The sequence below is a fragment of the Modicisalibacter muralis genome, from assembly GCF_900102945.1.
GTDB lineage: Bacteria > Pseudomonadota > Gammaproteobacteria > Pseudomonadales > Halomonadaceae > Modicisalibacter > Modicisalibacter muralis.
Genome location: NZ_FNGI01000010.1, coordinates 1 through 112,615, shown reverse-complemented (window position 1 = coordinate 112,615; position 112,615 = coordinate 1). Strand labels below are relative to the sequence as shown.

General features: G+C 61.6%; 109 protein-coding genes and 2 tRNA genes (1 of these 111 cut by a window edge). 32 read left to right on the top strand and 79 right to left on the bottom strand.

Annotated features, from left to right (window positions below; translation table 11 throughout):
* Positions 1–229 carry the 5' end (the start) of a YajQ family cyclic di-GMP-binding protein gene (locus tag BLR92_RS15725; protein ID WP_089730226.1) on the bottom strand. The gene continues 257 nt to the left of window position 1, outside the view, so only the first 229 of its 486 coding nucleotides appear in the window; it begins with the start codon at positions 227–229; its stop codon lies beyond the left edge, outside the window.
* 64 nt (positions 230–293) lie between these two features.
* On the bottom strand, positions 294–782 hold the full coding sequence (locus BLR92_RS15720; protein WP_089730225.1) for a GNAT family N-acetyltransferase: 489 nt from the start codon (positions 780–782) through the stop codon (positions 294–296).
* 215 nt (positions 783–997) lie between these two features.
* Here BLR92_RS15720 and BLR92_RS15715 point away from each other — a divergent pair, with 215 nt between their 5' ends.
* Positions 998–2,482, top strand: a complete 1,485-nt coding sequence (locus BLR92_RS15715) for a RimK family protein (protein WP_089730224.1) — start codon at positions 998–1,000, stop codon at positions 2,480–2,482.
* 15 nt (positions 2,483–2,497) lie between these two features.
* Here the strand turns inward: BLR92_RS15715 and BLR92_RS15710 are convergent, their stop codons facing one another.
* The 5 genes from BLR92_RS15710 to BLR92_RS15690 form a co-directional block, all read right to left on the bottom strand.
* Complete coding sequence (locus BLR92_RS15710; RefSeq protein WP_089730289.1) at positions 2,498–3,295, bottom strand: DUF2797 domain-containing protein; 798 nt, start codon at positions 3,293–3,295, stop codon at positions 2,498–2,500.
* Between the two features lie 29 nt (positions 3,296–3,324).
* On the bottom strand, positions 3,325–3,585 hold the full coding sequence (locus BLR92_RS15705; RefSeq protein ID WP_089730223.1) for a YeaC family protein: 261 nt from the start codon (positions 3,583–3,585) through the stop codon (positions 3,325–3,327).
* Complete coding sequence (locus BLR92_RS15700) at positions 3,578–4,459, bottom strand: rhomboid family intramembrane serine protease (protein WP_089730288.1); 882 nt, start codon at positions 4,457–4,459, stop codon at positions 3,578–3,580. Before BLR92_RS15700 ends, BLR92_RS15705 begins: the two co-directional genes overlap by 8 nt.
* 205 nt (positions 4,460–4,664) lie before the next feature.
* Positions 4,665–5,669, bottom strand: coding sequence for a metallophosphoesterase (locus BLR92_RS15695; protein WP_175488834.1), 1,005 nt, complete (start codon positions 5,667–5,669; stop codon positions 4,665–4,667).
* Position 5,670: 1 nt separating this feature from the next.
* Complete coding sequence (locus BLR92_RS15690) at positions 5,671–6,552, bottom strand: NAD(+) kinase (protein ID WP_089730222.1); 882 nt, start codon at positions 6,550–6,552, stop codon at positions 5,671–5,673.
* Positions 6,553–6,717: 165 nt separating this feature from the next.
* Between BLR92_RS15690 and BLR92_RS15685 the strand changes: the two genes are divergently transcribed.
* Positions 6,718–7,692 carry a DUF1853 family protein gene (locus BLR92_RS15685; RefSeq protein WP_245704235.1) on the top strand — a complete coding sequence of 325 codons (975 nt, stop codon included), beginning with the start codon at positions 6,718–6,720 and terminating at the stop codon, positions 7,690–7,692.
* On the opposite strand, the gene BLR92_RS15680 is transcribed toward BLR92_RS15685, so the two are convergent.
* Positions 7,689–8,579 carry a carboxylate/amino acid/amine transporter gene (locus BLR92_RS15680; protein WP_089730221.1) on the bottom strand — a complete coding sequence of 297 codons (891 nt, stop codon included), beginning with the start codon at positions 8,577–8,579 and terminating at the stop codon, positions 7,689–7,691. The genes BLR92_RS15685 and BLR92_RS15680 overlap by 4 nt on opposite strands.
* 24 nt (positions 8,580–8,603) lie before the next feature.
* Here BLR92_RS15680 and BLR92_RS15675 point away from each other — a divergent pair, with 24 nt between their 5' ends.
* Entirely contained in the window at positions 8,604–9,089 is a 486-nt protein-coding gene (locus tag BLR92_RS15675) for a DUF6314 family protein (protein WP_089730220.1), read from the top strand.
* Here the strand turns inward: BLR92_RS15675 and BLR92_RS15670 are convergent.
* From BLR92_RS15670 to BLR92_RS15660, 3 genes are all read right to left on the bottom strand, one after another.
* Positions 9,086–9,865: a molybdopterin-binding protein gene (locus tag BLR92_RS15670; RefSeq protein ID WP_089730219.1), complete on the bottom strand. Its 780-nt coding sequence runs from the start codon at positions 9,863–9,865 to the stop codon at positions 9,086–9,088. The two genes, BLR92_RS15675 and BLR92_RS15670, sit on opposite strands and share 4 nt — an antisense overlap.
* Positions 9,858–10,724 carry a cytochrome b/b6 domain-containing protein gene (locus BLR92_RS15665; protein ID WP_089730218.1) on the bottom strand — a complete coding sequence of 289 codons (867 nt, stop codon included), beginning with the start codon at positions 10,722–10,724 and terminating at the stop codon, positions 9,858–9,860. The genes BLR92_RS15670 and BLR92_RS15665 overlap by 8 nt, the downstream gene beginning before the upstream one ends.
* Positions 10,725–10,805: 81 nt before the next feature.
* On the bottom strand, positions 10,806–11,126 hold the full coding sequence (locus BLR92_RS15660) for a pentapeptide MXKDX repeat protein (RefSeq protein WP_089730217.1): 321 nt from the start codon (positions 11,124–11,126) through the stop codon (positions 10,806–10,808).
* A gap of 194 nt (positions 11,127–11,320) precedes the next feature.
* On the opposite strand from BLR92_RS15660, the gene BLR92_RS15655 reads away from it, so the two are divergent.
* The gene (locus BLR92_RS15655; protein WP_089730216.1) at positions 11,321–12,055 is read left to right on the top strand and encodes a response regulator transcription factor; all 735 of its coding nucleotides are present in this window, start codon (positions 11,321–11,323) and stop codon (positions 12,053–12,055) included.
* A gap of 8 nt (positions 12,056–12,063) precedes the next feature.
* A complete protein-coding gene (locus tag BLR92_RS15650) occupies positions 12,064–13,530 on the top strand; it encodes a sensor histidine kinase (protein ID WP_089730215.1) in 1,467 nt (488 codons plus the stop codon).
* A gap of 82 nt (positions 13,531–13,612) precedes the next feature.
* On the opposite strand, the gene BLR92_RS15645 is transcribed toward BLR92_RS15650, so the two are convergent.
* The 6 genes from BLR92_RS15645 to BLR92_RS15620 all read right to left on the bottom strand — a co-directional run bounded on the left by BLR92_RS15645 (position 13,613) and on the right by BLR92_RS15620 (position 19,632).
* Complete coding sequence (locus tag BLR92_RS15645) at positions 13,613–15,310, bottom strand: ABC transporter substrate-binding protein (RefSeq protein ID WP_217636605.1); 1,698 nt, start codon at positions 15,308–15,310, stop codon at positions 13,613–13,615.
* 112 nt (positions 15,311–15,422) lie between these two features.
* Positions 15,423–15,695, bottom strand: coding sequence for a DUF2160 domain-containing protein (locus BLR92_RS15640; protein ID WP_089730213.1), 273 nt, complete (start codon positions 15,693–15,695; stop codon positions 15,423–15,425).
* A gap of 62 nt (positions 15,696–15,757) precedes the next feature.
* On the bottom strand, positions 15,758–16,558 hold the full coding sequence (locus tag BLR92_RS15635; protein WP_089730212.1) for a carbohydrate ABC transporter permease: 801 nt from the start codon (positions 16,556–16,558) through the stop codon (positions 15,758–15,760).
* 8 nt (positions 16,559–16,566) lie between these two features.
* Complete coding sequence (locus tag BLR92_RS15630; RefSeq protein ID WP_089730211.1) at positions 16,567–17,433, bottom strand: carbohydrate ABC transporter permease; 867 nt, start codon at positions 17,431–17,433, stop codon at positions 16,567–16,569.
* Positions 17,411–18,532, bottom strand: a complete 1,122-nt coding sequence (locus BLR92_RS15625) for an ABC transporter ATP-binding protein (protein ID WP_089730210.1) — start codon at positions 18,530–18,532, stop codon at positions 17,411–17,413. Before BLR92_RS15625 ends, BLR92_RS15630 begins: the two co-directional genes overlap by 23 nt.
* 11 nt (positions 18,533–18,543) lie before the next feature.
* Positions 18,544–19,632: an ABC transporter ATP-binding protein gene (locus BLR92_RS15620; RefSeq protein ID WP_089730209.1), complete on the bottom strand. Its 1,089-nt coding sequence runs from the start codon at positions 19,630–19,632 to the stop codon at positions 18,544–18,546.
* A 274-nt stretch (positions 19,633–19,906) separates the two neighbouring features.
* Between BLR92_RS15620 and BLR92_RS15615 the strand changes: the two genes are divergently transcribed.
* Positions 19,907–21,790, top strand: coding sequence for a sigma-54-dependent Fis family transcriptional regulator (locus BLR92_RS15615; RefSeq protein ID WP_089730285.1), 1,884 nt, complete (start codon positions 19,907–19,909; stop codon positions 21,788–21,790).
* Between the two features lie 93 nt (positions 21,791–21,883).
* Here the strand turns inward: BLR92_RS15615 and BLR92_RS15610 are convergent, their stop codons facing one another.
* Both BLR92_RS15610 and BLR92_RS15605 read right to left on the bottom strand, forming a co-directional pair.
* Positions 21,884–22,042 (bottom strand): YqaE/Pmp3 family membrane protein, encoded by a 159-nt coding sequence (locus tag BLR92_RS15610; RefSeq protein WP_089730208.1) that lies wholly within the window; start codon positions 22,040–22,042, stop codon positions 21,884–21,886.
* A gap of 60 nt (positions 22,043–22,102) precedes the next feature.
* The gene (locus tag BLR92_RS15605; protein WP_089730207.1) at positions 22,103–22,345 is read right to left on the bottom strand and encodes a hypothetical protein; all 243 of its coding nucleotides are present in this window, start codon (positions 22,343–22,345) and stop codon (positions 22,103–22,105) included.
* A 210-nt stretch (positions 22,346–22,555) separates the two neighbouring features.
* Here BLR92_RS15605 and BLR92_RS15600 point away from each other — a divergent pair, with 210 nt between their 5' ends.
* From BLR92_RS15600 to putP, 7 genes are all read left to right on the top strand, one after another.
* A complete protein-coding gene (locus tag BLR92_RS15600; protein ID WP_089730206.1) occupies positions 22,556–22,963 on the top strand; it encodes a CBS domain-containing protein in 408 nt (135 codons plus the stop codon).
* Between the two features lie 317 nt (positions 22,964–23,280).
* A tRNA-Gly gene (locus BLR92_RS15595) sits at positions 23,281–23,356 on the top strand.
* A gap of 297 nt (positions 23,357–23,653) precedes the next feature.
* Positions 23,654–23,857, top strand: a complete 204-nt coding sequence (locus tag BLR92_RS15590; RefSeq protein WP_089730205.1) for a hypothetical protein — start codon at positions 23,654–23,656, stop codon at positions 23,855–23,857.
* A gap of 198 nt (positions 23,858–24,055) precedes the next feature.
* The gene (locus BLR92_RS15585) at positions 24,056–24,397 is read left to right on the top strand and encodes a hypothetical protein (protein ID WP_139171612.1); all 342 of its coding nucleotides are present in this window, start codon (positions 24,056–24,058) and stop codon (positions 24,395–24,397) included.
* A gap of 216 nt (positions 24,398–24,613) precedes the next feature.
* Positions 24,614–25,420, top strand: a complete 807-nt coding sequence (locus BLR92_RS15580; RefSeq protein WP_089730203.1) for an AraC family transcriptional regulator — start codon at positions 24,614–24,616, stop codon at positions 25,418–25,420.
* Between the two features lie 225 nt (positions 25,421–25,645).
* A complete protein-coding gene (gene putA / locus BLR92_RS15575; protein WP_089730202.1) occupies positions 25,646–28,837 on the top strand; it encodes a bifunctional proline dehydrogenase/L-glutamate gamma-semialdehyde dehydrogenase PutA in 3,192 nt (1,063 codons plus the stop codon).
* 174 nt (positions 28,838–29,011) lie between these two features.
* A complete protein-coding gene (gene putP, locus BLR92_RS15570; protein ID WP_089730201.1) occupies positions 29,012–30,502 on the top strand; it encodes a sodium/proline symporter PutP in 1,491 nt (496 codons plus the stop codon).
* Positions 30,503–30,589: 87 nt separating this feature from the next.
* On the opposite strand, the gene BLR92_RS15565 is transcribed toward putP, so the two are convergent.
* On the bottom strand, positions 30,590–30,886 hold the full coding sequence (locus tag BLR92_RS15565; RefSeq protein ID WP_089730200.1) for a hypothetical protein: 297 nt from the start codon (positions 30,884–30,886) through the stop codon (positions 30,590–30,592).
* 268 nt (positions 30,887–31,154) lie between these two features.
* Between BLR92_RS15565 and BLR92_RS15560 the strand changes: the two genes are divergently transcribed.
* On the top strand, positions 31,155–31,736 hold the full coding sequence (locus BLR92_RS15560; protein WP_089730199.1) for an OmpW/AlkL family protein: 582 nt from the start codon (positions 31,155–31,157) through the stop codon (positions 31,734–31,736).
* A 76-nt stretch (positions 31,737–31,812) separates the two neighbouring features.
* Here BLR92_RS15560 and BLR92_RS15555 read toward each other — a convergent pair whose 3' ends face one another.
* From BLR92_RS15555 to BLR92_RS15540, 4 genes are read right to left on the bottom strand one after another with little or no spacing between them, the layout of a single operon-like run.
* Positions 31,813–32,139, bottom strand: coding sequence for a YqcC family protein (locus tag BLR92_RS15555; protein ID WP_089730198.1), 327 nt, complete (start codon positions 32,137–32,139; stop codon positions 31,813–31,815).
* Positions 32,136–32,891 carry an amino acid ABC transporter ATP-binding protein gene (locus BLR92_RS15550; RefSeq protein ID WP_089730197.1) on the bottom strand — a complete coding sequence of 252 codons (756 nt, stop codon included), beginning with the start codon at positions 32,889–32,891 and terminating at the stop codon, positions 32,136–32,138. The genes BLR92_RS15555 and BLR92_RS15550 overlap by 4 nt, the downstream gene beginning before the upstream one ends.
* The gene (locus tag BLR92_RS15545; protein WP_089730196.1) at positions 32,888–33,562 is read right to left on the bottom strand and encodes an amino acid ABC transporter permease; all 675 of its coding nucleotides are present in this window, start codon (positions 33,560–33,562) and stop codon (positions 32,888–32,890) included. The genes BLR92_RS15550 and BLR92_RS15545 overlap by 4 nt, the downstream gene beginning before the upstream one ends.
* Positions 33,563–33,582: 20 nt before the next feature.
* Positions 33,583–34,350 carry an amino acid ABC transporter substrate-binding protein gene (locus BLR92_RS15540; RefSeq protein ID WP_089730195.1) on the bottom strand — a complete coding sequence of 256 codons (768 nt, stop codon included), beginning with the start codon at positions 34,348–34,350 and terminating at the stop codon, positions 33,583–33,585.
* 308 nt (positions 34,351–34,658) lie between these two features.
* On the opposite strand from BLR92_RS15540, the gene BLR92_RS15535 reads away from it, so the two are divergent.
* The 4 genes from BLR92_RS15535 to BLR92_RS15520 all read left to right on the top strand — a co-directional run bounded on the left by BLR92_RS15535 (position 34,659) and on the right by BLR92_RS15520 (position 37,703).
* A complete protein-coding gene (locus tag BLR92_RS15535; RefSeq protein ID WP_089730194.1) occupies positions 34,659–35,711 on the top strand; it encodes a DUF3549 family protein in 1,053 nt (350 codons plus the stop codon).
* Between the two features lie 24 nt (positions 35,712–35,735).
* Positions 35,736–36,173 carry an ATP-dependent zinc protease family protein gene (locus tag BLR92_RS15530; protein WP_089730193.1) on the top strand — a complete coding sequence of 146 codons (438 nt, stop codon included), beginning with the start codon at positions 35,736–35,738 and terminating at the stop codon, positions 36,171–36,173.
* A 44-nt stretch (positions 36,174–36,217) separates the two neighbouring features.
* Positions 36,218–37,126 carry a 30S ribosomal protein S6--L-glutamate ligase gene (gene rimK / locus BLR92_RS15525; protein ID WP_089730192.1) on the top strand — a complete coding sequence of 303 codons (909 nt, stop codon included), beginning with the start codon at positions 36,218–36,220 and terminating at the stop codon, positions 37,124–37,126.
* A 130-nt stretch (positions 37,127–37,256) separates the two neighbouring features.
* Entirely contained in the window at positions 37,257–37,703 is a 447-nt protein-coding gene (locus tag BLR92_RS15520) for a hypothetical protein (protein ID WP_089730191.1), read from the top strand.
* Positions 37,704–37,711: 8 nt separating this feature from the next.
* Here BLR92_RS15520 and BLR92_RS15515 read toward each other — a convergent pair whose 3' ends face one another.
* The 18 genes from BLR92_RS15515 to BLR92_RS15430 form a co-directional block, all read right to left on the bottom strand.
* A complete protein-coding gene (locus BLR92_RS15515) occupies positions 37,712–38,380 on the bottom strand; it encodes a SanA/YdcF family protein (protein WP_089730190.1) in 669 nt (222 codons plus the stop codon).
* Between the two features lie 93 nt (positions 38,381–38,473).
* Positions 38,474–39,052, bottom strand: a complete 579-nt coding sequence (gene sufT / locus BLR92_RS15510) for a putative Fe-S cluster assembly protein SufT (protein WP_089730189.1) — start codon at positions 39,050–39,052, stop codon at positions 38,474–38,476.
* Positions 39,053–39,087: 35 nt separating this feature from the next.
* The gene (locus tag BLR92_RS15505; protein WP_089730188.1) at positions 39,088–40,329 is read right to left on the bottom strand and encodes an aminotransferase class V-fold PLP-dependent enzyme; all 1,242 of its coding nucleotides are present in this window, start codon (positions 40,327–40,329) and stop codon (positions 39,088–39,090) included.
* Positions 40,330–40,333: 4 nt separating this feature from the next.
* On the bottom strand, positions 40,334–41,704 hold the full coding sequence (gene sufD, locus BLR92_RS15500; protein ID WP_089730187.1) for a Fe-S cluster assembly protein SufD: 1,371 nt from the start codon (positions 41,702–41,704) through the stop codon (positions 40,334–40,336).
* Positions 41,701–42,453: a Fe-S cluster assembly ATPase SufC gene (gene sufC, locus BLR92_RS15495; protein WP_089730186.1), complete on the bottom strand. Its 753-nt coding sequence runs from the start codon at positions 42,451–42,453 to the stop codon at positions 41,701–41,703. Before sufC ends, sufD begins: the two co-directional genes overlap by 4 nt.
* Positions 42,454–42,520: 67 nt before the next feature.
* Entirely contained in the window at positions 42,521–43,963 is a 1,443-nt protein-coding gene (gene sufB, locus BLR92_RS15490; protein WP_089730185.1) for a Fe-S cluster assembly protein SufB, read from the bottom strand.
* 57 nt (positions 43,964–44,020) lie between these two features.
* Positions 44,021–44,488 (bottom strand): SUF system Fe-S cluster assembly regulator, encoded by a 468-nt coding sequence (locus tag BLR92_RS15485; RefSeq protein WP_089730184.1) that lies wholly within the window; start codon positions 44,486–44,488, stop codon positions 44,021–44,023.
* Between the two features lie 220 nt (positions 44,489–44,708).
* On the bottom strand, positions 44,709–46,004 hold the full coding sequence (locus BLR92_RS15480) for an adenylosuccinate synthase (RefSeq protein WP_089730183.1): 1,296 nt from the start codon (positions 46,002–46,004) through the stop codon (positions 44,709–44,711).
* 76 nt (positions 46,005–46,080) lie between these two features.
* Entirely contained in the window at positions 46,081–47,271 is a 1,191-nt protein-coding gene (locus BLR92_RS15475; RefSeq protein WP_089730182.1) for an ATP phosphoribosyltransferase regulatory subunit, read from the bottom strand.
* A gap of 116 nt (positions 47,272–47,387) precedes the next feature.
* Complete coding sequence (gene hflC, locus BLR92_RS15470; RefSeq protein ID WP_089730181.1) at positions 47,388–48,299, bottom strand: protease modulator HflC; 912 nt, start codon at positions 48,297–48,299, stop codon at positions 47,388–47,390.
* Positions 48,299–49,531: an FtsH protease activity modulator HflK gene (gene hflK, locus BLR92_RS15465; protein WP_089730180.1), complete on the bottom strand. Its 1,233-nt coding sequence runs from the start codon at positions 49,529–49,531 to the stop codon at positions 48,299–48,301. Before hflK ends, hflC begins: the two co-directional genes overlap by 1 nt.
* Before the next feature lie 81 nt (positions 49,532–49,612).
* Positions 49,613–50,941 (bottom strand): ribosome rescue GTPase HflX, encoded by a 1,329-nt coding sequence (gene hflX, locus BLR92_RS15460; protein ID WP_089730179.1) that lies wholly within the window; start codon positions 50,939–50,941, stop codon positions 49,613–49,615.
* A 14-nt stretch (positions 50,942–50,955) separates the two neighbouring features.
* Positions 50,956–51,204: an RNA chaperone Hfq gene (gene hfq, locus BLR92_RS15455; RefSeq protein ID WP_089730178.1), complete on the bottom strand. Its 249-nt coding sequence runs from the start codon at positions 51,202–51,204 to the stop codon at positions 50,956–50,958.
* A 124-nt stretch (positions 51,205–51,328) separates the two neighbouring features.
* Positions 51,329–52,234, bottom strand: coding sequence for a tRNA (adenosine(37)-N6)-dimethylallyltransferase MiaA (miaA, locus tag BLR92_RS15450; protein WP_089730284.1), 906 nt, complete (start codon positions 52,232–52,234; stop codon positions 51,329–51,331).
* A gap of 83 nt (positions 52,235–52,317) precedes the next feature.
* Positions 52,318–54,345 (bottom strand): DNA mismatch repair endonuclease MutL, encoded by a 2,028-nt coding sequence (gene mutL / locus BLR92_RS15445; RefSeq protein WP_089730177.1) that lies wholly within the window; start codon positions 54,343–54,345, stop codon positions 52,318–52,320.
* Positions 54,346–54,368: 23 nt separating this feature from the next.
* Complete coding sequence (locus BLR92_RS15440) at positions 54,369–55,772, bottom strand: N-acetylmuramoyl-L-alanine amidase (protein WP_245704238.1); 1,404 nt, start codon at positions 55,770–55,772, stop codon at positions 54,369–54,371.
* Positions 55,773–55,847: 75 nt separating this feature from the next.
* Positions 55,848–56,351: a tRNA (adenosine(37)-N6)-threonylcarbamoyltransferase complex ATPase subunit type 1 TsaE gene (gene tsaE / locus BLR92_RS15435; RefSeq protein ID WP_089730176.1), complete on the bottom strand. Its 504-nt coding sequence runs from the start codon at positions 56,349–56,351 to the stop codon at positions 55,848–55,850.
* Between the two features lie 7 nt (positions 56,352–56,358).
* Complete coding sequence (locus BLR92_RS15430) at positions 56,359–57,843, bottom strand: NAD(P)H-hydrate dehydratase (protein WP_089730175.1); 1,485 nt, start codon at positions 57,841–57,843, stop codon at positions 56,359–56,361.
* Positions 57,844–57,975: 132 nt separating this feature from the next.
* On the opposite strand from BLR92_RS15430, the gene queG reads away from it, so the two are divergent.
* Complete coding sequence (gene queG / locus BLR92_RS15425; RefSeq protein ID WP_089730174.1) at positions 57,976–59,088, top strand: tRNA epoxyqueuosine(34) reductase QueG; 1,113 nt, start codon at positions 57,976–57,978, stop codon at positions 59,086–59,088.
* 144 nt (positions 59,089–59,232) lie between these two features.
* Here queG and orn read toward each other — a convergent pair whose 3' ends face one another.
* The gene (gene orn, locus BLR92_RS15420) at positions 59,233–59,826 is read right to left on the bottom strand and encodes an oligoribonuclease (protein WP_089730173.1); all 594 of its coding nucleotides are present in this window, start codon (positions 59,824–59,826) and stop codon (positions 59,233–59,235) included.
* Positions 59,827–59,922: 96 nt separating this feature from the next.
* Here orn and rsgA point away from each other — a divergent pair, with 96 nt between their 5' ends.
* From rsgA to asd, 3 genes are all read left to right on the top strand, one after another.
* Entirely contained in the window at positions 59,923–60,936 is a 1,014-nt protein-coding gene (rsgA, locus tag BLR92_RS15415) for a small ribosomal subunit biogenesis GTPase RsgA (RefSeq protein WP_089730172.1), read from the top strand.
* Positions 60,937–61,017: 81 nt separating this feature from the next.
* A complete protein-coding gene (locus BLR92_RS15410; RefSeq protein WP_089730171.1) occupies positions 61,018–61,848 on the top strand; it encodes a sulfurtransferase in 831 nt (276 codons plus the stop codon).
* A gap of 122 nt (positions 61,849–61,970) precedes the next feature.
* The gene (gene asd, locus BLR92_RS15405) at positions 61,971–62,867 is read left to right on the top strand and encodes an archaetidylserine decarboxylase (protein ID WP_089730170.1); all 897 of its coding nucleotides are present in this window, start codon (positions 61,971–61,973) and stop codon (positions 62,865–62,867) included.
* 161 nt (positions 62,868–63,028) lie between these two features.
* Here asd and epmA read toward each other — a convergent pair whose 3' ends face one another.
* Both epmA and efp read right to left on the bottom strand, forming a co-directional pair.
* Entirely contained in the window at positions 63,029–64,003 is a 975-nt protein-coding gene (epmA, locus tag BLR92_RS15400) for an EF-P lysine aminoacylase EpmA (protein ID WP_089730169.1), read from the bottom strand.
* 65 nt (positions 64,004–64,068) lie between these two features.
* On the bottom strand, positions 64,069–64,635 hold the full coding sequence (efp, locus tag BLR92_RS15395; RefSeq protein ID WP_089730168.1) for an elongation factor P: 567 nt from the start codon (positions 64,633–64,635) through the stop codon (positions 64,069–64,071).
* 103 nt (positions 64,636–64,738) lie between these two features.
* Here efp and epmB point away from each other — a divergent pair, with 103 nt between their 5' ends.
* Positions 64,739–65,779: an EF-P beta-lysylation protein EpmB gene (gene epmB / locus BLR92_RS15390; protein WP_089730167.1), complete on the top strand. Its 1,041-nt coding sequence runs from the start codon at positions 64,739–64,741 to the stop codon at positions 65,777–65,779.
* 183 nt (positions 65,780–65,962) lie between these two features.
* Here the strand turns inward: epmB and BLR92_RS15385 are convergent, their stop codons facing one another.
* From BLR92_RS15385 to pgi, 9 genes are all read right to left on the bottom strand, one after another.
* On the bottom strand, positions 65,963–66,214 hold the full coding sequence (locus tag BLR92_RS15385; protein ID WP_089730166.1) for a TIGR02647 family protein: 252 nt from the start codon (positions 66,212–66,214) through the stop codon (positions 65,963–65,965).
* Positions 66,215–66,309: 95 nt separating this feature from the next.
* Positions 66,310–66,678, bottom strand: coding sequence for a protealysin inhibitor emfourin (locus tag BLR92_RS15380; protein ID WP_089730165.1), 369 nt, complete (start codon positions 66,676–66,678; stop codon positions 66,310–66,312).
* Positions 66,675–67,736 (bottom strand): M4 family metallopeptidase, encoded by a 1,062-nt coding sequence (locus BLR92_RS15375; RefSeq protein WP_089730164.1) that lies wholly within the window; start codon positions 67,734–67,736, stop codon positions 66,675–66,677. Before BLR92_RS15375 ends, BLR92_RS15380 begins: the two co-directional genes overlap by 4 nt.
* Before the next feature lie 136 nt (positions 67,737–67,872).
* On the bottom strand, positions 67,873–69,555 hold the full coding sequence (locus BLR92_RS15370; RefSeq protein ID WP_089730163.1) for an HD domain-containing phosphohydrolase: 1,683 nt from the start codon (positions 69,553–69,555) through the stop codon (positions 67,873–67,875).
* Between the two features lie 94 nt (positions 69,556–69,649).
* Positions 69,650–70,861 carry a phosphoserine phosphatase SerB gene (gene serB, locus BLR92_RS15365; protein WP_089730162.1) on the bottom strand — a complete coding sequence of 404 codons (1,212 nt, stop codon included), beginning with the start codon at positions 70,859–70,861 and terminating at the stop codon, positions 69,650–69,652.
* A gap of 103 nt (positions 70,862–70,964) precedes the next feature.
* Complete coding sequence (parC, locus tag BLR92_RS15360; RefSeq protein WP_089730161.1) at positions 70,965–73,217, bottom strand: DNA topoisomerase IV subunit A; 2,253 nt, start codon at positions 73,215–73,217, stop codon at positions 70,965–70,967.
* A 194-nt stretch (positions 73,218–73,411) separates the two neighbouring features.
* Positions 73,412–75,292, bottom strand: coding sequence for a DNA topoisomerase IV subunit B (gene parE, locus BLR92_RS15355; RefSeq protein WP_089730160.1), 1,881 nt, complete (start codon positions 75,290–75,292; stop codon positions 73,412–73,414).
* 3 nt (positions 75,293–75,295) lie between these two features.
* Complete coding sequence (locus BLR92_RS15350; RefSeq protein ID WP_089730159.1) at positions 75,296–75,973, bottom strand: YqiA/YcfP family alpha/beta fold hydrolase; 678 nt, start codon at positions 75,971–75,973, stop codon at positions 75,296–75,298.
* 28 nt (positions 75,974–76,001) lie between these two features.
* Complete coding sequence (pgi, locus tag BLR92_RS15345) at positions 76,002–77,702, bottom strand: glucose-6-phosphate isomerase (protein WP_089730282.1); 1,701 nt, start codon at positions 77,700–77,702, stop codon at positions 76,002–76,004.
* A 133-nt stretch (positions 77,703–77,835) separates the two neighbouring features.
* Here pgi and cmoA point away from each other — a divergent pair, with 133 nt between their 5' ends.
* Both cmoA and cmoB read left to right on the top strand, forming a co-directional pair.
* A complete protein-coding gene (gene cmoA / locus BLR92_RS15340; RefSeq protein ID WP_089730158.1) occupies positions 77,836–78,576 on the top strand; it encodes a carboxy-S-adenosyl-L-methionine synthase CmoA in 741 nt (246 codons plus the stop codon).
* 12 nt (positions 78,577–78,588) lie between these two features.
* Positions 78,589–79,578: a tRNA 5-methoxyuridine(34)/uridine 5-oxyacetic acid(34) synthase CmoB gene (gene cmoB, locus BLR92_RS15335; protein WP_089730157.1), complete on the top strand. Its 990-nt coding sequence runs from the start codon at positions 78,589–78,591 to the stop codon at positions 79,576–79,578.
* A gap of 162 nt (positions 79,579–79,740) precedes the next feature.
* Here cmoB and BLR92_RS15330 read toward each other — a convergent pair whose 3' ends face one another.
* The 7 genes from BLR92_RS15330 to BLR92_RS15300 all read right to left on the bottom strand — a co-directional run bounded on the left by BLR92_RS15330 (position 79,741) and on the right by BLR92_RS15300 (position 86,031).
* The gene (locus BLR92_RS15330; RefSeq protein ID WP_089730156.1) at positions 79,741–80,637 is read right to left on the bottom strand and encodes a PA4780 family RIO1-like protein kinase; all 897 of its coding nucleotides are present in this window, start codon (positions 80,635–80,637) and stop codon (positions 79,741–79,743) included.
* 121 nt (positions 80,638–80,758) lie between these two features.
* The gene (gene cysN, locus BLR92_RS15325) at positions 80,759–82,219 is read right to left on the bottom strand and encodes a sulfate adenylyltransferase subunit CysN (RefSeq protein WP_089730155.1); all 1,461 of its coding nucleotides are present in this window, start codon (positions 82,217–82,219) and stop codon (positions 80,759–80,761) included.
* 179 nt (positions 82,220–82,398) lie between these two features.
* Complete coding sequence (cysD, locus tag BLR92_RS15320; protein WP_089730154.1) at positions 82,399–83,310, bottom strand: sulfate adenylyltransferase subunit CysD; 912 nt, start codon at positions 83,308–83,310, stop codon at positions 82,399–82,401.
* Positions 83,311–83,455: 145 nt separating this feature from the next.
* Entirely contained in the window at positions 83,456–84,178 is a 723-nt protein-coding gene (locus tag BLR92_RS15315) for a phosphodiesterase (protein WP_089730153.1), read from the bottom strand.
* On the bottom strand, positions 84,178–84,624 hold the full coding sequence (locus tag BLR92_RS15310) for a DUF1249 domain-containing protein (protein ID WP_089730152.1): 447 nt from the start codon (positions 84,622–84,624) through the stop codon (positions 84,178–84,180). The genes BLR92_RS15315 and BLR92_RS15310 overlap by 1 nt, the downstream gene beginning before the upstream one ends.
* Positions 84,625–84,628: 4 nt before the next feature.
* Positions 84,629–85,258, bottom strand: a complete 630-nt coding sequence (locus BLR92_RS15305) for an NUDIX domain-containing protein (protein WP_089730151.1) — start codon at positions 85,256–85,258, stop codon at positions 84,629–84,631.
* Positions 85,259–85,389: 131 nt separating this feature from the next.
* Positions 85,390–86,031, bottom strand: a complete 642-nt coding sequence (locus BLR92_RS15300) for a TRAP transporter TatT component family protein (protein WP_089730150.1) — start codon at positions 86,029–86,031, stop codon at positions 85,390–85,392.
* A 97-nt stretch (positions 86,032–86,128) separates the two neighbouring features.
* Between BLR92_RS15300 and greB the strand changes: the two genes are divergently transcribed.
* Positions 86,129–86,668, top strand: a complete 540-nt coding sequence (gene greB / locus BLR92_RS15295; RefSeq protein ID WP_089730149.1) for a transcription elongation factor GreB — start codon at positions 86,129–86,131, stop codon at positions 86,666–86,668.
* A 4-nt stretch (positions 86,669–86,672) separates the two neighbouring features.
* On the opposite strand, the gene BLR92_RS15290 is transcribed toward greB, so the two are convergent.
* The 3 genes from BLR92_RS15290 to BLR92_RS15280 form a co-directional block, all read right to left on the bottom strand.
* A complete protein-coding gene (locus tag BLR92_RS15290; protein ID WP_089730148.1) occupies positions 86,673–87,668 on the bottom strand; it encodes a class I SAM-dependent methyltransferase in 996 nt (331 codons plus the stop codon).
* Positions 87,665–88,426, bottom strand: a complete 762-nt coding sequence (locus tag BLR92_RS15285) for a methyltransferase domain-containing protein (RefSeq protein WP_089730281.1) — start codon at positions 88,424–88,426, stop codon at positions 87,665–87,667. The genes BLR92_RS15290 and BLR92_RS15285 overlap by 4 nt, the downstream gene beginning before the upstream one ends.
* 73 nt (positions 88,427–88,499) lie before the next feature.
* Complete coding sequence (locus BLR92_RS15280) at positions 88,500–89,993, bottom strand: amidase (protein ID WP_089730147.1); 1,494 nt, start codon at positions 89,991–89,993, stop codon at positions 88,500–88,502.
* Between the two features lie 71 nt (positions 89,994–90,064).
* Between BLR92_RS15280 and BLR92_RS15275 the strand changes: the two genes are divergently transcribed.
* Positions 90,065–90,141 (top strand) — tRNA-Arg (locus tag BLR92_RS15275).
* Positions 90,142–90,237: 96 nt separating this feature from the next.
* Here BLR92_RS15275 and BLR92_RS15270 read toward each other — a convergent pair.
* The gene (locus BLR92_RS15270) at positions 90,238–91,119 is read right to left on the bottom strand and encodes a LysR family transcriptional regulator (protein WP_089730145.1); all 882 of its coding nucleotides are present in this window, start codon (positions 91,117–91,119) and stop codon (positions 90,238–90,240) included.
* Between the two features lie 171 nt (positions 91,120–91,290).
* On the opposite strand from BLR92_RS15270, the gene BLR92_RS15265 reads away from it, so the two are divergent.
* Genes BLR92_RS15265 through BLR92_RS15245 form a run of 5 tightly spaced genes read left to right on the top strand, consistent with a single transcriptional unit; the run spans position 91,291 to position 96,363 of the window.
* Positions 91,291–92,325 (top strand): amino acid ABC transporter substrate-binding protein, encoded by a 1,035-nt coding sequence (locus BLR92_RS15265; RefSeq protein WP_089730143.1) that lies wholly within the window; start codon positions 91,291–91,293, stop codon positions 92,323–92,325.
* 44 nt (positions 92,326–92,369) lie between these two features.
* Positions 92,370–93,524, top strand: a complete 1,155-nt coding sequence (locus BLR92_RS15260; protein WP_089730140.1) for an amino acid ABC transporter permease — start codon at positions 92,370–92,372, stop codon at positions 93,522–93,524.
* Positions 93,525–93,536: 12 nt separating this feature from the next.
* Entirely contained in the window at positions 93,537–94,631 is a 1,095-nt protein-coding gene (locus BLR92_RS15255) for an amino acid ABC transporter permease (RefSeq protein ID WP_089730138.1), read from the top strand.
* Positions 94,628–95,410 (top strand): amino acid ABC transporter ATP-binding protein, encoded by a 783-nt coding sequence (locus BLR92_RS15250; protein WP_089730136.1) that lies wholly within the window; start codon positions 94,628–94,630, stop codon positions 95,408–95,410. The genes BLR92_RS15255 and BLR92_RS15250 overlap by 4 nt, the downstream gene beginning before the upstream one ends.
* Entirely contained in the window at positions 95,407–96,363 is a 957-nt protein-coding gene (locus BLR92_RS15245) for an isoaspartyl peptidase/L-asparaginase family protein (RefSeq protein ID WP_089730134.1), read from the top strand. Before BLR92_RS15250 ends, BLR92_RS15245 begins: the two co-directional genes overlap by 4 nt.
* A gap of 34 nt (positions 96,364–96,397) precedes the next feature.
* Here the strand turns inward: BLR92_RS15245 and BLR92_RS15240 are convergent, their stop codons facing one another.
* The 14 genes from BLR92_RS15240 to BLR92_RS15175 all read right to left on the bottom strand — a co-directional run.
* A complete protein-coding gene (locus BLR92_RS15240; protein ID WP_245704234.1) occupies positions 96,398–97,426 on the bottom strand; it encodes a GlxA family transcriptional regulator in 1,029 nt (342 codons plus the stop codon).
* Entirely contained in the window at positions 97,401–98,132 is a 732-nt protein-coding gene (locus BLR92_RS15235; RefSeq protein WP_089730130.1) for a class II aldolase/adducin family protein, read from the bottom strand. The genes BLR92_RS15240 and BLR92_RS15235 overlap by 26 nt, the downstream gene beginning before the upstream one ends.
* A gap of 15 nt (positions 98,133–98,147) precedes the next feature.
* A complete protein-coding gene (locus BLR92_RS15230; protein WP_089730128.1) occupies positions 98,148–99,632 on the bottom strand; it encodes an aldehyde dehydrogenase in 1,485 nt (494 codons plus the stop codon).
* A gap of 11 nt (positions 99,633–99,643) precedes the next feature.
* Positions 99,644–100,603: a PDR/VanB family oxidoreductase gene (locus tag BLR92_RS15225; RefSeq protein ID WP_089730126.1), complete on the bottom strand. Its 960-nt coding sequence runs from the start codon at positions 100,601–100,603 to the stop codon at positions 99,644–99,646.
* A 29-nt stretch (positions 100,604–100,632) separates the two neighbouring features.
* Positions 100,633–102,297 carry a choline dehydrogenase gene (locus BLR92_RS15220; RefSeq protein ID WP_089730280.1) on the bottom strand — a complete coding sequence of 555 codons (1,665 nt, stop codon included), beginning with the start codon at positions 102,295–102,297 and terminating at the stop codon, positions 100,633–100,635.
* A gap of 30 nt (positions 102,298–102,327) precedes the next feature.
* Positions 102,328–103,287: an ABC transporter substrate-binding protein gene (locus tag BLR92_RS15215; RefSeq protein ID WP_089730125.1), complete on the bottom strand. Its 960-nt coding sequence runs from the start codon at positions 103,285–103,287 to the stop codon at positions 102,328–102,330.
* Between the two features lie 41 nt (positions 103,288–103,328).
* Positions 103,329–104,087: an SDR family NAD(P)-dependent oxidoreductase gene (locus tag BLR92_RS15210; protein ID WP_089730123.1), complete on the bottom strand. Its 759-nt coding sequence runs from the start codon at positions 104,085–104,087 to the stop codon at positions 103,329–103,331.
* A 2-nt stretch (positions 104,088–104,089) separates the two neighbouring features.
* The gene (locus BLR92_RS15205; protein WP_089730121.1) at positions 104,090–105,241 is read right to left on the bottom strand and encodes an aromatic ring-hydroxylating oxygenase subunit alpha; all 1,152 of its coding nucleotides are present in this window, start codon (positions 105,239–105,241) and stop codon (positions 104,090–104,092) included.
* A gap of 432 nt (positions 105,242–105,673) precedes the next feature.
* The gene (locus BLR92_RS15200) at positions 105,674–106,342 is read right to left on the bottom strand and encodes an amino acid ABC transporter permease (protein WP_089730119.1); all 669 of its coding nucleotides are present in this window, start codon (positions 106,340–106,342) and stop codon (positions 105,674–105,676) included.
* Between the two features lie 5 nt (positions 106,343–106,347).
* Positions 106,348–107,088 (bottom strand): amino acid ABC transporter ATP-binding protein, encoded by a 741-nt coding sequence (locus tag BLR92_RS15195; protein WP_089730117.1) that lies wholly within the window; start codon positions 107,086–107,088, stop codon positions 106,348–106,350.
* 15 nt (positions 107,089–107,103) lie between these two features.
* Entirely contained in the window at positions 107,104–107,775 is a 672-nt protein-coding gene (locus BLR92_RS15190; protein ID WP_089730115.1) for an amino acid ABC transporter permease, read from the bottom strand.
* A gap of 80 nt (positions 107,776–107,855) precedes the next feature.
* On the bottom strand, positions 107,856–108,764 hold the full coding sequence (locus BLR92_RS15185) for an ABC transporter substrate-binding protein (RefSeq protein WP_175488833.1): 909 nt from the start codon (positions 108,762–108,764) through the stop codon (positions 107,856–107,858).
* Positions 108,765–109,078: 314 nt separating this feature from the next.
* Entirely contained in the window at positions 109,079–110,446 is a 1,368-nt protein-coding gene (gene hglS / locus BLR92_RS15180; RefSeq protein WP_089730111.1) for a 2-oxoadipate dioxygenase/decarboxylase HglS, read from the bottom strand.
* Between the two features lie 18 nt (positions 110,447–110,464).
* Positions 110,465–112,615: FAD-linked oxidase C-terminal domain-containing protein (locus BLR92_RS15175; RefSeq protein ID WP_281242937.1), on the bottom strand; the 2,151-nt coding region annotated here is incomplete at its 5' end.

Sequence of the window (112,615 nt, the reverse complement as noted above, 5' to 3'; positions counted from 1 at the left end):
GGCAGCCGGCGTCGACGCCCCGGGCGATCAGCCGTCCCCTGAGAATGTCGAGCATCTGGCGCAGTTGGAAATCGGCGTCGGCCTCCATGCTCACGCTGTCGCCCTCCTCGCTGAAGCTGGCGGTCACGCCGCGAAAATCGAAACGCGTGGCGAGTTCACGGTTGGCCTGGTCCACCGCGTTGGTGACTTCGTGCTTGTCGAGTTCCGAGACGATATCGAAAGACGGCATATAAGGGCTCCAGAATGGCAATCGAGACCCGGCATGCTAGCACGATACGCCCCTGGCGAATCGGCTAGCCGGTGGCGCTGAACTCGGCCAGGGGCAACGGCTTTTCCATCTGCCAGGCGGCGCAGCCATCGACGTAATAGTCGTCCAGCCAGCGCTGGGGAAGAAAGCCCATGCGCCGGTACAGGCCCATGGCCACGCGGTTGTCGGCACGCACCTCTAGCGTCAGCTTGTGCATGCCGCGCGCGCGCGCCTCGCCTTCGAGGGTTTCGAGCAATCGCCGCCCCAACCCACCACCGCGCGCAGCGGGATGCACGCAGAAGGAATATAGCCGTGCGTTACGGCTGTTGCGCCGAAACAGCAGCGTGCCGTAGCCCAGCAATCCGCCCTGTTCATCCACCGCGACGAAGGTCGTCGCATTGGCGCGGATGAGTATATGAGCCAGCTGACGGCGGCTGAAACGGTCGCCGTCGAAGCACTCGAGCTCCAGGCGGCACAGGGCATCGAGGTCGTCCGGCCGGGACAGGCGCAGAGCTGGAGACAGCGTCGGGTTCATGACTCGTTCCCCGCAATTAGGCAGCGGCATTGTCAGGTTCGATCCTGCGCTTGTCATCGTCACTCAACATGAAATTATTTCAAGCCAAGGGATTATTGTAGCGCGCAGGAGTCAAGCGCATTCTAGCCGCAATTCGGATCATCATGTTGCATCAACCAACGCTGATTAACCCAGCTCCATAACCATGGCTCTATTGCGAGGCAGGAAGCTCACCCATGTCGCCATTGCGTATCGTTGTCGACCGCGCCGCCGATTGGCGCCCTTATTACCCTTCCGATGATCTGATTACCGCCGCCGACTATCTGGCTCAGGAAACCGTTGGTGAGCAGGACAGCACCACCCACGTGATCAACCTGTGCAGCGGCCTCGACTACCTCGAGACCGGCTATTACGTATCGCTACTGGCCCAGGCGCGCGGGCAACGGGTTCTGCCGACGGTGGAAACCCTCAACCAACTCGCGCGCAAGGCACTGGTCGATCTGCAACTGGAATCGCTGGCGCCACTGATGGATGAGCTCACCCGACGGGGCGCGCTCCAGGGCGACGCCTTCACGCTGCGAATCGTGTTCGGTGAGTGTCTTCAAGAGGGGCTGGGCAGGCTGGCCAGGCGCTTGTTCGAGCGCCTGCCCTGCCCGCTGCTCGAGGCGCGCTTTCAGCGCCGCCAGGGCCTGTGGCGGCTGGCCCGGCTCAAGCCACTGGCACTCGCCGCGCTAAACGGCGAGGAGCAGGACCTGTTCGCGCAGGCGCTGAACCGCCATTCGCGCAAGGTCTGGCGCACGCCCAAGGCACGCCGCCGCTACCGTTACGACCTGGCGATGTTGGTCGATCCCAAAGAAACGCTGCCGCCGAGCAACAAGAGCGCGCTCAAGCAATTCATCCGCGCCGGGCGGCGGCTGGGCATCGATGTGTCATTGATCACCAAGCGTGACGAGAGCCGCCTGGCCGAATTCGATGCGCTATTCATCCGCGAAACCACGAGTCTCGATCATCACACCTACCGCATGGCCCGGCGCGCCGAGCATGAAGGGCTGGTGGTAATAGACGATCCGCGTTCGATTCTACGCTGCACCAACAAGGTCTACCTGCATGCGTTGCTGGGCACCAAGGGCGTGCCGGCGCCGGAGGGCTTGCTGCTGTATCGCGACGATCTCGAACGGCTGCCCGAGAAGGCCGCCGGGCTGCAGTTCCCGATGGTACTCAAGATACCGGATGGGGCCTTCTCGCGTGGCGTGGTCAAGATTCAATCCGCCGATCAGCTCAAGCAGGAAGCCGAACGGCTGTTCGAGTCTTCCGCGCTGTTGCTGTTGCAGGAGTGGCTGCCCACCGAATTCGATTGGCGCATCGGCGTGCTCGACGGCGAGGTGTTGTTCGCCAGCCGCTACTACATGGCGCGCGGACATTGGCAAATTTACGATCATTCGCACGGCAAGACGCGCAGCGGCGCCTTTACCACCCACGACCCCAAGGATGCCCCCAAGGCCGTGGTCAAGGCCGCGCTCAAGGCCACCCGGCTGATCGGCGACGGCCTCTACGGCGTGGATCTCAAGCAGATCGGCGAGCGGGTGGTGGTCATCGAGATCAACGACAACCCCAATCTCGATGCCGGCGTGGAAGATGTCGTGCTGGGGCCGCGCCTGTACTCGAAGGTGATGGAGGTGTTCCTGGCGCGCATGGAGGACCGGCGCCGACATCGTCGCTAACGCCAGCGGCGAGGATTACTCGAAGACGACCTCGTAACCGGTGAACTTGCGCAGGTTGATCACGCCATTATCGAGTATCAGGTATTGCCCCTTGAGGCCCAGCAGCGTACCGGCGATCTCGGGCGTCTTGTCGAGATTCAGCGAGACGACCTTGGTCGGGGCCTCGAGTACCGGGTAGTCGAGCGTCACCGGTTCGGCGTCGAGCACGCGCACGGCATCCAAGCCGAAGCGCTCGCGCAGGTTGGCCAGCCCACCGTCGAGCGCCGCCAGCAGGCGCTCGCGCTCGGCGCGCAGATCGAGCGGCGCGACATCGCCCTTGAGCATCGCCCGCCAGTTGGTGCGGTCGGCGACCTGCTCCTTGAACAGCACCTCGACGAAACCCGACTGCTGACGGGTATCGACCTCGAGTATCGGCAACGCCTGGATCGCGCCCTGGTCCAGCCAACGAGTCGGCACTTGAGTCTTGCGGGTGATGCCGACCTTGAGCCCCGACGAATTGGCCAGATACACCACGTGCGGCTGAAAACAATGGCGCTCGCCCCACTCGGGCTCGCGGCAGGTACCGGCATGAAAGTGGCAAGTCTCCGGCCTGACGATACAGGTATCGCACTGCGCCAGGCGCTTGAAGCAGGGGTAGCAGTAACCCTGGGCGAAGCTCTTGCGCGTCGCGCGACCGCAGTGGGTACAGGCGATCGCGCCGGTATGCGCAAGGCGCAGCGGCTGGCCGAGCCGGGCATTGAGATCGAGGCGATGCTCACCGGCGCGCAGCGTATAGCGGGCCGGTGCGCCACTCGCGCCGGGCTCGATGGCCATCTTGCTCAAACAGCCGCGTAGCGGCGTGATCAGTTCACCCACTTGATGCTGTCTCCCTCATCGCGCTTGGCGCTGCCGCAACCGGCGCTTTCGAGATACCCCACCCGCTGGTTCTCGGGCACCTTGTGTTCGATCTCGTAACGCATTACCGCCTCCAGGCACAGCTCGGTCTGCTCGGCGCTGAGCGTGCCGCCGTCAGGCCACTTGCGCAGTTGCACCGCCTGCTTGAGGCTCTCGTAGATGGCCGGCGTCATCTGCTGAATCATGCGTTCGAAGGTCATATCACTCATCGTCTCTCTCCTTGGAACCTGTGGTATCGGGTTGCTTTCGCGCCCGGCTACTGGCGATCCAGCCCAACACGAGGCCGACCAACAGCCCGCCCAGATGGGCCTCGTTGGCGACGTTACCGAAACCGACCGGCCCGGCGAGATCGGTCATGGTGAAGACCATCCAGCCGAGCATGAAGACCACCAGCATCTGCGGCACGAAAAAGCCGCTCTTGGGCGCGCGCAGCGCCATCAGCCAGACATACCCGAGCAAGGCGTAATCGACGCCCGACATGCCGCCGAACAGCACCGTGCCGGTCGCATACTGGGCCAGATTCGAGACCAGCGCGCTAATCATCACTACGCCCAACAATCGCCACGAGCCTTGCAGGGCCTCGATCTGGCGGCCGAAATACCACAGCCACAGCATATTGAAGATCAGGTGCATCCAGCCAAAGTGCAAGAACGCCGGGGACACCAGCCGCCATAACTGCCCGGAAGACAGCGTATCGCCAAGCGTGCCGACACTGAGGCTGGTGCCAACCACGCCGATCGGCGTGATGGTCATGGCGGCGATCACCAGATCGCCGAATATCGCCATCAGGCCGAAGACCGCCACACACAGCCCGACCAGTGCCGCCGCAACCGGCGCTTCGGCGAGTGGCCCCTGACGCCAGTTGCGCGATGCAAAGGCACGCTTCTCGGCAGGCGCGATCGGCTCGCCACGCTGCCAGCGCGCGATCAGTTGCATCATGTCGTCGTGCTGACGCGGATCGGCCAGCCACAATACCTGGGTATCGTGCTCTTCGGTGAAGTGATGGCCGATACGCTGCGCCCACAGTGCCTTGCGCAAGGATCGCGTATCGATGTCGCGGGGCAGTATCAGCACTTTATGCATGGCGTTATCCTCGTCCCGAGCGGTAATGCCGGGATAATCGCCCCAGCCCATGATCTTTCATCGAATCTTCGCACAAAGAAAAGTCCGGCGGAGGGGGCCGCCGGACAAGAGCAAGGGATCATTCAAGGGAACACTGACTCTGATGGCAACTCGCGGCACAAGTTTCCTACCGGCTCATGAAATTAAGTAATGAATTGTAAAAACATCAATCCAGATCAACTTCCCACGGTTGTTCGCGTGTTCGCATATCGCGTGGAACGCGCACCCAGACGAATTTATCGGCGTTCAATGCCTGCTCGCCATCCCAGCGGTAGGCCACCAGACGGCCGAACTTGACCGCGCTGTAATCGAGACAGGCGATGTTGGGTGCCGGTAGTGCCGGCACGCCTTCGCACCAGTAGTGGCCGAGGAATAACGGCGGTTCGCTGGGCGCGTAATAGGGCAGCTTGGCATGCTCATCAACCGATAGCAGGCGCAATTCGAGATCGCCGGGCAGGTTGTCGGGCTGGAATACCACGTCGCCATAGGTGCGAGGCGACTCGGCCCAGAAATGCGCGCGGAAGGTGCGCCGGGTGAAGCCGTCGCCAGAGTGGATCTCGACGTTGTCGGGCAGGCGCAGGTGAATACCACGGGTCAGCCGTTCGATCACGCGAAAGGCGAAGCTGTCGGGTTCCACCGAATCATAGAGAAAGTCCTCGTCGATGCAACCATCGGGATGGCGCGCCAGAAAGCGCTCGATCAACGGCGCGTCCCAGCAGGCATGCACCACGCGCAGGCCATCGATTTCCAGGCACAGCGGTATTTCCATGAACCAGGCCAGGGTGTCTTCCCATTCGGCCGGATGATCGCGATATTGCTCGAAGGTTTCCTGGACGATGCGATTGTGGCGCGGGGTATGCTCACGCAGCCATTCGCAGCTACTGCCATCGCGGCAGCGGCGACTGTACGACAGCGCGTTGACCTCGTGGTTGCCCATCACGATATAGGCCTGGCCCTCTTCGACCATGCGCCGGGCGATGGTTACCGCGAGGCGAATGCGTGGGCCACGGTCGACCAGATCGCCGAGAAAGATCACCTTGCGTCGCGGGTGACGATAGACACCGCCGCGTTGGTGATAGCCCAGCTTTTCCAGCAGCACGGCCAGTGTCGCTCCACAGCCGTGGACGTCGCCGATCAGGTCATAGCCATCGATGTCGCCGGTCATGCTCATGTCATTCCCCTAGCCGGCTGCTCCAGCCCAGTTTGCTGCGACAGATCTCGTAGTAGTTGTGTCCGCGTGGGTGGATCAGCGTCAGCCGCTGCGGCTTGCGTCGCACGTAAAGCATGTCGCCGGGCTTGGACACCACCTGGGTCTGGCCATCGCAACTGATGTGCGGGTAAGCCTCGTTGATCTCGCCGATGTGGACCTTGATCTCGCTGGCGGCGTCGACGACGATCGGCCGGCTCGACAGGGTATGTGGAAACATCGGCACCAGGGTGATGGCTTCCAACCCCGGGTGAATGATCGGCCCGCCACCGGACAGCGCATAGGCGGTGGAGCCGGTCGGCGTGGCGATGATCAGCCCGTCGGAGCGCTGGCTATAAACGAACTGGTCGTTGACGAACATCTCGAACTCGATCATCCGCGCCGCCTTGCCGGGGTGGATCACCACGTCGTTCAGACCATCGGCGGTGCCGACCAGCGCACCCTCGCGGTAGACCTCGGCATCGAGCAGGAAGCGCTCCTCGCTGACATAATCGCCGGCCAACACCTCGCCGACCTTCTCTTCCAACTCGTCCGGCGAGATATCGGTCAGGAAACCCAGTCGACCACGGTTGATGCCCAGCACCGGCGTGCCGGTGCGGCACAGCGCGCGCGCCGCGCCCAACATGCTGCCATCGCCGCCGACCACGACGGCCAGGTCGCAGAGTTCACCGAGCAGGCGACGGCTGGCCTCCTGCTGGCCATGGCCGAGCAGCACCGTGGCGGTACGATCCTCGAGAATGACGTGATAGCCGTGAGTATCCAGGAAACGAATCAGCCGTCTCAGCGTATCGACAACCTTGACACTGCCGATCCGGCCGATCAGACCGATGTTCTTGAAGGATTTCATGGGCGCTCCCCAGCCACGTCACGGGCCGCTATTATGCGGGCTCAGCCAATACCGGGCAAACACCTCAGCCACGGCGCCATGCCTGTCGATGGCGGCCAACGCGTTGAATACCGCCGCATATCCGCCCAGACTGGCAGCCACTGCCCTTCGTCATGTGGACGTTCGATGACCACCTCGATGCCCCACCCCGGCCAGACAGCGCTCGGCGCCGATCTCGATCGGCTGTGGCATCCGCTGGTGCGCGATCTCGCCTGGCTGCTGCATGCGCCGAACTTGCTGACCACCGCTTATCCCGGGCGGCCGACGCTCGACGAATTGGGCCTGGCCGACCCACAGCGGCGCAGTGACTGGCTGGCCGCGATCGAGGGTGAGCCGCATACGTTGGAAACGATCGTCGGGGCGAACGGCAACGAGCGCCTCGGCCACTATCACGAAGCGCTGTGGCATTTTCTGCTCGACCATGCGCCGGATACCCGGCTACTGGCGCATAACCTGACCATTCGCGACGACAAGCGCACCCTGGGCGAACTCGACCTGCTGTACGTCACGCGACACGACCCGCAACCGATCCATCTCGAACTGGCGATAAAATACTACCTGGGGCTGCCCAACGGCCCCGAGGATGGCGCCAGCCAAGCGCGCTGGATCGGCCCTGGCTGCGCCGACTCATTGGCGATCAAGCATCGCCATGCGATGGCGCACCAATTGCCCCTGGCCGGACGCCCCGAATCGGCGGCCACGCTACTCGCCTATGGCGCGCCGCCATTGACTCAGCGCCTGGCCATGCTCGGCGTACTGTTTCGACCCTGGGCAAGCGATACACCCTTACAGCCACCCCGCGAAACCGCGCCGCAAGCGCTGTTCGGCGACTGGCTATCACGCGAGTGCTGGCCGGACTTCTGCCGGCTGACAGACGCACCCGGCGTGCGCGGCGCCTTTCTCGACAAGCCGCATTGGCTGGCGCCGCCGCCCGAAGCCGGCCTGACAAGCCTTGCGACACTCGGCGCGGGGCTTGAGCATCACTTCGCCAGCCGGCGCTCGCCGCGCCAGTTGGTGCTCAAGCATGCCAACGGCCGCTGGCAGCGGCTGTTCGTGGTTGGCGATGACTGGCCGCGTGCGATTCCCCTGCCGCCCGCCTAAGGTTTGTCTGAAAAGCCGGCCACCGCCACGCGAGGGCGTCGCCTCGCCCACCATTCATTGACCAGCAGCGACGCGACGATGATCGCCCCGCCCAGCGCCAGGCGCGATACGTCGGCGTCGCGATTCCAGATCAGCAGATTGACCAGCAGGCCGGCGGGAATCAGCGCATTGTTCATGATCGCCAGGGCGCCGGCATCGACCCGGGTCGCACCCTTGTTCCACAGGAAGTAGCCCAGCCCCGAGGCGGCCAGCCCCAGCCAGCCCAACACGCCCCATTGCACGCCGCTGGTCGGCAGTTTTTCGCTGGAGCCGAACAACACGAAGGCGATGATGACCAATGCCAGCGCGCCGAGATAGAACCAGCCGAACACGCTGCGCTGCGGCAATTCGGTAGGCAGGCGTTTGGCGAGGTGCCGGTAGCCGACCTGGCCGATCGCAAAGCACAGGTTGGCGCCCTGCACCACCACGAAGCCCAGCCAGAACTCACTATTGACGCCTTGATAGCGAATCACCGCCGCACCGAGCACCGCAAATGCCGCCGTGAGCAGATAGAATGGCGTGAAACGCCCGCTGAGCAGGTCATCGAGCAGGGTGACGTAAACCGGCGTCAATATGGTAAACAGCAAGACCTCGGGTACCGTCAGCAGCAAAAAGGACTGATAGAAGAAGATGTACATCAGCCCCAACTGGATCGCCCCGACGGCCATCAACGCCAGCTTCAAGCGGCTGGGCAACGCCGCCGGCCGCAGGAAAGGCAGGAACAGCAAACTGGCCAGACCGATACGCACCAGTACTGCGAAATAGCTATCGACCTGACCGGCCAGATACACGCCGATCAGCGAGAACGAAAAGGCCCACAGGGCCGTGACAGCGATGAGATAGCCCATGGTTAACTCTTGGAATTTGAATAGTTGACTGCGATTATACGCTTGCGGACGCTGCTGCCAACCATCCGTCGGCTCGACTTTGCTTCACGCTCGGGCAGTGGCTCGCAATGTGCCTGGTCGGGCAAAGGCCACGGCTCGGTTGCGGTGGCTATCGATGCCGATGCCAGCATACGCTTCATTGAAACCGGGCAGTTTCGGCTGGATGCTCCCCTGGCCCGCGCGGTGCCCTTCCGCAATGTCTTTCGCTGGACACCAGGCAGCGAGCATATGGCCTTGTCGCACGAACGCCGGGGCGTCGACGCCGGCGTCTGGCTGTTCGACCTGATCGCCGCGCCGGCCGGCGAGAGCGCCGATTTCGTCTCGCGCGAGGCGCACCTGTGCGCCGCCGACCGTTACCGGGCGAAGCTGACCTTCATGGACGACGGTTTCGATCTCGAATGGACCATCAGCGGGCCGAAGAAGGACGAGTATCTTCGCTACCGTTATCGTGGCTCTTCCTGGCGCCCCTAGATTCCCGCCCACCAGTTGTAACCCCGATCCTCCCAATACCCGCCATTGCCACGCCCGATATCCTCGAAGCTCTCGACCAGTTCGAGGCGCATCACGTACTTGGCCATCTTGTAGCCGAGCTGGCGCTCCGCGCGAAGCCGAATCGGCGCGCCGTTGGCGATCGGCAGGTCGGCGCCGTTAAGCTCGTAGGCCAATAGCGTTTGCGGGTGCATGGCCTCGATCAGATCGAGGCTCTCGTAATACTTGTCGGGGCCGCCATAGGTATTGTCGGCACAGTGAAAGACCACGTAGCGCGCCTTTGCCGTGGGCCTCACCTGCGCAAGTAGATCGCCCAGCACCGCGCCCTTCCATTGGCCGATGCAGCTCCAGCCCTCGACGCAGTCATGACGGGTGATCTGGGTGCGAGACGACATCCTCTTGAGTTCATCGAGCGAAAACGAACGCGGGAGCTCGACCAGGCCCTCGACGCTCAGCCGCCAGTCACGAAAGCCGTTGGCCGCCAGGGCTTGGTAATCGCTGTTCTGGGGGTTGGTGGTGCCGTTGGCACGGAACGTCGCGGCGATCTCGCTGGCGGGATATTCACGAGCCAGGTCATGCCGCGAGGTCAGCGCGCGCTGGGCGGTTTGCGTCAACGCGCTTGCGGAATCGAATAAGCTAACCATGCCGTCGCTGCGCGAAAGCCGATCGCAACCCGCCAGAAAGAGCGCACCGCCGGCGGTAGCGGCCCTGGCCAAAAAACGCCGACGACCGGGATCGGGCTTGGTGGAATCATTCATGGCGCGAAGTCTCCTCGTCAGGCAGCGCATAGTGTCCCGTGATCATCGAGCGCAGGTTGTTGAACACCCCGGACACCAGTACCAGGGCGACATGAATCACGAAGAAGGCCACGAAGGCGGTCGCGCAGATGAAGTGGATCGTGCGCGCGCTTTGGCGCCCGCCGAACAGATCCAGCAGCCAGGGCCAGGCGGCGTCCACGGTTGGCGACATCGTCAGCCCCGTCAACACGATCAGCGGAGCGATGGCCAGCAACACCAGCAAATAGGTCAGCTTCTGCAGGATGTTGTAATGGCGCGCCTCTTCGCCTCGCGGAAAGCGCAGTAGCATGTGCTCGCGGATGGTGCGACCGATGCCTCGCCATTCATGCAGGCGCGGTATCAAGCGTCGCCAAAGCTGGCCGCTGAGTATGAGGTAGAGCAGATAGGCCACCAGCATCGGCGCGAAAATCCAGCCGAACAGGAAATGCCATTGCCGGCCCATGGCCAGCCAGCGCGGTCCGGGAATCGTGGCCCAGGCGGGAAACCCGCGTCGTTCGAGATCGGCGGCGGGGCCTGACACGCCCAAGACGCCGGTGGTGTCGAAGCGCAGCCCACCGATCTCGGTAATGCCCCGCAACTCGCCATCGTCACCCTGCACGGCGAAAATCGACAGCGCCGAATCGCCGAAACTGGAGTCGTTTCCCCAGTACAGGGCAGGATGGGCATTGAATATCTGCAGGCCACTCATCAGCAGCACCACCAGGCAAATCGCGTTGACCCAATGCCAGACGCGGGTAAACAGCGAATGTCGCTTGATGACCTTACCGCCCTGCTTGGCACCATCGACAGCGGTATCGGGGTTTGCTCCGGGAGATCTCATGATGGCCTCCACTGGCCTCGTCTGGATCGAAGCGCCGGCCGGCGGCAATACTCTGCCGCCGGCCCAAGCGAATCACGGGCATCACATCGTGTCGTCTTCTTCCATCATTATCTCTTCGTCGCTGCTTTCGAGTTCTTCATCCAAGGCGTCATGTTCCTTGTCGTCGCCGCTCATGGTGTCATGCTTCATGTCGTCGCCGCCCATGGCATCGTGCTGCATGTTGTCGTCACCCATCTTGTCCTTGCCCATGGCATCGTCGTGCTGCATGTCGCTGGACATGCTGTCTTCCTGGGACATGGTTTCGTCGTGGGACATCGCCAGGGCGATACCCGGGATCGCTAGAAAAGCGCCCAACAGCGCAGCCAAGAGAACATTGCGGGGCTGATCGAGAAAACGTTTCATAGTGTTTCTCCGTTTATCGGGTTGTCCCGCCAGCAGTGGCGGTAAGTCAAAAGCTAATCGCCACCAAGGGTCCGTTCATCACAGAATTATCACGACGCCGCGTATTTCGTGATGTTTGCGTGATGCCCTCGTTCAAGCGCTTCATTTAGAGTGGGGGGCATCGCGCAACGGCCCACATTGAAGGACGAACAGCCATGCCACAGCGAATCCTATGCGTCGAGGACACGCCTGAAATCGGCAGGATGCTTGAAAAGCGCTTGAGCGAGGCAGGCTACGTTTGCGATTGGCGAAGCGAGGGACGCACCGCGCTGGATGCCTTTTTTGCCGGTGACGGCGCAAATTACGACCTGGTGATTCTCGACCTGATGCTCCCGGACATGGACGGCCTGGAACTCTGCCGGCAGCTTCGCCAGCGCGATGCACTGACGCCGGTAATCATGGTGACTGCCAGGGCGGCGATTCGCGACGTGGTGGTCGGCCTGGAAATCGGCGCCGACGACTACATCACCAAACCCTTTCACCTGCAGATTCTATTGGCACGCGTACAGGCGTTGTTGCGCCGCTGCCCCGAGGCGATGGGCGGCGACAATATCGTCGCCAATCCGCCACTGGTTTGCGGCCCCTTGGTCATCGACGCCGATAAGCGCCTGGCCACATTGGATGGAGCGCCCGTGCAACTGACCGGCAAGGAGTTCGCGTTATTGTCGTTATTCGCCCGCCACCCCGGCCATAGCTTCAGTCGCGGCGACCTGCTCGACCGGGTCTGGGGCAAGGAATTCGACGGTTACGACCATACCGTCAACACGCATATCAATCGCTTGCGCGGCAAGATCGAAAGCGACCCGGCCAAGCCTCGCTTCATCCAGACCGTGTGGGGCGTGGGCTATCGCTTCGCCGAACAGCCGCCGTCCGATGCGGCTGCCTCGTGAGGCAGTTCGTGAACCGGCTCGGCCGACTGATCCACAGCCTCTATGCACGCATCGCGCTGGTTTATCTGACCAGCCTGTTGCTGCTATCGGTAGCCACGGCCTGGATCGCGATCAGCCAGTTCAACCAGCTAGGCCGCGAGTTTCAGCAGCGCATGGAGATCGATCTTGCCGCCAACCTGGCGCGCGTCATGCAAGAGCCACTCCGCCAGGGCGCGAACAGCCCGGCCGCGCGCCAGGCGGCGCGGCACATCACGTCGATAAACTCATCGCTATCGCTTTACCTGCTGGACGAAAACGGACGGGTCGTCGCCGATTATGCCCAGCCCTCCTGCGGCACCGCTGACGCCGTCGATGTGCGGACGCTGGAAACCCTGCTCGGCGATTCACCGATGCTCCCGGTGATGACAATTTCACCGTGCAGTCATCAAGCCGGTGTGTTCTCGGTGGCACGCATCCATTATGGCCCGACCGGTGAACCCGGCTACCTGTATGCCGATCTCAACAATGCCGCCCAGACGTCGACGTTCGCCATGTTGCGCACCAGCTCGATCACTCGCACCCTGGTGTTCTCGGGGCTGATAGCGCTACTGGTTTCGGGGGCGATCGGGCTGATCTGGTTTGGCCTGCTGACGCGGCGCTTCTCGGCGCTGATCGCCACGGTGCGACGTTTCAGCAAGGGCGACTACAGTCAGCGCGCCGCGCCGCTGCGTGACGACGAAATCGGCCACTTGGCGCGCGCGTTCAATGACATGGCGGGCACCATCGACGCTCAGATCCAGGCGATGCGCGAAACCGATCGCCAGCGGCGTGAGTTGATCGCCAACCTGTCGCATGATTTTCGTACACCGCTGACCTCGCTGCGCGGCTACGCCGAGCGGCTTCTCGACAGCGAGCCTATCTCATCGCGCGAACGCAGCCGGTCCATCCAGGCGATCATGGATAACGCCGACCGCCTGACCCGCCTATCGCAACAGCTTTCGACATTGTCGCGGCTGGATGCCTATGATCAGCCACTGCAATTGGCGCCCTTCTCGCTCGCCGAACTGGCCCACGATATCGTCGGCAAGTTTCAGCACCAGGCACGCGAGGCGGGGGTGACGCTATCGATCGACTGCGAGCCGAGCCTGGCCTGGGTGAGCGCCGACCTGGGGTTGATCGACCGCGTGCTGTCGAACCTGATCGACAACGCCCTGCATGCCACCGACAGCGGCGGTAGCGTGCGCTTGACGGCCAGGGCCGAGGCCCGCGGCGTCAAGGTAACGATCAGCGACGATGGCGCCGGCATCGCAGCGGAGGAGGTGCCGCTGATAACCCAACGCTTTTATCGGACGGCGTCCAGCCGCGCGCAGTGCGAAGGATCAGGGCTCGGCCTGTCGATCGTGCGTGAGATCTGTGAGCGACACGACGCCCCGCTGCAGATACGCAGCCAGCCAGGCAAGGGAACCGAGGTCAGCGTGGTGCTGGCCTATGCGTGACGAGGGTTACGGTCAGAAAAAAGCGTCGCTGCGTGATCGTCACGCAGCGGCGCTGTCCTTTTGCCGATTCAGCCTAACACGATCACTCCTGCCCCCAGGATTTCAGCAACTCCTCGTAGGCCACGGTCACACCCTGCGGCTTCTCGTTTTCCAGCTTGGGCTTCGGCGCACCCGGCTGATCGATCCAGTACTGCGGATCGCGCGGCTCGTTGAGCTTCGGGCCACAGACTTCCTGCACACCGGCACGCTCCAGACGCTCCAGAATCCGGTCCTGGGCTTCGGCCAGACCGTCAAGCGCTTCTTGGGCGGTCGATTCGCCGCTGGCCGCCTGGGAAACATACTGCCACCACAACTGAGCGAGTTTCGGATAGTCCGGCACGTTGGTGCCGGTCGGCGTCCATTGAAGGCGCGCCGGGCTGCGATAGAACTCGACCAGGCCACCCAGCTTGGGCGCGGCGTCGGTCATCGCCTGGGACTGGATATCCGACTCGCGAATCGGCGTCAGGCCAACCAGCGTCTTCTTCAGCGAGGCGGTCTTGGATGTCACGAACTGCGCATACAGCCAGGCCCCCAGGCGGCGTTTCTCGGGCGTCGACTCGAGGAAAGTCCAGGCACCCACGTCCTGATAGCCCTTCTTCATGCCGTCTTCCCAGTAGGCGCCAACGGGTGACGGTGCCATGCGCCACTTGGGCGTGCCGTCCTCGTTGACTACCGGCAGACCTTCCTTGGTCATGTCCGCGGTAAACGCGGTGTACCAGAAGACCTGCTGGGCGATATTGCCTTGCGCCGGTACCGGCCCGGCCTCGGAGAAGGTCATGCCCTGCGCCGCTGGCGGCGCGTACTTCCTCAGCCATTCGACGTATTTCTCGGTCGCATAGACCGCCGCCGGGCTATTGGTGGCGCCGCCACGCGACATGCTGGAACCGACAGGATGACACTCGTCGACACGGATGCCCCATTCGTCGACCGGCAGGCCGTTGGGAATGCCCTTGTCGCCGGCGCCCGCCATGGAGAACCAGGCATCGGTGAAACGCCAGCCGAGCGAGGGATCCTTCTTGCCGTAATCCATGTGGCCATAGACTCGCTTGCCATCGATGGTCTTGACGTCGTTAGTGAAGAACTCGGCGATGTCCTCGTAGGCCGACCAGTTTACCGGCACGCCGAGTTCGTAGCCGTACTTTTCCTCGAACTGCTTTTTCAGTTCGGGATCGGCGAACCAGTCGGCACGGAACCAATAGAGGTTGGCGAACTGCTGATCCGGCAACTGATAGAGAGTCCCATCCGGAGAGGTCGTAAACGACAGACCGATGAAGTCGTCGAGGTCCAGCGTCGGCGAGGTGAACTCGGGATGCTTCTCGGTGATGGTATCGATCGGCACGACCTTACCGTAGCGGAAGTGAGTACCGATCAGGTCGGAGTCGTTGACCCAGCCATCGTAGATGTTGGTGCCCGAGTACATCTGCGTCTGCAGCTTCTGAACGACGTCGCCTTCCTGGAGCAGCGTATGAGTCAGGTTGATGCCGGTGATCTCGCGGAACGCCTTGGCCAGCACCTCGGATTCGTACTTGTGAGTGGTCAGGGTCTCGGAGACGACATTGATCTCCTGACCGCGCAGCGACTCGGCGGCATCGATGAACCACTGCATTTCCGCCATCTGCTCTTCCGGCGTTAGCGTCGAGGGCTGAAACTCACTCTCGATCCAGCGCTTGGCGGCATCCTGATACTGATCGGCAAACGCGAGCGAAGGTGCCGAAAGGCAGGCGACCAGGCTCAATGCCATCGCGATGCGCGTCGGTCGTGGAGCGTACTTGATATAAGACATGGCTACCTCGTTATTGTCCTTGTGACGCATTGACGTGTGCTTACCCTTGTACGAGTTATCCTGTGTTGCGTTACCCCCATTTCATGATGATGACGAACGCCACCACGCTAGCGAGCGTGGCGATCCAAAGTGGCCAAACGGTCAAGCCAAGCAACATCAGATGCCCGTAACCGGCAGCCAGCAGAGTGATGAACAGTCGATCTCCACGAGTCGTCGAAATCGGCAGAAAACCTCGGCGCTTGACGCCTGGCGTTACCATCTGCCAGACCGTCATGCCGACCAGAATCAGACCGATGACGATGAAGAAGATCGCCGTCGGCAATGTCCATGCCATCCATTCCATGTCTTGTCCCCTTGTCGCTGCGTGAGTGGTGCATGGTTTATCGATACCCGGCTCCGAGCGGCTTATACCCGGCCGAGCGCGAAGCCCTTGGCCACATGGTTGCGAACGAAGTAGATCACCGCGATACCGGGCAGCAGCGCCACTACCCCGGCGGCGGCGAGCAGTCCCCAATCGATGCCTGCGGCCGAGATAGTGCTGGTCATCTGCACCACGATCGGCTTGGCACTCACCGAGGTCAGCGTGCTCGCCAACAGCAACTCGACCCACGAGTACATGAAGCAGAAGAACGCCGCGACGCCGATACCCGGGCGAATCAACGGAATGAAGATGCGAATGAAGAAGCGCGGAAAGCTGTAGCCATCGATATATGCCGTCTCATCGATTTCCTTGGGCACGCCCGACATGAAGCCTTCGAGAATCCACACCGCCAGTGGCACGTTGAACAGGCAGTGGGCCAGCGCCACGGCGATCGTGGTATCGAACAGGCCTATCGAGGAGTACAACTGGAAGAACGGCAGCAGGAATACCGCCGGTGGCGCCATGCGGTTGGTCAGCAGCCAGAAGAACATGTGCTTGTCGCCGAGAAAGCGATAGCGTGAGAAGGCATAGGCCGCAGGCAGCGCCACCGCCAGCGAAATCACCATGTTCATGGTGACGTAACTCAACGAGTTGAGATAGGTCATGTACCAGGTCGGATCGGTAAGGACGACCCGGTAATTGTCGAGGGTGAGCGTGTCCGGCCATAGCGTCAGGCTACTGAGGATTTCCCGGTTGGACTTCAACGACATGTTGACCAGCCAGTAGATCGGCACCAGCACGAACACCAGATAAATGAATAGCACCAGCAGCTTGCGGGTTTTCATCGCGCACCTCAGGCCTTGTCGTCGGTGTGAGTCATGGCGGTGTAGAACAGCCAGGTGACCAGCAGGATGATCAGGAAATAGATCAGCGAGAAGGCGGCGGCACGGCCGATGTCGAACTGGCCCACGGCCATCTTGGTCAGCGTCTGGCTGAGGAAGGTGGTGCTGGTCCCCGGGCCGCCACCGGTCAGCACGAAGGGCTCGGTGTAGATCATGAAGCTATCCATGAAGCGCAGCATCACGGCGATCAGCAGCACGTTCTTGAGCTTGGGCAACTGGATATAACGGAACACCGCCCAGTGCGAGGCACGATCGATGCGCGCGGCCTGGTAGTAGACGTCGGGAATCGCACGCAGCCCCGAATAGCACAGCAGTGCCACCAGCGAGGTCCAGTGCCAGACATCCATGATCAGCACGGTGATCCAGGCATCCGTCGGGTTGGCGGCGTAGTTGTAGTCGATACCCACTTCATTGAGCGCCCAACCATAGAGCCCGATATCCCCACGCCCGATGATCTGCCAGATGGTGCCGACCACGTTCCACGGAATCAGCAGCGGCAGCGACAATAGAATCAGACAGGTCGGTACGCCGAGGCCACGTCGCGGCATCGACAGCGCAATGACGATACCCAGCGGAATCTCGATGGCCAGGACGCTGAACGAGAAGCCGAACTGGCGAAGCAATGAATTGTGCAGCAGCGGGTCGCGCAGGAGTTGGCTGAACCACTCGGTACCCACGAAGTAGCGGTTGTTGGGGCCGAAAATGTCCTGCACCGAGTAATTGACCACCGTCATCAGCGGTACGATTGCGCTGAACGCCACCAGCGCGAAAACCGGGAGTACCAGCAGCCAGGCTTTATTGTTGTGAATCTTGTCCATCATGTATCTCCACCAGGAAGTCGTCGGCGTAGAACTTGGTCCATCGCTCGGGGAATATCAGCCCAACCTCGCCTTGCGGCACCACGTGGTCCTCTTCGATGCGAGCCTTGATCGCCTTGGTATCCGTCGTGCCCAGTTGCAGGTCGAGCACCTTGTAGGTGCCCAGGTCCTGAACCAGATCGAGCGTGGCATGCAGCGCCGACTCGCCGGGCTCGACGAGTTGCACGAACTCGGGACGAATACCCAGCTTCAGGCGTTGCCCGGCATGCACCTCAAGCGCGTTGCGCACCGCCGGTGAAAGCCGCAGATCGACCCCCGCCAGGCGCACGCCGTCGGTGGTCAACTCGACCTCGAACAGGTTCATGCCGGGGCTGCCGATGAAATAGCCGACGAAGGTGTGCGCGGGATTCTCGAACAGCTCGCGCGGCGTGCCGAATTGCACGATCTGGCCCTCGTACATGACCGCGATCTTGTCGGCGAAGGTCGAAGCCTCGAGCTGATCGTGGGTCACGTAGACCATGGTGATGTTGAAGCGCTCGTGAATCTGCTTGAGCTTGCGGCGCAGGCGCCATTTCAATTGCGGGTCGATGACGGTCAGCGGCTCGTCGAACAGGATCGCCGCGACGTCGTCACGCACCAGACCGCGGCCCATCGAGACTTTCTGCTTCTCGTCGGCGGTCAGGTTGCTGGCCTTGCGATGCAGTAGATGAGCGATCTCCAGCGCCTCGGCAACCTCCTTGACCTTGTCCGCGATCTTGGCCGCCGGCTGACGCTGATTGCGCAGCGGAAAGGCCAGATTGTCGTGGACGGTCATGGTGTCGTAGATCACCGGAAACTGGAAAACCTGGGCGATGTTGCGCTGTTGGGGCGAAAGCGCATTCACCTCCTGGCCGTCGTACATTACCTTGCCTTCCGAGGGTTCGAGCAGCCCCGAAATGATATTCAAAAGGGTGCTCTTGCCGCAGCCCGAAGGCCCAAGCAGCGCATAGGCGCCGCCCTGCTCCCAGACATGATCCACCCGGCGTATCGCATAATCCTCGGGGCCGCCGGGGCGAGCCGAGTAGCTGTGCGCCAGTCGATCAAGACGAATTTCCGCCATGGTTCTCTCGCTCAGGCTCGTGAAAAGGGTTGGCTGGGTGCATGCATGAGATCGCCGTCGGCATCGAACACGAACAACTTGTGACAGGGCGCGTAGACGCGAATCTCGCTATCCACGGCGAAGTCGTGAATGCCGCCCAGATGCAGCACCAGCTCATGAACGTCGTTATTGACATGTAGGAAGGTCTCGGAACCGCTGATCTCGGCGACGCCCACGGCCATGCGAAACTCCAGGTCGTCGTCGCCGACCGGTGCCAGCCCCAGATGGCTGGGGCGCATGCCCAGGCGATACGGGGCATCGTCGAGTGATTCCAGTTGGCGTGGCAGGGGAAAGGCCGTACTGCCGATGAGCAACTCGCTGCCGCGTACCTCGACCTCCATCAGGTTGATCGGTGGCTCGCCGAACAGCGACGCCGCTTCGAGGGTCTCGGGGCGATGAAACACCGCATCGCTGGGGCCGCTCTGCAAGATGCGTCCCTCATGCAGCAGCGTGGTGGTATCGCCCAGCGCCAGCGCCTCGGCCGGTTCGGTGGTGGCATACACCGCCACGGTATTGCGCGTACGAAACAGCTTGCGCATCTCCAGGCGCAGTTCTTCGCGCAGCTTGTAATCGAGATTGACCAACGGCTCGTCGAACAGCACCAGGTCGGCGTCCTTGACCAGCGCCCTGGCCATGGCGGTGCGCTGCTGCTGGCCGCCCGACAGCTCCTGTGGATAGCGCCCGAGCAGGTGCTCGATGCGCAGCATGCTGGCGGTTTCCTCGACCCGCCGAACGATTTCGGGCTTGGCCAGCTTAGCGAGCCTCAGTGGCGAGGCGATATTGTCGAAAACACTTAGCGTGGGATAGTTGATGAACTGCTGATAGACCATCGAGACGTTACGCTTGCGCACCGGCACGTCGGTCATGACCTGGCCGTTGAGCAATACGCGGCCGCTGTTCGGCGAATCCAGCCCCGCCATCAGCCGCATCAGCGTGGTCTTGCCGGACAAGGTGTGGCCCAGCAGCACGTTGAAGGAACCCGATGCCAGGGACAGGCTGGCATCGGCGATATGCCTTTCGCCACGCACGGTGCGGTCGATGTTTTCGAGTGTCAGGGACATGGATCGCCAGCTTCCTTTCGTGTTCGCACATTTCTAGGATTCACTAGCGAACGCCGTGCCAGCTCCGATCAACGCTCTTCGACGAGACGAGATTAAAATCACAACTAACTGATTAATATGAAATTAAATTATAGATAGACTTTGGTATAAGCGTATTTCTGAACAATCGCGCTACGCTTGACTGGACAACCAATGAACACTAATTGACAGTCAAGAGTGAACAACTCTTGTTCGAAAACGAACATATGTCGATTGTTTTCAGGGAACAACCCACATGCGCGAGACCGCTATCAACAATAAAACGCACCGCCAGCATGTGACTCGCGCCTTCCAGCGCCGCGCCGGTAGCGACCGCCAATGGCGACCCGAACGTTGCGCGGATGTCGATACTGCCCAGCGCCTGGCGGCCATGCAGTCACTTTTGTCATTACTCGAGCAGGGAGTGATCGCCGAGGTCGGCGACATGCTGCGCCACTGGCAATGCTGTTTGCTGCTGGCCGACCGCGACGGCGTGATCGTCAAGCGCTGGGGCGATGCTCAACTGATGCCCGCGGCCCAAGGGGATTGGTTGATGCCCGGCGCCAACTGGAATGAAGCGCATAGCGGTTGCAATGCCATCGGCACCTGCCTGGTCGAGCGCGGGGCGATCGATGTCATCGCCGGCGAACATGCCTGCGAACAAATGCAGCACCTGGCGGGCTTCGCGGTACCGCTGAAGACACCGCATGGAATCATCGATGGCTGTCTGGCGCTGATAAGCGATCCCTATCGCGACCGCACCCACCGCCATAGCGGACTGTTGCAGGTGTTATCGATGCAGATCGAAAACCGCCGCCTGATCAACTTTTATCGCCACGACCATTACCGTCTGACCTTCAACTCCAGTCGCGACAACCTCGACAGCCCACGTTCGGGGCTACTGATCTTCGATGCCCTGGGGCGACTCGCGGCCAGCAATACACGCGCCCGCTGGCTGCTTGGGCTGGATAGCGAGCATGATCGTGGGCGGCGCTTCGAGTCGCTGTGCGATGCAAGGTGGCAGGAGACGATATCCAGCGTCGAAAGCGGCTTGACGCTGCGCTTCGCCGGACGCTACCACTGCCATTGCCGCCTCGAATCGCCACCGTCGCGGGGCTCGCGGGCGGCGGCGGCCTCACCACTGCAGAGGCTCGACCTCGGCGACCCGCGCCTGCATCAGTCGATCATGCTGGCCTCGCGGCTCAAGGATCGCGGCATTGCCATGCTCATTCATGGCGAGACCGGTACCGGCAAGGAAGTCTTCGTCAAGGCGTTGCACGCCGCAAGCCAACGCGCCGAACAGCCATTGGTCGCCATCAACTGCGCGGCGATTCCCGGCGACCTGGTCGAGGCCGAGCTGTTCGGCTATGTGCGCGGCGCCTTCACCGGTGCCGATCCGCGCGGTAATATCGGGCGCCTGCGCGAAGCCAATGGCGGCCGGCTGTTTCTCGACGAGATCGGCGACATGCCGCTCGGCGTGCAGGCGCGTTTGCTGCGCGTATTGCAGGAACGCCGGGTGACACCGCTGGGCGGTGGCGAGTCCTATCCGGTGGATATCGAAGTGATCGCTGCTACCCACCGTCCGCTGGCCCAGGAAATAGCCGCCGGACGCTTTCGCGCCGATCTTTATTACCGCCTTGCCGGTGTCGAGTTGATGCTGCCGCCACTGCGCGAACGCGAGGATATCCATGCGCTGATTCACGTCGTGCTGACCAATCAGGTCAACGCCGAGCAAGCCGCTGGCGAGCAGGGCGCGGGCATTATCCCAACGCCCACGCCCGAACTGATGGACTGGCTGGTTCGCCAGCCTTGGCCGGGCAACATTCGCGAAATGGAAAATGTACTACGCGTGAGTTTGGCCATGGCCGATGGCCCAACACTGGCGCTGCATCATTTACCGGCCAATCTGTTGGTAGCCGACGTGGTGCCCTCATTCGCGCCCTCATTCCCGCCAATATCCGGCGTGTCATCGTTGCATCCGACACCCACCATGGCTCCCCTGTCGACATCGAACGCCAGCCTCAAGGAGCGCCTCGCCGAGCATCGTGGCAATCGCTCCGCGTTGGCGCGAGAACTGGGCATTAGCCGCACGACACTCTACAAGCGCCTGCGCGAACAGTCCGAGGCGCTATCGTCGTGAACGCACCCAGGCCACGGCATGCGTAAACGCAAAGAGGCTCCACTATCTCACCAATAGCGGAGCCTCTGGATTCATGAAGCGTTCCTTAGCCGATCAGCGCCGGGCGATGATCCAGATGGCGTGAATGATGCCGGGAATGTAGCCGAGTAACGTCAGCAGGATATTGAGCCAGAAATGCAACCCGAACCCGACCTGCAGGAACACCCCCACGGGCGGCAACAAAATGGCGAAGATGATACGAATCACATCCATTGAAAAACTCCTTGTCGATGGTGCGGCTGCTCAGAAAGATGGGTGTTCGAATCCGCGTTTTCAACGCTCGCCTTCATCACGGCGGGCCCTGGTATCGATTTTTCGAGTCAGCTTGTCGGAACCTTCGGCCAGTTTGCCGTGATAACGCTCCCAGTCTTCCCAGTCATGCGGCGTACCGCTACGCGGCCGCTGGTTACCGGCCTCGATAGCTCGCGACCAGGCCAGTTCTTCCAGGGTCTGCGGCTTGTCCTCATCCTTTTCCAGCACAAGGCCTTTCCTGGCCAGGTAATCGCGTGCATCCATTAGCCACCTCCGCGCAATGGCGCTCATTAGGGAGTCAATCAAACCTGTGATTTTAGACTAGCCTGCCCTACGTTGGTTTCAGGTCGAGCCGCGTAGGTCGAGCCGCGTAGGTCGGGCCACGTAGGTCGAGCCGCGATGAGCCCCGTCAATCGCCAGCGTGAGACTGCACTATGCTGAAATCGTGCGAGTTTGTCTGAAAGGAGACTCATCATGCCCACCCACTTGTTGACCAGCGTTCGCGATATCATGTCGCGGGATTGTTTTCGGGTAACCGCGACCGACTCGGTCGCCAAGCTGGTTGCCGGCCTGGCATTGCATCGCCTGCCCGGAGCGCCGGTAGTCGACGAACACGATCACCTGATCGGCTTCATCTCCGAGCAGGATGTGCTGGGCAAGCTGCTCGACAGCGCCTACCACTGCGATCAACCCGCGCTGGTACGGGAGCTGATGCGCCATGAGGTCCTCACGGTCACGCCCAACAAGAGCATTACCGATCTGGCCCAGGAAATGCTGGGCACCAAACCCAAGGTCTATCCGGTGGTCGAGCAACAGCGACTGGTGGGGATCGTCACGCGTCGCGATATTCTCAGCGCGCTACTCTCCATGCGAGGCAGTTGATGGTGTTTCTCGCCCGACACATGCAAAAAAACCGCCGCGACGGAGCGCGGCGGCAAGGGATCGAATGCAGTAAGCAAAGACGCAATCTTCAGCGACTGCATGAAAATTTGCGCTTGCATGGTTGTGACCGCGCTACATCGAGAATTCTCCCCAAAAAGTTAAAATTTCTTTGTGATCGGCTTTTTCCAACTCTGTGGATGCCCCCTACCCCCGCTTGGGCAGGGGCATGGCGCGGTTCATGGCGGGCGGTGTATCGCGTGCCTGACGATGGCGTGCTTGCCATGACAGCGCCGAATTCATTACTATCGGCTCGCCGAGCGGGCATAGCTCAGTTGGTAGAGCATCAGCTTCCCAAGCTGAGGGTCGCGAGTTCGAATCTCGTTGCCCGCTCCACATTCCATTTCAGTGCATGACAGGGTCGCGAGCTGGAACGCCAGCCCGGCGGAGCGCCACCCGGTCGGTCTCGTTGCCCGCTCCACTGTCCCTTGCTGTCCCGAGCTACTACTTTATTACTTGGCGACGGTACGCAAATCGGTCATGGAATATGACCCCTCTACCCCCGCCTAGCCGGTTATTTCCATTCTACGAGACGCCGGAAAGAACTGTTACGCTGTGTTACAAATTGCACGGCGCACGAGGTGGGTCATGTTATACGATCATCTCCCTTCAAGGCATTCATTCGCGAGCCTAATGGCATCGTTGCACGGTGCGCAGGAAGATCCGTACGCACCGATCGAGCGCCTGCAGGATGCCAATCGCAGGCTCCAGGAAGCGACCGTCAGACTGAAGCAATCCAATGCCCGCATGGAATGCCATCTGGCCGAGTTACGCCTCTGCGTCGCCAGGCTGCGGGAAAAGTACCCCGAGCCGAGCGACAAGCTCAGCCCCCACTAGCCACGGCTATCCCGATCGCATAGGAAGAAAGGAACTCGTGCGCATGCGGGGGAGTCGTAAGCATTAGCGAGTCAGAGTTCCCGGCTTGCATAACTTATACACAGCTTCTACAAATGAAGTGTGCCTTGAAGAGGATTTCAGTAGAAATAGATGGCATACACCTTCCCTAACATGGATGACAGGAGTAAGGACATGGACATGAACATGCACTCTACCGTTTCAAAGCTCATTTTCATTGGCATGACGACATTCGCGCTTTCCGGTGTGGCCTTGGCTGAATCCGAGGACATGCAGAGCATGGAAGATGATGCACCGGTCAGCACCACCGATCAGGAAGGCGTGGCGGGCAAGGACTCCGCCAATCACGAGATGATCGAGGAAGATATGGATCACGACGCCATGGCCGAAGAGGATAGCGCCATGGGCATGGAGCATGAGGGCACGGGCATGGAAGACGATGCGCCGATCAGCACCACCGATCAGGAAGGCATGGCAGGCAAGGACTCCGCCAGCCACGAGGAAATGGACGAAGACATGTAACGTCGTTTCACGCCTTCACGATAGCCAATACCGCCCGATTCGTTCGGGCGGTATTTTTTGCATGGTCAATGCCCGATAGCTTCGAGGCATCACGAAGAGCACGCCGTGCCGCGCAATCGGCTGGCTGTAGGGCTACGTTGCACAATAGGCAGAGAATTTAGCCATTGGCGGTCTGGCGGCTTACAATAGGGCCTTCTGTCGTCACGAGGTCGCGACATGACCAGTGCAATTCGCCTGACGCCACTCGACAACGCCATCAAGCATCACGCCCACGAGTTCCACCAGATCGTGATCGGCCTGTCGGGACATGCCGAATTCGAGATCGAAGGGTTGGGCGGCGGCATCGCTCCCCTCACCGGCTGTATCGTGCCCGCCAACCACGTGCATTACTACGAAGGCGTGGGCACCAATCGCCAACTGATCTTCGATTTGCCCGATGACGCACCTTCACTTTCGGGCACGCATCGCGAGATGGCCCGGCTGTTCGATGCGCCGCGCTTTTTCGCCCTCGACGATCCACTGCGGGTCTACCTCAACTTCCTGGTTCAGGAGCTTGCTCAACCGCGTCATGCCCAGGGCGATCTACTGGCGGCGACGTTTCTCGGTTGCCTGCACTCGCGTCTGAATCTCGAAACACCATCGCTCCAGGCCCGCCGCCTGGATCTCGCCGAGCTGGATCGTTTCATTCAGCGCAACCTGGCGAAACGTTTGAGCGTCGCCGACCTGGCCCGCCAGGCCTGCCTGAGCGAAGCGCATTTCAGCGAATGCTTCCGTGCACAGGCCGGCATTACCCCCTATCAGTACCTGCTGCGCCAGCGCCTCACTGCGGCGCGCGACCTGCTCACCGCATCGCGCCTGCCTCTCAGTGAAGTGGCGGCACATACCGGCTTCGCCAATCAGAGCGCCTTGTCGCACGCCTTCCGGCGTGCTTTCGGTCATCCGCCCAGCCAACTCAGGCGCAACCCCATCCTGGCCGGCGATGGCCCTCCTCCCTTACCGTCTCTTTCGAGTAGCAAATGTTAGACCAACGTCTAATTTTTTGATCGTTTTCACGAAACTTCCGGGTTTTCGACAAAACTGTCCTAGGAAATGGCAAGACGCTTCAGCGTCTCGCAACCTAAATTCAGCGCATCACGGAACGTCCATCGAGCCTTGGGGTCGCCGATCGTACTCCGCGCTGTCGCCCGACATGCGCGTCGATGAAACCATCGAGCGCCCGAGTCTCCACCCAACAATGGGGTCCTTCATATGCTTAACGCCAAGACCATGCTGGATACCGCCATCTGGCAACAGGATCCGGATACCCTGCTCAAACGCGTGAGTGAACATTACATCGTCGACGAGGACAGCTTCGTCGGTGAGTTCGTCGACTTCCTGCAAGCCGGCGAAGAGGATTTCAAGCGTGTCGCGGCAAAAACGGCCGAGTTGGTTCGCGAAGTCCGCGATATGGACACCGCCGTGGATTCCATCGATGAGTTGCTTCAGCAGTACAGCCTCGATACCCACGAGGGGCTGATGCTGATGTGCTTGGCGGAAGCCATGCTGCGCATTCCCGACAAGGCGACTGCCGATGCTTTGATCGAGGACAAGCTGGGCCCGGCCGATTGGAAGTCGCATCTGGGCCAGAGCGAGTCGTGGTTCGTCAATGCCTCGACCTGGGGCCTGCTGATGACCGGTCGCGTCGTCCAGATGGACAAGCCTCAGGATGGCAAGCCAGCCAGCTTCATCAACAAGTTGACGAATCGCATGGGTGAGCCGGTGATCCGCAGCGCCATGTACCAGGCGATGAAGATCATGGGCAAGCAGTTCGTTCTCGGGCGCACCGTGGACGAGGCCCTGAAGCGCTCCAAGCCGCTGTTCGACAAGGGCTATACCTACTCCTACGACATGCTCGGCGAGGCCGCACGCACACGTGACGATGCGGGTCGCTACTTCGACGACTACGCGCATGCCATCGAGCGGGTCGGTGCAACCAGCAAGGCGCTCGACGACAAGACGCCGGCCCCCTCGATCTCGATCAAGCTGTCGGCATTGCATCCGCGCTATGAGTTCGGTCGCCGCAGCCAGGTTCTCATCGAACTGGTCGACAGCGTCAAGCAACTCACCGCCCTGGCCCGCGAGCGCAATGTGGCGATCACCATCGACGCCGAGGAAGTCGACCGTCTCGAACTGTCGCTGGAAGTCTTCCGCGCCGTCTACGAAAGCGATGTCTGCCGGGGCTGGGGGCATTTCGGGCTGGTCGTGCAGGCCTATTCCATGCGCGCCCTGCCGGCATTGCATTACATCACCCGCCTGGCGGACATCCAGGGCGACGAGATTCCCGTGCGCCTGGTGAAAGGCGCCTACTGGGATACCGAGATCAAGGAATCCCAACAGCTCGGCGTCGACGGCTACCCGGTGTTCACCCGCAAGGCCAATACCGATGTCGCCTATCTGGTCTGCGCCTACTTCCTGCTCTCGGAAAACACCCGCAGCCGGATATTCCCGCAGTTTGCCACTCACAATGCCCATACCATCAGCGCGATTCTCGAGATAGCCAACGACGTCAACCGCCCCTTTGAGTTCCAGCGCCTGCATGGCATGGGCGAGGCGCTCTACGACGCCGCGCTGAAACGTGCGCCGCAAGGCACCTACTGCCGCATCTATGCCCCGGTGGGAGCCCACAAGGATCTGCTGCCCTATCTGGTGCGTCGCCTGCTCGAGAACGGCGCCAACTCCTCGTTCGTTCACCAACTCGTCGATCCCAAGGTACCGGTGGAGTCGCTGTGCGTGCATCCGGTAGAGACATTACGGCAGTACAAAAGCTATACCAATGCGGGAATACCCTTGCCCAAGGACATCTACGGCTCGACCCGCAGGAACTCGCAGGGAGTCAATTTGAACATCGACAGTCAGTACCAACCGCTCATCGATGCCATGGCGCAGTTCATGGATAAAGAGCATCACGTGGGGCCGCTTCTGGCCTTCGAGGTAAGCGACGAACCGGCGAATCGCCACGAGGTGCGCAACCCCTACGACACGAGGCAATTGGTGGGTAGCGTACAGTGGACCACCCGCGAGCAAGCCGAAAAAGCCGTCGATGCCGCCTGGGCCGCCTTTCCGCGCTGGGAAGCCACGCCGGTCGAAGAACGCGCCCTGATACTCGAGCGTTTCGCCGAGTTGATGGAAAGCCACATGGCCGAACTGATGACGCTATGTTCGCGCGAGGGTGGCAAGCTGCTTACCGATGGCGTCGACGAGATCCGCGAAGCCGTGGATTTCTGCCGTTACTACGCCAATCGTGCCCGCGAGCTGTTCGGCGAGGCCACCACGCTGCCCGGCCCCACCGGCGAGTCCAATCAGTTGATGATGGGCGGCAAGGGCGTGTTCGCGACCATCAGTCCGTGGAACTTCCCGGTGGCGATCTTCTGCGGCCAGATGGTCGCCGCCGCGGTATCCGGCAACAGCGTGCTGGCCAAACCCGCCGAGCAGACCTCGCTGGTCGCTCACCGCGTCGTCGAGCTGCTGTACGAAGCCGGCATGCCCCGCGATGTGGTCCAGTTGCTGCCCGGCGACGGTCCCACCGTGGGTAGCGTGCTCTCCAGCGACCCGCGCATCACCGGCGTGGCCTTCACCGGCTCCACCGATACTGCGCAGGTCATCAACCGCGCACTCGCCGCGCGCGAAGGCGCCGCACTGCCGGCCCTGATCGCCGAGACCGGCGGCCTCAACGCGATGATCGTCGACTCCACCGCCCTGCCGGAGCAGGTCGTCGCCGATGTCATCAGTTCATCGTTCCAGAGCGCCGGCCAGCGTTGTTCGGCATTGCGCGTGCTGTTCCTGCAGGATGACGTCGCCGATCGTGTGATCGAGATTCTCAAGGGCGCGATGGCCGAACTCAGCGTCGGCGACCCGCGCGACCTGGGCACCGATGTCGGCCCGGTCATCGACGATGAAGCCCGCCAGAACCTGCAGGCGCATATCGACAAACTCAAGGGCGAAGGCCGCCTGATCGGCGAGACGGTGCTCGACCCGGCGCAGACCGCGCATGGCACCTTCATCGCGCCCACGGCATTCGAGATCGACGGCATCGATGCCCTACAAAGCGAACAGTTCGGGCCGATACTCCACATCGTGCGCTTCAAGGCCGCCGAGATCGACCGCATCATCGACACGATCAATGCCAAGCAATATGGCCTGACATTCGGCGTGCATAGCCGTAACGAGTCGTTTGCCGACGCCATCGCGCGCAAGATTCGCATGGGTAACGTCTATGTAAACCGCAATATCATCGGTGCCGTGGTCGGAGTGCAACCCTTCGGCGGCCAAGGGCTTTCAGGCACCGGGCCCAAGGCCGGTGGACCGCATTATCTGTTACGCTTTGCTACCGAGAAGACGCTTACGATCAATACCGCCGCCCTCGGCGGCAACGCGTCACTGCTTGCGCTGGGAGACGAGTGATCTCCACTCGTCATTAACGACAATAAACTGAAGGAAGTTCCTCATGGTTAAAAATAACGCCACCCTAGGCCTCACGGTCGCACTCTCCCTGATCGTGTGCTCGCCATAGGCGTTCTAGCCGGTACCAACAACCTGCCGGAGCTGCGTCCGGCCTAATAAACTGGAGACGTTTTTATGGCTATTGGTGTTTGGATCAGTCTTATTGCTTACTTTGCGCTCATGATCGCCATCGGCCTTTATGCTATGCGCACATCGACGTCCACGTCTGAAGATTACATGCTGGGTGGCCGAGCCCTCAGCCCACAAGTGGCGGCCCTGTCGGCCGGCGCTTCGGACATGAGCGGCTGGTTGCTGCTGGGTTTGCCCGGGGCCATGTTTGTATCTGGTTTGGGTTCGGCCTGGATCGGTATCGGCCTTCTCGTGGGTGCGCTTTTCAACTGGATTCTGGTCGCTCCACGCCTTCGCGAACAGACGGTTCACTATGGTAATGCGATAACCATTCCAGCATTCCTGGCAAACCGGTTCCCGACTCAGGCAATGTCGCTGAGAACGGTATCCGCTATCGTCATCGTTGTCTTCTTCGCGGTTTACACGGCATCAGGCCTAGTTGCAGGCGGTAAGTTGTTCGAAAGCGCGTTTGCCGGAGTCATCAACATTGGCGGCCTGAGCGACTACGCGGCGGGCATCATCATCACACTAGGCGTGGTACTTGCCTATACAGTCGTCGGCGGCTTCCTGGCCGTGAGCATGACGGACTTCGTGCAAGGCTGCATCATGATGCTGGCACTGGTGATCATGCCGGCGGTTGTGATCTTTGGCGAAGGTGGCGGCGGTTTCGCTCAGGCTTCACAGACCCTGAATGAAGTCGATCCCACGCTACTATCGTGGACGGAGGGGCTGACCTTTATCGGCTGGTTGTCTGCGGTGACCTGGGGGCTGGGTTATTTCGGGCAGCCGCACATCATCGTGCGCTTCATGGCCATCCGGTCTCTCAAGGATGTTCCTGTTGCCCGTAACATCGGCATGAGCTGGATGCTCATCTCCCTGATCGGTGCGGTCTCTCTGGGTTTGTTCGGCCGGGCCTATGCGATCCGTAATGGTCTGGATGTCCAGGATCCGGAAACGATCTTTATCATCCTGGCGAATCTGCTGTTCCACCCGCTGATCACCGGTTTCCTCTATGCTGCACTGCTTGCTGCGATCATGAGCACCATTTCCAGCCAGCTTCTGGTGGCGTCTTCATCACTGACCGAGGACTTCTACCGCCTGTTCCTGCGTAAAGAGGCTACGGAAAAGGAGAGAGTCGGCGTAGGCCGGATTAGTGTCGTACTGGTTGGTTTGGTTGCGGCCGTCATTGCATCTGATCCGAACTCTCAGGTTCTGGGACTGGTCAGTAACGCCTGGGCAGGCTTTGGTGCGGCGTTCGGACCGCTAATCATCCTGTCGCTGATGTGGTCGCGCACCAACGGCGCCGGTGCCATCGCGGGTATGGTTGTGGGTGCCGCCACCGTCATGATCTGGATTTTACTGGGCTGGAACGCAGAGTTCATGGGCGGGCCCGGTGTGTACGAGATCATTCCTGGTTTCATCGCCTCCTTCATTGCCATCCTGGTAGTGAGCAGTGTTACTGCCGATGCGGGTGAATATCAGCAAATCGCTCGCTAAAAGAGTGCGCATTAGGCATTCAAGGTAGTCAAAGGGCTCCTGCGGGAGCCCTTTATACTGCCTGCGAATATACGGCCTGATGTATTTCTAGCCTAGCCAACTGCGCACCAGCATCAAAATAAACAGCAGCATCAGCAATAACCAGCACAACGGTGCTCCCAGTAGCACGCGTGACCATCCCGTGCGCAGCCCTGCCAGCCCCATGCCGTGATAGAAGCCCGCCCCTAGCGCCCACACGCCGAGCGCCCACACCGGTAACCGCCAACCGAGCGCCAGCCCACCGATTGCCTCGGGCCTGACCAATAACCATATCGCCAATAGCACCGACGCCCCCAGCGATACCAGTTGCGCGCCCTGTCCATACCAGCGTTGCGTCTCCATCATCGTTCGGACTCCTATCGCGGTCGTCCTTCCAGTAAAGCTTGCCCAGCCACAAAGCGCTAAACCTCATCGCCCGCCTGGCGCCACGTTCATTAGCGATAGTGAAAGACAGTCATTACCCATTGGTCTAATAACAAAATTTAACGAGACATTGCGAACAGCGTTTCCTATACTGCCAATCACAGTAAAAAAACACTGTTTCCTTTAAAGTGTTGGCAACTGGCAATACCGTCACACCGGATGTTCCGGATTCGTTTCAAGGAGAACTCTCATGACCAAGATCAAACTGCTTTCCGCCGCCATCATCGCCGGTAGCACCTTCGCCGCATCTCAGGCTGCCTTGGCCTATGAGGCAGGTGACGTGCTGGTTCGTGGCGGTATCGCCAAGGTCAATCCCGAGGGCGATGCCGAGGGCATGCTCAGTAACGAGAACGGCTTCGTCGGCAGCCTGGGGTTCATGGTTCACGACAAGCTGGCCATTAGCCTGGGCGCTGGCGAAGAATTCGAGCATGAATTCGACCAGGATGCCTACAGTGGTAAGTTCGAGCAACAGCCGTTCGACCTGATGGTGCAGTACTATCCGTTGGGCGGTCTCGACTCACGCATTCAGCCTTACGCCGGAGTGGGTGCCAACTACACGCGCTTCTCGAGTGAAAGCGACGGCCTGAGCATCGACAACACCTGGGCTCCCAAGGGTGAGTTGGGCGTCGACCTGATGGTTACCGAAAACCTGGCGCTCAACGGCTTTGCCTCCTATACCAACCTCGATGCCGACTATAGCCTCAACGGCGTCAGCAACGAGGCCGATATCGACCCGATCATCGTTGGCGGCGGCGTGACGTTCAGCTTCTAAACGACTTTGCTGTTCCTTTTGCTAGTTAGCAACGCCGGGTACGTACCCGGCGTTTTTTTTATGCAGGAATATCCGCCTATCCTTGGGTAACGATGCGATCCACATCGGCAATCGCTTCGACCACCAGCAGGCGCGTGCTCGGCTTGGCGTGTTGCAGGTAAGCTTCGGCGGCTGGCGCCACCTGACAAGTCGCAGGCAGTGGCCGCTGCCCTTCTACCAGTGCCCGCAAGCGGGCGATAAACACGTAGCGCAGCCATTGCGGCAGCGTCATGGTATCCACGCAGAAAGGCTCCTGGCTATCGAAAGCCTCGGCATCGGGATAGGGCGTGTTCCATAAGTCGACGCTGCGCAACGTCGCTTCGAGGCGGGTCAGCGCCTGATCGAGTTCGTCGTGCACGATCATGGTTGAACCTCTACCTGGTTAGCCAATATCTTGCGCAGGAAACTGCGCGTGCGTTCGTCCTTGGGTTTGGAGAACAACTCCTCCGGCGGGCCCTGCTCGACGATCCGGCCTCCATCCATGAACAGCACCCGATCGGCGACATCGCGAGCGAAACCCATCTCGTGAGTGACCACCAGCATGGTCTGGCGTTCGTACGCCAACTGCTTCATCAAGCCCAGCACCTCTTCGACCCACTCGGGATCCAGCGATGAGGTCGGCTCGTCGAACAGAATCACCTCGGCCTGGGCGGCCATCGCCCGCCCGATACCCACGCGTTGCTGCTGACCGCCGGACATCGACGCCGGGTAGGCATCGGCCTTGTCGGCCAGACCGATACGCTCGAGGATCTCGCGCGCCCTGGCGTGCGCCTTGGGCTTGCTCCAGCGGTTTACCACGATCAGGCCCTCGGCGATATTCTCCAGCGCCGTCTTGTTGGCGAACAGCGCGTAGTTCTGGAACACGAACGCCGTGCGGCGACGCAGTTCGAGAATCTCCTTCTTGCGAGCTCGCGTGGTATCGACGCTCAGATCGCCGACCTGAATGCGCCCCGCGTTGGGCCGCTCGAGAAAATTAACGCAACGCAGCAGTGTCGACTTGCCCGTCCCCGAAGGGCCGATGACCACAATGATCTCACCCCTCTCGATATTCAGATCGATAGCGTCGAGCACGGTGGCATCGCCGAAACGCTTGGTCAGTCCTTGAATAGCGATCATCGTTGATAGGCCTCGTTGAAGCGCGCTTCCAGACGCCGCTGTACCCACGACAACAGCTCGACGATGCCCCAATACATGATCGCCACGGTGATGAAGGCCTCGAAGTAGAGGAAGCTACCCGCCGCTTCCTTCTGCGTCGCGCCCATCAATTCGGTGACGCCGAGGGTGAAGGCCAGCGAGGTCGCCTTGATGATGTCGATGAAGTAATTCATCAGGGTCGGCACGGCCACGCGAGTCGCCTGCGGCAGAACGATACGCCGCATCAACTGGGCATTGGTCATGCCGACCGATAGCGCGGCTTCGGTCTGGCTGCGGTCGACCCCGACGATGGCGGCCCGGATCGACTCGGCCATGTAGGCCGAGAAGTGCAGCGTCAGCCCCATGATGGTCGCGGTGATGCCATTGATCTGGGTCAGCACGCTGAATATTTGTGGCAGGCCGTAATAGAACAGGAATAGCTGAACCAACAGCGGCGTACCGCGAAAAAAGGAGATGAACAGCAGCGTGAAAGCATTGAGTCCGGGAATCTCGAGGACTCGCACCACCGCCAACAGGCAGGCCAGCACCAGCGCCAGCAGCATGCCGGCGACGGCCATCTCCAGAGTCAGGGGCAGGTAGCCGAGTAGAACCGGCACCAGCCCCAGCATGTAGTCGATATCGAGCACGTTCATTCAGCTCTCCACGGACGCGCTCAGGGTTGGGTAATGTCGCTGCCGAACCACTCTTCGGAGATCGCGGCCAGGGTACCGTCTTCCTTGAGCTCGGTCAGCGCCGCATCGACACGGTCCCGCATCGCGCGACCTTCTTCGGTATCGCGGAACGGCAAGGCGTTATGGATTTCGGAGAACGGCTTGCCGGCCAATTCCAGCGGTAGCGGCTTCTCCTTGATCACCTGGCTGGCGCTGACGCGGTCCATGACGAAGGCGTCGACACGGCCCAGCGCGGTATCCTGCTCGAGGTTCGACTCATAGGTACGAATCTCTATCTCATCGGCATACGGCAGTTCGCGCAGCAGGTTCTCGAAGTTGGAGCCCAGGTTGACCGCTACCGTCTTGCCACGCAGGTCCTCGACCCCTTCGATCTCGTCGTTGCCTTCGCGCGTCACCACCTGGGCGCCGTCATAGACGTACGGCTGAGTAAAGGCGTAGGCCTCGCGACGCTCTTCGGTCAGTGTGATCTGGTTGGCGATGGTATCGATGCGGCCGGATTCGAGCATGCCGAACAGCCCCGAGAAGTTGGCGGTGACGAATTTCACGTCGACGCCGATACGCTCGGCGACGGCCTTCATCACATCGACTTCAAAGCCTTGCAACTGGTCCTGCTCGACGAAGGTGAAGGGGAAATAGCGCCCCGACATGCCAACCTTGAGGATATCGTCATTATCCTGGGTCTGTGCATAAGCTTGGCTTCCCAGCCCCAGCACGGCGGCAAACAGTGCAAGCGAAAGAGTGCGTAGCATGACAATGCTCCGTTGATTGATTGAAAAGGAATAATCGAAAAGTCATTTATTCCGTTTGGTTACATAGCTTAGAGAATCAAGCCTATTTTGGCTAATAGCACCTGGCTATTTCCAGCATAACGATAAACGCTGTGAGCGATTCACAGAATTCTTGAAGGAGACTGTGGATAAGCTTGGGAAAAATCACGCTTGCCCACAGGCCATGGTCGCTTGGGTCAGGCGATCATTTTTTAACCAGCGCCTGGACCGCAAGCATGGAAAGAACACCACCGACACGCTACAGTGCGCGGCCTGAACGTGAGGATGTCATGCAACCGATTCTCTCCCTTGGCGATTTTTTCGCGCGCAGCGGCGCGCACACGCGCTTCTATACCCTGGGCAGGCAGGTAACGCCCTGCACTGCCGCGACACTGGCGGACTTCGAGGCCGGCGAGATCGCCTGGCCCCGCCCGTGGCTGGGCCGCGCCCAACTGGCCTGCGTCTTCCAGCTCGGCGACACCGATGGCGATCCGTTGATCTGGTTCCTGTCACTGCCGCTGGATGAACAAGGCCATCTCGACCCCGCCCCGCGCGACGCCTTTCTCCGGCGCCTGTTGGAAACGCTCGGGCGTAGCACGCATGAGGCTGGCGATACTGCCGGCAGCGCTGGCATCGACAACCTTATGAAGGACAACCCACTCGCCTTCACGCCAGACATGACCCAGCGGGCCGTACTGCATGCGCGTGCCAATGCTGACCTGGAACGCGGCGCCAGCGAACACCTGGAATTCGCCGAGGGTTATCTCACTGGGCAACTCAGCGATTCGACGACGTCGGGCCAATGGCAGGCACTGGGGCTACAGGGGCTTGCCGATTTCGCGATACGCCACGACACTAAGCAGGCCGGGCGGCTGGCCACGCAACTACCGGCGCTCCCGGTGGAAGTCGTACGAGCGTTATGTCACTGTCTGGAGCATGTCGAGCCAGCGCCAGCGCTCTGCCAGGCACTGACCGAGCGCGGCGAGCAGGCCGTATTGCGCGGTGACAGCGAAACGTTGTGCGCCTGCGTGCGGGCCGTCGGCCAGGGCGCACGCGATATTGTCGGCCCCTGGTACGACACGCTGCTCGTCGATGCGCCGGCCCATGGCCCGGACCTGCTGGCCGCCATTGCCGCGCGCGGCTGGGCCCAGCTCGAAGACGCAGAACGCCTGCCGCGCTTTCTCGACGCGCTGGCCAACGATGAACGTACCGATTTTGCCATCGTGGTACGCGATCTGGCGCTGATCCCGCGCCTGCGTCTACCACTGCTGATGAGCCTGCGCCAAGCCGCGCCGGATGGCGCCGTGGGCCGGTGTCTGGCCGATCTGGCCAAGCCGAATTGAATCGCTGAGCCGAGTGTTCGAATCATGAAAGCACTGCCCTATCATGCCAAGGCGGTCATCGGCCGTCGCGAGATGGTCACCCTGCCGGAACTCGGCCTGACGCTGTGCTGCAAAGCCGACTCTGGCGCGCGTACCTCGGCGCTGCACGCCGAGGATATCGAGTCCTTCGAGGAAGATGGCCACATGTGGGTCAGCTTCGTGACGCGTGGCGGTGGTCCCGACAGTCCCGTGCATCCCGTCAGGATGCATTTGCACGACCGTCGCAAGGTCACCAGCTCCAACGGCCAGGCGCAGTGGCGCTATGTCATCCGCACGCGCATGCGGCTCGGCGAGCTGGATTACCCGGTCGAATTGACGCTCACCGACCGACGCGACATGCGCCACCCGATGCTGCTCGGGCGCCGCGCCATGCGCCGGCTGCTGGTGGCGCCCGGTGCCGCCTTCCTGCATGGCGAGCCCTGACCCTGACACCCACGCTTCCCATTTCGCCTGGCCGGAGAACAACCATGCACATCGCCCTGCTGTCGCGTAATCGCAACCTGTACTCCACTCGCCGCCTGATCGAGGCCGGAGAAAGCCGTGGCCATAGCGTGCGCGTGGTCGACACCCTGCGCTGTTATATGAACATCGCTTCCCATCGTCCGTCGATCCACTACAAAGGCGCCGAGCTCGAACCCTTCGATGCGGTGATCCCGCGTATCGGCGCCTCGGTGACCTTCTACGGCTGCGCGGTGCTGCGTCAGTTCGAGATGATGAGTACCTATGTGCTCAACGACAACGTTTCCATCACCCGCTCACGCGACAAGTTGCGCTCGCTGCAACTGCTCTCGCGCAAGGGGCTCGGCTTGCCGATCACCGGCTTCGCCCACTCACCCGACGACATTCCCGATTTGATCACCATGGTCAAGGGCGCGCCGCTGGTGATCAAGCTGCTGGAAGGAACCCAAGGCATCGGCGTGGTGCTGGCGGAAACCAATCAGGCCGCCGAATCAGTGATTCAGGCTTTCATGGGCATGAAAGCCAACATCATGGTTCAGGAATACATCAAGGAGGCCAAGGGCGCCGATATTCGCTGTTTGGTGATTGGCGACAAGGTGGTGGCGTCGATGAAACGCCAGGCCGCCGAAGGCGAATTCCGCTCCAATCTGCACCGTGGCGGCAGCGCCAGCGTGATTCGCATCACTCCCGAGGAACGTTCGACGGCGATTCGCGCAGCCAAGGCCATGGGCTTGCGCGTGGCCGGCGTCGACCTGCTGCGTTCCAATCACGGGCCGGTTATCATGGAAGTCAACTCATCGCCCGGGCTTCAGGGTATCGAGACCGCGACCGGCAAGGACATCGCCGGGCTGATCATCGAACACCTGGAAAAACACGCCTGCCCACCGCGCAAGGCGCCGCCCAAACCCAAGGGATGATTCGCCAGGCGAGGCATTGCCATGACATTGCAAATAACAATAACCGGAAACACACATTTTCTTGTCGCCGGGGGTAGCAAAACACTGTTTCCCCCCGCACAATTCGTGTCACCGGAGGAGGTGACCGCTCATGTTTCTCGATAATCGCCAGGTGGCGATGGATAGCGTGCTGGAAGCGCTGGCTGACAGCCTGGATTATTTTCAGGACAATCTCGAACGCCTGCGTCCCTCGCTGCGCGACGCCCTGAAGCCGCATTACGATGAACGCAGCGAGGCCATGCGCGAACTGCGAACTCTGGCCAAGCGACACCTCAAACTGCTACCTCGCGATGCCGATGTCGAGCGTGACGATTACCTGTGGCTATGGAGTCGCCTGAAGAGCTTTGTCGGCGATGACAGCCAGGTACTGGTCGGTGAATTGCTCGAGCAGGAGCGCGTGGTCATGCAAGCACTATCGACGCTGTATACACATCCCCTCCCCGACCCCATCGAACCGGTAATCGAGCGCTGCTGGAAGGGCTGCCGGGCGTTGATCCGCGAGCTCTATCGGCTACAGAAGCCAAAGTCGCGGCGCTGAGTCGCTGGTTAGTCCGGGGCCGGCAAGGGCACATGCGGGCCGAGGAAATGCGGCTCGCGATCCCACAGGTAGAGATCGCCGAGCATAGCCACTCGCGCCAGCCACTCGCGCATGCGCAACTCCCACACGCCATCCACCGAACGCGACGGTACCGCGCAGCCACGGGCATCGAGCCCTATGGCATTGGCAATGTACAGCGCACGCGGCAGATGCCAATCCTGGGTAATCAATAACACGCGATCGGCGCCAAATACCTTACGCGCCCGGACCAACGTATCGAAAGTGCTGAAACCGGCGTAATCCAGGGTCATGTCCGCGTCGGCCACGTTGACATCGCGCAGGTCGCGCCACATGGTCACGGGTTCGTTGTAGTAACGGGTGCGGTTGTCGCCGGACAACAGCAAGTGCTCGACGCGCCCCATGCGCAACAGGCGGGCCGCGGCACCGAGCCGGGCAACGTAATAGGGATTGCGGCCGCCGCCACGCGACCAGTAGGACGTGCCGAAGACGATACCGACCGGCTCGGCGGCACACAGCATCAGATCCCCTTCGATACGCTCCTCGGTCGCCGCCAGCACCCACAGGTTGGCGGCCAGCACCAGGCCAGCGCACGCCAGCGACAGGGCAATCAGTATCCGGATCAGTTTTTTCAGCGTTGACGCCACGGCCAGCCGCATCTCGACTCCCTTCTCAGCATGCTAATGCGGCCTTGTCGTTCAGCCTCTCGGAGGATTGTCGCACGCCTTGACGACTCGATGCCGTCTAAAGGACTAAAACAGACCCAGTTCCAGGCGCGCCTCCTCGGTCATCATCTCACGACTCCAGGGTGGGTCGAAGACCGTGTCGATATGCACCTGGGAAATCTGCGGCGCACCGAGGATCTTGCGCCGTGCATCCGCGGCGATCACGTCGCCCATGCCGCAGCCCGGCGCGGTCAGCGTCATGCGCACGGTGACGATACGCTCGCCGGAGATCAAGCGCTCGATACGACAGCCGTAGACCAGTCCCAGATCAACGATATTGACTGGAATCTCGGGATCGAAACAGGTGCGTAGTTGGTCCCAGACGAACTGTTCGATCGCCTCCTCGCTGGCGTCCTCGGCCAGCGTCGGTCGTGGCAACGGTTCCAGCCCCAAGGCATCCAGATCGCTGCCTTCGACCAGATACAAACGGCCCTCGTAGGCCACGCTCAGCGTGCTGCCCTTGGCCTGCATCACCGAAACGACGCTGTCTTCGGTCAAGGTGACGCCCTTGCCGAAGGGAATCGAAATCGCCTCGACATCGCGTTGCAGAGGCATTTCCTGGCCCTTGTAGAGGCTATCGAGTTGCTGCGTTTGCTGTTGCTGCATTGGCTCTCCGTTGACTGCGTCGGCCTGCTTGCCAATTAGCGCACCATGCCGACGACGCGCTCCAACGCCTCGACGAAGATATCGATTTCCTCGGGCGTGTTGTAGGCGGCGAACGACGCCCGGCAGGTGGCATCGACACCGAAGTGATGCAACAGCGGCTGGGCACAGTGATTGCCGGTACGAATCGCCACGCCGAGTTGGTCGATCAGCAGGCCGATATCCTGAGCGTGGGCGCCCTCGACGACGAAGGAAATCACCCCCGCCTTGTGCGGCGCCGTACCCAGAACGCGCAGGCCATCGATACGCGCGAGCTGTTCATTGGCATGCGCCAGCAGGCGTTGCTCCCAGGCGCCGATCAACGAAATGCCGATCTCGTCGACCCACTGCAGGGCGCGCCCCATGGCGATGACATCGCCGATGGCCGGTGTACCGGCCTCGAACTTGTGCGGAATGTCGGCGTATGTCGTACCGGCATCGAAGGATACCGTGCGAATCATCTCGCCCCCGCCCTGCCAGGGTGGCATGGCCTCGAGCAGTGCCGCCTTGCCGTAAAGCACGCCGACACCGGTAGGGCCGTAAGCCTTGTGACCGGAGAACGCATAGAAGTCGGCATCGATGCCGCGCACATCGACCGCTTCGTGCGGCACGGCCTGGGCGCCGTCGATCAGAATCAGCGCACCGTGGTCGTGAGCGATGGTCGCCATCTCACGCACCGGGTTGATGGTGCCGAAGGCGTTCGAGATGTGATTGACTGCCACCAACCGAGTGCGCTCGTTGAACGACGCCTGATAGGCGGCCATATCCAGCGCGCCATGCTCGTCGACGGGGATCACCCTGATATGCAGGTCCAGCTGATTGGCCAGCAACTGCCAGGGCACGATATTGGAATGGTGCTCGAGTTGCGATATCAGCACCTCGTCGCCAGGCGCGAGATTGGCGCGCCCCCAACTCTGGGCGACCAGATTGATCGCCTCGGTGGTACCGCGTGTGAAGACGATCTCGCGGCGCTCGGTGGCATTGATGAAGGCGCGTACGATCTCACGAGTGTCCTCGAAGGCCGCCGTCGCTTCGTCGGCCAGGGTATGCAGGCCACGATGGATATTGGCGTTGTAGTGCCGGTAATAATGATCCAGCGTCTCTATGACCTGGCGTGGCGTCTGGCTGGTCGCGGCATTATCGAGATACACCAGCGGCTTGCCATGCACTTCACGCTCGAGAACCGGAAAATCGCGGCGCACACGCACCACATCCAGCGTCAGGTCGGTCATTACGGTCATCGGCTCACTCCCCTTGTTGGGGGCTATCTTCACTCAAGGCCGCCAGTTCGACGAGCCCGGCCAGATTGAAACGCTCCGGCAATTTGCCGGCCACGGTGCGCTCGACGCGCTCGGCCACGGCATCGAGCCCCACCAGTTCCATCACCTCGCCGGCGAAGGCCAGGGTCAGCAGGCCGCGCGCGGTCTGCTCGTCGATGCCGCGGCTGCGCAGCGCGAATACCGCCTCTTCGTCGAGTTGGCCGGTGGTCGCGCCGTGCGAGCACTTGACGTCGTCGGCGTAGATTTCCAGCTCCGGCTTGGTATCGATCTCGGCGCGATCGGAGAGCAGCAGATTGGCGTTGTTCTGGTGCGCCTCGATCTTCTGGCTGTCACGCTTGACGATCACCTTGCCATTGAACACGCCGCGCGCGCGGTCGCCGAGGATGCCCTTGTAGTTTTCGTCGGAGAACGTATGCGGCGCGTTGTGATTGACCAGGGTGTGATTGTCGACGTGCTGGCGGCCCTGGGCGAAGAACAGGCCATAGTAGCTAGCCTCGGCGCCCTCGGCGTTGAGATCGGCAATCAGATCGTTGCGCACCAGTGCGCCACCCAGGTTGATATTGAACGAGACGAAGCGACTGTCGCGGCCCTGATCGACATGCAGGCTGGAAACATGCAAGTCGTTCAGCGGCGCTTCCTGCAGCTTGTAGTGCGTCAGGATCGCCCCGCGCTCGAGCAGCGCCTCGCCGACCACGTTGGTAAAATTGGCGGCTTCGCCTTCACCGCTGTAATGCTCGATGATCGTGGCCTGACTGCGTGCCCTGGCCTCAATCAGCACTCGCGGATGGCTCATCACCGGCGCCGCGTTGGCGCGCGACAGGAACTGCACGACGATGGGTTTCTCGACCCGCGTGCCGGCAGCGATGCGGATCACCGCGCCCTCTTCGTTGAACGCGGTATTGAGCGCCGAGAATGGCGAGAATTCGACCCCGGTCAAACGGCCCAGGGTACCGCCCACGGCTTCGTGGTTGGTGGCAAGCGCCTGCGACAATGGCTCGACGCCGACACCCGACGGCAGTGCCGCAAGATCGGATAACTCGGCCGAAAACACACCGTCGACGAAGGTCAGGCGAATCGCATCGAGCGGCAGGGTCAATGTCGCGGCGGTCGCCTTGGAGAAATCGGCGTCGCTTGCCAGCGCGAAATCACCCTCGCTGATACGCCGCACATCGGTGTATTTCCACGCCTCGTCGCGCTTGGTTGGGAAACCCAACGCGGCAAAGCGTGCCGCTCCCGCCTGCCGCCGGGCGGCGATCCAGGTCGGTTCGGAGACAACGTCACGCCGCTCGGCGCTACGTTCCTCGAGACGATCGATGAACGCTTGCACTTCGCTCATGCTGCGGACTCCTCCTGGACCCATTCGTAACCACGGGATTCCAGTTCCAGCGCCAGCGATTTGTCACCACTCTTGACGATGCGACCATCGACGAGCACATGCACGACATCCGGCGTGATGTAATCGAGCAGGCGCTGGTAGTGAGTGACCAACAGGATCGCGCGGTCGGCGGCGCGCAACGAGTTGACGCCATCGGCGACGATCTTCATGGCATCGATATCGAGGCCCGAGTCGATCTCGTCGAGCATCGCCAGCTTGGGCTCGAGCAACAGCATCTGGAGTATCTCGTTACGCTTCTTCTCGCCGCCCGAGAAACCCTCGTTGACCGCGCGCTGCAAGAAGCTCGCGTCCATCTTCATGAACGCCAGCTTCTCCTTGACCAGCTTCATGAACTCGGGCGCGGGAATCTCGCCCTCGCCGCGCGCCGTGCGCTGGGCATTGAGCGCCGCCTTGAGCAGGTAGACGTTCTTGACGCCGGGAATCTCCACCGGGTATTGAAAACCCAGCAACAGCCCGGCCTGGGCGCGCTCCTCGATCTCCATCTCCAGCACGTCGCGGCCCTCGAAGGTGATCGTGCCGGACGTCACTTCATAGCCGTCCTTGCCGGCGATCACCGCCGACAGCGTCGACTTGCCCGCGCCGTTGGGGCCCATGATGGCGTGAATCTCACCGGCGTTGATCGTCAGGCTCAGACCCCTGAGGATTTCCTTGCCTTCCACCGTGACGTACAGATCTTTGACTTCGAGCATGTAACACCTTTTACCTTTGGAAGCCGCCGCCAAGGCGTCTTCGATAAATTAGATCGCTAGTCGAGCGTTAACCCACTGCGCCTTCCAATGTGACGTTAAGGAGCGCCTCCGCTTCCACGGCGAACTCCATCGGCAGCTCCTGAAAGACGTCCTTGCAGAAGCCGTTGACGATCATGCTCACCGCGTCTTCCTCGGAGATACCGCGCTGACGGCAGTAGAACAGCTGATCCTCGCCGATCTTCGAGGTAGTCGCCTCGTGTTCGACGGTGGCGGTGCTGTTGCCGATTTCCTGATAAGGAAAGGTATGCGCGCCGCAGCGGTCGCCGATCAGCAGCGAGTCGCACTGGGTATAATTGCGCGCGCCCCTGGCGCGGGGGCCGAGCTTGACCAGCCCACGGTAGGCCTGATTGCTGTTGCCGGCGGCGATACCCTTGGACACGATGGTCGACTTAGTGCCTTCGCCGATGTGAATCATCTTGGTGCCGGTGTCGGCCTGTTGGCGGCCGTTGGTCACCGCCACCGAATAGAATTCACCGACGCTATGCTTGCCGCGCAGCACGCAGGACGGATATTTCCAGGTGATCGCCGAGCCGGTCTCGACCTGGGTCCAGCTGATTCGCGAGCGATCGCCGCGGCAGTCGCCACGCTTGGTGACGAAGTTATAGATGCCACCCTTGCCGTCTTCATCGCCGGGGTACCAGTTCTGCACCGTGGAATACTTGATGTAGGCGTCTTCCAGCGCCACCAACTCGACCACCGCAGCGTGTAACTGGTTCTCGTCGCGTTGCGGCGCGGTACAGCCTTCGAGATAGGAAACCTGGGCGCGGCTTTCGCAGATGATCAGCGTGCGTTCGAATTGACCGGTGTTGGCGGCGTTGATGCGAAAATACGTCGACAGCTCCATCGGGCAGGTCACGCCCTCGGGCACATAGACGAAGGAGCCATCAGTGAATACCGCCGAGTTGAGCGCGGCGAAGAAATTGTCGCCCTTGGGCACCACGCTGCCCAGGTACTGCTTGATCAGTTCGGGATGCTCGCGGATCGCCTCGGAGATCGAACAGAAGATCACCCCGGCCTCGGCCAGCTTTTCCTTGAAGGTGGTGGTGACGGACACCGAATCGAACACTGCGTCTACCGCGACGCCCGCCAGTGCGGCGCGCTCATGCAGCGGAATGCCCAGCTTCTCGTAGGTCTCGAGCAGCTTGGGATCGACTTCGTCGAGGCTCTTAGGCGCGTCGTCCTTGGACTTGGGCGCGCTGAAATAGGAAATCGCCTGATAGTCGATGGGCGGGTAGTCCAGATGCGCCCAGCTCGGCGTTTTCATCTTGAGCCATTGATGGTAGGCATCCAGGCGCCACTGTAGCATCCACTCGGGCTCGCCCTTCTTCTGCGAGATGAAGGCGATCACGCTCTCATCCAGGCCGGGCGCCACGGTGTCGCTTTCGATGTCGGTCACGAACCCTTGGGTATATTCGCGACGGACGAGTTGTTCCATTTCCTCGGTAGCCATGGTCTCTCCTCTCCCGGGCGATCGCCTCACCCTTTTGAGCAACGGTAGTTACGGCGCTTAACCTTCCGCCGATGCGGCCAGGGTCACGCTCTGTATGGGTAGCTGCACGGGCAGCTTGATGGGGGCGGACTGGGCCAGGTGCGCCAGCGTCACGCCATCGAGCAGCGTGCGCACCGCGAGTGACACGCGCTGCCAGTTATCGGCCACGCCACAGTTACCCACCAGTTCGCAATCGCCGTCGGCGTGGCTGCACTCGGTCATCGCCACCGGGCCCTCGATGGCGGCGATGATATCACTGGCAGTGATCTGCGAAGCCGGGCGTGCCAGCCGATAACCACCCTGGGAGCCACGCAACGACGTGAGCAACCCCGCCCGCACCAGCATCTTGAGAGTCTTGCTGACGGTTGGATGAGGCAGCATCACCGCATCCGCCAATTCAGGGGCAGCGTGGGGATGCTCCGGGTGACGAGCAATCTGCGCCATCACCACGGCGGCGTAGTCGGTCAGCTTCGACAGCTTCAACATTGCCTGGACTCCATGGCCTCTTTCATTGGGGACCATTTTAGTCCTGTATGCGGGCGATGTGAAGGGCATCGCTACGGATGTCGGCGAAAACCAACCTGATAACCGCCATTTCCAAGCCGATAGCAGCGAGAATGACAATTGTTATTATCCGGCCACTATAAAAGCGCGGTTTCTCTCAGCAAAAAAAGCGCCCGTAGGCGCTTTTCGGAGCATGCCGGAATCAATCGTCGAACGGATTGCGCAGCACGATGGTTTCGTTACGATCCGGCCCGGTCGAGATAATATCGATCGGCGTGCCGGTCTGCTCCTCGAGGAAGCTGATATAGGCGCGCGCGTTGGCCGGCAGACTCTCGAGCGCCTTGATGCCCAGGGTCGACTCGCTCCAGCCCGGCAGGTCCTGATAGATCGGCTCGACGGCCTCATAGCCCTCGGAATCGACCGGCGTATCGAGATGCTCGCCGTCCTTGCCGCGATAGCCGACACAGACGCGAATGTTTTCCAGGCCATCGAGCACATCGAGCTTGGTCAGGCAGATTCCGCTGACCGAGTTGATCTGCACCGCGTGACGCAGCGCCACGGCATCGAACCAGCCGCAACGGCGCGGCCGCCCGGTGGTGGCGCCGAACTCGTGGCCGCGCTCGGCCAGATGGCGACCGAATTCATCGAACAGCTCGGTAGGGAATGGCCCGGAACCGACACGCGTGGTGTAGGCCTTGGTGATGCCCAACACGTAATCGAGATACAACGGCCCCACGCCGGAGCCGGTCGCGGTGCCACCAGCGGTGGTGTTGGAACTGGTGACATAAGGGTAGGTGCCGTGATCGATATCCAGCAGCGAGCCCTGTGCACCCTCGAAGAGGATGTTCTCGCCGGCCTTGCGCGCATCGTGAACCAGACCCACAGTGTCGCAGACCATCGGACGCAGCTCCTCGGCCATGCTCATGGCCTCGTCGAGCACCTGCTGAAAGTCCACCGGCGCTTCGCCGTGATAATGCTGGAGCACGAAATTATGATAATCGAGCACCTCGCCGAGCTTGGAGGCGAAGCGCTCGCGGTGCAGCATATCGCCGAGGCGCAGGCCACGGCGCGCGACCTTGTCTTCGTAGGCCGGACCGATACCACGACCGGTGGTACCGATCTTGGCGACACCCCGGGCCTTCTCGCGAGCCTGGTCGAGGCGCACATGGTATGACAGAATCAGCGGGCAGGCCGGTGACAGACGCAGGCGCTGGCGTACCGGCACGCCTTTCACCTCGAGTTCGCGAATCTCCTTGATCAGCGCCTCGGGCGAGAGCACCACGCCGTTACCGATCACACAGGTCTTGTCGTCACGCAGGATGCCCGACGGGATCAGGTGCAGTACGGTCTTTTCGCCATCGATGACCAGCGTGTGACCGGCATTGTGACCGCCCTGAAAGCGCACCACCGCCGACGCCGATTCGGTGAGCAGGTCGACGACCTTGCCTTTGCCTTCGTCACCCCATTGGGTGCCCAGTACCACTACGTTCTTGCCCATTGCTCTCGTCTCTTGATCAAAAAACAGCCAGTCGAAGATACCGTGATGGCATTGGCTTTTTCAGCCCCACCGGGCATCACGCCAGAGGAGAAACCTGCCAGTCGTCGCCCATGCGTACCAGACGGCGGTTGCAGCGATGCTCCGTTGGGCCGGTGTATTGCCCCGGCAGGGCCTGAACAACACGCTCACCGGCGCTGCGCAAACGCGTGATCACTGCATCGAGCGCGGCATCGGCCGGCGCAGCAGCGGCTGGCGCCCATATTCCATCGCAGGCCGGCAATTGCTCGACCAGAGAGGCCAGCAATTTCAGGTCCATGGAGAAACCGGTGGCCGGGCGAGCCCGCCCGAAGGCTTTTCCCGTGTCATCGTAGCGGCCGCCCTTGGCCAATGCCTGGCCATAGCCCGGCACATAGGCGGCGAACATCATGCCCGTGTGATACTGATAACCACGCAGATCGGCCAGATCGACATACAGCGTGACCTGCGCATGCTCGCTGGACATCCCCTGGCAGAGTGCCTGTAGTTGATCGAAAGCCTCGCTTACCGCCGCCGGTGCGTCAGAAAAAATGCGCCGCGCCTCATCCAGCACGTCGACCCCGCCATGCAAATGCACCAGGGCCTTGAGCATGGCAGCCAAGCGGCTATCGGTGACTTGCACTTCGACAAGCGCGCGAACGTCGCTGGGCGACTTGCGCTCGATCGCCTCGAACAGCGCCCGCCGGCTGTCGGCATCCAGATCGGCGGCCTGCACCAGGGCACGATAGATGCCGATATGACCCAGCGCCAGATGGATCTCCTGGGCCCCGGCAGTAGTCAGGCTTGCCAGCGCCAGGCGCAGGATCTCCAGGTCGGCCTCGAGGCCGGCATGACCGAACAACTCGACACCGACCTGCACAGGACTACGCCCGCCCTGGTGCTGATCGGCCTTGGCACGCAGCACATTACTGCAATAGCACAACCGCGCCGGCCCGCGGTGTTTCAGCGAGTGGGCATCCATACGCGCCACCTGCGGCGTGACATCGGCGCTGGCGCCCATCATGCGCCCGGTCAGTTGATCGATGAGCTTGAATGTCTGCAGGTCGAGGTCGGTGCCCGTGCCGGTCAACAACGAATCGAGAAACTCCACCGGTGGCGGCATCACCAGATCGTAGCCCCAGCAGTGGTATAGGTCGAGCAATGCACGGCGCAGCGCTTCCATGCGCGTCGCTTGCGGTGGGAGCACTTCGTCCATGCCATCGGGTAGCAGCCAGCGATCAGCGATGGTCATTAGCCTGTCCTGCCAAAGATGAATGGCCACAAAAAACCGGGCTACGCCCGGTAACGTAATTCTATCACGCTTGGCCTCCGGGTGAACCCCGGAGGCCGCGCCGGACGAGGCAGGCCTTAGCCCTGCTCATCCGTGTTCTGCTGCGAATCCCCACCCTGAGGATCCGCGCTGTCGAGATAGCGGAAGAACTGGCTGTCCGGCTCCAGCACCAGCAGGTCGTCCTTGCCATCGAAGCTCTCGCGGTAGGCTTTCAGGCTGCGGAAGAAGCGAAAGAACTCGGGGTCCTTCTGGTAGGCCCCGGCATAGATCGCAGCAGCCTCGGCATCGCCCTTACCACGCAGCGTTTCCGCCTTGGACTGAGCCTCGGCCAACAACACCTGGCGCTGGCGATCGGCGACGGCACGAATCTTCTCGGCCTGCTCCTGCCCCTGGGCACGATATTCACGCGCTTCGCGATTACGCTCGGTGCGCATCCGCTCGTAAACCGCCTGAGTGACCTCGTCGGGCAGGTCGATGCGTTTGATGCGAATGTCGACAACCGACACCCCTAGCTCATCACGCAGGATCTCATTGAGCTGCTTGGTTGGACCAACCAACAGGGCATCCCGCTGTTCGGCGATGATCTCCTGCAGCTCGAGACGCCCGAACTGGTTGCGCAGCCGCTCGTCCACGCGCGGCCCGATCAGGCGTTCGGCGATTTGCTCGTCACCCGATGTCGCCTGGTAGTAACGCGCCGGATCGACGATCTGCCATTTGGTGAAATAATCGACGATCACCGCCTTCTTCTCGTTTGTCAGGTAACGGCTGGCTTCTGTATTCAGCGTCAATACCCGGCTATCGAAGGTGCGTACTGTATTGGTGATCGGCACCTTGAAATGCAGCCCCGGAGAAACGTCGTCGTTGACGATCTCGCCGAAGCGCAGCTCGATGGCGCGCTCGGTCTCGTCGACGATATACAGACTGCTGCTGCCCACCCAGGCGACCACGGCCAGGCCGGCGACGATGAGCAGGGAACGGTTATTGATCATTAACGACCCTCCCTGCGAATACCGCTATTCTGCTGCTGTTCATTGCGCATGCGCTCGAGCATGTAAGGATCGACCTCGATCTCCTGGCCTGACTGGCTGGACGTCGCGCCCTGGGTCGTCTGTTGACCCTTGCCACCGAGCAGCTTATTGAGCGGCAGCACCATTAGCGGGCTGCTCTCGCTGACATCGATCAGTACCTTGCTGGTGTTGCTCAGCACATCGGACATGGCGTCCAGGTACATACGATCGCGCATGATTTCGGGAGCATTGCGATACTCGGTCAACAGCGAGTTGAAATGATTGGTGTTACCCAAGGCTTCGGCGACCACCGACTCGCGATACCCCTGGGCCTGCTCCAGCAAGCGCTGGGCGTTACCTTGCGCCACGGGAATGATCGCGTTGGCGTAACCGATCGCTTCGTTGATCAAGCGCTGGCGATCCTCACGCGCCTTGATGACGTCATCGAAGGCGTCCTGTACCGCATCCGGAGCCGATGTCGATTCGACGTTGATGGCCTGGACGCGCAAGCCGACACCGTAGTTATCGAGATACGATTGCAAACGCGTGGCAACGCTATTCGCCAGCAACTCGCGCCCCGACGTCAGGATGTCGTTCATCTCGGTACCGCCCACCACGTGACGCAGTGCCGAATCGAGCGCGCTCTCTATGGTCCGTTCCGGGGCACGCACGTTGAGCGCGTAGGCACGCGGATCGGCTACCTGATATTGCGCCGAAATGGCCACCTGGACGATGTTCTCGTCGCGAGTCAGCATCGACTTGGTCTGTGAAATGGAGCGTACCCGGGTCACGTTGACCATCCGCACATCATCGATCAGCGGCGGATTCCAATGCAGCCCCGGGTTAACGATGTCCTGGAACTTGCCGAAACGCAGCACCACGCCGCGCTCGGATTGATCGACAAGATAGAATCCGGAGGCGGCCCAGATCGCCAGGGCAACGATGACCAGCAGGCCCGGCAGCGCCAGGGTGTTGCGCTTGCCACCGCCGCCAGCACCACCGTTACCGCCGCCACGCTTACCGCGGCCACCGCCGAGCATCTTGTTGAGCTTGTCCTGAAATTTCTTCAGCGCCTCATCGAGATCGGGTGGCCCTTGGTTGTTGCCGCCGCCTCCCTTGTTGCCCCCGCCGTTGCCGTCGCCACCGCGTCGGCCACCGCCACTCCAGGGGTCGTGCTGGTTGCCACCACCACCACCAGGCTCATTCCAAGCCATACGTCGTCTCCACTAGGCATTGATTGCGATATGCGTTGATTGCGTATGCACGGGACGTCGATGCTATCAACACCGAGCACATCATTCTCGGGCCCCGTCAGCCCATACCGGCGACTCCCTGTCTTCCGGTAGCAAATAATCCTCTGTCTTCTCGCCCAAGCGAGCGAGAAGACGCATGAAGTCGCGACGCGGCAGGCGAACCTCGAGCAGCACGCGACCCTGCTCGTCGAAGCGCTCCGCGCGCACCGCATCCAGCTCATGCAGGCCAGCACGCAGCCGCCCCTGTTCCGGCAACAGGGTCAGATGCGCTTCGAATACGTCTTCGGCGAGGCGCTCCGAGAGCGCCTGGGCCAGCAGATCGAGCCCCAGCCCTTGACGCGCCGATAGCCAGACCACTTCCGGTAGGCCATCGCCGTCACGTTCGATGCGCGGCGCGCTATCGAACAGGTCGATCTTGTTCATGACCCGCAGACAGGGTACGTCATCGGCGCCGATTTCATCGAGTACCCCTTCGACTTCGCTGACATTGATCTCACGATCCGGATCGGCGGCATCGATCACATGCACCAGTAGAGAAGCTTCGGCGGCTTCCTGAAGCGTCGCCTGGAAGGCCTCGACCAGCTTGTGCGGCAGGTGCCGGATAAAGCCCACGGTATCGGCCAGCACGACTGGCCCGACGTCGGCGATTTCGAGGCGTCGCAGCGTCGGGTCCAGCGTGGCGAAAAGCTGATCGGCCACATAAACGTCGGCGGTCGTCACGGCATTGAACAGCGTCGACTTGCCGGCGTTGGTATAGCCCACCAGCGAAATACTGGGAATCTCGGCGCGTGAACGCGCACGCCGATTTTGCTCGCGCTGCCGGCGAACCTTGTCCAGGCGCTTATGGATCGACTTGATCCGCGCGCGCAACAACCGACGGTCGGTCTCGAGCTGGGTTTCACCCGGCCCGCGCAAGCCGATACCGCCCTTTTGGCGCTCGAGGTGGGTCCAACCGCGCACCAGGCGGGTCGACATATACTCCAGCTGGGCCAGCTCCACCTGCAACTTACCCTCGTGGGTGCGTGCCCGCTGGGCGAATATATCCAGAATCAGGCCGGTACGGTCAAGCACTCGGCATCGCAACGCGCGCTCGAGGTTGCGCTCCTGCGATGGGCTGAGCGCATGATTGAAAATCACCAGTTCGGCGTGGTGGACCGCGAGCAGCTCGCGCAACTCGTCCAGCTTGCCGCTACCGATGAAGGTACGAGAATCGGGCCGCCGCCGGCTTCCCTGCAACAGGGTAGCCGGTTCGGCCCCAGCGGAGCGCACCAGCTCCAGGAACTCACCCGGGTCTTCACGCTCCTGCTCGTCCTGAAAGTCGATGTGGACGAGCACTGCCGTTTCACCGGCGTCGGGACGTTCGAAAAACAATCAGAGCCTCGCGATTAGCCTTCCTGAACGGCCGCATTGGGGTCTTGAGCCGGCAGGCGCACGTTCCGTGACGGCACTACCGTGGAAATGGCATGTTTGTAAACCATCTGACTGACGGTGTTACGTAGCAGAATCACGAATTGGTCGAAGGATTCGATCTGGCCCTGCAGCTTGATTCCGTTGACCAGGAAAATGGACACCGGAATGCGCTCCTTGCGCAGGATGTTCAGATACGGATCCTGGAGGGACTGCCCTTTGGACATTTTGCTCTCCCTAACTGTCTCTTTAATGTTGATGTCTTTTTGCCCGCTTCGCTTGGGTGAGTCATTCGCACAAATTTGGCCAATGATGCCGGCCGGACCGCCATTGCGAAAGCGCTATCTTACGCTAAGTGCCGCATTGGCGCACGATTTTCAAGACCTTCTGCAATGGATTTCCATTCTCCGAATCGACCCAATGCAAAGCCGGCCAACTGCGTAGCCAAGTCAGTTGACGCTTGGCCAACTGACGCGTGGCGACAATGCCCTTATGGCGCAGGTCATCGATGTCACCGCCGCCATCCAGATACTCCCATACTTGACGATAGCCCACGCTCTTCATCGAGGGCAGTCCAAGATGCAAATCGCCGCGCGCTTTCAATCCCGCGACCTCCTCGACGAACCCCTGCTCCAGCATCTGCGTGAAACGTCGCGCGATGCGCTCGTGAAGCACGCTGCGCTCGGCTGGCGCGACACCAATGGACAGCGTGCGCCAGGGAAAGTTTTCCTGGCGCTGCTCGCGCCACAGCACGCTCATCGGGCGACCGCTGAGGCGCTGGACTTCCAGGGCGCGGATCAAGCGCTGTGGATCGTTGCGATGAATGCGCGCCGCGGACTCGGGATCGACCCGCGCCAGTTCGTCGTGCAGCGCCTCCAGCCCCGCCTTGGCGGCCCAGGCCTCCAGCTCGCCGCGCAGCGCGACATCGGCCGCCGGCAGGTTGGCCACCCCGGCCAACAGCCGCTGGTAGTACATCATGGTGCCACCCACCAATAGCGGAACACCGCCATTCGCGGTGATCTCGCACATCGCGGCACGCGCATCGTCGCGAAACTGCGCCGCCGAATAAGGCTCGGCGGGGTCGCGAATATCGATCAGGCGATGCGGCGCGCGCGCCAACTCCTCGGCCGAGGGTTTGGCGGTGCCGATATCCATGCCGCGATAGACCAACGCCGAGTCGACACTGATCAACTCGGCGCCGAGCTGCTCGTGCAAGGCAATCGCCAGATCGGTCTTGCCCGCCGCGGTGGGGCCCATCAGCAGGATGGCCAACGGCCGCGTATCGGCGTTCGCGTGGCTATCGGCGCTTGCTGGGCTTTCGCGATTCGTTCGATTGATGATCACTGACCTCGCAGGAACAGCTTGTCGAGTTCATGCATGCTCATCTCGGTCCAGGTCGGACGCCCATGGTTGCATTGGCCACTGCGCTCGGTGCGCTCCATGTCGCGCAGCAGGGCGTTCATTTCGGGAACGCTGAGTCGACGGTTGGCGCGTACGCTGCCGTGGCAGGCCATGGTCGACAACAGCTCGTTGATATGTGCCTCGAGCCGGTCCGAACGCCCGTAGCGATCGAGATCGGCGAGCATGTCGCGAATCAAGGGCTCGACGTCGGCATGCATGAGCAATGCCGGCAACTGGCGAACCAGCAGTGTCTCGGGGCCGGCCACGTCGAGCTCGACCCCCAGACGCGAGAAGGCCTCACGGCAACGCTCGGCGGTTTCCACCTCGCCGGCACTCGCCGCCAACGACACCGGCACCAGCAGCGGCTGGGCGTCCAGCTCTCCGTCCTGGCCAATACGCCCATGTATCTGGTTTTTCATGCCTTCGTAGGTGATCCGCTCATGGGCCGCATGCATGTCGACGATCACCAGACCGCGCGCGGTCTGCGAGAGAATATACACGCCATGCAACTGGGCGATCGCATAGCCCAACGGCGGTGGCTGAGCGGGGTCGTCCTCGGGTAATACCCGCGCGGAGGTGGGCGCGGTAAATGGCACCCGCGCGGGGGCGGACGCGGTGAATGGCGCTCTGGCGGGCATGGAGGAAGGCAGCGTGACTGGCGACGGCTCGCCCGCGTGGCGCTCATACAGTGCACTGGTGGCCGCCATGCCACCGGGAGCGGCCGGCTGCGGCGTCAGCAGGCTCTGCTCGTGCTCGGGATGCAGCGCATGGTAGCCGGCCATGAATTCGCGCACCCGCGTGGCCCCGGGGCGCGAGGCGCCATCGGGCGGTCGCAGCGCCATGGGCTGCTGCTGCCAGCGCGGCTGCTCGCCCCCTGCCACGCTCGAAGCCGGCTCATCGCTGCCCGGCGCCTCATCGTCAACCATGCCAGCGTTGGGCCGAGCCTCATTGGGCCTGACCTCGGCCAGCGCGCGGTGCAGGCTCGAGAACAGAAAATCATGCACCAGTCGGCCATCGCGAAAGCGCACTTCGTGCTTGGTCGGGTGAACGTTTACGTCGACCACCGCAGGGTCGAGCTCCAGATAAAGCACGAACACCGGTTGACGACCGTGGAACAGCACGTCGCGGTAGGCCTGACGAATGGCGTGAGCGACCAGGCGGTCACGCACCACGCGACCGTTGACGAAGAAATACTGCTGATCGGCCTGGGCGCGCGAATGCGTCGGCAGCCCCACCCAACCCCACAGCCGCAGCCCCGAGGCCTCAATATCCAGGTGCAGCGCATTGTCGAGAAACTTGCCGCCCAACAAGGCGCTGACACGACGTTCGCCGGCGGCGGCATCGGTCGCCGGACGCAACTGATGGAGGGTTTTCTGGTTATGACGCAGCGTCCAGCCGATGTCGTAGCGCGACAGCGCCAGGCGCCGGAAGGCTTCCTCGACATGCGCGAACTCGGTCTTCTCGGTACGCAGGAACTTGCGCCGCGCCGGTGTGTTGAAGAACAGATCGCGAACCGCCACCGAGGTGCCGCGAGGGTGCGGCGCCGGCGACACGCGCGGCTCCATCTGACGGCCCTCGGCCACGACGCGCCAACCAGCGGCAGGATTATCGGCGGTATTGGAAACCAGCTCGAGCCGCGACACCGAGCTGATCGATGCCAGCGCTTCGCCGCGAAAACCCAGACTAGCCACGCCCTCGAGGTCTTCCAACGACTCGATCTTGCTTGTGGCATGGCGGGACAACGCCAATGGCAGATCGTCTTCGGCGATGCCACCGCCGTCGTCACGCACCTTGATCAGCCGCGCGCCGCCGCCTTCCAGCTCGACCTCGATGCGCTGGCTACCGGCATCGATGGCATTCTCGATGAGCTCCTTGACCACCGAGGAAGGCCGCTCGACCACTTCGCCGGCGGCGATCTGGTTGGCCAGGCGCGGATTGAGAATCTGGATGCGTCGGGTCTGAGTCATCGCCTCACCTATAACAAGCCGGTCTAGCCTTGTGGAATGCGCAGCACCTGCCCCACGCGAATCACGTCGCCATTCAATTCGTTGGCCTGACGCAGCGTGCTGATCGGCACCTGATGGCGTGTCGCAATCTCCGAAAGCGTGTCGCCAGGCTGGATTCGGTATTCATCGGCCGTGTTTCCACGACCCTGATCGCGCTGCCAGGCCAACAGGCTATCCGGTGGCGGGTTACGCCGAAAATGAGCATTGAGTCCGGTAAAGATCGCCTCGGCCAGACGTTGTTGATAGCCGGGGTCCTGAAGCTGTCGCTCTTCCTCGGGGTTGGAGATAAAGCCGGTCTCGACCAGCAACGAGGGAATGTCCGGCGACTTGAGCACCACGAACGCAGCCTGCTCGACTCTCGGCTTGTGCAGATTGTTGATCTCGGCAAGCTGATCGAGCACCCGCCCACCGACTGTCAATGAATCGTTGAGCGTTGCCGTCATGGCCAGGTCAAGCAGCACCCCACGCAATACCTCGTCCTTGTCGGCCAAATCAAGACTGCCATCGACACCACCGATCAGATCGGCGCGATTCTCCTTGGTGGCCAGCCATTTGGCGGTCTCGGACGAAGCGCCGCTCAGGGACAGCGCGAAAACCGAACTACCGCTAGGACGCGAACTCTTGAAGGCGTCGGCGTGGATCGACACGAAGAAATCGGCTTTGTATTTACGCGCCAACATGGTGCGTTCGCGCAAGCCGACATAATAGTCGCCGTCGCGAATCATTACGGCACTGTAGCCGGGCGTGCCATCGATGATCGCCTCGAGACGCCGGGCGATTCCCAGCACCACATCCTTCTCGCGGGTGCCGTGCGGCCCGATGGCTCCCGGATCCTCGCCGCCGTGGCCGGCATCGATGGCGACAATGATATCGCGCTTGGGGTGCGGCTGGGCCTTGTCCTGGCCACCGACGGGCTGCGCCGGCGCCGCCTTTCCACGCGCCCGGGCGGCGGCGATTTCCTGTTCGCGTATCTTGGCGGCAATCGGATCGATGGGGTCCTTGATGGCACTCTCGCCGGGATATTCCAGATCCACCACCAGGCGATGCCCATACTGGGCATTGGGCTGCAGGGTAAAATGCCTGGGCACGATATCGCGGCTCAGATCCAGCACCACGCGCAGATCGTCGCCGTTGCGCACCCCGGTTCGAATCTCGCTGATCGCACTGCCTTCCAGGTCCAGGCTGGAAGGGTTCGCCTCGAGGCGGCTATCGGCGATATCGATCACCAGTCGTCGCGGGTTCTCGAGGGTAAAAACCTCGGCCTGGGCCGGCGCCGACAGATCGAAGACCAGGCGCGCATGATCGGGCGCCGCCCACAGCCGCATGTTATCGACCTCACTGGCCATGGCCAGGGTCGACAGCATCACCATCGCCAGCCCGGTAAGCATGGCGCTGACTCGACGCAGGCCCCGTCGATACGTCGTGCGCGGGCGGGGATGCCCGTTGAAGCATGTCATAAGGTGTTACAGGTCCTTGTCGGTGCAAAGCGCGGACAATCGCGCGAGAACGGTTTCGCCGTAGGCAGTGCCGGCGACCAGCCGTGCTTGCCGGCCAGCATCGACCACCGTCAACTCGACCACCAGATCGGCCGGTGGCAACCACCCTTCGCCACGGCTCGGCCACTCGATCAGGCTCAGGCCATCGTCCTCGAGAAGATCCCGCGCTCCGATGAATTCCAGTTCCTCCGGGTCTCCCAGACGATAAAGGTCGAAATGATACACACGCACGTCGCCAAGCTCATAAGGTTCCACCAGGGTATAGGTGGGACTTTTTACCGCACCCAGGTAGCCATAAGCGCGCAGCACGCCGCGCGACAAGGTGGTCTTGCCGGCACCCAGCTCGCCTTGCAGGTGAACGCGGCCGCGGCCGCCGAGCGCGTGGCCCAGCGCTTCGCCGAAGGCCACCTGGGCGGCTTCATTGGGCAGTTCGATGACAGCATTGGCTGCTAAATTCGTGTGTTTCGGCATCGACTCGTCAGGGGTTGGCCAGAGATCGCGCATAGCATGCCAGATCGCCCGCCAGCAAACCACGCTCGCCGGACTCCCGAGCGGCTGCATCGGCGGCTTGCGCATGCAGCACCGTGCCGACCCGCGCCGCCGTTTCCAACGCGAGGCCCTGGGCGACAAGCGCCCCCAGCAATCCCGACAGCACATCGCCCATGCCGCCACTGGCCATGCCCGGATTGCCATACGTGCAAACGCCGATGCCCTGCGGACCGGCGATCAGACTACCGGCACCCTTGAGCACCGTGACACCGCCACGGCGCTGCTGCAATTGGTGTATCGCGGCCAGGCGATCGGCCTGCACCTCGCCGCCGCCAATGCCCAGCAGGCACCCGGCCTCGCCGGGGTGCGGCGTGAGCAGCCAATCGTCGCGCCGCGCCTCGGGCCAGTGCCTAACCAGCAGATTCAAGCCATCGGCATCGATCACCAGCGGTTTGCCCGCCTCGAGCGCGACCTGCAACAGCCCCTGCCCCCAAGCGCCCTGGCCCAGACCAGGCCCGATGACGATGACATCGGCCGTCGACAGCAGCGGCGCGACGTCGGGCACGCCACGCACGCCCCGCGCCATGACTTCGGGGGTTCGCATCAGGCTGGCGCCGACATGCTCGGGAGCGGTCGCCAGGCTGACCTTGCCGGCGCCCAATCGCGCCGCGGCCTGGCTGGCCAACAGCGCAGCGCCACCCAAGCCCGGTGCTCCACCGATGACCAGCACATGACCGAAATCGCCCTTATGGCTGCCACGCCGCCGCGCTGGCAAGGCCTCGGCGACAATCGACGCCTCGAGACGCTCGGCCACCGGCGCCAGGTCGGCATGCTGCGCGGTATCGACACCCAACGGCTCGACGATCAGTTCGCCGACATGATCGGCGGCGGCGCCGGTATGCAAACCGAACTTGTCGGCGATGAAGGTCACCGTGACGCTAGCCTCGACCGCGACACCCAGCACCGCGCCGGTATCGGCCGACAAGCCGGAGGGGACATCCACCGCCAACACGGGCAGTTGCCGGGCGTTGATCGCCTCGACCGCGCTTCGATAGGGCTCGCGAACGTCACCGCCCAGGCCAGTACCCAACAGCGCATCGACGATCACTTCGCCGATCAAGGTCGTGCCATGGCGCCAAGGAGTAGCTTCGAGCCCTGCCTTGCGCGCCATCTCGAAGGCGCGGGCGGCATCGTTTTTTAGCTCGGCGGGATCGCGCAGCGCGACCAGTTGCACGTCGAGCCCATCGCCGACGGCCAGCGCCGCGATGACGTAGCCGTCTCCGGCGTTATTGCCCGAGCCACACAGCACGCATAGGCTTCTCGCCCGAGGCCAATGCCGGCGCAGCGCCGCATAGGCTGCGGCAGCCGCACGCCGCATCAGTTCAAAACCGTCTTCGATCTCGGCCAGCGTGCGTCGGTCGAGCTCGCGTACCTGGGCAGCCGTATAAAGAGAATGCGTAACCTGGCTCGCCATGCCGGCCTCCCGATATAATGTTACGTGTGCTGTGTTAGTTTAGTGTCGTCATTCGCACCGGCGTGCCACTCTGGCGGCGCCTTCCATCGTTTTTTCACGCTCATGAACACAAGCGCTCATCACGACAAGTCAATGCCGACCACGGTAGCCGATATCCAGGATTATTCCCCCCGGGAACTGACAGAGCTGGCCGAGCGCATCAAGCAATGGGGGCGCGAGTTGGGCTTTGCCCAGGTCGGCATCACCGACACCGATCTCGAGGCGCATGAGCGTTACCTCGAGCGCTGGCTGGCGGCCGGCCGGCATGGCGAAATGGGCTTCATGGCCAAGCATGGCAGCAAGCGCACCCGCCCCCATGAACTCATACCCGGCACATTGCGAGTCATCAGCGTGCGCATGGATTACCTGCCGCCCGAGGTCGAAACCACTAAGCTGCTGGCCAAGCCCGACAAGGCCTATGTATCACGCTATGCACTGGGTCGCGACTATCACAAGCTGATCCGCAAGCGCCTGGCGGCGCTGGTCAAGCATATCGAGGACGAGGTAGGCGCCTTCGGCTATCGCGCCTTCGTCGATTCGGCGCCGGTGATGGAGCGCGCCCTGGCGCAGAAGGCCGGGCTCGGCTGGTTCGGCAAGAATTCGATGCTGCTCAACCCGCAGGCCGGCTCGCTGTTTTTCCTCGGCGAGCTCTACACCGACCTGCCGCTACCGGTGGACGCCCCCTTCGAGAACGAACATTGCGGCAATTGCTCGCAGTGTCGAACGGCCTGCCCCACCGGAGCGATCGTCGACGACAAGGTAGTGGACTCGCGGCGCTGCATTTCCTATCTGACCATCGAGTTGCATGGCAGCATCCCCGAGCAATATCGCGAGGCGATGGGCAATCGCGTCTACGGTTGCGACGATTGCCAACTGGTCTGCCCGTTCACGCGCTTCACCCGTGCCAGCCATGAGCGGGATTTCGCCCCGCGCCACGATCTCGACCGCGCCTCGCTGGTTCGCCTGTTCGCCTGGAGCGAGGAGGAGTTTCTGGCCAAGACCGAAGGCAGCGCGATCCGTCGCATCGGCTATATCCGCTGGCTACGTAATCTCGCCGTAGGTCTCGGCAATGCGCCATGGAGCGAGACACTGGAAGCCGCGCTACGCGCACGACTTTCCTACCCCTCCGAGCTGGTCCGCGAGCATGTGCGCTGGGCGCTCGCACGGCAATATGAAAAGCGCCAGCGGCTGATAGCTAGAAGCTAGAAGCTAGAAGCTAGAAGCTAGAAGCTAGAAGCTAGAAGCTAGAAGCTAGAAGCCAAGAATGGTCTTGGCTCTTGGTTTTTTCTTCAAGGCGCGTAGCGCCGATCTTCCAACTTCCAGCCGCGCAGCGGCGCTCTTCCAGCTTATTTACTGCTCCTCCTCATCGGGCGCTGCCGGTGTCAGGCGCAGGAATGTCTGACGATAGTGAATCAGCTCGGCCAGCGACTCGCGGATATCGTCCAGCGCCTGATGGGTGTTGCGTTTGCTGAAGCCATCGAGAGCCGCCGGATTCCAGCGCTTGGCCAGCTCCTTGAGCGTCGAAACATCCAGATTGCGGTAATGAAAAAACGCCAGCAACTCGGGCATCTCGCGCTCCAGAAAGCGCCGATCCTGATGCACGCTATTGCCGCACACCGGCGACGAGCCCGGCGTTACGTAGCGTTTGAGGAAGTCCAGTGTCTGACGCTCGGCTTCGCCGGTATCGATTCGGCTCTCCTTGACCCGATCGACCAGCCCCGACTCGCCATGCGTTTTGGTATTCCAGTCATCCATGCCATCGAGCAGGCTCGCCGGTTGATGCACGGCAATCACCGGACCCTCGGCGACCAGTTTGAGGTCGTTGTCGGTCACCAGCGTGGCCACTTCGATAATGCGCTCCTTGTTCGGATCGAGACCGGTCATTTCCAGGTCGATCCATACCAGCAGGTCATTGCGGGGCGTGACGGCTTGGTTGTCAGACATGCGGGGCTCCAATAAATAAGTTTCAGCCAAACCAACAACGGACAGGAAAGCCCACGCTGGTTACAATGCCGCCATTGTACGCCGTGGCGAGGTCGCATGAACAAACGCAAGCTATCGCGCCAGCAGCGTTGGCGAATCGAAAAGATCCAGGCCGAGCGCGCCGCGCGTGCCGACAAGCAGGACGCCCGTGAGGCCGCGTCGCTGGAAGCCGGCGAGTATGGCCCCGAGACACCGGGGCGGGTGATCGCCCACTTCGGCCGCACCCTGGACGTTCAGGCACCCGATGAAGCCGCACTGCACCGCTGCCATCTGCGCGCCAATCTCGATGGGCTGGTGACGGGTGACCGGGTGTTCTGGCGCCAGGCGCGCGACGGCAGCGGCGTGGTGGTCGCCCGCGACACGCGCGATAACGTTCTCGAACGTCCCGATCCGAGCGGGCGACTCAAGCCGGTAGCGGCCAATATCGGTCAAATCCTGATCGTCTTCGCCGTCGAGCCGGCGCCGCATGCCAACTTGATCGACCGTTATCTGGTCGCCGCCGAGGCCACCGGCATCACCCCGGTGCTGGTGCTCAACAAGATCGACCTGCTACCCGAGAGCGGCGGCGAGCTGGGCAAGCTGCTCGCCCGCTACGCGGCGCTCGGCTATGCGGTCGTCGAGGCGACCACCCAGGGCGAACATGGCCTCGACGCCCTGCACGACCGACTCACCGGGCGCACCTCGGCATTCGTCGGCCAGAGCGGGGTCGGCAAGTCCTCGCTCATCGACCGCCTGCTGCCGGATGAGGCGCTGCGCATCGGCGCGCTATCGGCCGACTCGCGCAAGGGCACCCACACCACCACCACTGCACGACTCTATCGACTCCCGGCTGGCGGCGAGCTGATCGACTCGCCAGGCATTCGCGAGTTTGGCTTGACGCATCTCGACGAGCAGCAGGTCACCGAGGGCTTCATCGAGTTTCGCGAACTGCTCGGCCGTTGCCGCTTCCGCGATTGCCGGCATCGCAACGAGCCCGGTTGCGCGCTACTCAGCGCCGTCGAACGCGGCGATATCCTCGGCGAGCGTTTCGCCAGTTATCGGCGGATTCTCGACAGCCTCGCGGACGACTGACTAGGTGCAGGTCGCGGGAAGCCTTGCGGCTGTGCCATTATCCAAGCATCCCCGAGACAGTCACTAGCAAGGAGTGACCCCATGAGCTCTGAAGCCAATCTGCTGCCGCTGATCGTCGAGCCGGAGCAGCTCGCCGAGCATCTCGATGCAGCGCAACTGCTGATCGTCGACGTGCCACTCAAGGCGGACAGCTACGCCGAAGGCCACGTTCCCGGGGCGGTGTTTCTCGATCATCGTCGGCTGTTGCGCGGCGCTGGCGACGTGCCCAACGACGTTCCCGACGAGGACGCGTTGTCCGTGCTGTTTTCATCGCTCGGACTGACCCGCGACACCCATGTCGTGGCCTATGACGACGAGGGTGGCGGCTGGGCAGGACGCTTGTTGTGGACCCTGGAACTGATCGGCCATACCCGCTACTCCTATCTCAACGGTGGCATTCATGCCTGGCGCGATGCCGGCCTTGCGCAGTCCACCGAGAATCACCCGCCGCAACCCAGCGACTATCAGGCCGAGATTCTCAACCCGCGGGCCATCATCGAGCGCGAGGAACTCATTGAGCGACTGGGCGAGCGGCACCTGGCGGTGTGGGATGCCCGTTCACCCCAGGAGTATCGCGGCGAAAAAGGCCAGAACAAGCATCTGGGGCACATCCCCGGTGCGGTCAACATGCAGTGGACCGACGCCATGGACCCTCAGCGTGGATTGCGCATTCGCGACTATGCCGAACTGATCACCGAGCTCGAAGCGCTGGGCCTGACGCCCGACATGGAAGTGATCACTCACTGCCAGAGCCATCACCGTAGTGGCTTCACCTGGCTGGTCGGCAAGGCGCTGGGCTTCGAGCGCATGCGCGGTTACGCCGGGTCGTGGCAGGAGTGGGGCAATCGCGACGACACGCCCATAGAGAAGTAAGAAGTAACTGCGAGCTACGAGCCATAAGCTGCGAAAACCAACCTCCGAAGCTCGAAGCTCGAAGCTCGAAGCTCGAAGCTCGAAGCTCGAAGCTCGAAGCTCGAAGCCAGAGTCTTGCCCCCATGGCCCGCTACGACTATCGTGGCGGGCTGTCTCATTATGGATACCTTGCCGTGGACCGCGATCAGCTATTTGCCTTGAGCCAGTACCCGCTGCCCCACCATTTACTGTCGCGCCTGGTGGGGCGGTTCGCCGAGAGCCGTACCCCATGGCTGAAGAATCTGCTGATCGAGCAGTTCATTCGCATCTATGGCGTCGACATGAGTCAGGCGCGCGAACCCGACCCGCGCGCCTACGGCTGCTTCAACGCGTTCTTCACTCGGGCGATGCGTGACGATGCGCGACCGATTGGTGAAGGCATGGTATCGCCCGCCGACGGGTTCCTGTCGCAATTCGGTCGTACCGAACACGGCACGCTGATTCAGGCCAAGGGGCAAGGCTATTCATTGACCTCGCTGCTGGGTGGCGATGCCCACCGTGCCGCGCCTTTTCGCCAGGGTAGCTTCGCCACGGTTTATCTTTCCCCAAAGGACTATCATCGCGTGCACATGCCGCTGGCCGGCACGCTGCGCGAAATGGTCTACGTTCCTGGGCGGCTGTTTTCGGTCAACCTCGCTACCGCTGGCCATGTGCCGGGGCTGTTTGCCCGTAACGAGCGGCTGGTGTGCATCTTCGATACCGAATTCGGCCCGATGGCCATGGTGCTGGTCGGCGCGATGATCGTCGCCGCCATCGAAACGGTATGGGCCGGGCAAGTCACGCCGCTCTCCGGGCAGGTTCAGACCACCCGCTTCAGCGAGCCTATCGAGTTGGCCAAGGGGGCGGAAATGGGCCGCTTCAAGTTGGGCTCGACAGTCATTCTGTGCTTCGCCAACGAGGTCGATTTCTGCAACGAGCTGGGCGTCGACGACAGCCTGGTGAGCATGGGTCAATCATTGGGCAGGATCGACGCCGCCTAACCCGGCGGCAATCAGTCATTAGAGGGTGTTTACAAAAGTAGCGAGCGACGGCCAGGCAAGGCGAAATCAGCCAAAAAAGCGGAGTTTACATGCGGTAAATGAGCATTGTGAGGCTGATTTCAACGCGGTATGGCCTAGCGCAGTAGTTTGTAAATATCCTCTTAGCACGCCGGCGTGGCGAATGCCATGACCTCGGCCACGCTGTGCTTGCCCAGCGCCAGTTGGATCAATCGGTCGAGCCCCAGCGCCACGCCACTACCGGCGGGCATGCCGGCCCGTAGCGCGGCAACCAATCGGGTGTCGACGTCGACGGGCGACTTCCCCAGGCGCTCGCGCTGGCGATTGTCATCGGCAAAGCGAGCGGCTTGTTCGCTCGCGTCGGTGAGTTCGTCGTAGCCGTTGGCCAGTTCCAGCCCCTTCACGTATACCTCGAAGCGTGCGGCGACTTCGACGCCATCCTCGGGATCGCGTTGGCGCCGCGCCAGCGCCGCCTGACTGGCTGGGTAGTCGATCACCACATCGATGCCGTGATGACCCAGCGTCGGCTCGATGACCAGGCCCATCAGCAGATCCAGGCAGCCATCACGGTCGCTGTCGGCCATGTTCAGCCCGCCCCGCTCGCCCGCCAGGCGGCGCAACGACTCGAGCGGCGTGGTGAAAGGATCGACCTGCAACTGCTCGCGAAACAACCCGCGGTAGCGACGCAGCCGACGTGGTCCCGCATCAGGCAGTAGCGTGCGAATCAGCGCCTCGGTCTCGTCGATCAACTCGCTCAGCGAGAAACCAGGGCGATACCATTCGAGCATGCTGAATTCGAGATTGTGACGGCGTCCGACTTCGCCATCGCGAAAGCTGCGCGCCAGTTGGAAGATCGGCCCGCTACCCGCCGCCAACAGGCGCTTCATATGGAATTCCGGCGAGGTCTGCAGCCACAGCCGCTCGCGCCCCGCCGGCGTCGTCGCGGTCAGCGACAGCGAATCGAGATGCACATCGGTGCTGCCGCCGTGACCAAGCACGGGAGTCTCTACCTCAAGCACATCACGCTCTGCGAAGAAACGGCGCACCTCGTTCAGCAGCCGCGCCCGCTCGCGCAATGTCTCGATACTCGCCGAAGGCTGCCAGTCGGTTGCATCCATCAAACGACTCCATGAAAAACGCCGAGCGCAGGGCTCGGCGTTAGCGATACACTAAAGGCCCACACTTACGCGCGACTGACGTATTCGCCGCTGCGCGTATCGATCTTGAGCACTTCACCCTGATTGATGAACAACGGCACGCGCACCATGGCACCGGATGATAGTGTCGCCGGCTTGGAGCCGCCCTGGGCGGTATCGCCCTTCAGGCCCGGGTCGGTCTCGATGACTTCCAGCTCGATGAAGTTGGGCGGGCTGACGCTAATAGCATTGTCGTTCCACAGTGTCACGGTGTAAGGCACCTGCTCCTTGAGCCACTTCTGGGTGTCGCCGAGCGCCTTCTTTTCCACCGCGTATTGTTCGAAGGAACCGTCGGTCTTCATGAAGTGCCACATGTCGCCGTCGCTATAGAGATATTCCATCTCCAGATCGAGCACATCGGCGCCTTCCAGTGATTCGCCGGACTTGAAGGTACGCTCCCAGACACGCCCGGTAATCAAATTGCGCAACTTGACGCGGCTGAACGCCTGGCCCTTACCCGGCTTGACAAGTTCATTCTCGACGATGCTGCAGGGATCGCCATCCAGCATCACCTTAAGACCGCCCTTGAATTCGTTGGTAGAATAGCTCGCCATGATTCCTCGCAAATAATATGGACGCGGCAGCCACGATTGAGCCCGCGTGCATTATGTAACCGGCGAGGCGCCGCATGGCCCTCGCACTTTAATGGTGTGTCGCATGATAACCCGAAGCCCGAATCTTTTGCAGAGCATCGCGAGCACGCGAGACTGGCAGGCTCAACTGAGTGACGCCATACGCGACCCGCGCGCCCTGCTCGCACGCCTCGGCCTGGACGAATCCTGGCTACCCGGCGCCGAGGCCGGCCATGCGCTGTTCGAGACTCGCGTGCCCGAGGCCTATCTCGCGCGCATGCGCCACGGCGACCCGCACGATCCGCTGCTGCGTCAGGTGCTGCCCTTGGCCTCGGAAACCGATGCCGTCAGCGGCTTTATCGACGACCCGCTGGAAGAAGCCGCGCACACCCCGCGTCGGGGGTTGATTCACAAGTATCACGGTCGGGCGTTGTTGATCGGCAGCCCGGCCTGCGCGATCAACTGCCGCTACTGTTTCCGGCGCCACTTTCCCTACGCCGAAAACTCGCCTTCGCGCGCGCAGTGGCAGGAGACACTGGATTACCTGCGCGCTGACACGAGCATTCATGAGGCGATTCTTTCCGGCGGCGATCCGCTGGCTTGCGGCGACAAGCGCCTGGCCTGGCTGGTGGAGCAGCTCGATGGCATACCCAATTTAGTACGCCTGCGCATCCACACCCGCCTGCCGGTGGTGATTCCCGATCGCGTCGACGGCGCCCTGCTCGGCTGGCTGAGTGCCACGCGCCTGCAAACCGTGATGGTGCTGCATATCAACCATGCCAACGAGATCGATGCCTCAGTCGTCGATGCCTGCGCCCGGTTGCGCGCGGCAGGCGCCACACTGCTCAATCAGAGCGTACTGCTGCGCGGGGTCAACGACAGCATCGATACCTTGGCCGAACTCTCCGAGCGGCTGTTCGCCGCCGGGGTACTGCCCTACTACCTGCACGTGCTCGACCCGGTGGCCGGGGCCGCGCATTTCGATGTGCCCGACGACGAGGCGATTCGATTGGTCGACGCCTTGCGCCAGCGCCTGGCCGGTTTTCTGCTGCCACGCCTGGTGCGTGAAGTACCCGGAGAGCGCAGCAAGACCCCATTGATATCGATGCAGGGCCCACACTCGTAGGAATCGCTGAATAAATCGCCGAGCGAAATGATGCGGGCGTCGCTACGTCGCAAGGCGCACGGAGCACAGAAGACGAGACATAACATGGGGTTAGGTGAGTCTCGACCGGGCTGGCGCACCAGTACCGCGCAACGCAGCGATTCGTTCGCGCAGGCATTTATACGGTGATTATACGGTGATTCCTCAGGTAGTTACGGGCGCCGTCGTTAGAATGGTCAACAGCCCCTGCGCCTGCACCGCCGCATCGTGGCCAAGCCCAGTGAGATAGCCACCATCGGGCTGGGTCAACAGGCCACGCTCATGCAGGCGCTGGGTTGCGGCGACCTTGGCCGGATCGGCGGTAGAGGAATGCACCTTGATGCCCTCCTGGGTCGTCGCCAGGTTGAACAGGCACAGTACCTTGAGTTCTTCGAGCATTTCCGGCGTATAAGTCATGGCAGTCTCGTAGCAGTGATTAATGAGCGGGCATCAAAGGGCCAGTATGTCCAAATCGGGGGATTTATGCACTGCAGGGGGACGGGTATCGATCATTAATCTATATGCTCGCCCGTATCATCGTCTTCTTCCACCTGCCCACCTTGCCAGAGGCTTACCAAAGCGGACGGCGCCTGTTCCTCGGCGAGAATCAGCGTCCATACCGTGCTGACCCGCGTCGCATCATGCTCCTCGTCGATATCCAGGCGGAATACGCGGCGATCCGCGCCACTCAACGCCTCGCTCGTATCGTGAGCGGCCGCCTCGGCGAGCATCCGTGCCAGCCAACGACGCTGGCCTTCACTATACTCGGCGCAACGGATGCGTCGCGGCTTCGCCAATCCCGGAAAATGCGCCAGCCCACCTTCGCGGCGAATCGCCAGCACGCTATCGGGCCCTAATGGCGGTGGCGACTCAGCGGTCATGACAGCACCCCCACGCCATGCCACGCCTCGCGCACCGCTTCGACCTCTCGGCTCCGACTACCGAAACGCTGATCGGCGTTATCCACCGTGAGCGTCGCGAAGCCAACGAAGTCGATATCGCGCGTCAGTCGACGATCCTGCAAGGTGTCGTACCAGATGCGCCCCGGCGCCTTCCAGGCATAGCCACCCAGCGTGGTGGCGGTGAGATGAAAGGCACGATTGGGAATCCCCGAATTGATATGCACGCCGCCGTTATCGGACTCGGTCTCGACGTAGTCGGTCATGTGCCCCGGCTGCGGGTCCTGCCCCAGCACCGGGTCGTCGTAGGCCGTGCCGGGCGCGGCCATCGAACGCAGCGCGCGACCCTGAACGCGCTCGGTGAGCAGTTCGGCGCCAATCAGCCAGTCGGCTTCGGCGGCGCTATGGCCAAGGTGGTATTGCTTGGTCAGGCTGCCGAAGACATCCGACAGCGATTCGTTGAGGGCGCCGGATTGGCCTGCGTAGATCAACCCCGCATCGCGCTCGGTGACGCCATGAGCGAGTTCGTGGGCAACCACGTCGAGGGCTGCGGTAAAACGATTGAATAGCTCGCCGTCGCCATCGCCGAAGACCATCTGAGTGCCATTCCAGAAGGCATTTTCGTAATCCTGACCGTAGTGCACGGTGCCCAGCAATGGCATGCCTTGGCGGTCGATGGAGTGACGCTCGAAGACTTCCCAATAGAAGCGATACGTGGCGCCCAGCCAGCGATAGGCTTCATCGACGGCGGGATCGTTCGTGGCACCCTGTCCCTCTTCGCGCATCAGCGTGCCGGGCAGTACTTGACGTTGTTCGGCGGAATATACGTAACGCGCCGGTTCACCGGGGGTGGGGCTCCCCGCAGGCAACGCCTCATCAGCGACCGGCGCGGGAGCGCGCCCGGCGCGAAAGCCATGATCGGCATTGAGTGTCTGGCGTGCGCAAGCCTGCAGGCGCGCCCCGCCTCGTTCGATGATTCGTTCGAGAACAAAGGGCGGCATGAACCCTTGTCGGGGCGTGCGCAATCGTGAAATCGTCATCTGGCCTCCTGCATGAATACTTGGCGTCCTTCCCCTGCGCCAGCTTCTTTCAGTGTGGCCTACAATCGTTGTTTGAGTTCCCCGCTATTTTAGCTTTTGCCGTTTTTTGTTGTCATCGGCAAAGGTCCGCACCCTGTCATTGACGCGGCAGCAACTTCGGACTCGGCGCCGTTACCAGTGAGTCGATGCTGCCGAGGGCCTTGATTTCGCCATCGACGCGCTGCTGCGTCGTCGGACTTATCAGCGCGACTTGTCGCGGCAATCCATGCCGATCGAGACGCTGGACCCAACCCCGCGCACCGCCGCTGAAATGCGCCAGGCTACCGATGGGATGCAGCCCGAAATGACGGATATAGCGCTGAACCCACTGGCTGTCGAAGGTTCTACCGTGAGTCAGCAGATAGCGATAGATATCCTCGGTGGACCAGGCTGCACGGTCGGCCCGTGGGCGGCCCATGGCATCGATCACATCGACGGTCATCGCCATCCGGCTCAGCGCGGATAATTCATCGCCACTGCGCCCGACGGGATAGCCGCGGCCATCGATGCGCTCGTTGGCCTCGCCAATCACGCTCTTGATGACCGCCGGCGCCAGCCAGCGACAACTGCGCAGGCGCTCCTGGATCAGCGCCACGTGGTCCGCCAATTGCCGGCGCTGCTGGTCATCGAATTTCGGGCTGTCTCTCAGGCTATCGGGCAACAACGCCTTGCCCAGATCATGCACCAGCCCCGTCGCGACCAGCGCCTTGAGCAATTCTCGCGGTGCGTTGCGAGCCTGGGCCAGATCGGCCAGGCGGATCGCCACGGCCAGGCAATGCTGCACCAGGCTCGGCTCGCGATGCAGGCAGACACTGGCAAACAACAACGCCTCGCGGTCTTCTTCGAGCAGACTCAGCAACGCATCGCTGTTGCGTGACAGCAACGCGCTGTCGATCGGCGAGCCTTGCTGCAACTGCAGCAACTGGGCATTGAGATAATCGGCAATCTTGGATAGGCGCCGTGCCATCGGGGTCGCATAGGCGGGCGGTGCACGCCGCACCACAGGCTCTTCCACCACTGCCGGTACCGCCTGGAAAAGCGCCGAGGGCGGTCTGGTATCATCCTCGCCGGGCATCGCCTTGCGCGCGCTCTCGCGCTCGATCTCCTGAACCAGGAACCACACCAGCCGCTCGAAGCGCGGCGTCGGTGCGGCGAATTTACAACCCACCAGCGCGCGTTGCCAGGCCTCGTCGGTCTGCACATGGCGAATTTCCACACGCGCCGCCAAGCGCTGCCCATTGGGGAAGACCGCTTCAAACCGTGGCAATGCCTGCCCGTGGCGCAGCGCCACGGCCTTGGCCAACGGCAGCTTGAGCAGGCAGCCGCCCAGCGACAGATTGAGCAACTCGGCGTTGATCGCCTCGCCCGGTATATCGGTGTCGAGTTCGACGGCAACCGACATGCCCGAGCCCAGCTCGGCGCGAAAATCGTTGCGCCGATGCCAGACATCCAGCCGCCGGGGATAAAGGCACGCGAAACGCAATCGACCCGGCACATCGTTGAGCGGCGTCGCGACGAGCGTTTCGGTCGTGACCATCGCGCCATCCGCCTGGCCGGTCAGACGGAAGGCGCGTTCGGCCGTCAAGGCGCCGGCAATCGAGGATACCGCCGTCACATCGAGAATCAGTTGCTGGCCATCGATCGTATCGACCAGCAGCACCGGTACTGGCGGCGCCGTCTGCTCCTCAAAAGCCAGTGACACGCCGCCGGGCTGGCTCATCGCCTCCAACAACGCAGCAATCTCGCCCGTATGCTCGACTACGGTCGGCGTCTCGCTCATCTCATTCCTCTCAACGTACCCATGGCGGACACGACCGGCGGTGACCGCCAGGCATCCCGTTGTTATTGGTCATATCCGCTGCCGACAGCGGCGCTCAATCGGCATCTTCAAGGTCAGCGTGGCGGTAGCCGATCAGGTAAAGCACAGCGTCCAGTCCCAACGTCGAGATCGACTGCCGGGCCCGGCTGCGTACCAACGGCTTGGCGCGATAGGCGATACCCAACCCGGCGGTGGCCAGCATCTTGAGATCGTTGGCGCCATCGCCCACGGCAATGGTCTGCTCCAGGCGCAGTCCCTCGCGCGCGGCAATCTCCTGCAACAGCGCCGCCTTACGATCGGCATCGAGAATCGGCTCGCTCACCTCGCCGGTGACCTTGCCATCGCGGATGACCAATTCATTGGCATGAATCTCATCGAAGCCGAGCTTCTCCTGCAAGTGGCGGGCAAAGTAGGTAAAGCCACCGGAGAGAATGGCGGTACGATAGCCCAACCGCTTGAGATGCGTCATCAACCGTTCGGCGCCATCCATCAACGGCAGATTCTCGGCAATCTCGGCGAGCACCGCTTCGTCGAGACCCTTGAGCTTGGCCATGCGTTCGCGAAAGCTCTGCTGAAAATCCAGTTCGCCGCGCATCGAGCGTTCGGTGATCGCGGCGACCTCGTCATACACCCCATGGCGTCGCGCCAGCTCGTCGATGACCTCGGCCTGAATCAGCGTCGAATCCATGTCGAAGCAGATCAGCCGGCGATGGCGGCGCCAGATCGAGTCTTCCTGTATGGCGATATCCACGCCATGCGTGGCGCCCAGCGCCAGCGCCTTCTCGCGCAGCGACTCGAGATCGACTTCTTCGCCGCGCAACCAGCACTCGACGCAGGCTCCGTGGGGCAGCGCCTCGCCATCCAACGGCTCGCGGCCGGAAAGGCGGTGGATCAACTCCACGTTCAGTCCATGCTCGGCGGTCAGCGTGCCGACTTCGGCAAGAATGCCGGCCGGCAAGCGTGGCGCCAGCAAGGTCAGAATCAAGCGCGGTTGGCTCGCCTGAATGCTCCACTGCCGATAATCATCGGCGCCAATCTGAATAGCTTGAACGTCGAGACCCAGTAAATCACCGGCTTCATTGAGGGCCGTCTCGAGTTCGGCCTCCCGGTCGAGGCCGACCAGCGCCTCCAGCGAGACGACACCGAAGGTGACGCTCTGGTTGATATCCAGGAGACGCGCGCCGCATTGGTCCAATACCCGGCCCAGACCGGCGAGTTGGCCGGGGCGCGCGGCGCCGGTGGCGCGAATCAGGATGCGTCGAGTCATGAATAACCCTTAGTCATAAGAGGGAAGTAGAAAGTACGGCGCTTCGCGCCTTGAAGAAAAACAGAGCGCACACCCCTCTTCAGCCCGGAGGGCTCTTCCCACTTCATTCTTCCGCCTCAAGTCGATCGACCTTTTGAAACCCCCGCGGCAGCTTGCTGCCCCGGCGGCCACGCTCGCCGGCATAATAGGCGAGATCACTGGGTTTCAGGGTCAACTTGCGCTTGCCGGCATGCACCACCAGCGCATCGCCTTCGCCCAGCACCAGCATGTCGCGCACGAATTCCTCACGCCGCGCCGCACGAGCGCCGGGAATGTCGATCATCTTGTTGCCCTTGCCCTTGGTCATTTCCGGCAGTCGATCGATACCGAACAGCAACATGCGCCCTTCGTTGGAAACCAGCACGACGCGCGCACCGGCTTCCTTGGGTAGCGCCCGAGGCGGCAGTACGTTGCAACCCTTGGGAATCGACAGTGCGGCCTTGCCCGACTTGTTCTTGCCGATCAGTTCGTCGAGCCGTGCGATGAAGCCGTAACCGCCGTCGGATGCCAGCAGATAGCGGGTCTCGGGCGGCGCCAGCATCAACCCCACCATATGCGCGCCGGCGGCCGGGTTGATGCGACCGGTAACCGGCTCGCCCTGGCTGCGTGCGCTGGGCAGATTGTGCGCGGCCAGCGTGTAGGCGCGCCCGCTGTCGTCGAGCAACACCAGTGGCTGATTGGTCTTGCCGCGCGCCGCCAGCAGGTAGCGATCGCCGGCCTTGTAGGACAACCCCGCCGGGTCGATCTCGTGACCGCGAGCCGCGCGAATCCAGCCCTTTTCGGAAAGCACCACGGTGACCGGATCGGCGCCCATCAGCTCGACTTCGGACAGCGCCTTGGCCTCCTGGCGCTCGACGATCGGCGAACGCCGCGCATCGCCATGCTCTCGACCCGCTTCACGCAGCTCTTCCTCGATCAAGTCGGTCAGCGCCTCGTCGTTGCCAAGCAATTTCTTGAGATGCTTGCGCTCGGCCTTGAGCTCGTCCTGTTCGCCGCGAATCTTCATCTCTTCGAGCTTGGCCAGATGGCGCAGGCGCAGTTCGAGGATCGCCTCGGCCTGGCGATCGGAAAGCCCGAAGGCGTTCATCAGCGCGGGCTTGGGCTCGTCCTCCTCGCGGATGATGCGGATCACCTCGTCGATGTTCAGGTAAGCGGCGAGCAGACCTTCCAGGATATGCAGGCGGTCCTCGACCTTGCCCAGCCGATATTCGAGACGCCGGCGCACCGTGGCGCGACGGTAGCGCAGCCACTCGCCGAGCATGTCGGGTAGCGGCATCACCCGCGGACGCCCATCGAGGCCGATGATGTTGAGATTGACGCGAACGCTCTTCTCGAGGTCGGTGGTGGCGAACAGATGCGCCATCAGCGCCTCGATATCAACGCGATTCGAGCGCGGTTCGATCACCAGCCGCGTGGGATTTTCATGGGTCGATTCGTCGCGCAGGTCGGCGACCATCGGCAGCTTCTTGGCCTGCATCTGCGCGGCGATCTGTTCGAGCACCTTGGAGCCGCTGACCTGATAAGGCAGCGCGGTGACCACCACGCTGGCGTCTTCCAGGGCATAGCGGGCACGCAGCTTGACCGAGCCACGCCCGACCTCGTAAAGCCTGGCCAGGTCGGCACGCGAGGTGATGATCTCGGCCTCGGTGGGAAAATCCGGCGCCGGCACATGCTTGACCAGATCGCTGACCGTGGCTTCGGGGTTGCGCAGCAGGTGGCAGGTCGCCTCGACCACCTCGGCCACGTTGTGTGGCGGAATGTCGGTGGCCATGCCTACCGCGATGCCGGTGGCACCGTTGAGCAGCACGTGCGGCAACCGGGCCGGCAGCACCGCCGGCTCGTTCATGGTGGCATCGAAATTGGGCGTCCAGTCGACCGTGCCCTGGCCCAGCTCGGCGAGCAGCGTCTCGGAGAACTTCGACAGCCGCGCCTCGGTGTAGCGCATCGCCGCGAACGATTTCGGATCGTCGGGGCTACCCCAGTTGCCCTGGCCGTCGACCAGCGGGTAACGGTAGCTGAATGGCTGCGCCATCAGCACCATGGCTTCGTAACAGGCGCTATCGCCATGCGGGTGGAATTTACCCAGCACGTCGCCGATGGTGCGCGCCGACTTCTTGTACTTGGCATTGGCGGTCAGCGACAGCTCGCGCATGGCGTAGATGATGCGCCGCTGCACCGGCTTCATGCCGTCGCCGATATGCGGTAACGCACGATCGAGAATCACGTACATCGAATAATCGAGGTACGCCTTCTCGGTATATTCGCGGAGCGAGAGGCGTTCGACGTCGCCCTCTTCCACATGAATGTCCATGGTCATAGCAACGAGGCCCTGAAAGTGTCGCGGGTGATGTTCAGTCTTGGTGAAACGGCCCGGCAATAGGCGGAAGATCGCCGCTACGCGGCTGGAAGATGGAAGAGCGACGCTTCGCGCCTTAAAGAAAAACCAGCGTCACTTCCATCCCGCGGCTCCTCTTCTTTCTTCCCTCTTCAGCCCGGAGGGCTCTTCTTTCTTCACACTTCTATATCTGCCAGATTGCCGTAATCCTCCAGCCAACTCTTGCGATCCGACGCACGCTTCTTGGCCAGCAGCATATCGAGCATCTCGCTGGTGCCGTCGCCGTCGATACGGGTCAGTTGCACCAGGCGCCGGGTGTCCACCGCCATGGTGGTCTCGCGCAGTTGCAGCGGACTCATCTCGCCCAGGCCTTTGAAGCGCTGCACGTTGGGGGTGCCGCGCTTGCCTTCGATGCGCTTCAATATCGCCGCCTTCTCGCTCTCGTCGAGGGCGTAGAAGACCTCCTTGCCGAGATCGATGCGGTACAGCGGCGGCATGGCGACGAAGACGTGGCCGGCCTCGACCAGCGCTGGAAAGTGGCGCACGAACAACGCACACAGCAGCGTGGCGATATGCAGGCCGTCGGAGTCGGCATCGGCGAGAATGCACACCTTGTGATAACGCAGCTTCGAGAGATCGGCACTGCCCGGGTCGATGCCGATCGCCACGGCGATATCGTGGACCTCCTGGGAGCCGTAGATATCGTGGGATTCGACCTCCCAGGTATTGAGAATCTTGCCGCGCAACGGCAGGATCGCCTGGGTCTCGCGATCGCGCGCCTGTTTGGCGCTGCCGCCGGCCGAATCGCCCTCGACCAGGAACAGCTCGCTGGTCGCCGGGTCCTGCCCCGAGCAGTCGGCCAGCTTGCCGGGTAACGCCGGGCCCGAGGTGATCTTCTTGCGAGCGACCTTCTTGGCGCTCTTCTGGCGGCGCTGCGCGGCGCTGATCACCAGTTCGGCCAGCGCCTCGGCCTGATCGACGTGGTGATTCAGCCACAGCGAGAAGGCGTCCTTGACCACCCCGGAAACAAAGCCGGCAACGGTGCGCGACGACAGGCGCTCCTTGGTCTGACCGGCGAACTGCGGATCGAGCATCTTCACCGAGAGCACGAAGGAGACGCGCTCCCAAAGATCCTCGGCACTCAGTTTTATGCCGCGTGGCAACAGGCTGCGGTAGTCGCAGAACTCGCGCAGCGCCTCGAGCAGTCCCGAGCGAAAGCCATTGACATGGGTGCCACCGAGCGGCGTGGGAATCAGGTTGACGTAGCTTTCCAGCAGCGGCTCGCCGCCTTCGGGTAGCCATTGAATCGCCCAGTCCACGCCCTGCTCGTCATCGGCGAAATGACCGATGAACGGCGATGCCGGCAGCACCTCGAAACCGTCGGTGGCCTGGGCCAGATAATCGCGCAGGCCATCGGCGTACTGCCAGACGCTCTCGGCGCCGTCGGTCTCGGTCAGCACCACCTTGAGACCGGGGCATAGCACCGCCTTGGCGCGCATCAGGTGCTTCAAGCGCGGTAGCGACAATCTCGGCGAATCGAAATACTCGACCTCGGGCCAGAAACGCACCACCGTGCCGGTCGCGCGCCTGGCGCAACTGCCGATGACCGATAGCTCCTCGACCTTTTCGCCCTTCTCGAAGGCGATGCCGTGACGATTGCCATCACGGCATACCTCGACCTCCAGGCGCTGCGACAGCGCATTGACCACCGACACCCCGACGCCATGCAGGCCGCCCGAGAAACGATAGCTCGACTGCGAAAACTTGCCGCCGGCATGCAGCTTGGTGAGGATCAGTTCGACCCCCGACAGGCCGTGTTCCGGGTGCATGTCGATGGGCATGCCACGACCGTCGTCGCTGACCTCGACGCCGCCGTCGTCGAGCAGGCGCACACGGATCTCGCTGGCGTATCCGCCCAGCGCTTCATCGACGCTGTTGTCGATGACCTCCTGGGCCATATGATTGGGCCGGGTAGTGTCGGTGTACATGCCGGGGCGCTTGCGCACCGGCTCGAGGCCGGAAAGGACTTCAATCGAGGTGGCGCTGTATTGCGTCATGCGTTATCCAGAATGCTGTCTTGGGTCATTGGGTGCCGCCTTTGGCGTTACGGGTTTCGCTACCTTATCCAGTGGGTGGCCGCCGTGAGCCAGCACGGCGGGTAGATAATCCGCGAACCGACTGAAGCCGTGATCGCCGCCCGGCACGATGAGCGTGCGGCAACCGGCATAGGCGTTAAACGCATCGCGGCAGTCGAGCGTTTCATCCGCGCTGCCGATCAACAGCAGATAACGCTCGGGCGCGAGCCTGGCAGGCATTAGCTCGCTCAATTCGTCATGGTGCAGCGTTTCGATGATAAAGCGCTCGCCCGTATACTCGTTAACGAAATCCGCCCCCAGCCACTCGTCGACCAGACGCGCCGGGCGCACCGCGGGATTGATCAGCACCGCCGCCAGGTCATGACGCTCGGCCAGGCACGAGGCGAGAAAGCCCCCCATCGAGCTACCCACCACCAGGACGTTCGGACCGAGTTCCTGCAATGCCGCCTCGGCGATGGCCAGCGCCGCGTGCGGGCGATGCGATAACTGCGGCGTCAGACAAGGCAGCTCACGCCCCTGATGCTCGATCAGCGAGCAGGCCTCACGCACCAAGCGCGCCTTGGGTGAGCCGCTACCGCTGTTGAAGCCATGCAGATAGAGCACCCCATCGACCGGCGCCGGTCGCTGTCGATCGCTTAGCATAGCGCAAAAACTGTACGAAAAAACAGTATCAATACGACTCCTCGGCACGCCATATCGCTTCGATCAAGCCACGGCTGGAAGCGTCCAGCGACTCGAGGCCGTCATGCGAGGCCATGACCTGTTCGGCCTGGGTGGCGATCTTCTTGCCCAACTCCACACCCCATTGGTCGAAGGGATTGATATCCCAAATGGTCGCTTGCACGAATACCTTGTGTTCATAGAGCGCGATCAGCGCGCCCAGCGTTTCAGGCGTCAAGCGCTCGAGCAGCAGCGTGGTCGATGGCTGATTGCCCCGATAGCGCTTGTGCAGCGGACGTGGGCCGTCGTCTTCGATTGCCTCGTCACCCAGCATCAACACGCGCGACTGGGCGAAGCAATTGGCCAGCGTCAGGCGATGCTGGGCCTTCAGATGCGCGCGCGTGGCGTTGTCCTCGACGCGGTCGTAACGGCGCATCGGGGCGATGAAGTCGCACTCCACCGCCTGGGTGCCCTGATGCAACAACTGGTAGAAGGCGTGCTGGGCATTGGGTCCCAACTGCCCCCACAGCACCGGGCAAGTGGAATAAGCGGTGACATCGCCGGCGTTGGTCACCGATTTGCCGTTGGACTCCATTTCGAGCTGTTCGAGGTAGCTGGCGAAGAATTCCAGGCGACCATCGTAAGGCAAAATCGAATGGGCGCGCACGTCCAGAAAATTAACGTTCCAGATACCCGCCAGCGCCAGCAATACCGGCAGGTTGTCGTCGAGTTCGGCAGTGGCGAAATGGCGGTCCATGGCATGCGCGCCGGCCAGCAGGGCATGAAAGTTCTGCATGCCGACGACCAGCGCGATCGGTAAGCCGATGGCGCCCCACAACGAGTAGCGCCCGCCGACCCATTCCCAGAACTCGAGCTGGTTGGCATCAGAGACACCCCACTCGCACATTTTTTCGCGGCTGGCCGAAACGCCGATGAAATGCTGGCGCATGACCAGGTCGCGATCGCCATCGCCGTTGACCAGATGCGACAGCAGCCAATCACGGGCGGTGCGCGCGTTGGAGAGCGTATCGATGGTCGTGAACGATTTCGACGACAGCACGAATAGCGTGGTCTCGGGGTTGAGGCGCGTCAGATAGTCGGCGAGTTGCGAGCCATCCATGGTCGAGGCGAAATGCACCTCGACCGAATGCACGTCGCGCGGCCGGTAATCGGCTAGCGCATGGGTGACCATCAGCGGTCCCAGATCGGAGCCACCGACACCCAGGTTGACCACGTCGGTGACCGCCTTGCCGGTGGCGCCGCGCCACTGGCCGGCATGGAATTTTTCGACCATCGCCGCCATGTGTGCCAGCGTCTCGTGCACCGCCGGCACTACGTCCTCGCCATCCACCTCGAGGCGCGCATCCACAGGCAGGCGCAGCGCCGTATGCAGCGCCGGGCGATCTTCCGAGCGATTGACCCGCTCGCCGGCGAGCAACCGCGCGATGGCCTGCGGCACCCCGGCGTCGCGCGCCAGATCGAGCAACTTGTGCAAGGTCTCGTCATGCCAGCGCTGCTTGGACAGGTCGAGCATCAGCCCGGCGGCGCGGCGAGTGAACGCGAGATGACGCTCGCCCGACGCGCGAAACAGATCCTTGAGATGCACGTCGCGCATGTCTTCGGCATGCGCACTCAGCGCCCGCCAGGCGGGACTCTGGTCTATCGAGGCAGGGGCATTCGGGGCAGAGTCAATCGGGGCGGATGAAGACATCGGCATTTCTCTCCTTGAGCCTCGCGTCTTGATCGAGCGGCTCTCGATGCTCGGTTGATGGGTGCAAGCCGGAAAGGCGATGCGTAAAATACAGTCGTTATACGGCACCCACTCTCATTTGACGTAAATTTCCATGACCGATGCATCTTACCGTGACGCGATCTTTACGACACCCCTCGACCGGGTCGCGTCGTTTTCCTTCGACGAGCGTGTGGTGGCCTGCTTTCCCGACATGATCCGCCGCTCGGTACCCGGCTATGGTCAGATACTCGGCATGCTCGGGGAGATTGCGGCACGTCACCTGCGCCATGGCGGGCATGTCTACGACTTGGGTTGCTCACTCGGCGCGGTGGGCCTGGCGCTGGCCGGGCGCCTGGCGCCGGATGCCTTCACGCTGACCGGTGTCGACCTGTCGCCGGCGATGGTCGAACGCGCCCGCGCCACCTTCTCTGATGAATGCCCCGAGCATCGCATCGAAATCGTCGAATGCGATATCCGCCATCTGGACTATCGCCCGGCGAGCATGATCGTGCTCAATTTCACCCTGCAGTTCCTGGCGCCCGGCGACCGCGAGGCGCTGATCGACAAGCTGTTCGCTGCGCTGGAGCCCGGCGGCGTGCTGGTGCTGTCGGAAAAGATCGTCGCCGCCGACGAGCAGGAAAACGCCTGGCTGGTCGAGCGCTATCACGATTTCAAGCGCGCCAACGGCTACAGCGACATGGAAATCAGCCAGAAGCGCACCGCGCTGGAAAACGTGCTGGTGCCCGATACCCTCGAGGCCCATCATGCGCGGCTATCGCGCGCCGGTTTCTCGCGGGTGACGACCTGGTTTCAGTACCTCAATTTCGCCTCGATGATCGCCTTCAAGGATTAAGGAAGCCACTTCTTGCCTCTTCCCAACCCGCACCAGGCGCTCTACCACGCCTTCGTCGAACAAGGGCTGACGCGCTGGTTGGCACGGCTCCCCGAACAGCTCGCGTGCGGGCTCGATCGCAAGCGTTACGGCGATCTACCCGCCTGGGAGAAAGCGGTGGCCAAGTTGCCTCGACTGCCCTTCGATCGCGTCGCGCATCTCGATCGCGACAGCGTGACTGTCGAGGTGACGCTCACCGATGCCCAGCGACGCCAGGCCGAGAACCTGCTCAAGAAGCTCTCACCGTGGCGCAAGGGGCCCTTCTCGCTCGGTGGTATCGAGATCGACTGCGAATGGCGCTCGGATTGGAAATGGCAGCGCATAGCGCCGCACCTGTCACCGTTGGCTGGTCGACGGGTTCTCGACGTGGGCGGCGGTAGCGGTTATCACGCCTGGCGCATGGCCGGCGCCGGCGCCGATTTCGTATTGGTCATCGACCCTTCGCCACGTTTCTATTACCAGTTCCAGGCGGTGCGGCATTTCATCGGCGACGCCGATGGCGGGCGCACGCATTTTCTGCCGGTGGGCATCGAAGACGTGCCCGAGCGGCTCGAAGCCTTCGATACGGTATTCTCGATGGGCGTGCTCTACCATCGGCCCTCGCCGCTCGATCACCTGCTGCAATTGAAGGATACCCTGCGCCCCGGCGGCGAACTGGTGCTGGAAACGCTGGTGGTGGAGGGCGACGCCAGCAGCGTGTTCATGCCCGGCGAGCGCTACGCCAGCATGCCCAACGTCTACTTCATGCCCTCGTCCAGCGCCTTGAGCCACTGGCTCGAGCGCTGCGGCTTCAGCGACATGCGTGTCATCGACGAAGCTACGACGACACTCGATGAACAACGCGCCACCGAGTGGATGACCTTCCAGTCGCTGGCCGACTTTCTCGACCCCAGGGATCGCTCACGCACCATCGAGGGTCATCCAGCGCCACGCCGGGCGATGATCGTGGCGCGCAAGCCCTGAGCTTTGTCCGAAAACTGTCTGCGCTCGACCATACTGCGTTAAAAATCAGTTCAACGTACTCATTTACCTCAGTAAACTCCGCCATTTCACTGATTTTTGCCTTATCTGATCATCGCTCGCCGACTTTTCGTGCAAACCTAGGCGTAATGTCATTCGCGATCGTCAACGAGAGGAGCGCCAACCGCCCGGCGCGTCGTCCTCGCTGGCATCGTCGTCGTTTTCGTCATCGCCGGGGCCACGGCCGAGATGCTCGTCCTGGGCCGCGTCGATCTCGCGCATCACCGCAGCGAGATCGGCGCTTTGTTCACTGCGCGCGAAGGTGCCGGTCAGGGCGACATCGGGGTGCAGCTTGCCATGTTCGAACAATGACCAGATTTCGCCGGCGTAATCGATCTTCAGTAGCTCCGGGGCGAAGCGGCCGAAATAGCGGGTCATGTTGTCGACGTCGCGTGTCAGCATGCGCTCGGCGTTGTTGTTGGCGGCGGCGTCCACGGCCTGAGGCAGGTCGATGATCACCGGCCCCTGGGGCGTCAGTAGCACGTTATATTCGGACAGGTCGCCGTGGATCAGCCCGGCGCTGAGCATCTTGACGATCTCGCCGATCATCACCTGGTAGAAGTCGCGCGCCTCATTGGCATCGAGTTCGACATCGTTGAGGCGCGGCGCGGCATCGCCGTCAGTGTCGACGATCAGATCCATCAGCAATACGCCATCGATGAAACCATGCGGCCGAGGCACGCGCACCCCGGCCGAAGCCAACCGATAGAGCGCGTCGACCTCGGCGTTCTGCCAAGCTTCTTCCTGCTCTCGACGACCGAAGCGCGTGCGCTTTTCCATGGCGCGCGCCTGGCGACTGTTGCGCACCTTGCGTCCTTCCTGATACTCGGCCTGATTGTGAAAGCTGCGTTTGCTGGCCTCCTTGTAGACCTTGGCGCAACGCGTCTCACCCTGGGCTCTTACGACATAGACGGCGGCTTCCTTGCCGCTCATCAGCGGCCGCATCACCTCATCGATGAAGCCATCATCGATCAGCGGCTGTAGACGTTTCGGGGCTTTCATTCGACCTCTGTTTTAGCCTGGCATATCGTGACACAGCATACCGCCTTGTCGGCTGATCGTCATAAACACCTTCGGCCCGCCAGTTGGCGGGCCGAAGGTGTTGAGAGCGAGAAGATGAAGCCTATGACTTGAACAGCTCGCGCACGTCTCTGGCCTCCCAGTGCGGAAAGTGTTTACGCACCAGCGCGTTGAGGTCGGCCTCGAAGGTCTGCCAGTCGACCTGCTCGCCACCCGCGTTGCCATTGCCCTCGGCGACACCGCGCACCATGCCCACGCCGACCGTGACGTTACTCAGCCGGTCGATGACGATAAAGCTGCCGGTGCCAGGGCTGACGCGGTAGTCGTCCACCGGTACCTGAGTCGTCAATTCCAGCCGGCAGCGGCCGATGGCGTTGAGCCCGAGCGAGTCGGCGGCATGCGTCTGGAGCGTATTGACGTCGGTCTGGTAATCGATAGCGCTGACCTGGCCACTCAGATCGCGGGTGGCCAGCTTGATATCGTAGAGCTTGCCGGTTTCCAGCGCGGTATCGTGCATCCACACGATATCGGCGGTGAAGCTGTTGGAAAGTGGCACCTCGGCGTTGGCGGCGACCAGCCAGTCGCCGCGCGAGATATCGATCTCCTCATCCAGCGTGACGGTGATCGCCTGGCCGGGATAGGCCTGTTCGAGATCGCCGTCGAAGGTGACGATGCGCTCGACCGTGGCGCTCTTGTTCGAAGGCAAGGCTTTGATTCGTTGGCCGGGGCGCAGGATGCCGGCGGCCAGGGTGCCGCAGTAGCCGCGAAAGTCGAGATTGGGGCGGTTGACGTATTGCACCGGCAGCCGCAGGTCGCTGAGGTTCTGGTCGAAGGCGACCTCGACGCTTTCGAGCAGTTCGAGCAGCGCGGGGCCCTGCCTAGCCTGGCCGGGTTCTCCATCAACCTGGTACCAGGGCGTCTTGTCGCTCTTGTTGACGACGTTGTCGCCATCCAGTGCCGACAGCGGCACGAAGCGGATATCGCGTACCTGGAGCTTGTCGGCGAACTCACGATACTCGGCGACGATCTCGTCGAAGCGCGCCTGCGAGAAGTCCACTAGGTCCATCTTGTTGACGGCGATCACCAGGTGCTGGATGCCCAGCAGGTCGGCGATGAAGCTGTGGCGTCGCGTCTGCGTTTGAACCCCATAGCGGGCGTCGATCAGGATCACCGCGAGGCTCGCCGTGGAGGCGCCGGTGGCCATGTTGCGGGTGTACTGCTCGTGCCCCGGGGTGTCGGCGATGATGAACTTGCGCTTGTCGGTGGAGAAGAAGCGATAGGCGACATCGATGGTGATGCCCTGCTCGCGTTCGGATTGCAGGCCGTCGACGAGCAGCGCGAGATCGACCTTGTCGCCGGTGGTGCCGCTCTTCTTCGAGTCGCGGGTGATCGCGGCGAGCTGATCCTCGTAGATCATCTTGGAGTCGTGCAGCAAGCGCCCGATCAGCGTCGACTTGCCGTCGTCGACGCTGCCGCAGGTGATGAAGCGCAGCAGGTCCTTTTGCTCATGCGCTTGCAGATAGCTTTCGATGTCGTCGGCGATCAGATCGGATTGGTGTGACATGGGGAACCCTTAGACGGAAGAAAGAAGAAAGAAGGGGGAAGAAAAGCCACCCCTACCTGCCTAGTTCTAATAGTTAGCTGAACGAATAAACATGCCGAGCGTTTCCATACATCGAGCTTCTCGAAGTCCACTGTATTACCTCTGCCGACCTCTCTCTTCGGGCCTTCTGAGCCTTCGGCTCAGAAGTACCCTTCCCTCTTTTTGCGTTCCATCGAACCGGCCTGGTCGTGGTCGATGGCGCGCCCGCTGCGCTCCGAGGTGCGGGTGAGCAGCATCTCCTGGATGATCTCGGGCAGGGTGGCGGCCTTGGACTCCACCGCGCCGGTCAGCGGGTAGCAACCAAGGGTGCGGAAGCGCACCCATTTTTCCTCGGGAACTTCACCGGGCTCGAGCGGCAGGCGCTCGTCGTCGACCATGATCAACATGCCGTCGCGCTCGACCACCGGGCGCGGCGCGGCGTAGTACAGCGGCACGATGGGGATCGATTCGAGGTAGATGTATTGCCAGATATCCAGCTCGGTCCAGTTGGAGAGCGGGAACACCCGGATCGATTCACCCTTGTCGACCTTGGCGTTGTAGACGTTCCACAGCTCGGGGCGCTGGTTCTTGGGGTCCCAGCGGTGGTACTTGTCGCGGAACGAGTAGACGCGTTCCTTGGCGCGCGAGGCTTCCTCGTCGCGCCGGGCACCACCGAAGGCGGCGTCGAAGCCGTGCTGGTCGAGCGCCTGCTTGAGCGCCTGGGTCTTCATGATGTCGGTGTACTTGCTGCTGCCGTGATCGAACGGGTTGATGCCCGCCGCGCGGCCTTCCTCGTTGATGTGCTCGATCAGCTGCATGCCGGTCTGCGCGGCCATCTTGTCGCGAAAGGCGATCATCTCGCGGAACTTCCAGGTGGTGTTGACGTGCATCAGCGGGAACGGCGGCGTGCCGGGGTAGAACGCCTTGCGCGCCAGGTGCAGCATCACCGAGGAGTCCTTGCCGATGGAGTACATCATCACCGGGTTGCGGAACTCGGCGGCGACTTCGCGGATGATGTGGATCGATTCCGCTTCGAGCTGTTTGAGGTGAGTCTGACGTTCGGGAGAAAGCATCGCGGCTTGGCAACCTCTCATAACGATGGCGCGTGCGGCGCGCAGAACGGGTTATGAGGGCACGTTACCGACTTAGCCACAATAACGTCAAAGAATTAAGAGCCATCCTTTAAGCATTAAAAGCTATAATCAAGCCGTGAAATACTCAGATGTCGATGCGCTCTACCCAGGTCGTCAGAGTTTCTCCTTCAAGGTCGATGACACGAAAGCCTGGGCGCGAGGCTTCATCGATGGCGAAAGACGCCGAACCGGCGAGAAACTGATCGGTGGTGGCCGGGCAGCCATAGACGGCGACTTCGCCGTACTGCTTGGCGAAGGCTTGATGAATATGGCCGCAGAAAATCGCGCGGACCTGGGCATAGGCGGCCAATGTCTGCCACAGCGCCTCGCGGTCGCCGAGGCCGATGGCGTCCATCCATGCCGAGCCGATCTCCAGCGGTGGATGGTGCATGGCCAGCAAGGTCGGTCGGTCGTCGTCTTCCAGCCTCAGCGCCAGCGCCTGAAGCTGAGCCTGTCCCAGCTCGCCATGCGCCTGCCCGCTGAGCCGCGAATCGAGCATCAACAGACGCCACTGGCCAAGATCCACCTCGTTATGGATCTCGTGCTGCTCGACCATCAGCCGCGGGTGGTCATGATTGCCGGGGAGCCAGAACCATGGGCAGTCGAGCGAACTGAAAGCCGCTGCGGCATGCCGGTAGGAGGCCGGCGTTTCGTCCTGGCTGATGTCACCGCTGACCAGCAGTATATCGGGACGTAACGACTTCGCACTCTCGAGTACGGCTTGCAACTGACGCAGTGGAAAACCCTTGCGCGAACGCGCCTCGGGATCGGCAAGCAGGTGACAATCGGTGATTTGAATCAACCGCATCAACGCAATTCCGAAAGATCGACGGCATGTCCATGGGCAAGCCCATGATCCAGCCATTCACCGAGAAAACGGTTGAGCTGAAGTTTCTCGTCGGGTTGGTGCATGCGCGGGTTGGGATAGCGATAACGCCCACTGAAGTGGCGCTGACGCTGAAAATCGGTGACTTCGGCCATGCGCACATCGTGGTAGAGATGCACCGTCATGCGTGGCGACTCGACGATGCCGTCCAGCACGCCGCTCTGCGCCACTCGCACGATGGTGGTGTACGGCGCGTGCTCGGCAACCTCCAGCCACAGTGTGCCAAACCGGCCGGAACGACTGGCCAGCGGCACTTCGCGCACATCCCCGGCACCCAAGTCGCCGAGCAGGCGGGTCATGCGCAGGTAATTTACCGTGCATTCCCCCTGCAGCGTCCTGAGATCGGTGACATAGGCGGTTCTGGGCATCGGTTTACCTCCTTGCTCGCAATGAAGCCCGCTCGCGTGCCAGCCAATAAAAGGCGATCAGGCACATGGCGTTGTCGAGTCGCCCGGCATCGAGGAGTTCCCAGGCTCGTGCAAACGGTAGCACATGCACCAGGATATCTTCGTTTTCTTCTGCAAGGCCATGCACGCCACCCAACGCTCGGCAATCGACCAGGCCGCAGAACATCGTGACTTTCTCGCTGCACGCCCCAGGGCTGGGATAGTAGGTATGCAGCTCGATCAGCTCCTGTATCTCGCAACCGGCCTCTTCGATGGCCTCGCGACGTGCGACATCGGCGGGATCTTCACCGGACTCGATCAAACCGGCCACCGGCTCCAGCTTCCATGGGCTTAACGGGTCGTCCAGTGCGCCGGCACGAAACTGTTCCACCAATACCACACTGTCGCGTTCAATATCGTAGAGCAATACCCCCACGGCGTCGCGGCGAACATGTACCTCGCGCGTTATCGTCGCGCTCCAACCCCCCTCAAACAGGCGATGGCGCAGGTGACGCTGCTCGAGGCTGAAAAAGCCCTGATGCAGGCTATCGACGCTCACCCGCTCGACATCGGCAGCGGCGAAGCGCGGGCTATCCAGCGATTTCTCTTCGGCCATGCGGCCTCCATCGGCGGTAGGGCACTTGAAGCGCACCCGTGAACGGCACAGTGCGCTCCATTATCCTGACCCACCCCGCCGATTCCAACCACGACCGAGACATTGGCAGCCGTGTTTGGTCCATGGGAACGCTACTCGAGCGATTCGAGCAGTGCCCGGGCATCCTCACGGCGCGCCTCGTCGGAATCCTCGCGGCCCTCGCGAACTTGGCCTTTCACGGCGCGGCGCGCATGCTCGATGGCCTGTTCAGTGCGCCCCTCTTCGGCCAGAAACGAAGCGTAGTAGTAATTGACATCGATGCCCTGCGGGCGAATTTCCAGGGCCTTCTGGAACATCGCCTCGGCGGTTTCGCTATCACCGAAGGCGATAGGCCAGCCGGGAGCGCGAGCATAAAGCGCGCCCAGGGTGACATACGCCGAGGCATTGCTGCCGCGAGGATCGATCTCGATGGCGCGTTCGAGCGCGGCGCGCGCCTCCTTGGCCGGCCCCAGCGCGCCCAAACCGCCCTCGGCACTAGCCAGCGAGGCCAGTATGATGCCTTGCCAGGTCAACACATCGGCATTGTCGGGGTATTGCTGCGAGAGAGCCTCGGCCTCGCCGGCCAACGCCTTGAGCGTATCGACCTGGTCATCGGGAGAATTATGCGTGGTGACATGCTCCCAACGATTCTTGAGCGAGAACAGCTCGCTTGCCTGGGCCAGAACGTTCGGCACGACCAGCAACAGGGCTAAACCCAGGACGCTGGCTTGCAGCAGACGGCGAGGTATCGGCATGGTGGCTCCTTGGTGTGCGTTATGATTGTCAATCCAGCAGCCTAAAATGTAACGAACGTTTGAATTATTTGCCATTCACACTTTGTATGGACCCACCATGAAAGGACGCAACATGACGCGCTGGCGCGATCCCGCCAAGGATCCGCGCCAGGAAAAGAAGAGCCATCTGATCACGCCGCAAGGCTATGCGCGGCTCAAGGGTATCCACGAACATCTCTCGCGGGTGCGACGCCCCGAACTTTCGGCTAAGGTCGGCGAAGCCGCGGCACTCGGCGATCGCAGCGAGAACGCCGATTACACCTATAACAAGAAGGAACTCAACCGGGTGATCGCGCGTATCCGCTATCTCGGCAAGCGGCTCGACGAGTTGCAGGTCGTCGATCGCCTGCCGGCGGATACCGAGCGCATCTACTTCGGCGCCTTCGTGACGCTGGAAGACGATAGCGGCGATGAGTTGGCCATCCGCATCGTCGGCCACGACGAAACCGATACGCAGCGTCACTGGATCAGCGTCGATGCGCCACTGGCACGTGCCCTGCTCGGCAAGGGGCTGGACGACGACGTCACGGTCGCTGCGCCGGGCGGCGAAACTACTTACATCGTCACGGCCATCGATTATCGCGATCCCAACGCGTGACTACTCAATGCTTCACGGCGCGATAGACGCGAAAACGCCGATCATCGGCAAGAATCTCGAAACCGCCGAAGGCTGCCTGGAGCCGGTCGGGGTACGGCAAAAAAGCATTGGCGACCAACGTCAGGCTGCCGCCTTTGACGAGCCGCGCTGGCGCTTCGCCAATCAGCCGTGCGACGGGGCCGTAATCGATGGCGCGCTCCTGATGAAACGGTGGGTTACTGATGATCGCATCGAAGCGCTGGCCCTCGGCCAGCGCGGAATAGACGTCACTATGCTGCACGGCTCCGCTCAGGCCGTTGAGAGCCAAGGTGCGGCGCGTCGCTTCCACGGCAAAGGCATTGATATCCAGCGCCGTCACATCGTCGCCACGCCGTGCCAGCCAGGCGGCGATGATGCCATCGCCGCAGCCGACATCGAGGACTCGCTGGCTCGCCCTGCCCGGCGTTTCGGGCAGCAATTCGAGCAACAGGCGGGTGCCGTCGTCGAGCTTGCCGTGGCCGAATACGCCGGGATGGCTGGCGAGTTGCAAGTCCAGCGCCTCGAACGTCGACCAGGCGGCATCCGCAGCGAGGTCGACTCGCCCCAGGCGCGTCTCGAACAACGTGCAACGCCTGGCGCTGTCGAGCTTGCGACAGCCCAGCCCCAGCGCCGCCAATACCTTGAGCACGTGCTTGATACCACCTTGGTTCTCGCCGACCACTTGCAGGCGCGTGCCCTCCGGCAATTGCGCGCATAGCGCCAGCAACCACCACTCGCCCAAGGCATGCGCCTTGGGCCAGAACAGCACCGCGCCGGGCATGTCGCCGATGGTCGGCTCCAGGCTGCAATACACGTTCATGCCCCGCCCTCGCCAGGCCTCGCAGACACCCAGATCGGCGCTCCACAATTGCCCACTATCCTCTTCCAACCAGGGGTCGCGCGGCGGCGCCACCCACAACCAGCCGCGATAATCCGCGTTCTGGCGCTCGAGCAACTGGCAGGTAGGCGTAGCGGCACTCATTCGATACTTTCCGACATATTCTTTGCAACAAGAGGTTTGCGTACGCTGTACAGCAGATAGCGGCCCAGCCGCCAGTGTGGTTCGACATCGCAGTAGCGACGCTCGAGTTCGAAGAGCCGATCCAGCGTCGCGCGGTCCGGTTCGCGCTCACGCAGGTAGTCGTGAAACACGCGAATACCGGCGACATGCTCGACGATCAGCCCCTGCTCGGCCAGCCAGGTAGCGACCTGCGTGTGCGTCAGTGGCGAAATCGGCGTCAGCCGCTGGCGTTTGCCGGTACCGGCCAGGCGGTCGTCGAGGGCCTTGTCGAGATTGCCCTTGATCACGTTGGAAAAACGCAGCGCATCGCGATTGAAAACCATCAACGACAGATAACCACCCGGCTCGAGCAATTCGGCCAGGGTGGCGATCGCCGTTTGAGGGTCGACCAGCCACTCCAATACCGCATGACAGACGATGAGTGGCCAGGGACCAGGGGATCGCTCGGGCAGCGCCTGCAACGGCGCCTGCAGGCAGCGCACAGTGGTCCCATCCAATGCCTCACGGGCTCGCGCCAGCATCTCGACGGAAGGCTCGGTGAGCGTTACCACGTGCCCACGCCCGGCCAGCCAGGCGCTCATCTGCCCCAACCCACCGCCGACATCGAGTGCCGGCTGAGCGGTCAGTGGCAGCGTTCGCGGCAATAGATAATCCAGCAGCGCCAGGCGCAACTCACCACGAGAAGCGCCATAGAGACTGGCGGCGAATTTATCGACCATGCCATCGAAAATGCGATCGCTGGATGTCAAGACGGTAGTCAAGGCAATTGCTCTTTAGTAAAAGCCTACAAGTCTAGCGCAGCGGGTTTGGCATCGTCTGCCAGGGTTTGGCTTGTTCCAACTGCCCCGCCAGAGAAAGCAGGCGTTTGTCGTCACCCATCGCCGCCATCAGTTGCACGCCGATGGGTAATCCTTGTGGCGTGCGATGCAGCGGCACCGACATCGCCGGTTGCCCGGTCAGGTTGGCCAATTGCGTGAACGGCATATAGCTCAGCGCCTCATGGGAGAGTCGTTCAAGCGCGCCCATGCGCAGAGCCAGACGCGACAAACCGGGTATTGCCAGCAGGCGCATCAGATGCTGCTCGCGGGCACTGGGATAGAGCTGGCCAATGTGTGGCGGCGGCCCGGCCAGCACCGGCAACAGCAGCATGTCGTAGCGCTCGTGGAACTCACCCATGGCGCGGGCCAGATCGTTCCAACGTTGGCGAGCCAGCAAATAATCGGCCACCGGCAGAGCCTTGCCCAATCGGCCCAGTGCCCGCGTCGTCGGCTCGATATCGAGCCGATGCCTCACCACGCCAGTCTGCTCGCTGATCCACGCCAACTGTGCAGCAGCCTGCCCCAGGCACATCGTCAAATAGCACTGCGCGAGTCGCTCGCCATCCACTGGCGGATCGTGCCATTCGACGACATGACCCAGCGATTCCAGCAGCAGAGCGGCATTTTCCACGCCACGACGCACCTCGGGATGTACGCCACTGCCTACGGGAGAGCGCAGCGATACGCCAATCCGCAACGTTGCCGGCGGGCGCTCTAATGCCTCTCGCCAGCCACCTTCATGAGGCAACGGCAACGGCAGCGGCGCCCCACGATCCATGCCATTGACGGCCTCCAGTGCCGCTGCGGTATCGCGCACGCTGCGCGTCAGCACCCCTTCGGACACCGCGCCATCCCACAGCTCGGCGTAATTCGGCCCTTGCGGCAATCGGCCACGCGAAGGCTTGAAGCCGAACAACCCGCAGTTGCTGGCCGGAATACGAATCGAGCCGCCGCCATCCGCCGCCGAGGCAAGCGGCACCAGCCCGGCAGCCACGGCCGCCGCAGCCCCACCACTCGAACCGCCCGGCGAATGCTCCAGCGACCAGGGATTATGCGTCGCGCCAAAGGCATGCGGCTCGGTAATGCCCATCAGCCCCAATTCGGGCGTGTTGGTTTGCCCAAGAATCACCAGCCCGGCACGCCGATAGCGCGACACCAGCGTGCTATCCAGCGGGGCACGCCAATCGCGTAGCGCGGCACTTCCGGCGCACAATGGCTCGCCGGCGATGGCCAGCGCCAGGTCCTTGGTCAGAAAAGGCACCCCGGCAAAAGGCGCGACTGGATCCACCTGAGCGAGTTCGTCGCGAGCCTGCGCAAAACGCGTGCGCACGACGGCGTTGATGGCTGGATCATGCGACTCGATACGCTGGCAGGCGGCTTCAAAAACCTCTTCTCGCGATACCTCGCCTTTGCGAATCAGCGCAGCCAGGGCCAACCCATCGTAGCGAACGTATTCATCGTCGCGCACGCACACTCCTGCGGCCAGCGGGTTTATCTTGTCCAGTCAGACGCTTATAATGCGCCACTCACGACGCCCCGGCCCCCATAGCTCAGCTGGATAGAGCGTCCCCCTCCTAAGGGGAAGGTCTCAGGTTCGAATCCTGATGGGGGCGCCATCCGACCCGCATGGTTACGCCTCTCCTTCCATTTCTATCTTATACTACCACTCTGCTCTCTCGATTCGGACACCATATGGACACCGCAACGAGAAGTCATACCGTAGTCACCAAGCGCTGCCAAAAATCGTTAGCTAGCGGGTTTCGATTCCCCAGCCAACGCACCAGAATAATCTCAAGGTGCTCCGATGGCATGTCGGGATAGAGTTTGACCAATCGCTCATCTTCGATGAGCTCCGCGACCATGCTATGTGGCATGCAGGCGGCACCCTGCCCCATGGCGACCATCGGCTTGAGCGCTTCGGAAACCGTCGCCTCGAACACCCGTTTGAGACGTTGCGGTTCGGGATGTCGGCTCACCTGGGCACGCGACAGTTCATGCAACTGCGCGGTACGTGAGTAGGTCAGCCATGGTATGGGGGCATTGGATTGGTTGCATAGCTCGGCTATGCCCGGCGCACCCACCCAATAAAGCTCATCCCGCCCCAGGAACATCACCTCGAAATCGTCACGTTGAAAGTAGCGCTGCGATTCCATATCGCGATAGAAGAGAATGAAATCGCAACGCCCCGACATAAGAGCCATGTAGTAGTTTTCGGTACTCTTGTGGCCCGTATCGATCCGCGTATAAAGCGGCGACTCACGACTGGAATATTGCGATATCCATTGCGGGAAAAAATTGCACGCCAACGTATGCAGTGATGCGAAAGTCAGGGGGTGATCGAGCACCTTGACGCTTTGCTCGCACTCATGGGAAAGGCGCACCAGCTCGGCGGCGGTAGGCAACAATGCCTCACCCGCGGCGGTCGGCTTGAGCGGTATTCCCCGCCGGGAGATCAACGGGGTTCCCAAGTGTGCTTCCAGCAGCTGGATGCGTCGACTCAGCGCGGATTGGGAACAGCCACGCAGGCTGGCCGCCGCCGTGAATTTGCCCGTCTCCGCCAGGGCTAGAAAGTCGGCATACCAACTGACATCCATATTAGATCATCCATATATTCGATAGCGCATGCGGTTTCTTGGGTCAATCAATGCTATCCCGAGAACGGTGCCATGCGTACCGTTATCTGGCAAATGGGCCTGTCGACTCTATTTCTATCTTCGCTGACTTGATCCATTGAAAAAATGACAACAACGGAAAGGGGTAGAATTATGCAAAAAACGAGTTCTCTTGCGCGGCTGGCACAAGCATCCGTGTTGTTGATGGGTGCAGGTTATTTGGGAAGCGCTCAAGCGGGCATCCTGGAAGATGTGCAAGCTCGCGACACACTGCGTTGCGGCATCAGCAGCGACAAGGCCGGGTTTTCTTTCCTGACGAATGACGGCCAATGGACCGGCATGGATGTCGACCTGTGCCGCGCCGTCGCCGCCGCCGTGCTTGACGATGCCGATAAGGTGGAGTACGTGGTGACCACCGCCAAGAATCGACTCACCGCACTGGCGTCTGGCGGAATCGATGTGCTGTCACGCTCCACGACATGGACGGCCTCACGCGATGCCAACCTGGGCGTAGACTTCACGACACCCTGGTTCTACGACGGCCAAGGTTTCATGACCCATGCCGATTATGGCGTGGAAAAACTGGAGGACCTGGATGGCGCGTTGTTCTGTCTCTCGCCAGGAACGACGTCCGAGCGAAATCTAGAAGACCATTTCGGTCGTCGGGGACTGAGCTATCGCACGATAGTCATCGAGAAAAGTACCGAACTTTACAATGCTTTCCAGCAAGGGCGTTGCGATGCGATCACCAATGACGTATCCGGACTCGCCGCTCGCCGTACTCTGTTCGCCAATCCCGATGACTACATCATGCTCCCCGATGTCATCTCCAAGGAACCGCTGGGCGCCTATGTCCCGCAGGGCAATGCCGAGTGGCGAGACATCGTCACCTGGACGGCCTTCGCCTTGATGAATGCCGAAGAGCTGGGCGTGACCTCCGAGAACATCGACGAGCTACGCGACACCTCGAAAAATCCCAAGATCGCCCGCCTGCTGGGAACCGATGGGCGTATCGGCGAGCGCTTCGGCTTGAGCAATGACTGGGCCTATCAAGCGATCAAGCAGGTCGGCAACTACGCGGAAATATTCAACCGCAACGTAGGGCCGGACACGCCATTGAAATTCGAGCGCGGCCTGAACCGTCTGTGGAGCGATGGCGGCCTGCTCTACCCCGCACCGATTCGTTAAATCCTAAGCCGCTCGACATCGGGCGGCACTTCCGGAACCGCGCCATGTCAATCCAACGCTTGCACAACGCACGCGTGCTCAGCGTGCTGCAACAAGGGCTCGTGCTCGCTGCTGTCGCCGCCGTGTTCTACATGCTGGTGAGCAATGTCAGCGCCAATTTGGATGCCTTGGGCATCGCTTCCGGCTTCGGCTTCCTGAACGAGCGAGCCGGCTATGCCATCAGCTTTCGCTTGATCGACTATAGTCCTGACGACACCTACTTCCTCGCTTACCTGGTGGGGTTGGTCAATACCCTGTTGGTTTCGGTGCTGAGTATTGCGCTAGCTACGCTGCTGGGTGTGGTACTGGGTGTCTGCCGTGTCTCGCAGAATTGGCTGATTGGTCGCCTGAGCTATCTCGTCGTCGAGTTTCTGCGCAATGTACCCTTGGTGGTGCACTTGATCTGGTGGTATAGCCTTGCGCTGGCGCTACCCACCGTGCGTCAGGCCATTTCAATTTTCGATATCGCCTTTCTCAGCAACCGAGGGTTGGTTCTCCCCTGGGCTACCGATGGGGCTCTAATTGGCTGGGGATTACTGTGTGCCATGCTTGGCGCCAGCCTGGGTTATATCGCCATGGGCTGGTATCACACCCGCCTACCCTGGAAGGGCTTTGGTCCATCCCGTTGGCCGGCGATAGTGGCCGGCGCCGTATTGCTGCCTTTGGCGGTCTATCTGGTGAGCGGCGCACAGTGGCAATGGAGCATGCCAGAAGCGAAAGGCTTCGGTTTCAGCGGTGGAGTGACATTGACCCCTGAGTTGCTTGCCCTATGGCTCGCTTTATCCGTATACAGCTCAAGCTATATTGCTGAGATCGTGCGTGGTGCGATTCAGTCCGTGCCACGCGGCCAGTACGAAGCCGGTCGTGCGGTGGGCTTTCGTGAGACGCCAGCCATGCTGAAGCTAATAGTGCCGCAAGCGATCTATCCGATGATTCCTCAGGTCACCAGCGTCTATCTCAATATCATCAAGAACTCCTCGCTAGGCGTCGTGGTGGGCTATATGGAACTGGTCTCTTCCACCGGCGGCACCACGCTCAACCAGACCGGCCAGGCCATTGAATGCATCCTGCTGGTCATGGCGACGTACTGCGCCTTCAGCCTGCTGACCTCGCTGCTGATGAATATCTACAACTATCGTGTCGGCTTACGCACGCACTGAGGAGAGGCATTCATGACGACACCACCTTCTCACGCCGAGCCTATCAGCCAGACAGTAGCTTCGCCGCTGCCTAATGCCTGGCAGTGGGCGAGGCGCCATCTATTTCCCAGCCCCGGCCATACCGTGCTGTCGTTGATCACGCTGGCATTCCTGCTATGGTTCGTGCCAACGGCGCTGGACTGGCTGATTTTCTCCGCCACGTTCATCGGCGAAAGCCAGGCCGACTGCACCGGCGGTGGCGCCTGCTGGCTACCGATTAGTCAGCGCATCGAAATGTTCGTCTATGGATTCTACCCCGATACGCAAGAGTGGCGAGTGAACGTTGCCTTCGCATTGGCCGCCGGTCTCTTCCCACTACTGTATGCCAAGCGCCTCGATCGACGCTGGATATTGGCCTACCTGGCGGCGCTGCCCTTCGTGATGTGGTGGCTACTCAAGGGTGGCGCCGGCCTACCCGAGGTCTCGTCGACGAAATTCGCCGGTATACTCGTTACCGTGTTCCTCGGCGTGGTCGGCATGGTCTTCGCTCTGCCGTTGGGCATCCTATTGGCCCTTGGCCGGCGCTCCAGCAAACCGATCATCAAGATGCTATGCGTGCTGTATATCGAGTTGATTCGTTCGGTACCGGTCATCACCCTGCTGTTCATGGCCTCGCTGATGGTCCAGCTGTTCCTGCCACCGGGCGTCTTTATCGACATCCTCCTGCGTGTGCTGGCCGTGCTGATCCTGTTCACTGCCGCCTATATGGCCGAAACCATTCGTGGTGGCTTGCAGGGCATTCCCAAGGGGCAGTACGAGGCGGCCAAGGCGCTCGGGTTTTCGTACTGGAAGACCATGGGAATGATTATTCTGCCCCAGGTGCTGCGCAATACCATTCCCCCCCTGCTCACCCAGTTTATCGGCTTATTCAAGGAGACCACGCTGGTCATGATCGTTGGCGTGCTGGACATCGTCGGCATCGCCATGAGCACGACGGCGGCACCGGAATGGTTGGGACTGGAACATGAAGTCTACCTGTTCCTGGCCATGTTCTTCTTCGTCATCTGCTTCGCTCTGTCGCGCTACGCTCGGCACCTCGAAAAACAACTGGAAAGGAGCCGCTCATGAGTGCATTACCTCAACAAGACACCGCGCCCGATTGCGTCGTGCGCATTGAGCACCTCGACAAGTGGTACGGTGATTTTCATGCGCTGAAGGATGTTTCACAGACGGTCGCCGCCGGAGAACGCATCGTCATTTGCGGTCCCTCGGGCTCGGGCAAGTCGACCCTGATTCGTTGCATCAATCAATTGGAGCGGCATCAGCGCGGCACGGTCGAAGTGCTCGGCGAAATTCTCGACGATAACGTCAAGCGCCTGGAGCGCATTCGCCGCAGCGTGGGAATGTGTTTCCAGCATTTCAATCTGTTCCCTCATCTGACCGTACTCAAGAACTGCACACTTCCGCAGACCGCCAATCTGGGCGTGCCACAGGAAGAAGCCATCGAACGCGCCCTGGCACTACTCGATAAGGTCCAGATGCGCGAGCACGCCAACAAATACCCCGGCCAGCTCTCCGGTGGGCAGCAACAGCGCATCGCTATCGCACGGGCACTGTGCATGCAGCCACGCATCATGCTCTTCGACGAGCCGACTTCGGCGCTCGACCCCGAAATGATTTCCGAGGTGCTCGACGTCATGGTCGATCTCGCCCGGGATGGCATGACCATGCTTTGCGTCACCCACGAAATGGGTTTCGCCCGCAAGGTCGCCGACCGCGTGATATTCATGGATCACGGCGAGATCGTCGAGCAGGCGCCACCCGAGCGCTTCTTCCATGCGCCTTCGTCACCACGTACCCAACAGTTCCTCAATCAAATTCTCGATCATGGAGTAACGCGAGCATGACCTCTCCTATCGCCCTGGCGATTCATGGCGGCGCGGGCGTTCTGACGCCCGGTCTGCTAAGCGAAAGCGACGAAAATGATGTGCATGAGGCCCTGTTACGCGCCATCACCGCTGGCCATCGGATTCTCGAGGAAGGCGGGAGCAGCCTCGATGCGGTCGAAGCCTGCGTGATCGAGCTGGAAGAATGCCCCTGGTTCAATGCTGGCAAAGGGGCCGTGTTTACCCACGATGGCGATCATGAGCTGGACGCTGCCATCATGGACGGCACGAACTGCAATGTAGGGGCTATCGCCGGTGCGCGCTACATCCGTAATCCCATTCGCGGCGCGAGAGCGGTCATGGAAAAGAGCGAGCATGCGATGCTGATTAGCCAGGGGGCCGACCGTTTCCTCGCCGATCAGCAGCTGCCTCTGGTTAGTAACGACTGGTTCGACACCCCACTTCGTCGCCGACAATGGCAGGAACAAAAACAGCAAGGTGGTCCAGTGAATCTCGAACCCGGCCACACCGAGAAAAAATTCGGTACCGTTGGCGCGGTGGCACTGGATCGTGACGGACATGTCGCCGCCGCCACCTCAACGGGCGGCATCACCAACAAGCGCTATGGCCGCGTGGGCGACACACCACTGATCGGCGCCGGTACCTGGGCCGACGATCGTAGCGCCGCCATTTCGGCCACGGGACACGGCGAATACTTCATTCGCGCCGCCGTGGCGCACGACATCGCCGCACGCTGTCGTTACCTCGGGGTCAATCTCCACGAAGCCTGCCAGCAAGTCGTGCACGGTGAATTGAAAACCTTGGGTGGCCAAGGCGGCGTGATTGCCATCGCTCCTGACGGTGAGACACAGCTCAGCTTCAACACACCCGGCATGTATCGCGCCTGGCGCGACCGGGATGGCCGGTTGCATACCGCTATCCATAGCGAGGACGAGCGCGTCCACGACGCATGAAACACCACACCCACCACCGAGCGTAGCGTCACTTTCAACCCCGATAGGGCAGATAGCGTACCGGTAGGACGGGGGCGTCGCGCGATTGCAGGCGATCGGCGCTCGGTGCGCAGTCGAAGAAGCGGCGGTAGACCCGCGAGAAGTGTTCCAGCGAGCCGAAGCCTGAGCAGGCCGCCACTTCGGCAACGCTCAGCTCGGTCTGCTGCAACAGGCGATGGGCGAGGTTGATACGCAACCAAAGGTAGTAGCGAGACGGCGTTACGCCCAGCTCGGCCTTGAAGCGACGTTCGAGCTGACGAGTCGAGAGCGCGACCCGTGTCGCCAACTCTGGCGCCGACAGCGGGTTCTCGAGTGTCTGACGCATCACACGAATGGTTTTGCGTACCTGCGCCGAGGTCTCCAGCTGATGCTCCGGGGCCGTCGAGAGCTGCACAGCATCGCCCGGACGCTGGCGACGCTCGAGCAGATGGTTGCGCAATTCCGCCATGTAGGCCGGCTCGACCTGCGGCTTGAGCCATTCCAGCATCATGTCGAGCACCGCCGTCCCTCCGGCACAGGACAATCGCTCCGGCGCCAGTGAATACAGGTCGTCGACGGCCTGAGTCTCGGGATAGAGCTCCTGGAAGCCGGCCAGATTATCCCAATGCACCGAGACACGATGGCCGTTCAATAGGCCCGCCGCGGCGAGCACTTCGGTGCCCATCTCGATACCACCCAGCTCGACACCCGCGGCCGCGCAATGACGCAGCCAGAGCTTGGCGCGTTTGTCGCCGGTATAGGTCTTGGTCTCGAAGCTCGCCAGCACGAAGACGCTATCCAGCTCGCCGGGTGATGGCAGAGCGTCTTCGGTCGCCAGCGGCAAGCCATTGGAAGCAGGAACCGCCCGACCATCGACACTCAGCAGCCGCCAGGCGAAGCGTTCTTCCTGCGCCAGCCAGTTGAGGATGAACAACGGATCGAGGATGGCGCCCAGCCCGTAGAAGGAGTACTGAGGCATCAACAGCAGACCGATCCGCTGTGCCGGTGTGCGATACTTGCTAGTCGCGATAATTGGATCCTTCACGTTCGAGAAGTCGCATCAGGGCGGCGAAGTGCTGTGCCGCTGCGCCCTGCACGGCATAGTCGTCCCATTGTAACGCCGTTTTTCGCGCGACATCATCGCTAACCGGGCGCACTGGCAGACCGCTGGCCCGCGCAATGAGATAAGTCCGACAAGCACGCTCGAAGTAATAGAGATTATCGAAGGCCTGCGCGACATCGGGGCCCGTGGCTACCACGCCGTGATTGCCCAGCAGCAGTATCGGCGCGCGCCCCGCCAACCCGCCGAGACGTTCGGCCTCGTCACCCAGCCCCATGCCATCGAAGCCATGATCGACGATCACCCGCTCGAAGAAGCGCATGGCGTTCTGCTCGACGGGCGGCAGCTCGGGTTTTTCCAGACACGCCAGTGCCGTGGAATAGGGCGCGTGGGTATGCAGAATGCAGCCCACATCATGTCCCTGCCGGTGCATCGCGCCATGGATGGCCCAGGCGGTGGCATCGATTCCGGCAGGCCGCGAGGGCGCGCTGGCATCGACCTCGATCAGGTCGCTGGCGCATATTTCGGCGAAATGTCGCCCTTCGGGGTTGATCAGAAAGCGCTCACCACCCGCCTGGGTCGCCACGCTGAAATGATTGGCGGTCGCTTCGTGCATGTCGAGCCTGGCCGCCCAGCGAAAGGCGCAGGCCAGCTGCGCACGAAGCTCGGTTACCGAAGTGTCATCGCTCACTGTGCATCCCCTTCTTTAGTAGCAGATCCAACGCGTCTTCGGCGCCATGTATTTGCGCATGCCATGCAGGGCATAATCACGGCCGATGCCCGATTCCTTCATGCCCCCGAAGGGGGTCTGTGGACTCACCGCATCCACGGTATTGACCGATACGGTACCGGCCTGCAGGGCGTCGCTCATGCGGTGCGCGCGCGATAGATTGGCTGTCCACAGCGATGCCGCCAGCCCATAACGGCTGGCATTGGCCAGGGTAATGGCCTGCTCGTCGCTCTCGAAGCGCGATACGCTGAGCACCGGGCCGAAGACCTCTTCCTGAAAAATACGGTGGTGTCGCTCGACGTCGGCGAAGATCGTCGGCGCGACGAACAACTCGCTTCCAAGCCCGCGGATCGGCTCACCTCCGCAGACGAGCGCCGCTTCCTCGCGTCCGATAGCCAGATAGCTGCACACCTTGTCGAACTGGGCACGACTAACGATCGGCCCCAGGGTGGTGGCCGGATCGAGCGGATCGCCGGGGCGAATCTCGGCCACCCGCCTGCGCAACGCATCGAGGAAGGCATCGGCAATTCCGCTCTGTAGCAGCAGCCGCGAATGCGCGGAACAGACCTGGCCGGCGTTGGTGAAGATTCCCGCAATGGCCGCATCCGCCGCCGCCTCGATATCCGGGCAGTCGTCGAAAATCAGCAGCGGGCTCTTGCCGCCGCACTCCAGCCAGATCGGCTTCATGTTCGATTCGCCGGAATAGACCAGAAAGCGCTTGCCAATCTCGCTGGAGCCGGTAAAGCCCAACGCATCCACATCCGGATGACGGCCCAGCGCTTCACCCGCCACATGGCCGTGGCCCGGAACGATATTGAGCACGCCATGCGGCAGCCCGGCGCGGGTGCACAACTCGGCCAGGCGCAGCGCCGACAGCGCCGACTCCTCGGCAGGTTTCAGCACCACGCTGTTGCCGGCAGCCAGCGCCGGTGCCACCTTGACCGCGGCATTGTGCAGTGGGTAATTCCAGGGCACCACGGCGGCCACCACGCCTAGCGCCTCGTGAACCACGCTGGCCTGGGTGTTGGCCGGGCTCGGCGCCACCTCGTCGAAGCATTTATCCTGCACCTCGCCGAACCAGTCGAACAGCACCGCCGCCTCCTCGGCATCGTCGAGTGCTTCATTGATGCACTTGCCCACTTCCAGGCTATCGAGCAGCGCCAGCTCTGCTGCATGGTCACGGATCTCCCGCGCCACCGCCAACAGCACCCGGCGGCGCTCGCCAGGACCGGCCTGCGCCCAATCGCCCTGCTCGAAAGCCTGGCGCGCCGCGGCCACGGCAGTATCCACATCCCTCGAATCACAGGCGGCGATATGCGCAAGCACGCTGCCATTCATCGGATTGATCGAGTCGAGCCAGCCGTTCTCGCGTGGCGCGCAACGCTGCCCAGCGATATAGGCATGACCATCGAGGGTCAACGCGGCCGCGCGATGCTGCCAATCCGCATGTGTCAGTGTCATAGCATGCTCCTTTAAAGATCCAGCACCAGCGTGCTCCCCGTGGGGCGCGATACGCAGGCATAGATAATGTCGTTGGTGGCCTTTTCGTCGGCGGATTGCAGGGCATCGCGATGCTCGATTTCGCCCGCAATAACTGGAATCGCACAGGTACCGCAGACCCCCTCCTGGCATAGACTCGGCGGCGAGAAGCCCTCTCGCTCGAGGGCTTCGAGCAGGCTTTCCCCGGCCTGCAGGGTAAAGTGGTGGCCGCTACGCTGCAGTTCGACCCGGCACGCATTGCCCGCCATCGGCGCCCAGGCCTTCTCGTTGCGAAAGCGCTCCAGCCGCAAGGCACCCGGCGGCCAGCCTTGCGCTATTTGCTCGACGGCATTCAATAGCGCATTGGGCCCGCAGGCATAAACGCGCTTATCGGGATGGGCCTGCCCCATCAGCGCGCCAAGGTCGACACGCCCCGCTTGCGACGATACATGCAAATGCAGCGTCCCTTCGGGCAGCACGCTGCGCAGCTCATCGAGAAAGGCCGCCTGCTCGCGATACCTGACCAGATAGTGCATTTCGACCGCGCCCGGTAGCCCGGCCAGACGCCTGGCCATCGCCACCAGCGGCGTCACGCCGATGCCGCCGGCGATCAGCACGGAGTGGCGCGCCGACTCGTCCAGGCGGAAATGACTGTGTGGCGGCGATACCCTCAGGCGTGTTCCGGGCCGCGCTCGCTCGGCCAGGAATGCCGATCCACCGCGCGATTCGCGCTCTCTTAGTACCCCGATGCGATAACGTCCCGTCGCGGCGTCATCCAGCAGCGAGTATTGGCGCACCTGGCTATCGGGTAATACGATATCGAGATGTGCCCCGGACGGCGCCGGCGGCAGTGGGCCTGCCGCGGCCGGTGCCAACTCGAGCTGGTGAATGCCCGGGGCGAGGCAACGATGATCGCTCACCACCACCTCCAGCGTGCCTTGCGGTATGCTCATGGCAATCCTCCGGTGCGTAGCCTATCCATTCAGCGCTGCTCCTCCTGCCAGCGCGGGTGATACCAGGCCGGGGCATCGCTAGGCGGCAGTGGCGCCTGGCCGAGCAGCATATCGCTGGCCTTCTCGGCGATCATGATGGTTGGAGCGTTGGTGTTACCGCTGACAATGCGCGGCATGATCGACGCATCGACCACGCGCAAGCCCTCCAGGCCATGCACGCGCAGCTCGGGGTCGACCACCGCTTGCGGATCTTCGGCGGGGCCCATCTTGCAAGTACCCGCGGCGTGATAGCCGGTCTCGGTGGTGCGCCTGGCCCAGGCATCGAGTGCCTCATCATCGGTGACAGCCGCGCCGGGTGAGATCTCCTCGCCACGCAACGCGACGAACGCGGGCTGCTCGGCCAACTCACGCACCAGCTTCACCGCATTTCGCATATCCTCACGGTCGCGCTCGGTGGCCAGATAATTGAAGACAATCGACGGCGCCTCACTCGGCTCGGGGCTACGCAGATCGACCCGCCCCAGGCTGGTGGGCCGCATCAGATCGATATGAATCTGGAACGCATGATCGCGCAGCGTCCGCGTCGAGCCGGGCTCCACCGCCAGCGGCATGAAGGTCAGTTGCAGGTCGGGGTTTTTTACCCCCGCACGCGAACGGATGAAGGCCCCGGCCTCGAACTGGTTGCTGCCGGCGATTCCCTGGCGACTCAGGAACCAACGCAGTCCAACCCATAACTTGCCCGGGAGCCGCGTCCAGGGCGCGATGGACACCGGCTGGCGGCAACGATAGGCGACCACGGTATCGGGATGATCGCTGAGCCGTCGGCCGACCCCGTCGAGCTCCGCGACACAGGGGATATTCATCCTCGCCAGGGTGTCCCGTGGGCCTACGCCGGAAAGCATCAACAGCTGCGGTGTATTGATCGCCCCGGCCGCGAGGATCACCTCGCGCCGGGCCGTAGCACGGCGAATGCTGCCGGCATGTGCATATTCGATGCCCACCGCACGCCGACCCTCGAACAGCACGCGATGGCTCAGCGCATCGGTAACCACGGTGACGTTGTCACGCTGGCGAGCGGCGGCGAGATAGCCCCGCGCGGTGCTCCAGCGGCGCCCCTCGAAGGTCGTGCGATCGACCCGTCCGAAGCCCTCCTGGCGATAGCCGTTGACGTCATCGCTCAACCCATAACCGGCCTGTTCGCCCGCAGCGATGAAGGCTTGGGACAGCGGATCGCTGGGATCGCCGGCGCTGACATGCAAGAGCCCATCAGCGCCGTGGTACTCATCGCCGCCCAGCGCGTGGCACTCGGCGCGCCGGAAGTACGGCAGTAGGTGACGATACCCCCAGCCCGGGCAGCCTGCCGACTCCCAGTCATCGTAGTCCTGGGCGTGGCCGCGGATATAGACCATGCCATTGATCGATGACGAGCCCCCCAGGGTGCGCCCGCGCGGTGTCGCCACACGGCGATCGTCCAGATACGGTTCAGGCCCCGACCAGTAGTGCCAGTTGAAGCGCTTGCCATCGATGGCCGCACCCATCGCCGCTGGCATATCGATGGTCCAGGAGCGATCCACGGGCCCGGCTTCGAGCAGCAGCACCTGGTATTGGCCATCGGCGCTCAATCGCTCGGCCAGCACACAGCCCGCCGACCCCGCGCCAACGATGATGAAATCGTAGCTGGCTGTCTTCGTCATGCTAGCCACCTCGTGCTCATGGGCCGACATTTAGCGGGCGACCAACAGTTCTTGAGCGGACCGCTCACCATCGGCGGTGGTCACGCCCTCGAGCCACTCACCGACCATTTCGGGATTCGCCGCAATCCATTCACTGGCGACCTCTTCCAGCGGGCGTTCCTCAAGGCTGAACTCGGTGACCCAATTGTTTTGCACCTCGATAGGAACGGTCATCTGCTCGAGAAAGCGTGCCAGGTTGGGATGCTCATCAAGGAAGGCCGTCGACGCTACCGTGGAGACCGAACTCGACTTCCCCCATATTCCCTTGGGATCCTCCAGGTAACGCAGATCGTAGGCGACGTTCATCCAGTGGGGTTCCCAGCCCAGAAAGGCGATCCATTCCTGGGTAGCAGCCTGAGCCTCGACCTGGGACAGCATGCCGGTCACACTCGATGCCCTGACGCGCCAATCCGCCAGGCCATAGCTATTCTCGTCGATTGCCTTCTGCATGATCTCGTTGCCGACGTTTCCCGCCTCGATGCCGTAGAAAGTGCTATCGAAACGCTCGGCGTTGGCTGCCAAATCCTCCAGCGAATGAACGCCGGCCTCCCAGACGTAGTCCGGCACGGCGAGCTGGAAGCGGGCACCTTGAATATTCTTGACCACCTCCACTAGCTCGCCGGTCTCCAGGCGCGGATCGAGCATGCTGCCTTGCGATGGACGCCAGAGCGTCATGGTGATGTCGATATCGCCCGACTCCATGCCTTGAAGAATCATTGCCGTACTCAACTCCTCTACCGATGCCTGGTAGCCCAACGAATCCAGAAGTTGTCGTGCCACCTCTGTCTTGACCGTGGCCCCCGGCCACGGTGGTGTGGCGAGTTTGACGTCATCAGCACCGGAATCGGCATAGGCCGAGGAGAATGGCACCAGCAGACCGGCGGCGGCCAGCAGCGAAGCACCTAGCAGTTTCCGGGCTCCGCAGAGCCGATCAGAGAAAGCATTGATCATCTTGGGTTTCCTCGTATTTAGTTGTATTGGAAGCATCGGCATCAGAAGCCGCAGACGCCGCCACCATCCACCGAGAGAATCGCGCCATGGGTGAAACTGGCGCGCGATGAGGCCAGGTAGAGCACCGCCTCGGCGACTTCTTCGGGGCGCGCCATGCGCTTGAGCGGCGAACGTGCGTGGGCCGACGCCAGATAAGCGTCGGCATCGCCGCTTTGTCGGGCGGCGCATTCGATCATATCGGTGGCCACATTGCCCGGGCATACGCAGTTGATACGCAGCCGTCCTGCCAGCTCCAGCGCCAACGCGCGGGTCATGTTGACCACCGCGGCCTTGGCGCCGGAATACACGCTGCTGGGGGCATAACCGATCAGCCCTGCATCGGAGCCGAAATTGACCACATTGCCCCCGCTAGCTTCCAGATGCGGCAGCGCCGCCTGCAGGCAGAAGAAGGTGCCCGCGACATTGACGTTGTAGTTGTCGTCCCAGTGGGCCTGGGTCACCTGTTCGAAAGGCACCTCGGCGAAGACGCCGGCGCAGTTGATCAGCACATCGAGACCGCCCAGCCCATCGACGGCCTGCTGAACGACGCTTGCACAATGCTCCCGCGAATCCAGCGCGCCGGCCGCCGCGATCACTTCGTACTCGGGGTGTATCTGACGAAATGCCTCGATGGAGGCCTCGCTGCGTGCACCAATCGCCACCCGGGCGCCCTCTTCGAGAAAGCGCCGCGCCACGGCTGCACCGATGCCCCGCGCCCCACCGGTGACCAGCACGCGCTTGCCCTCGAACTCCCTAGCCATGCTCAACTCCCCGACTCGGGCGAGCCATGTAGCGCGCGATACACCAGGCGATGGAAGTGATGCACCAGGTGCTCGCTCTCGTTGCTGCGCTGAGCGTCGATCATGTAGCGCCCCTGGTCGTAGCCCAGGGAGTGCAGGCCCTTCTGCACGGTGATATTGAGCTCGATATCCTCGGGCCCCAACTCCTCGTTCATCCAGGCGATGCTCGCCCGGGATACTTCGGGCAATGTGTCATGAGCGCTGTAATAACCGAAACGCAGCAGGGTACGCTCGGCATCCAGTGGAATGATCATGAAGGTGCCGAGGAACTCCGAGAACGGAAATTGATAGAGCGTGTTGTGCGGCCAGATACCGATATTGAAGAATTGATCCCGGGCATGCGGTGCGCGGGAAAGCGGCACGCCATAGGCCTCGCTGGCATCCTGTTTGGCCGGCGCGGCATAGGTCCACCAGTTATCCTGATGGCGCAGCCGATAGCCGTCGAAGTCGATCAGCGAGGCCAGGTCGACATGACACGGCCCGGAAAGGCGAAAATGGTAACCCTCGATGGAGTTATCCATGATCACCTTCCAGTTGGCGGGTATCACCACATCCTGCTCTTCGATCAACTGCATTTCCGCCAGGCCGGGCACCGCGTCGTACAGGGCCTGCTCGGCGCCCGGGAACAGTTCCTGCATAGCAGCTGCCGTGTCGTCGAAGGTGAAATACACGCAGCTGGCAAATATCTCCACGCGCACCTGGGGAATGTTGTAATCCGACTTCTCGAAGGCAATCAGTCGGTCGCTGCGCGGGGCACTGCGTAGCGTGCCATCCTGGCCATAGCACCAGCTATGGTAGGCGCAGCGGATCACCCCCTTCTGCACGCCACGGGGTTCGTTCAATAGGCGATTGCCACGGTGCTGGCAGACATTATGGAAGGCGTGAATCTCACCCTGACGATCGCTCATCAGGATCACGCTCTGATCGAAGATATCGCGCACCACGTAGGCGCCCGGCTCCGCTAGCTCATTGACATGGCAACCGAAATGCCAGGCCGGCATGAAGATGCGTTCTTTCTCTTGCTGAAACAGCGCGTCGTCATAGAAGTAACGCGAGGGTAGCGTGCGTGCGTTTTCGGGTTCCTGAGCGTCCCAGCGCTGTGTTGTCTCACTCATCTCGGCCCCTTGCCGGTATCGGCTGTGGTGGATCTTTGATCTCACTCTACACAGCAGGTACCGAGGGCCCATGACGGTTTTGGTCGTCAATTGACAAAAGTATTTGATAAAAAACGGCATTTAGTCGTTTAAAAAATCATAAATTTTCTTAAATCCTTATTAAATAAATAGTTAGAATTTGATAAAAAAAGACAGATGGTACGTCGAAATGACGTCAGTCGTTATCATCACACTGGCCGCGGCAGCCAGTATGCATCTCTTTGGCTCACTGAAAAGTGAGTTTTATCAGGCCAACGGTACGGGGGGGTACAGCAGCTGCCGGCTCCACGCGAGCTTGGGCTAACAAACGCCGAGGGAGGTCTAACTGGCAGCTGCGGCTTGGGGATTGTCCATTCTGGCTTGACCAGAACATTGTCAACCGGCCTTCTTCAGCTAGGTACTGGTAACTCCTGGCACATGGTATTTCCGCTCTACCCAGTTAAGTAAGCTCGCAACGCTCGAGGTAAGCACCAGATAGATCAGACCCGCAACCAGGAAGATCTGGAAGAATTCAAGCGTTCTGGCGCCGATATCGTAAGCGACGGCGGTAATCTCCACCACGCCAATGGCGTAAGCGATAGAGGTGAACTTCAGCTCGATAATCGCCTCGTTGGACCACTGAGGGATCACGCGACGCAGTGCTTGTGGCAGAACTACATAGCGAATTGCTTGCCACTGCGACATCCCGCAAGCCCGCGCCGCGACTATCTGGCCTTGAGGCACCGACAATACCGACCCGCGGAAATACTCCGCCTGATAAGCTGCGCTATTGAGCGTGATCGCGAGCACAGCGGACGTAAACGCATCAAATACGATCCCGACATGAGGCAGCCCCAGGTAGATGAAGAACATCTGGACAAGCATCGGCGTGCCGCGAAACAACTCCACATAGGCGGTGCTAAGCGCATACCAGAACCGATTGCCGTAAATACGCGCCCAGGCCAGTGCGAGTCCCAAAAAGAACCCCAGGGTGATGGCGATCAGCCACAGCGACAAAGTGATCGGCACCGCCATAATCAGCTCGGGAAGCCAAGTCAGTGCAAATTCAAAGAACTCCAACATGGGCCTCATCCATTTTCTGCGATGACATTAAGGAATGCCCGGGTTCGCTCATTGCTGGCCCGTGAGAAGAGCAAATCGGGTGCTCCCTGTTCGACGATATGGCCGCCCTCCATGAAAATCACTTCATCGGCTGCCTGGCGTGCGAAGCTCATCTCATGCGTGACGACGACCATGGTCATCCCCTCTTCCGCCAGTTGCTGCATGACCTTGACCACCTCCCCTGTCAGTTCAGGATCCAAGGCGGAGGTCGGTTCATCGAATAGCATGACGACGGGATCCATGGCCAGTGCACGGGCAATGGAGACACGTTGCTGTTGGCCTCCCGAAAGCTCGGCTGGATAGGCACCCCCTCTATCGCTCAGGCCGACACGCTCTAGCTCATGGTAGGCTCGCTGAGTCGCTTCGTCGTGAGCGACACCCTTCACTTTCGTCTGGCATATGCGAATGTTATCCAGCACCGTCAGGTGCGCAAACAGATTAAAATCTTGAAATACGAATCCCATACGGGAACGAATGCTGTCGATATTCGCTTCTTTTACTTCTTCCTCAGCCAGCAGAACCTTGCCACTATCAGGCGAGGTTAATCGATTGATACAGCGCAGGAGAGTACTTTTTCCCGAACCGGAGGGACCAACCACTACTTTCGTTTCTCCGCGATTCAGACTAAAAGAAATCCCCTTCAGAACTTCAGCATCGCCGAAGCGTTTTCTAATATTTTCCACTTGTAATATAGCAGTATCGGTCATGACAGAGTCCAGTCGTTATCTTTTCCCAAACCCGGGAACCGCAAGTTTCCTTTCCAACCCATAAAGCAGGCTATTTCCTGACTTATTGACGATGAAATACATCAGTGCTACCACCGCAAAAACAATGAGCACATTGCCTTGCGTACTGCTAATAATGTAATGAGCCTGACGCGTCAGCTCGACGACACCGATGACATAGGCAAGTGATGTCTCCTTAATTTCCGAGGAGAACTCATTGGTCCAGGGACCGATGGCATACCGCATGGCTTGAGGAAACAGTATGTAGCGAATGGCGCGGGTCTTGCTCATGCCCATTGCTCGTGCGGCGGTCATCTGCCCAGTGGGCACGGACTGAAAGGCGCTGCGGAATATCTGCGACTGATAGGCAGCGGATCGGAATCCCAGTGCCAGAATGGCAGCAGCAAACGATGTAATATCCAGCAGCCCAGCCAATCCGTAATAGAAGATGAACAACATGATGATAATAGGAATACCGCGGAATACCCGCTCATAGGCTATTAATGGCCACTGCACCAAGCGGGTCCGAGGGCCATATAGCTGAATCAGGCACATGGCCAGGCCAAGCACAAAACCAATGACTAGCAATGCTGCCAGAAGTATCAGCGCAACTCCCAGCCCTTTGAGCAGGAAGGGAAAATCCCTGACCAGAACCTCGTAAATGCCCATACCTGCAGTTCCTAGAGATAAAGAAAAGCGCCTTAATAACTATCTTCTATGGTATTAAGGCGCTCATATATAGGAGGAATCTAATTGCCTAGCTCAGGCAATCCAGCAACAGGCTTCTGATAAGTATCGACGAATTCCGGCATGTGGGAAGGTACAGGAGGAACGGTAATGTCGGGCATATACTCGTGCACGATCTTTTGCCACTCTCCCGAGTCCGCCAGTTGCACGATGCCCGGGTTCAACCTTGACAACAACCCTTTTGGATCGCCCTTAGAAACCGCCAGGGCGAGAGGTGCCCGAATGAAGATCTTACCGGCAATCTCGACTGGGCGGCCAGCAGCAACATACTCTTGAGCTGAGGTATCATCGACGATGACGGAATCGATACGGCCCGTAGTCATATCATTGATGGCGATGATATAGCTATCGTAGGTAGCCAATTCAATGTCGATATCGCTGGGAATGACATTCTCTTCCATCCATGCCTGCTGAGAGGAACCTCCCTGAACGCCAACCCGAGCACCACAACACACGGCGGTGAATACATTCTTATCAGAATCCTTGGGGACCACAACAACATCGTTGGTTTCCCACCAAGGTACGGTAAAATCGATGACCTCGCTGCGCTCCTCTGTGACGGTCAGTCCCGTCGCTAGAATATCGATCTTTCCCGCTGACAAGGCTGGGATCAAAGATGGAAACGGCAAATCCTTGAATTCGATTTCCAAGCCGGCATCTTCTGCGATCGCGCGCATTGCATCGATCGCGATGCCTTTATATTCGCCCGCCTCTACGTAGGCCCAGGGTGGAAAAGAAGCTTCTACACCTACCGTGTATGGCTCCTGAGCAAAGCTCGTTGGCGTGCTCAGGGCCATTATCAGCGCCCCAGTGCCCGCCAGTAGCTTTACACTTAGTGATTTAAGCATAACCGCCTCCTCCTTCTTGTTTTTAATAGATAGCGAATTTTCAGTGTGCGGGCGCTTCTTCATGCCTGTCAACGCCCTTCCATTCGACATAATACTCACGCTATCAGCGTGATTGATGAATCACCTCGGGTGCTCTAGACACTCGTCAGGCTCAGGATGTAACGCCTCTCGTATTCATCAGGTAACAGTTCATTACGCGTACCATGGAAGCTTCAGGATTGCTATGGTTTGGTAGAAATATATTTACTACAATGTTTATAAGCACTCACCTCAGCTTAGTCGATATTGCGGCCCTCGGTATGACCCATAGCAATATCGCAAGTAACGGCATCCAAACCTAAGCTGCTATGCAGACATTTAGGACTCCAACACCATGCCTAATATTGATGGCCCAGGTCCTGAAGTGCGGCTACCTCTGAATCCCTTTCCCGCTTAGCGTAAAGGGCCAGTTCGCCAGTGACCGGAGCACCTAGAGCTGACTCAAAGGCTTCACGGTTCGCATTGCCTGAATAGGCTTCACTCTGGCCACCGCCGAGGTTTGACTGGAAAATACCCGCGGCGCTCACCGGCAGGAAGTCCTCATAGGTGATTGGCCGGGCTTCGATCAGCCCTCGCTCGATGAGCGTCTCGATATCGTCCTCATCCACCTTGCCTGCCGCACGCCCCGCATCGGTTACCTGATACTCGAAGAAAGCCAGCCCTTGGCGGCGCAATTCAGCCTCCGTATCCGGGAAATTGGTGAAAACCTCGGCCAGTACACGCTGGTGTCCTGCATTGTCCAAATCGGCAGTTCGGCGGCGCGATTCGTTAAGCAGTCGGTCGTAAAGCGCGCGGCCTTCAGCGGTCAGTGCCACTCCTCGCTGTTCGACCTCACCGAAACGGGCAGTATGGGTGCCCTGGCGTGCACCAGCGAAGCGAATCGGCTCATCCAGCGCCTTGAAGCTCGTCTGGCGCAGCAGAATCGGGCAATCGCGGCGGGGCGGCCCCTCGATGACTTGCTTAGGGTTCATGCCCACCTCCGGCATGCGTCGCTGAACCTCATCGATATCCAAGGTACGCGGCGTCAAGTGGTTGATATGCGGCCCATGGAAGCAGACCACATCGGCAATCAACCGATGCTCGGCATACAGCGCCTCATAAGTATCCAGATCCACCGTGGCATCCTGGTGCCAACGGAAGGTCTCCAGCGCCTCGGCCACGAAGTGATCGGCCTGTTCGTCGGAAAGTCCGCCCTGCTCCTCACTGAGTGCAATGAGTTCGAGGGTGCCGGCGGTGAAGATACTGCGCTTGGCAAGAATCTCCGCAGCCCGCTTGCGTAGCGCCTCGCTCTCGATCAGTTCGAGGCGCAGCAGCGAGGTGAAGACACGGAAGGGATTGTAGGCCAAGGCCTCGTCATCAATGGGACGAAAGGCCGTGGAATGTACCGGCACACCCGCCTCGGAGAGATCGTAGTAACCCACTGGAACCATGCCCATCACCGCGAACAGCCGACGCAGCATAGCCAGCTCCTCGGCCGTACCGACACGGATAGCACCATGACGCTCGGCTCCAAGCCGCGCCATCTCATCATAAGCGGTGAGGCGCTCGACCAGCGCCGAGTCGCGCTCCAGTGTCTCGCGGTTCACCTGGTCGACCAGTTCGAGCAGTGTCTCGTATTGGGGCACCTCTGTCTGATACATGGCCGACAGTGCCTTGGAAAAGCGATCGCGGATCTCATCGCGGGAAATGAGCGTTTGGGTGCTCATGGTCATGCCTCCATGGGTTTATTGTTGATGATCAACGGATTCGGTTGTGTATCGTAGAGCCTTGAGCAAACCTCGCAGCGGATGCGCCAGAGGTGTGTCGGACAGGCGCTTGGCCTGGCTGCGACAGGAGTAACCGGTGGCCAGCAGCTTCCCGGCATTGGTTTCGTCTTCGACCAGCGCCTGCCATGAGAGGCCGTAGATGGTCTTCGACGTTTCGACGTTGCGCGCTTCGTGGCCATAAGTGCCGGACATGCCGCAGCAGCCGGTATCGACGAGTTCGAGTTCCAGGCCGAAGGCGGCGAACACTTGCTGCCAGGCCTTGGGCGAGCCGGGCGCATTGGTTTTCTCGGTACAGTGCGAGAGCAGCCGGAAACCCGGGTCGTCGATGGCGATATCGCTGGGTACCAGCCGCTGGCCCAGCGTCACTAGCCATTCCTGCAACAGCAGGACATCCGGCGTGGCCCCCGGCCCCAACGCCTTGGCGTATTCCTGGCGATAGGTCAGCGTCATCGCCGGGTCGATGCCGACCAGCGGCACGCCGAACTCGGCCAGGCTGCGCAGGCGCCGGGCCTGTTTTTCGGCGGTGCGCTCGAAGGCACCGAGAAAGCCCTGCACGTTGAGCGGCTTGCCGTTGGCGCTGAATGGGGCGACGAACACGCGGATATCCAGGCGCGACAGCAGTTCGACGATATCCATGACCAGCTTCGACTCGAAATAGCTGGTGAAGGCGTCCTGCACGACGATCACGCTGCGCGCCTTTTGCCGCTCGCTGAGTAGACCCAGGCTGGTCGGCGTGGCTTCGCTGATGCCCCAGGCGGCGAGCTGCTTCTTGAGATTGGCCCGCGAGATCAGCGGGCTGTCGACCATGCCGATGTGCCTGGCCATCAGCCGCTCGACCAGGCGGTTTTGCAGCGCGGCGTTATACAGCGGGGCCATCGATGCCAGATGCGGAATCATGAACTCGAGGCCGCCGATCAAGTAATCGCGCAGCGGGCGCTGGTAACGGCCGTGATAGACCTCGAGGAACTGCGAGCGGAATTCCGGCACGTTGACCTTGACCGGGCACTGCCCGGCACAGGACTTGCAGGCCAGGCAGCCGACCATGGCATCGTAGACCTCGTGCGAGAAATCCGTTTCGCCACGCCGTTGCCTGAGTGAATTCTTCACGCGCAGCGGCAGGTCGCGAATAAACCCCCAGGCGCCTTCGGCTTTCTTCTTACGCGATTCCTCGACCACGTCGATGCCGGTGTTGCCCTGCAGGCGCAGCCATTCACGCATCAGGCTGGCGCGCCCCTTGGGCGAATGGATGCGTTCCCGCGTGGCCTTCCACGACGGGCACATGGCGTCATCGGGGTCGTAGTTGTAGCAGGCGCCGTTGCCATTGCAGTAGACCGCGCTGGCATGCGCCTGCCAGACACGCTCGTCGATCTGGCGGTCGAGCTGGCCGCGCGTGGGTACGCCGTCGATGCTTAACAGGCCCGGATCGACGAGCTTGATCGCTTCTTCAGTGGCCGTGGTACCGGTCGTGGGTGCTCTACCCGTGGCTTCGGACGGGATAGAAGGCCCCGCGGTCTCGGGCGGGTTAGAGGGCTCCACGTCTTCGGGCGGAGTGGAAAGAGACGACGGCGTGGCGATCTTGCCGGGATTCAATTGATTGCGCGGATCGAAGGCCGTCTTCAAGCGCTGCAGCGTGGGGTAGAGCTCGCCGAAGAACGTCGGTGCGTATTCCGAGCGCACGCCCTTGCCGTGCTCGCCCCATAGCAGGCCGTGGTACTTGTGGGTCAGTTCGGCGACCTCGTCGGAGATTTCACGCACCAGGCTTTCCTGCTCGGGGTCCTTCATGTCGATGGCCGGGCGCACATGCAATACGCCGGCATCGACGTGGCCGAACATGCCGTAATCGAGGCCCCGCGCATCCAGCGCGGCGCGGAACTCGGCGATGTAGTCGGCGAGATGCTCGGGCGGCACGGCGGTGTCTTCGACGAACGGGATCGGGCGCTTCTCGCCCTGGACGTTACCCAGCAGGCCCACGGCGCGCTTGCGCATGGCATAAACCTTGCCGACCTGCTCGCGGCCGCAGGCCAACGTATAGCCGAGGCGTTCGACCTGGGTATCCGCTGACAGGTGCCGGGTGAAGGCGTCGATTCGGGCGCTGAGCTCGTCCGGGTC

What these genes read in the sequence shown, in the direction of transcription:
- BLR92_RS15715 (WP_089730224.1), top strand. Translation starts at nt 998, where the DNA reads ATGTCGCCATTGCGTATCGTTGTCGACCGCGCCGCCGATTGGCGCCCT.
- rsgA (WP_089730172.1), top strand. Translation starts at nt 59,923, where the DNA reads ATGAACAAACGCAAGCTATCGCGCCAGCAGCGTTGGCGAATCGAAAAG.
- BLR92_RS15440 (WP_245704238.1), bottom strand. Translation starts at nt 55,772, where the DNA reads ATGCTTACCGGGCTGGCGATGGTGATGCTGTCGACCCTGGCCATGGCC.
- BLR92_RS15515 (WP_089730190.1), bottom strand. Translation starts at nt 38,380, where the DNA reads ATGCGGCTGGCCGTGGCGTCAACGCTGAAAAAACTGATCCGGATACTG.
- pgi (WP_089730282.1), bottom strand. Translation starts at nt 77,702, where the DNA reads ATGTCTTCATCCGCCCCGATTGACTCTGCCCCGAATGCCCCTGCCTCG.
- BLR92_RS15245 (WP_089730134.1), top strand. Translation starts at nt 95,407, where the DNA reads ATGACCTCTCCTATCGCCCTGGCGATTCATGGCGGCGCGGGCGTTCTG.
- BLR92_RS15250 (WP_089730136.1), top strand. Translation starts at nt 94,628, where the DNA reads ATGAGTGCATTACCTCAACAAGACACCGCGCCCGATTGCGTCGTGCGC.
- BLR92_RS15305 (WP_089730151.1), bottom strand. Translation starts at nt 85,258, where the DNA reads ATGGCCGAAGAGAAATCGCTGGATAGCCCGCGCTTCGCCGCTGCCGAT.
- BLR92_RS15705 (WP_089730223.1), bottom strand. Translation starts at nt 3,585, where the DNA reads ATGAGTGATATGACCTTCGAACGCATGATTCAGCAGATGACGCCGGCC.
- BLR92_RS15670 (WP_089730219.1), bottom strand. Translation starts at nt 9,865, where the DNA reads ATGAATGATTCCACCAAGCCCGATCCCGGTCGTCGGCGTTTTTTGGCC.
- BLR92_RS15655 (WP_089730216.1), top strand. Translation starts at nt 11,321, where the DNA reads ATGCCACAGCGAATCCTATGCGTCGAGGACACGCCTGAAATCGGCAGG.
- BLR92_RS15680 (WP_089730221.1), bottom strand. Translation starts at nt 8,579, where the DNA reads ATGGGCTATCTCATCGCTGTCACGGCCCTGTGGGCCTTTTCGTTCTCG.
- BLR92_RS15230 (WP_089730128.1), bottom strand. Translation starts at nt 99,632, where the DNA reads ATGACACTGACACATGCGGATTGGCAGCATCGCGCGGCCGCGTTGACC.
- BLR92_RS15410 (WP_089730171.1), top strand. Translation starts at nt 61,018, where the DNA reads ATGAGCTCTGAAGCCAATCTGCTGCCGCTGATCGTCGAGCCGGAGCAG.
- BLR92_RS15220 (WP_089730280.1), bottom strand. Translation starts at nt 102,297, where the DNA reads ATGACGAAGACAGCCAGCTACGATTTCATCATCGTTGGCGCGGGGTCG.
- BLR92_RS15205 (WP_089730121.1), bottom strand. Translation starts at nt 105,241, where the DNA reads ATGAGTGAGACAACACAGCGCTGGGACGCTCAGGAACCCGAAAACGCA.
- BLR92_RS15385 (WP_089730166.1), bottom strand. Translation starts at nt 66,214, where the DNA reads ATGACTTATACGCCGGAAATGCTCGAAGAACTCAAGGTACTGTGCCTG.
- epmA (WP_089730169.1), bottom strand. Translation starts at nt 64,003, where the DNA reads ATGGATGCAACCGACTGGCAGCCTTCGGCGAGTATCGAGACATTGCGC.
- BLR92_RS15605 (WP_089730207.1), bottom strand. Translation starts at nt 22,345, where the DNA reads ATGGATGCACGCGATTACCTGGCCAGGAAAGGCCTTGTGCTGGAAAAG.
- BLR92_RS15720 (WP_089730225.1), bottom strand. Translation starts at nt 782, where the DNA reads ATGAACCCGACGCTGTCTCCAGCTCTGCGCCTGTCCCGGCCGGACGAC.
- BLR92_RS15370 (WP_089730163.1), bottom strand. Translation starts at nt 69,555, where the DNA reads ATGAGCGAGACGCCGACCGTAGTCGAGCATACGGGCGAGATTGCTGCG.
- BLR92_RS15535 (WP_089730194.1), top strand. Translation starts at nt 34,659, where the DNA reads ATGCAACCGATTCTCTCCCTTGGCGATTTTTTCGCGCGCAGCGGCGCG.
- putP (WP_089730201.1), top strand. Translation starts at nt 29,012, where the DNA reads ATGGCTATTGGTGTTTGGATCAGTCTTATTGCTTACTTTGCGCTCATG.
- BLR92_RS15620 (WP_089730209.1), bottom strand. Translation starts at nt 19,632, where the DNA reads ATGTCCCTGACACTCGAAAACATCGACCGCACCGTGCGTGGCGAAAGG.
- efp (WP_089730168.1), bottom strand. Translation starts at nt 64,635, where the DNA reads ATGGCGAGCTATTCTACCAACGAATTCAAGGGCGGTCTTAAGGTGATG.
- BLR92_RS15310 (WP_089730152.1), bottom strand. Translation starts at nt 84,624, where the DNA reads ATGCCCAGAACCGCCTATGTCACCGATCTCAGGACGCTGCAGGGGGAA.
- BLR92_RS15520 (WP_089730191.1), top strand. Translation starts at nt 37,257, where the DNA reads ATGTTTCTCGATAATCGCCAGGTGGCGATGGATAGCGTGCTGGAAGCG.
- parC (WP_089730161.1), bottom strand. Translation starts at nt 73,217, where the DNA reads ATGACCATGGACATTCATGTGGAAGAGGGCGACGTCGAACGCCTCTCG.
- sufC (WP_089730186.1), bottom strand. Translation starts at nt 42,453, where the DNA reads ATGCTCGAAGTCAAAGATCTGTACGTCACGGTGGAAGGCAAGGAAATC.
- BLR92_RS15690 (WP_089730222.1), bottom strand. Translation starts at nt 6,552, where the DNA reads ATGAAATCCTTCAAGAACATCGGTCTGATCGGCCGGATCGGCAGTGTC.
- BLR92_RS15685 (WP_245704235.1), top strand. Translation starts at nt 6,718, where the DNA reads ATGACCACCTCGATGCCCCACCCCGGCCAGACAGCGCTCGGCGCCGAT.
- BLR92_RS15580 (WP_089730203.1), top strand. Translation starts at nt 24,614, where the DNA reads ATGACCAGTGCAATTCGCCTGACGCCACTCGACAACGCCATCAAGCAT.
- putA (WP_089730202.1), top strand. Translation starts at nt 25,646, where the DNA reads ATGCTTAACGCCAAGACCATGCTGGATACCGCCATCTGGCAACAGGAT.
- rimK (WP_089730192.1), top strand. Translation starts at nt 36,218, where the DNA reads ATGCACATCGCCCTGCTGTCGCGTAATCGCAACCTGTACTCCACTCGC.
- BLR92_RS15380 (WP_089730165.1), bottom strand. Translation starts at nt 66,678, where the DNA reads ATGACCGCTGAGTCGCCACCGCCATTAGGGCCCGATAGCGTGCTGGCG.
- BLR92_RS15545 (WP_089730196.1), bottom strand. Translation starts at nt 33,562, where the DNA reads ATGAACGTGCTCGATATCGACTACATGCTGGGGCTGGTGCCGGTTCTA.
- hflC (WP_089730181.1), bottom strand. Translation starts at nt 48,299, where the DNA reads ATGATCAATAACCGTTCCCTGCTCATCGTCGCCGGCCTGGCCGTGGTC.
- BLR92_RS15225 (WP_089730126.1), bottom strand. Translation starts at nt 100,603, where the DNA reads ATGAGCATACCGCAAGGCACGCTGGAGGTGGTGGTGAGCGATCATCGT.
- BLR92_RS15710 (WP_089730289.1), bottom strand. Translation starts at nt 3,295, where the DNA reads ATGGCCATCGAGCCCGGCGCGAGTGGCGCACCGGCCCGCTATACGCTG.
- BLR92_RS15645 (WP_217636605.1), bottom strand. Translation starts at nt 15,310, where the DNA reads ATGGCATTGAGCCTGGTCGCCTGCCTTTCGGCACCTTCGCTCGCGTTT.
- BLR92_RS15590 (WP_089730205.1), top strand. Translation starts at nt 23,654, where the DNA reads ATGGCATCGTTGCACGGTGCGCAGGAAGATCCGTACGCACCGATCGAG.
- cmoA (WP_089730158.1), top strand. Translation starts at nt 77,836, where the DNA reads ATGACCGATGCATCTTACCGTGACGCGATCTTTACGACACCCCTCGAC.
- hflK (WP_089730180.1), bottom strand. Translation starts at nt 49,531, where the DNA reads ATGGCTTGGAATGAGCCTGGTGGTGGTGGTGGCAACCAGCACGACCCC.
- hglS (WP_089730111.1), bottom strand. Translation starts at nt 110,446, where the DNA reads ATGAGCACCCAAACGCTCATTTCCCGCGATGAGATCCGCGATCGCTTT.
- sufD (WP_089730187.1), bottom strand. Translation starts at nt 41,704, where the DNA reads ATGAGCGAAGTGCAAGCGTTCATCGATCGTCTCGAGGAACGTAGCGCC.
- BLR92_RS15210 (WP_089730123.1), bottom strand. Translation starts at nt 104,087, where the DNA reads ATGGCTAGGGAGTTCGAGGGCAAGCGCGTGCTGGTCACCGGTGGGGCG.
- BLR92_RS15215 (WP_089730125.1), bottom strand. Translation starts at nt 103,287, where the DNA reads ATGATCAATGCTTTCTCTGATCGGCTCTGCGGAGCCCGGAAACTGCTA.
- hfq (WP_089730178.1), bottom strand. Translation starts at nt 51,204, where the DNA reads ATGTCCAAAGGGCAGTCCCTCCAGGATCCGTATCTGAACATCCTGCGC.
- BLR92_RS15350 (WP_089730159.1), bottom strand. Translation starts at nt 75,973, where the DNA reads ATGCTAAGCGATCGACAGCGACCGGCGCCGGTCGATGGGGTGCTCTAT.
- BLR92_RS15615 (WP_089730285.1), top strand. Translation starts at nt 19,907, where the DNA reads ATGCGCGAGACCGCTATCAACAATAAAACGCACCGCCAGCATGTGACT.
- BLR92_RS15315 (WP_089730153.1), bottom strand. Translation starts at nt 84,178, where the DNA reads ATGCGGTTGATTCAAATCACCGATTGTCACCTGCTTGCCGATCCCGAG.
- BLR92_RS15550 (WP_089730197.1), bottom strand. Translation starts at nt 32,891, where the DNA reads ATGATCGCTATTCAAGGACTGACCAAGCGTTTCGGCGATGCCACCGTG.
- BLR92_RS15485 (WP_089730184.1), bottom strand. Translation starts at nt 44,488, where the DNA reads ATGTTGAAGCTGTCGAAGCTGACCGACTACGCCGCCGTGGTGATGGCG.
- BLR92_RS15630 (WP_089730211.1), bottom strand. Translation starts at nt 17,433, where the DNA reads ATGGACAAGATTCACAACAATAAAGCCTGGCTGCTGGTACTCCCGGTT.
- BLR92_RS15475 (WP_089730182.1), bottom strand. Translation starts at nt 47,271, where the DNA reads ATGACCATCGCTGATCGCTGGCTGCTACCCGATGGCATGGACGAAGTG.
- cysN (WP_089730155.1), bottom strand. Translation starts at nt 82,219, where the DNA reads ATGTCACACCAATCCGATCTGATCGCCGACGACATCGAAAGCTATCTG.
- BLR92_RS15540 (WP_089730195.1), bottom strand. Translation starts at nt 34,350, where the DNA reads ATGCTACGCACTCTTTCGCTTGCACTGTTTGCCGCCGTGCTGGGGCTG.
- BLR92_RS15625 (WP_089730210.1), bottom strand. Translation starts at nt 18,532, where the DNA reads ATGGCGGAAATTCGTCTTGATCGACTGGCGCACAGCTACTCGGCTCGC.
- parE (WP_089730160.1), bottom strand. Translation starts at nt 75,292, where the DNA reads ATGACGCAATACAGCGCCACCTCGATTGAAGTCCTTTCCGGCCTCGAG.
- BLR92_RS15600 (WP_089730206.1), top strand. Translation starts at nt 22,556, where the DNA reads ATGCCCACCCACTTGTTGACCAGCGTTCGCGATATCATGTCGCGGGAT.
- sufT (WP_089730189.1), bottom strand. Translation starts at nt 39,052, where the DNA reads ATGCAGCAACAGCAAACGCAGCAACTCGATAGCCTCTACAAGGGCCAG.
- BLR92_RS15195 (WP_089730117.1), bottom strand. Translation starts at nt 107,088, where the DNA reads ATGACCGATACTGCTATATTACAAGTGGAAAATATTAGAAAACGCTTC.
- serB (WP_089730162.1), bottom strand. Translation starts at nt 70,861, where the DNA reads ATGACTCGACGCATCCTGATTCGCGCCACCGGCGCCGCGCGCCCCGGC.
- cysD (WP_089730154.1), bottom strand. Translation starts at nt 83,310, where the DNA reads ATGCTTTCTCCCGAACGTCAGACTCACCTCAAACAGCTCGAAGCGGAA.
- BLR92_RS15610 (WP_089730208.1), bottom strand. Translation starts at nt 22,042, where the DNA reads ATGGATGTGATTCGTATCATCTTCGCCATTTTGTTGCCGCCCGTGGGG.
- BLR92_RS15290 (WP_089730148.1), bottom strand. Translation starts at nt 87,668, where the DNA reads ATGAGTGCCGCTACGCCTACCTGCCAGTTGCTCGAGCGCCAGAACGCG.
- BLR92_RS15480 (WP_089730183.1), bottom strand. Translation starts at nt 46,004, where the DNA reads ATGGGCAAGAACGTAGTGGTACTGGGCACCCAATGGGGTGACGAAGGC.
- sufB (WP_089730185.1), bottom strand. Translation starts at nt 43,963, where the DNA reads ATGGCTACCGAGGAAATGGAACAACTCGTCCGTCGCGAATATACCCAA.
- BLR92_RS15330 (WP_089730156.1), bottom strand. Translation starts at nt 80,637, where the DNA reads ATGAAAGCCCCGAAACGTCTACAGCCGCTGATCGATGATGGCTTCATC.
- epmB (WP_089730167.1), top strand. Translation starts at nt 64,739, where the DNA reads ATGATAACCCGAAGCCCGAATCTTTTGCAGAGCATCGCGAGCACGCGA.
- BLR92_RS15635 (WP_089730212.1), bottom strand. Translation starts at nt 16,558, where the DNA reads ATGAAAACCCGCAAGCTGCTGGTGCTATTCATTTATCTGGTGTTCGTG.
- asd (WP_089730170.1), top strand. Translation starts at nt 61,971, where the DNA reads ATGGCCCGCTACGACTATCGTGGCGGGCTGTCTCATTATGGATACCTT.
- BLR92_RS15260 (WP_089730140.1), top strand. Translation starts at nt 92,370, where the DNA reads ATGTCAATCCAACGCTTGCACAACGCACGCGTGCTCAGCGTGCTGCAA.
- BLR92_RS15265 (WP_089730143.1), top strand. Translation starts at nt 91,291, where the DNA reads ATGCAAAAAACGAGTTCTCTTGCGCGGCTGGCACAAGCATCCGTGTTG.
- BLR92_RS15270 (WP_089730145.1), bottom strand. Translation starts at nt 91,119, where the DNA reads ATGGATGTCAGTTGGTATGCCGACTTTCTAGCCCTGGCGGAGACGGGC.
- BLR92_RS15565 (WP_089730200.1), bottom strand. Translation starts at nt 30,886, where the DNA reads ATGATGGAGACGCAACGCTGGTATGGACAGGGCGCGCAACTGGTATCG.
- BLR92_RS15560 (WP_089730199.1), top strand. Translation starts at nt 31,155, where the DNA reads ATGACCAAGATCAAACTGCTTTCCGCCGCCATCATCGCCGGTAGCACC.
- queG (WP_089730174.1), top strand. Translation starts at nt 57,976, where the DNA reads ATGCCGACCACGGTAGCCGATATCCAGGATTATTCCCCCCGGGAACTG.
- BLR92_RS15585 (WP_139171612.1), top strand. Translation starts at nt 24,056, where the DNA reads ATGAACATGCACTCTACCGTTTCAAAGCTCATTTTCATTGGCATGACG.
- mutL (WP_089730177.1), bottom strand. Translation starts at nt 54,345, where the DNA reads ATGACTCAGACCCGACGCATCCAGATTCTCAATCCGCGCCTGGCCAAC.
- tsaE (WP_089730176.1), bottom strand. Translation starts at nt 56,351, where the DNA reads ATGCCGAAACACACGAATTTAGCAGCCAATGCTGTCATCGAACTGCCC.
- BLR92_RS15665 (WP_089730218.1), bottom strand. Translation starts at nt 10,724, where the DNA reads ATGAGATCTCCCGGAGCAAACCCCGATACCGCTGTCGATGGTGCCAAG.
- BLR92_RS15530 (WP_089730193.1), top strand. Translation starts at nt 35,736, where the DNA reads ATGAAAGCACTGCCCTATCATGCCAAGGCGGTCATCGGCCGTCGCGAG.
- BLR92_RS15660 (WP_089730217.1), bottom strand. Translation starts at nt 11,126, where the DNA reads ATGAAACGTTTTCTCGATCAGCCCCGCAATGTTCTCTTGGCTGCGCTG.
- BLR92_RS15285 (WP_089730281.1), bottom strand. Translation starts at nt 88,426, where the DNA reads ATGGTCGATAAATTCGCCGCCAGTCTCTATGGCGCTTCTCGTGGTGAG.
- BLR92_RS15255 (WP_089730138.1), top strand. Translation starts at nt 93,537, where the DNA reads ATGACGACACCACCTTCTCACGCCGAGCCTATCAGCCAGACAGTAGCT.
- BLR92_RS15200 (WP_089730119.1), bottom strand. Translation starts at nt 106,342, where the DNA reads ATGTTGGAGTTCTTTGAATTTGCACTGACTTGGCTTCCCGAGCTGATT.
- BLR92_RS15185 (WP_175488833.1), bottom strand. Translation starts at nt 108,764, where the DNA reads ATGAAGAAGCGCCCGCACACTGAAAATTCGCTATCTATTAAAAACAAG.
- greB (WP_089730149.1), top strand. Translation starts at nt 86,129, where the DNA reads ATGAAAGGACGCAACATGACGCGCTGGCGCGATCCCGCCAAGGATCCG.
- orn (WP_089730173.1), bottom strand. Translation starts at nt 59,826, where the DNA reads ATGTCTGACAACCAAGCCGTCACGCCCCGCAATGACCTGCTGGTATGG.
- BLR92_RS15695 (WP_175488834.1), bottom strand. Translation starts at nt 5,669, where the DNA reads ATGAGCATGACCGGCGACATCGATGGCTATGACCTGATCGGCGACGTC.
- BLR92_RS15640 (WP_089730213.1), bottom strand. Translation starts at nt 15,695, where the DNA reads ATGGAATGGATGGCATGGACATTGCCGACGGCGATCTTCTTCATCGTC.
- BLR92_RS15300 (WP_089730150.1), bottom strand. Translation starts at nt 86,031, where the DNA reads ATGCCGATACCTCGCCGTCTGCTGCAAGCCAGCGTCCTGGGTTTAGCC.
- BLR92_RS15190 (WP_089730115.1), bottom strand. Translation starts at nt 107,775, where the DNA reads ATGGGCATTTACGAGGTTCTGGTCAGGGATTTTCCCTTCCTGCTCAAA.
- miaA (WP_089730284.1), bottom strand. Translation starts at nt 52,234, where the DNA reads ATGGGCCCCACCGCGGCGGGCAAGACCGATCTGGCGATTGCCTTGCAC.
- BLR92_RS15430 (WP_089730175.1), bottom strand. Translation starts at nt 57,843, where the DNA reads ATGGCGAGCCAGGTTACGCATTCTCTTTATACGGCTGCCCAGGTACGC.
- BLR92_RS15505 (WP_089730188.1), bottom strand. Translation starts at nt 40,329, where the DNA reads ATGACCGTAATGACCGACCTGACGCTGGATGTGGTGCGTGTGCGCCGC.
- BLR92_RS15700 (WP_089730288.1), bottom strand. Translation starts at nt 4,459, where the DNA reads ATGCATAAAGTGCTGATACTGCCCCGCGACATCGATACGCGATCCTTG.
- BLR92_RS15555 (WP_089730198.1), bottom strand. Translation starts at nt 32,139, where the DNA reads ATGATCGTGCACGACGAACTCGATCAGGCGCTGACCCGCCTCGAAGCG.
- BLR92_RS15375 (WP_089730164.1), bottom strand. Translation starts at nt 67,736, where the DNA reads ATGACGATTTCACGATTGCGCACGCCCCGACAAGGGTTCATGCCGCCC.